Genomic DNA, 115,343 nt, shown 5'->3' on the forward strand with positions numbered 1-115,343 from the left:
CTTGTTTGATTAAAATTTCGATTTGGTACCTTTGCTCTGGGCTGAGATGATTGAATTTCTGCATGACAACACTAATTTAATTCTTCAGCCTAAGGAAGGAAGCCTAGGCTTCTTTCCTTAAACCTTTAGTGTTGCACTTATTACTTGAATCTGGAATTTTCCAATCTTGTCATTTTTCAATCTTTCAATTCAACTACAAACTTTACTCAAAGCCTTTAGCAGCGCTTTATTTTCCTCCCTCGTTCCCACAGTGATCCTTAGACAATCTACACATAGCAACACTTTTGCCCGGTTTCTTACAATAACCTTTTCCTCAATCAAATCATCATACACTCGATTGGCATTTGGGATTTGCACCAAAAGAAAATTGGCATGGGAAGGATGAATCTTTTGGACAAAAGGAAACTTTTCCAATTCCTCATGCAAGAAGTCTCTTTCGGAAAGGATGTCCCGGATCATTCGATCTACTTTGGCTTTGTCCTTAATTGCCGATAAAACGGTCTCTTGAGTCAAACCGGATATATTGTAAGGAGGCTTGATTTTATTCAAAATCCGAATCAGATCTTCACTACCAAAGGCCATTCCCAGTCTGAGAGAAGCTAATCCCCAGGCTTTGGAGAAGGTTTGCATTACCAAAAGATTGGGAAAGCGGGATAGTTCCGTGGTAAAGCTTGGCTCATCACTGAAGTCAATGTAGGCCTCGTCCACGACTACTAATCCGGGGAATTTTTCCAAGAGAAACAGGATATCGGCCCGCTTCATCTTGTTTCCGGAGGGATTATTGGGAGAGCAGATGAAAAGAATTTTGGAGTTGGCGTCTGCTGCTTCGAGGATTTTTTGGGGTTGAAGTTGAAAATCGGTTGTTAGTGAGACTTTTCGGATTTCCACGTCATTGATATGGGCGCTTACCTCGTACATTCCATAAGTGGGAGGAAGTAAAATCACATTGTCTTTTCCAGGATTACAAAATGCCCGATAAAGCAGATCGATGGCTTCATCGGATCCATTTCCCAAGAATATCTGACTGGGTCGAACTCCCTTTATTTTTGAGATTTCTTCCTTAAGTGCACTTTGATACGGGTCAGGATACCGGTTGAAATCTTCAGATGTGATGGATCCAAATGGGTTTTCATTGGCATCCAAAAAGACCCCTTCCTTGCCGGTATATTCGTCTCTGGCCGAGGTATAGGGCTGAAGCCGAAGGATATGTGCTCTCAATAATGAGTTTAGATCGAAGCTCATTTTTTGTTTTCTTTCAGGTAGTTAAGCCTAATAGTGACTGCGTTTTTATGTGCATCCAGTTGTTCATTGGCGGCCATGATTTCTACAGCAGGACCCAGAAGTTTTAGACCTTCAGGGGTAATTTTCTGATAGGTCATTTTTTTAACAAAGCTATCCAGAGATACCCCGCTGTAGTTTCTGGCATAGCCGTAGGTCGGCAGAGTGTGATTGGTGCCCGAAGCATAATCACCAGCTGACTCAGGAGTGTAATTGCCAATAAATACCGATCCAGCATTGTAAATCGCATTAACTGTTTCTTCCTCGTTTTCCACGGCGATGATCAGGTGCTCAGGGGCATAGTCATTGATCAGATCAATGGCAGCTGAGGAATCTTCCATTACCACAGCTGTGGAGTTTTGAAGGGCTTTGAAAGCAATGTCCTTTCTGGAAAGTTCTTCGAGCTGGGTATTGATTTCTTTGAGGACCTTTTTGGCAAACTTCTCCGATGGGGTCACCAAGACCACTTGAGAATCCACTCCATGCTCGGCCTGAGAAAGTAAGTCGGAGGCTACAAATGCCGGCACGGCAGATTCATCCGCATAGACCAAAACCTCAGAAGGTCCCGCAGGCATGTCAATAGCTACCCCATATTTAGTGGCTAGTTGCTTGGCAGCAGTAACGTATTGATTTCCTGGACCGAATATTTTATCCACTTTAGGCACGGAAGTGGTGCCAAAGGTCAACGCCGCCACTGCTTGGGCTCCTCCCACTTTGATGATTTTGGTAATGCCAATCCGATTTGCAGTATAGAGAATTGCCGGATGGATTTTCCCTTCCCTATTCGGAGGAGTGCAGAGCACAATTTCCCTGCAACCGGCCAGTCTGGCCGGAACTCCCAGCATCAATACGGTACTGAAAAGCGGGGCCGTTCCTCCCGGAACATACAATCCCACTCGTTGTATAGGCACGCTTTTTCTTTTGCAGGTCACTCCCGGCATCACTTCCAGAATCAACTCTTCACTGGCCTGTGCTGCGTGAAATTTCTCAATATTGGCTTGGGCGGTATGGATGGCCTCTTTCAGGTCATCGCTGACTAACTTGGAAGCAGCCTCAATCTCTGCCGCTGAGACAATCAGCTGTTCCAAACTCACATGATCGTATTCCTGGGCGAATTTAATCAAGGCTTTATCCCCAGTCCTTTCTACTTTTTTAAGAATAGGCTTGACGATTTTATTGATCTCTTTGCTTTTCTGTACAGGTCTAGCCAGTTGCTTTCTCCACTTTTCCGGACTAGGATTGACCAAAAGTTTCATAAGGTTCTTGAATTTAGCTATATTCTTAAATGACCATTTTTTCTATAGGAACGACCAGAATTCCTTCTGCCCCCGCAGCGCGGAGTTCCTCTATATTTTCCCAAAATTGATCTTCACTCAACACCGAATGGACCGAGGACCATCCCTCTTGTGCCAAAGGAAGGATGGTTGGACTTCTCATTCCGGGAATCAATTCTATCACTCTTGAGATGGAAGAATTGGGGACATTCATGAGCACGTATTTATTGCTTTTTCCTTTTTGGACAGCATTGATGCGAAAAAGCAATTTGTCCACAATGGCTTTTTTCCAATCGGCCATATCCTGATTTCCGATCAATACCGCTTCGGATTTGAAAATCTCTTCCACTTCCTTCAGTCCGTTCATCAGCAGGGTGGAGCCGGAACTCACGATATCGCAGATTCCCTCAGCCAAACCAATGCTTGGAGCTATCTCTACCGAACCACTGATTTCGTGAATTTCTGCCTTTATCTGCTGGGACTGAAGGTAATCGCCGAGGATTTTGGGGTAGGACGTAGCAATGTTTTTCCCTTGAAAATAGTGAATTCCAGGGTACTCTTCCCCTTTTGGAATAGCCAAAGAAAGGCGACACTTGGAAAATCCCAGCTTTTTGAGTGTAAGGACATCTTTGTCTTTTTCGACCAGTTCGTTTTCACCTACGATTCCCAAATCTGCCACACCGTCAGCAACATAGCCGGGTATGTCGTCATCTCTGAGAAAAAGAAACTCAACCGGAAAGTTGGTCGCGGTAGATTTGAGTTTTCCGGTTCCATTATAAAACTTGATGCCACACTCTTTGATCAGACTGAGTGAGTCATCGGATAATCGGCCGCTTTTCTGCACGGCAATGCGGATGATTTGTTCCATGGGGACAAGTTACGCTAGTAAAGTTTTTGATTTAAGAAAATTTGGTGAATGGCCGAATCCCTGTCATCGGCACCACCGGATGGGGGTGTAAATGTATTCCTCTCAAGAGGAATGATGGAAATGATGCAGCATGGGTGCATGCTGGGAATTCGTAAAAAATTCAATATTTCTATTGGAGTTTTCCATTTTCGATGGCAAATATAGGTCTGACTCCACAACATGCAAGGCGGGAGAAAGTTTTTTCTGAGAATAATTTACTTAACCCTATTTGTGTTTCCACTACTTGGAATACTTTCCTATATCCCTTGATCAAAATTCATTTTCCAAGCTGAAGCTGATAATGACGGATCGGTTTTTCTTCCATCAGGTGCTCTATGAAATAATCCCAGCGCTTTTTGGTGAAGTAATCCCCCGGAGGTCTTCCAAAACTGTGATTTCGGCTCGGCCAGATGAAAAGATCAAAGTCTTTTCCCGCCTTGATGAGTTCCTCAGCAAATTTAAATGTGGCAGAAGGGTTTACATTTTCGTCAATTCCACCATGGGCGAGCAGAAGATGGCCTTTTAGGTTTTTGGCATTGGTGATATTGGACTGCTCGTGGTAATAATCTCCCACCGGATAGCCCATATACATCTCCGGCCACCAGGCTTTTTCCATCCGAAAATCATGGTCCCCTGCTGAGGCAACTCCCACTTTGTAAAAATCCGGATGCAAAAGCATGGCCCGACCAGCGTCGTATCCCCCCGCAGAATGTCCGAAAATTCCAACCCGGTTGATGTCAAGAAATTTTTCTTTTTCAGCAAGTTGAGTAATGGCCAATACATGGTCAGTCGTTCCATCTCCCAAGTTAGTATAACTCACATCTGCAAAGGCTTTGGATCTCCCAAAACCCCCCAAACCATCCACGGTGACGACTACAAACCCAAGCTCGGAAGTAGCCTGTTGATGACCAAAAAGGGCTGATTTGAAGGATTTGGGAACCGTGGAGGTGTGTGGTCCGGTGTAGGTGTAGTCAATGACAGGGTATTTCTTCTTCGGATCAAAGGAAGTAGGCAGGAAATAGATGCCGTGTATTTCCGTTTTTTGGTCTTTGGCCTTGGCAGTGAAAGAGACAGGGAATTTATAGCCTCGATTTTTGAGATTGGTCAGGTCTGCTTCCGAGATTTTATAGACTTGTTCGCCTTCTGTCAGGTCAATCAGGACCGATTGGGTCGGCAGATTGGGTGAGGAAAAATTATCGACGGCATACTTTCCGTCAGGAGAAATGTAAATCTCATGGTGGGCATTTTCAGGAGTCAGCAACTGTAGTTCAGACCCGTCCAGATTGATCCGATAGAGATGATTGAAATAGGGATTTCTACCCGCTTCTCTTCCTGAGGCCTCAAAATAAAGTTGTTTTTTCTCCTCATCCCAATAGGTGATTTTATGGACTACAAATTCTCCTAAGGTAATGGGATGGATTTCTTTTCCTGTATTCCAGTCAAAAAGATGGAGTTGATTCCATCCGGATTTTTCGGAATTGAGAATGAACTGCCCGTTTTCAAGTCTCTGAAACTCGAAATCCCGATTGACATGGGTAGGGGAGGATTCAGAATAGACTTTTCGGATATCTCCCGTCTGCGAGTTAAGCTCTATCAAATGGTAGGATTTAAAACCTCTGGGAAGAAAGAATCCGGTCAGGCTTTGGCTGTCCGGAGACCAGCGGAGGTTGATTCCGATGAAGTGGGGAGAGGTCAATTGTGGGAAAAGCCTTTCGGTCTGACTTTCCACATCAAAAAGTACGGGGATGTATTGGACCACAGTACTGTCTCCTGGAGATCCTCTGTAGTAAGAAAGCAAGTCAGGTCGGAATTTTTCCTCTTTACTGAAATCAAGCAGATACATCTTCTCTGCCAAGCGAAAATCCACGATTTGGGTAAAGATCTTTTTGGAATCGGGAGACCAATTTACGGTAAAGCGGAAAGGCCTAACTCCGTTTTCACCCTCAATCAAATCACTCCAGCCGTAGGAAGATGCGTACTCAAAGTCCTTTGTGCCCAGTTTGCTCAGTTGGATTTCTTCTCCCGTCTGGAGATTCTGGACAAATAGGTTGTAGTTGCGGGTAAAGGCCTTCCATTTTCTATCCGGGGAAAAGGACTCCATCTCATTTCTCGGACTAAATGGAATCGAGGAAAGCGAGTTGTCTTTGGTGTTCCATGTCCAGTCCTGGTTTCTCCATCGGAATCCAATAATGTGGCTGTTTCGGGTAGAGGTAAACTGGATTGGGAGATTTTTGGGATCCAGTTTTTCCCCTGTTTTTTCAAAGATCAGCTCGCTCAATCTGTCCGGGTCAAAAGCTTCCTCGGTTTTTAACGTCCGTATTTTGGTCAGATAGAATTTTCTTCCTTCTCGAGTAAAGGTCGAGTGAAGGAAGCTTTCGCTTCCGGATTGCCAATTGGGAATCACTTCCAAGTGATAGATCTCTTTCTCCAGATTGGAGCTGAGAAAATATTCGGCACGACGATAGGTGTCTTCGGAGATTTGGGCGTAAACCAAATTGGATAGGAAAACAACAGGAATCAGTAACGCAACCGGTGGGATAAATCTTTTTGATTTCATGGTCGGGCAATAGGCTGAATGGGAATTTACCCAAAAGAAAAAAGGATCAAACCGGTTTTTTACAGGTTGATCCTAAATTTTAATGAAGGCAAATAGGGTTAACCAGCGGCAGTATAGGCTTTTTTTAGCCAATCGACTACTTCCTGGGTGAATTGCTCTTCGTGGTTGAGGATGATTTTGTGGCTGCACATGGCATTGGATTTGGTTTCTGCTTCCAAAATTCCCTGTGCAGCTTGGCCTTTGAGATTGATTCCGATTTCGAAGCGTGTTTTCGAAGCTGGAATAAGCATGGCAAATTGCTTTTTTCGTTTCACGCTTACGTAGGCATTTTTCGGGGCAAGTTCTACGTCTTTTCCAAAGGTCTCGATTTCGGCCTTTAGCTTTTCAAAAATGGGCCAAAAGTGTTCTTTTCCCGTGTATTGCTTTTTGACAAGATCATCGGAGTCTTCTGCAGACCCTGCATCCGATTTTAAGGCTTTGTGAGCTACCAGATTGGCAAAGCCATGAGTGAATCCGTGCTCTGTCTTGAGAAATTTGAGTATTTCTCCGTGTTTTTGAAGGTTTTGTTTTTGGACTAGGACAATCCATTCTTCCAAGGATTTTCCTGTGTTTTTCTGAAGATTGTCAATCATCGTTTGGGTGGCTGCATCCATAGGCTAGGGGAAGTTGAGGGTAGAGACTATAGGAAAATGATCGGAGACCTCAAGAAGTGGACTCCGGACAGACTGAACCGAAGGATCGGATTTTTCCAGATAAGGATTCCAGACTTTTCCCTCCACGACCTGAATCTGTCTACTGACCAGTATGTGGTCGATGAGTACATTGAATTGATCCTTGGTGATTTTATCCGTAAACCGGGAGGAATTAGGGGTCCACCCATGGGCATTGAGTTTGGGTTTTGGAAGGATCGGCTTGAGGATGAAATCCGGCTTCCAGAGGTCTCCAAGGAGGATTTCCACAGCGCTTTTAGAAAAGCGGTTTTCGTAGAAATCCAACTCAAATCCATCATTAATGTCTCCCATGACAATGACCGGATGGTTTTTTTCCAGGTATTGATCGCATCGCTGACGGATATGGGCACATTCTGCAAAAAGTCTCAGTCGGTCTCTTTGGGATAATTTTTCATACCTGGCAAAGTCCACCTTGTCGAAAATTCCTTTGGATTTGGTATGGGCAAGGATGATTCGGGAAAGAAAGCGATTTTGACTGTCCAAAAGACTCAATTCCAAAGGCGGTCGATAGTGTTTGTATTGTTCCTTGATCAGTCGATCTGTCGTGTCCATGAGAAAAGGCCGGTCAAAGCGGTCGTTTTCGGCTGTTTCAGGAGTAAAAATGGCGCGTACTCTATCAGGCTTAAAAATTGCACACAGCTCTTGCTGCCCGGGTGAGGGAAATCCATGAACTGCCTGGAAAGGTTGATTGGGGATGAATTCGGAGGTCCAAGCTTCCAGTTGGGCTGTGGCTGTTTTGGACCCATTGACCAGCGTGTCCGGACCTTCCACAATTCCCATAAAATCCGGATCTACCGCCTGAATAATCCGGGCAAGTTTTCTGCTTCTTTCTCCTTCCTTTCCCCCTGTTTTTGGGGATCCATCCGGTTGGAAAAGATCCCTCATCCAAGCTATGTTATAGACGGCTATTTTGTATTGCATGGGAGGAAGTTTAAGTGACCAATTGATCTTGATTTCACAGATACCCACCTAGCTAAGGCTAGCGTGCCTGCATTAGCTTATACTTTGATATAGATCTTTCGCTTGTCCATTCCGTAACCGATCACCCAAATCAGCAACATGTAGGAGATGGCAAATAGGAAGGAGGCATTTTTTGGACTTAGCCAAGAGGTGTAAAAGGAGCTGTAAATCCATCCTTGCAGAGAACTTTCACCTACCGGAATCATAGAAAATACAGAAATTACGACCCCGGATAGCACGTATAGGATTAAGGGGTTTCTTCCAAAAGCCTGAAAGAAATACGTCCATCCTGACCACTTTCTAATTTCAACAACAAAAACCAAGAAGCCCAAAAGACTCAGATCCCAACCCACGGTCAATAGGACATATGGACTGGTCCAGATTTTCTTGTTGATCGGGAAAAAGATATCCCAGAAATAGCTTAAAGCAATGCTGAACACACCCAAAATGACAAGGGATTGCACGGTTTTGAGTGTATTCCCATTTTTCTGAATAAATTTGCCTACCATAAATCCTGCAATCACATTTACCGTGGAGGTCAAGGTACTCAGAATGCCCTCTGGGTCAAATGGAATCCCTTCTCCCATATACATTCTTTTTTCTCCGATCAGCGCGAGATCCAGTTTGATCTGTGCATTGCCTGTGAGACTATAGGGATCTGTTGCATCACCGAAGAAATACATGATGGGCCAATAAATAATCAATGCTGCACCGGAGAATATCCAACCTCCCTTTTCCCCACCCCAATACAAGGTCAAGGCAGCGAGAAGATAACACAAGGCAATACGTTGCAAAACGCCCAAAAGCCTCACCTCAGAGAGATCAATAAAGGCAATCTTTCCAGCTTCATTGTAATCAAAGAAAGGAAAGGCATTGAGCAGCCAACCAATAAGGAAGATGAGAAATGCCCGCTTAAATACCTTTTTGTAAAACTGACCGGGACTCATATCCTTAAGTTTTTTCAAGGCAAAGCTCATGGCATTGCCGACCACAAAAAGAAAGGTCGGAAAGACCAAATCCGTTGGGGTGAATCCGTGCCAATCCGCATGGGCCAAGGGTCCATAGAGGTTTCCCCAATCTCCCGGGGTATTGACGATAATCATAAAGGCAATGGTCATGCCTCTAAGGACATCCAAAGCGAGGTAGCGGTTGCTGAGGATTTTGGATTGATGGTCGATGGTCATTTTTGGGGATTTTTAATGCAGATCAAAAGATAATTTTTCTGTAGTGAAGTTTGTCAATTCTACCCTCAGTTTTTTTGTGTCCTATTTCTTCGATTTATACTTTTTTGACTTAGAAAATTATAAAAAGAATGGATTTATTGAATTATTTCTATGTATATTTTCTCGTAGTTCACATATTGACTTTTGTCTTTAATCTTTTGACTATGAAAAATTTATTCTTAGTAATCATCGGCTCAATTTTTCTTTTTTCCTGTCAGGAAAAGGAATATGCACTGGACAAGACGGATTTGGAGAATTTAAATCCTTACGGAGTGGAAGATTCTACCATTATTAAGCATTCCTATCTGGTCTTTTTAAATCAGGATAAATACAAGCCTATACTTGATGAGTTTCCCCTTGGTCCTAAAAGTGAAAATGAAGAGGTAATAGAAAAAGCGACTTTGGCCAAAATCAATTCAATTACCAAATTGGCAAAAAACTATGGGCTGGAACTTGATCCGGAGCAGGTCTTTGTAGATGCCGTATCGGGTTTCTATTTCCAAGATTCCTCCAATGCGATCATCAGGAAGCTATTGACTCAAAAGGGGAATGGAGATATTGAAGATGTGCAGTCGGATTTCTTTTTCTATTTGCAAAACCCCAGAGCTAGAATGCAAAACGGCAACACACCGCTACCACAGACTATTCGGGCTAGAATGCAACAAAATCCAAGTTGGGGCTACAATGTAGCCGGCTACACGAGTGAAGCGGTCTTGTATTTGGGAGGAGGGCAACTTCGAGACACGGCTCAGGTATCGAGTGCAAAAGTATGGGTCATTGATTCAGGGATTGACTCCAATCATCAGGATTTGATAGGCCTGGTAAATATGAGGTTGAGTAAGTCCTTTGTGGATGGTTCACCTGGAAATGACAGCTGGGGACATGGCACCGCTATGGCAGGCGTGATCGCGGCCATTCCCAAAAACATCAATTTTTCTAAAGATACCACTCTCATTGGGATGACAGGGGTATCACCGGGTGCTGAATTGGTTTCCGTGAAAGTTTTTGGGAAAAATTCTGAGGCCAGTTACTCCGATATTTTGCGTGCACTCAACTACATCATCAGAAATAAGGCCAAACAAGGGGATATAGTCAACCTAAGTTTGGGCAATAAAATCAGAAATTGTCATCAATATGGTCTGTTTTCGACAATATGGAGAATGGCTAAAAATGGCATTTTCTTTTCAATAGCTGCCGGAAATTCCTTTGGACCTTCCTCTCCTGTGTCCGCTTCGCAATACCTTCCTGCCTGTGCAGAAGGAGAAAACATATTTACCATCGCCTCATTCAAACTCGACTACCCTACAGAGGAAATTAAGTACTCCTACTACTCCAATTTTGGAAATCCTCCAATTGATTGGGCCATACCCGGTGATTATATTTTCACTACCTATCCTGAAAACAATAAATATGCGGTCATGGAAGGCACCTCTTTGTCTGCCGCGCTGATGTCAGGATTATTGCATTTGACTAGGGGAAATCTGAATACGAAAACATCAATAGTAGATTCACTCGGGACCTCCTATCCTGTTCCAGAAAGGTAATTCCCTCCATTCAGTCTTTTCATTTGGGAAAAGTAACTGATTTAGTTCCGAAAAAACTGGAAACTGATCATCAGTTTTTGGACCAAAAGCAAATACAACCAATTAATTCAATATAAATGAAGAATACATTTACAATAATCTTGTTTTTTAGTTTAGTCGTTTCTGCCCATTGCCAACACAAAAAATACGTTATCCTGATGAGGGATTCTTTCGAAGAACCCATCCGGAAAAGCCGAATGAATAGCGAAGACAGAGATACCCAAGAAAAAATCAATAAACAGATTCGCGACAGAAAACTTGCCCGTGTCAACCAGTTTGCACAGGCAAGACGATTGAGTGCCAATCGGATCAAACCCTTTGCCGACGCTGGGGTGGGCTTTGTGGCTGAGTTGGACCCAAATCAAGTTCGGGAAATCGAGGAAGATCCCGAGGTAGAAGGGGTTTTTGAGGATTTTGTCATGCAAACTCGGGCAAGGATGCAGACTCGTGCCCGAATGCAAGGGGCTGAATTGAATAGCGAAGACTATTACAATCCCTCCATTCAGGCCAGTTGCGCCGTGGGCCTCATGGGAGGTTCAGAATCATTTAACGGCAGGAGATCTGCGATTTGGATCATAGATTCTGGAGTAGATGCCCGGCATGTGGACTTGAATGTGACGCGAAACCGCCGATTGGCCGCTTCCTTCGTCCCCGGAGATTCCAATCCGTTTGAAGATTTGGCGGGACACGGTACCCACTGTGCCGGATTGGCAGCGGGCCTGGGAAAGGGAAATCCCGGAGTGCGGGGCATGTCTGCTGGGGCGATGATTATACCGGTAAAAGTTTTGGATAAGGGCGGTTACGGCTCCTGGTCCAATTTGGTTTTGGCTTTGGATCATGTAGAAAAATATGGCCAAAAGGGGGATGTGGTATTGATGAGTTTGGGAGATTCCGGAATCCCAAATTGTCCCGATTCCAACCCCTTTTTGAGTCAGGTAATTTCCGATTTGTCTGAAAAGGGCCTATTCATTGTCATGTCTGCAGGCAATGATAGCGGGCCAGCCAATCAAAATCTTCCAGGCTGCATAGATGGACCCAATATCTTCACCGTCGGTTCCTATGACTTTACTTGCGAAGGATTTACCGGTTTTAGTGCTACGGGCAACTGGGGTTCTCCATCCATCGATTGGATGGCGCCTGGAGAGAATTTGTTTTCTACCTATCCCGGAAATCAGTATGCTGTGATGTCAGGCACTTCTATGGCAGCTGCTTTGGTAGCCGGCTTGATCCATTCCAAGGGAGGTGCTCCTTCCTCTATCAGAAGGGAATCCTTCCAAGGAGTTATTTATCCCTTTGCAGGGAGGTAGAATTCAGTTCCTGATTGATTCGATTGAGGTCATCTCTGATCTGGGAGATGATCTTTTTGTATCGGCTGTCATTTTTTAATCCTTCAAAGGCAGGATTGAACTCCGCAAAAAAGTAATCTCTCCACCCTCTCTCGTAGGCGATTTGTAAATATTTGATGGCCTCAGGATATTGGTTTTTTACAGCATATGCAGTGGAGATTTCCAAGGGGAGGTAATACTCCTCTGAACCTAGGCTCATGGCTTCTACTTTAATCTGAACAATGGCATTCAAAAGAGAGTCAGCGAATTGATTTTCTCCCCGTTTTTTTAACAGGTAGGCGTAATTGATGGGCGTGCTGTAGAACTTGTCAAATCCTGATTTTAAACTTCTGTTGATAGAAATGCTCCAAACATTAAAAGCAGAATCATATTCATTGGAATAGAATAAGATTGAGCCTGCCACCCTCACGTGGAATTCGGAGCTATCCTTGAGTGAAAGCAGGTCCAGCAATTGAAGTGCCTCTTCTTTTTTTCCCTGCTCGATCAAGGAAATGCCCTTTAACTCATAGGTAGTCGAATTTTTGCTGATTTCCAGAGATCGGTCAAAGTATCGATTGGCTTCCTTGAATCTGCCCAGGATTTTGTAAATCCATCCCAAATTCTGATAAGGCAAATGAGAACTTGGACCCAGATCAGCGGCTTTTTTCTGTAGATTCAAGGCAGCCAGTAGATTGCCACTGGCAAAATTGGTAGTAGCCAAATTCCCTATGGCATCGCTTAGATTAGGCTGAAATGACAATGCCGTTTCCATAGTATTTCTGGCTTTGGTGTATTGCCCCAAATCATAATAGACCATGCCCCGTGCGCTATAGCCCTCGGCAAGCTTTGGCTCCAACTCCAAGGCCTTGGAGCTCATTTCCAAACTTAAATCATACCAAGGACCTTTGGGCTCGTCGTAGGCTATCTGAAAATAGGTTTTGGCCAGCCAAGTGTAGGCCAAGGCATAGTTTGGATCTAGATTTATGGCTTTTTTAAGCAATTCTGCCGCTTCGAAAAACAAATTCGAATCGCCAAATCCTGCGTAGTACAGCTGTTTTGCCTGGAAAAGCAAATCGTATGCTTCTGCATTGGCTGTTTCTCCTTTCCCTATCTGAATGGACTCCTCAGCAGTCAGTTGAGCATTCAAAACTCTGGCGATATCCCTTGCGATTTCATTTTGAATTTGGGTGATATCCGGTCCCTGTCTGGTATACTCATCTGTCCAAATGTTTTTGTTTTCATCTGTATCGATCAGTTGGAGTTTAAATCTATATCCAGAATTAAGCTGCTCCACTGTACCCTTGAGAATGGTACTCACATCCAGAGCATTAGCAAGGGAGTCCAAGGGGAGAAGGGCACCTTTGTATTCTGCCATAGTCAGGTAGGAAATGGTCTTGATGGAATTGATTTTGGTCAATTGCCCAATCAGATTCTCGGTCAATCCGTCCGTGAAGTAGTCAAGTTCCGGATTTCCGCTAAGGTTGACGAAAGGCAATACAGCCACAGATTTGTCTTTTTCCCAGACGTTTCCTTTCCAAAATACCGAATAAGTCACCATCGTAAGCAACAAAAATACGATTCCGATGCCCATCCAGTATTTCCATGGACTTCGCTCCTGATACCTGATGTTTTGAAGGACATCTGCTCTTTTGGGAATAGCGAGAGGAGGAATGGTCAAAGCATGGAGTTCTACTTTTTGTTCGACATTTTTGAGATTAAATCCTCCTAATCGAACAGTCTGATCGGTAATGTCTTCTGAAAGGGTCCGGTGAAGCTGATCCGAAAGAAGAATACTGGAGGGTATTCCGACACTTTGGATCCTGGAACTTTGATTGACCGCATCACCAAAGACATCCCCATGGTCAAAAATAATGTCTCCGCAGTGCAGCCCGATTCTCAACTGAAATTTTCCTTTGACGATGATCTCCCGCTGGATTTCCAAAGAAGCTTTGATTGCTCCTTCAGGATTTTCAAAAACACCCAAAATTCCGTCGCCTAATTCCTTGATGATTTGTCCCCCATGTTTGGAAAAGATTCGCTGATGAACCTTTAGGTTTTCTTTCATTAGCTGAAAAGCCCCGTCTTCGTCCTTTCCCATCAATCGGGTGTAGCCCACGATATCCGAAAAATATACTACTGCCTGTTTTCTGATTAAGTTTTGATTCATAAAATCAGTAAAGAAAATAGCTTTCCCTCTGCACGGATTAAACTAGGTAATTTTGATGTCATAAAAAAATACAATTAAGCCTTAAAAAATGTCAGTTATATGAATTCTGGTCAATATTTTTATCCTTATTGCAATCACCTTTTCTTTGTTCTATGCGGTCAATCTATAAAGCGGTTTTCCTTTTGGCCCTCATTCTTGGCTATTTGGAATCCTTTGGGCAAGTATCTGCCCGATGGGAATTGGTTGAAAATCAATTCGGAAATCAGGAATACCACCAAGCCAAGCTCACGCTCATCAACACTTCGGATAAGACCTTGGAAGAGGGGTGGAATCTCTATTTTAACACGATATTTATTTCTGTGGCCACTCAATCTCTGCATGAAGAATTAAGGTTTAGGCATTTACAAGGGGATTTTTTTGTCATAGAGGGGAAATCCAAGTCACCGGCTATGGCCCCTGGGGACACTTTGGTCATCCCATACAAAAGTCAAGGAGCATTTTTGAAAAACTCCTATGCACCAGAGGGGCTGATCTTCGAGCGGGCTGACCGCTCCTTTTTTGAGGTCAGGGAATACCAAACTCAATCCCTAAGCAAGCAGGATCTCTTGCAAATGATTGAAGAAACTTCCCTTCCTGTTGCTCATGAAGAAAACCTCATTTCCAAAAAAGAATGGGAAGAAAGCCAGCTTCCTCCTTTTTTACCCTCACCCAAGCGATGGAAATACCATGGTCCAACAGGTCGAGTGAAAAATGCAGGCTTGGGGGTGGTAGGAGATCCTGAGTTTTCGGATGTTGCGGCTTTTTTGCTTCAGCGTATCAAAATGGGCTACAAGCCCAAGATAAACCGAGAGGAAAAACCAATCACCATCCAAGTGAATCAAGTGGACGGGCTGGGAAAAGAAGCCTATCGGATTCGGATTGAAGATCGAAAGGTGGTCATATCAGCCACGTCTGCACAAGGTGCGCTGTATGGGGTCCAGTCCTTTTTGGCCATGATGCCAGCTGATTTTTGGGGAAAAGGAACGGATGAATTGCTTCTTTCTCAGGTAGAAATTGAAGACGAACCGGCCTTTGGCTACCGAGGGTTGTTTTTGGATGTCGCCCGAAACTTTCAACCCAAGGAACAAATCTTCAAACTGCTGGACTTGATGTCCTTTTACAAATTGAATGTTTTTCATTTCAATTTGGCAAATGATGAGGGATGGAGAATTGAAATACCCGGCTTACCCGAATTGACCGATTTTGGTGGAAGACGCGGATTTTCAAGAGATGAGCAAGATTTTCTTTGGCCTTATTACAGTTCGGGGGCTTATCCCGATCAAAGTCCCAGTGGTACTGGATTCTATTCCAAGGAAGACTTCAAAGAGATAATTTCCTATGCTCACTCTCTTCATATCGAGGTAATTCCTGAGTTGGGAGTTCCTGCCCATTCCCGAGCGGCGATTTTGGCGATGGAAAAGCGCTATCGGGAATTGATGAAAGCGGGAAAACCAGAAGAAGCCCTTCGTTATCGATTGGCAGACCCTGATGACCGATCCGTATACCTCTCTGCACAAAACTTCAAAGGAAACACAGTCTGCGTTTGTCAGGAGTCTACTTATGCATTCTATGAAAAACTGATTCGGGAGATCAAGACCATGTATTCGGAAGCTCAAGTTCCCCTCCTGTCTTGGCATACGGGAGGGGATGAAGTACCTAGGGGCGCATGGAAAGCCTCGCCGATTTGTGATGATTTCTTGGCCAAAAATCCTGAAATCGAGCGTGAAGACTTGAATGATTATTTCCGGTATCGAGTAGCCCAATTGCTCAAGAAGGAAGGAATTGGTCACGGAGGATGGGAAGAAATCGGTCAAAGCCATGAAGGAGAGCAGATCGTTCCCAATGAAAAGTTTTCTGACCAAAATTGGAGGCTATATGCTTGGAATGCAGTAGCCGGCTGGGGAGGGGAGGACATGGCCTACAGATTGGCCAATGCAGGCTATCCAGTAGTAATCTGCTCCAGTGCAAATTTCTATTTTGATTTGGCGTACAGCTGGGACCCGGATGAGCGGGGACATACCTGGAGTGGGGTAGTGGATACCTATCAGGCTTGGAAGACTGTGCCAGGTAGGCTTTACCTTTCTCATGATCAGACCATTGATGGCAATACATGGGATTGGAAGGTAGCTGAAGCCCGATTTGCACCACTGACGGAAAAGGGAAAATCCAATATAATCGGGGTATCGGGTCAACTCTGGACTGAAACGGTCAAATCTCCCGATATGATGGAATATTATCTTTTGCCAAAAATGCTGGGCTATGTAGAAAGATCCTGGGCAGGTGATCCAATTTGGTCTTTCTTGGAATCCGAAGTAGAGATGAAAAAGGCCCGTGCTGAGGAATGGGATGGGTTTGTCTACCTATTAAGGCAAAAGGAACTGCCCCGGCTCCGAGAGCAGTTTGGTGGATTCAACTTCCGGGAAACGGCTGATTAATCCACCTGATTCCCGATAGATAAAGTTACAAGCCTTTGACCTTAGGTTTGTATTTTTCGATCAATAGCTCATTTTCAGCTTCTCCTTGGTCGGAATTGGAGCTGTTGAAGATTTCTGGGTGATTTCCTTCTTCCAACAGCATCCCCACTGCTTGTACCAAAATTGCCTGAAGCAAAGCTGCTCCAATGACCGTAGAAGTAGCACCTACTCGGCTAGAAAAGCCTTCAAATTCGATCGAGGCGTCGCCGATTTCTCCGCAGTTGTCCAGGAAAACATCCGAAACCTGAAAAAGCTTGCTGCCTGAAGAGTGTCTGGAATCCACGGATTTGCTATGAGAGAGATTGGTAATGGTGATGACTTTTGTACCTGCCTTCTGCGCTAATTGGGCCATTTCGATGCTGACCGGATTTCTTCCTGAATTGGATGAAATGATAAAAACATCCTTTTCATTCATCTGGTAGTCTTTGAGCAGCTGCTCTGCATAGCCTTCCTTTCGTTCTATTTCAGTGCTTCCAGAGGCGTCTGCATGGAGCATCAGCGGAGGGTCCAAAATAGGTCTTACCCGTGCAAACCCTCCTGCCCGATAGAAAATCTCTTCTGCCATCATGTGGGAGTGACCGGTACCGGAAGTGTAGATCCATCCCCCGGACTGTATACATTGAGCGATCCAGGTTGCGGCTAGCCGAATTTCACTTTTTTGTCTAAAGGCTTTGTTTAGCTTTTCTTCGATGACTTGATAATACCTTTTGAAAGGCTCCGTTTCCATAAATCAATCCGATTAATACAAATAAATTTCATCCACGAAAACCCATCCCTTGGCCCCAGCTCCGGGATGCCAGAAGGGAAGCCGTTGGATTGGGCTTAGTTTGACTTTGATTCTATCGAAATCCTCCTCGGGTAGGTGCTGACTGAGTAAATCAAATCTGGGTTCCTTGATTTTTTCAGAGACTAAGAGGGGATGGGATTCCAGTTTTTTCCAGCCCTGAATGTTTCCAACCCAAAACTCCGCCTCCGCAGGAGGAAAAATGTAAGCTCCCTCATGAAGAAGAAGTCCGATTTTCAGCTCTTTTGGTGACTGGTTTTCTTCCAGAAAAATTTCCAGCTCCAAGGCTTGTTCTGAGTAACCTAGCCATTCTCCGGAAGTATGATTGGCTTTTCCCTTGATTCCATCAAACAAGGTAGAGGCTCCGTTTGCCTTATATTTTGGATTGGGAAGTGTGATTAGGTTCCAAGATTTGGGGGATTTCCCCTTTTTGAATAGCACGACTTGGTCTTCTTCACTACCTATCCACTCAGCAGCAAAAGCCTTGGTACGAATTGTGGAGGTTTCGTCTATGGAAAATGGTCCTGAGTATAAGTTTGAATTCAGACTGTCAGGTTCTGTTTGGTCTAGGGTGTATCTGATTTGCACACTGGGAATGGGATGCTTGATAGTGACTTTGATTTCATCTTCAAACATCAGCTGATCGTACTCGATTTTGGGAGGATTCAATTGATAGACCACCTGGCTAGCATCGAAACCAAAGTCTATGGCTACCCCAGGTAGCGCTGCGGAAAGCTGATTTTGTTCTTCTTCAGTAAGAGCACTTTGCCAAAAATAAAGGTGAGTTAAATTGAGAAAAGACTCCAAAACGGGTAGGATTTCAGGACCTAGGCTATTTCCTGAAATCGCCAGCCTACGCAAGGAAGGGTTTCCCTCAAGTTTTTTTAATTGGCTTGAACTCACTTCTGAAAAGTTAAGTTGAAGCTCTTCCAAGTGGGAAAGACCATTTAAAACATCCAAATTCACGCCTTTAAGCGGCATTCGGTTGAGATTGACTTTTACAATCTGGTTCTGGACTGATTTCAGCTCATTCAGGGAATTGGGATCAAATGCCGAACTTCCAAAATAAGCTACCTCCAAAGCTGGGGAACCTGGGTAAATGGGCTTAACCTTTCTGAAAAAATTATTCAGTTTTTCCACCTTTTCTGGACTTGCGGCTTCAAAAGAATAGGAAGTTTCAGATGAAAAGCGTTGAGAAGCCAATTGAAATAAAGGAGTGTCCGAAGCCAAGTCTTTCACTTTTTGATCAAAATCAGCCCCCTCGGTCACCCACTGCTCCAGAATCTCCATTTCTTCCTCAGTAAGTTGCGTTTTGTTTTTGGGAGGCATATGTTCTTTATCTTCCAGAGGTAAATGGATTCGCTTGAAAAAGAGAGAGGCCGATGGATCGCCGGCGACCACAAAAGGCCCGCTTTTTCCGCCTTTTTGGATCCCCGAAATCAGATCCAATCTGAGTTCTCCTTTGATTTTGCCTTCTTTATGACAAGCCACACACTTGCTCTCCAGAATTGGCTGTACCATATGGGCAAAAACCTCCGCTTCTTGCAGAGTTACTTCTTCAGTTTCCTTAGCTAAAAGAGGCTCAAAAAGAAAGTCTTCTCCATGAGTAAGGTTGGCACCAAAATGCCCTGCCATGACCAAGATCACAGCCAAAGCTGAAGAGGAAAATTTAAGTGCTTTTATGGATTTTTTGCTTAAAAAATAAATTCCAATAGATAAAAACAACGATATGATTCCCAGCCATTTATGCCAATTAAGTGAGTCTCCGTCATAGTCCTCTGTAGCCAAAATCAAACCGGCTACTACGGTCATCCCAGCCAAATTTGCACCCAAGAGGAGCAAGTTTTTGGTTTGAGATCTCCAATTTATATCCCCAAACCACACCACGCCAACAGCCAATAAGAGGATGACCAAAGGAAAATGGAGGATTAGAGGATGTAGTCTTCCCATGACTTGAACCCATGCTGGGACTAGCAAAGATTCTCCTCCAATGACCAAAATCAAGGTCAAACCTCCCCAAAAAAACAGGAGATTTTCCAGCCAATAAATTGCGTTCGAATACTGCCTCATAAATCAGGCAATCAGGTCTTTGACTACTTTACCATGGACATCGGTCAGTCGATACCGTCTTCCCAGATGCTTGTAGGTCAGCTTTTCATGATCTATTCCCATCAGATGAAGCACTGTGGCTTGGAAATCGTGAACGTGAACCGGGTTTTCGGTGATATTGTATCCAAAATCATCTGTTTCTCCATAGACCATCCCGGATTTGACTCCGCCTCCGGCCATAAAAATGGAGAAGGCCCTGGGGTGATGATCCCGTCCATAATTCGTAGGGGCAATCTTTCCCTGACAATAATTGGTTCTGCCAAATTCCCCACCCCAAATCACCAGAGTTTCGTCCAATAGGCCTCGTTGCTTAAGATCGGTAATCAAAGCTGCCGAGGCTTGGTCCACATCCTTGGCTTGACCGATCATCTGATTGGGCAGGTTGTCATGAGCATCCCATCCCTGATGGTAAAGTTGAACAAAGCGAACGCCATTTTCGGAGAGTTTCCTCGCCAAAAGGCAATTGGCCGCATAGGTTCCGGGCACCAAACATTCCGGTCCATACAGCTTTACTATGCTATCGGGTTCTTTACTTACGTCCGTTATTTCTGGTACAGCAGTCTGCATGCGAAAGGCCATTTCGTATTGCTGCACCTTGGTGGTGATCTGCGGGTCGTTGAATTCTCGATAGCTTAAATCGTTCATTGCAGCTAAGTGGTCCAACATTTTTCTTCGCTGATCCCTAGTCATTCCATCCGGGTCGGAGAGGTAGAGCACCGGGTCTTCCGAGTTGGAAAACTGGACTCCCTGATGCCTCGCATCGAGAAATCCACTGGACCAAAGCTTGGAATATACACCTTGCCCATTCCCTTTGCCGCGGCTCAGAAGGACACAGAAGGCAGGAAGATTTTCATTTTCACTTCCCAGGCCATAGCTGAGCCAAGAACCCATGCTGGGGCGATTGCCCACTTGGGCTCCAGTCTGGAAGAAGGTCAATGCCGGATCATGGTTGATCGCTTCGGTATGCATGGATTTGACTATGCACAAGTCGTCTACTACCGAAGCTAAATGAGGGAAGAGAGAGGAAATCCAGGCTCTACTTTGTCCGTATTGATTGAATTCGAAGTAGGAACCCACCAATGGGAAAGAGCTTTGACCCGCGGTCATTCCGGTCAATCGCTGCCCCATTCGTATAGATTCGGGCAGTTCCTGTCCAAAGTTTTTGGTCAATAAGGGCTTGTAATCAAAGGTTTCCAACTGGGAGGGAGCTCCGTTTTGAAACAAATAAATGATTCGCTTGGCCTTCGGTGCAAAATGAGGCAGGGCCTGCATGATTGCCTCTTCACTTCCACTTTTGCCTGAGAACAAATCCGGAATCATCAAGGAACCCAATGCCACGCTTCCTATGCCTAAGCTTAGTCTGGAAAGAAACTTCCTTCGGTTGTGATTCAATCCCTGCTCTACTATTTCCTTTTCCATTTTAGCTCTTGGTAATGGTTTCTTCCAAATTATAAAGACTCATAATGACTTGCATCAAAGCTGCATTTTCTGCTGTGATAGCACTTGTGCTCATCGGATACTCTCCTATATTCAGAGTCTTTTCAACCTCTTCTGGATGGGTATTGAAATACTCCAGCTCTTCATCAAAATACTTTTTCAGAAGGTTTTTTTCTTGGGATTTCATTTCCCGACAAAGGATCCGAAGGAAAGCTTCCTCTATTGCTTTTTCGGGGTTGGTATGCTTTTCTGAAAGCTTGGTAGACAAGACCCTCGCTGCTTCCAAGACCATGGGGTCATTCATCATTACCAAGGCCTGTAGCGGGGTGTTGGTGCGGTTTCGGGAGATTTCGCAGCGGTCGCGATTGCTTGAATCAAAGATGATCGCTTTGGGTGGAGGTACTGTCAGTTTGATGAAGTTGTAGATGCCTCTTCGGTAAAGTTTTTCTCCTTCGTCTTGAATGTAGGTAGCTAATGTGCCACGGCCTGAAGTAGCCGCTTCCCAAAGTCCGGAAGGCTGATAGGGCTTGACGCTCGGACCTCCCAATTCCGTGACTAGTAGCCCACTGCTTGCCAGGATTAAGTCCTGAATATTTTCAGCCGGTAATCTCAATCTTGAAGAACGGGAGAGGTACAGATTTTCCGGATCTATTTCGAGGTGTTTTTTGGAGATTTCTGCAGACTGACGATAGGTAGAGGAGCTCATGATTTGCTTCAAAAGCCGCTTGATATCCCAGTCATTCTCCATGAAGTCGGCTGCTAACCAATCAAGCAGTTCAGGGTGTGTGGGCAGATCTCCCTGCATTCCAAAATCTCCTGCGGATTTGACGATTCCTTTTCCAAAGACTTCCTGCCAGATCAGATTGACAAATACTCGGGAGGTAAGTGGATTTTCTCTTGATGTCGCCCATTGGGCCAGTCCGAGGCGGTTTTTCTCATAGGCCTCATCAAATTCCAAAATGGAGGAGGGAGTAGAGGCAGTCACAGGGACTGTGGGAGCATCATAAACTCCTCGGTCCAGAATGTAGGTGGTTCTTTTCTCTGATTCGTCCAATTCCCCCATCACCGAGATGAGGAGTTGGGTAGTGTCTGGGTGATTTATGAAGCTGAGAATTCCGTCCAAGTCCTCTCGTTCCACCCAGAGAATGGGAGTTTTGGCTGGTTTGGTTTGGCTGATATCCCCTTCAAATCCTTTCTCTCTGGAATTATTGAAGAAGGCAAAAAGCTCATAGTATTCCTGCTGAGAAAAGGGATCGTACTTGTGGTCATGGCATTGCGCGCATTCCATGGTGATTCCCAAGATTCCTTTACTGAAAGTATTGGTTTTGTCCAATACATATTCGATGCGGTATTCCTCAGGAATGACGCCCCCTTCCTCGGTGTACTTATGGTTTCTGTTGAAGGCAGTAGCCAAGATTTGCTCTTTGGTGGGATTAGGTATAAGGTCCCCGGCTAGCTGCCAAGTGAGAAATTCATTGTATGGCAAGTTTTTGTTGAAAGCATGAATCAACCAGTCCCTGTAGGGCCATTGGGACCGAAATTCATCGTCCTGATATCCATAGCTATCTGAGTATCTGGAAATATCGAGCCAGAGAATGGCCAATTTTTCTCCAAAGGCAGGTTGGGAGAGAAGTTCATCCAAGAGCTTACCGTAGGTGTTTCCGTTTTTAAATCCTGCATACTTGGTAAGCAAGTCGGGACTAGGGGGAAGCCCCGTAAGGTCTAAACTGGCTCTTTTGATCAAGGCGAATGAGTTGGCTTCAGGATTGGGACTTAAGCCTCTTTCTTTCATTTTTTGGAAGACAAAAGGGTCAATTTCGTTTGATCCCCAGTCTGATTTGGGAATTTGGGGCTTTTCAATAGGCATGAAAGCCCAATGGGGCTCATACTTTGCACCCTGTTCGATCCATTTTTTGATGAGGGTAATTTCTGATTCTGTCAGGAAAAGATTGGATTCAGGTGGTGGCATTACCTCTCCGGGATCTGCTGAGGTGATGCGGTGATAGACTTCCGATTCGGATGGATTGCCTGAGACTAATGCAAACTTTCCCGGGTTTTCTTTCAGTGAGGCAAAGGCCCCTTCCTCTGTGTCCAGTCTGAGATCGGCTTCTCTTTTATTGGCATCCGGACCGTGACAAGCAAAGCATTTGTCAGATAGAATGGGACGAATGTGAAAATTATAGCTGACCTGATCTGTAGCCAAAAGGTCCGCCTGATCTGTGGAGGAAGTTTTGCAGGAAGCTAATCCTAAGGTCAGGGCAAGAGAAGCAGCAAGAATTTTCGACAAGGCGGACATTTGGGAAAATTGTTTAGGCTAAAAGTTATGGAAAAATTTTAAAAAAGGCATCCTGACTTTATTGCAAAAATATTGATCAAGTCAAATCATAAATTACCGAATTAATGATCCTCTTTAGTGCTATTTGCAAAATAAAAATCCGTCATTTTGGATAATCAATAAAGTTAAGAGCAAACGCATAAGGATTTGATTTCGAGTGAATTTACCTTGCTGGAAATATTGGTCCTATGAAAAAATCTGTACTTCATTTCGCTTTAGGTTTGGCAATTCTTGGGATTACTTTTTCCTGCAAAACCTATAGAAACGTGGAAAATCTACAGCCAAAAGTTTCAAAAGAGCTGCAAGATGGTCCTTTTGTCAAAGAATCTCTACACAAACTGATAGAAGGAGATAAGATTCACCTCATTACTCTTTCTGAAGAAACTTACAAGATGACTTTCATTCAGGTGAAGGAGGATAAGGTTGTAGGGAAGCTTTGGGGAAAAAATGGAAAAAGGGTATATCCAAGCCAGAATTTTGAATTTCCAATCGGGGAGATCGAGCGACTTTACACTAGGAGAGTAAGTACCGAAGCAACAGTTGCCCTCGGTTTGTTAAGTGCTCTGGGGATACTTTTTGGGATTTATGCATTAGCGGTTTCTTCGGGTGGGGGATATTGGTAGACAGAAATAAAAAAAAGAGGTTGTCTCATAAATCGTTTTGTTGTCAGCCTGAGCGCTTGAGAGACGGGAGTCTCGAAATCGAAGGCCATTTCCAGCTTTCCGGAGGACATTTCGACTTCACTCAATGTGACAAACTTCACTTTTGAGACAGCCTCTTCCAATAAGAATTAGAACAGCATTACCCTTTGATCACCGAGAAGTCAAATGTTTCCAAAAACTTCGTGGTGAAATCCCCTTCCTTGAATTGCTTGTTCTCCAATAAGGCTATATGGAAAGGAATAGTGGTTTTGATCCCGTCGATGACGAATTCCTCCAAAGCCCGCTTCATCCTCACGATTACCTCTTCCCGAGACTGGCCACTTACAATCAGCTTGGCAATCATGGAATCGTAATTCGGTGGAATCACATATCCTGCATAGACATGGGAGTCGACGCGTACGCCTCTTCCTCCTGGGAGGTGTAGGTTGAGAATCTTTCCAGGGCTAGGTCGAAATCCGTTGGTCGGATCCTCTGCGTTGATTCTACATTCCATAGCAAAGAGCTTTGGGTAATAGTTTCTTCCTGATATGGTCTCTCCCGCAGCTACCTTGATTTGTTCTTTGATCAAATCAAAGTCGGTGACTTCCTCTGTAATGGGATGCTCCACCTGAATTCGGGTGTTCATCTCCATAAAATAGAAGTTGCGATGCTTGTCTACCAAGAATTCAATGGTACCTGCTCCTTCGTATTTGATGGCTTCAGCTCCTTTGATGGCCGCTTTCCCCATTTCCTCCCGGAGTTCGTCCGTAATGAAGGGAGAAGGTGTCTCTTCGACTAATTTCTGATGTCTTCGTTGGATGGAGCAATCTCTTTCGGATAGGTGACAAGCCTTGCCGGTTCGGTCTCCGACTATCTGGATTTCGATGTGCCTGGGTTCCTCTACAAATTTTTCGAGGTAGAGTCCATCATTTCCGAAAGCAGCTCCCGACTCCATTCTTGCATCGTCCCAGGCTTTTTGGAATTCTTTTTCTTCTTTGACGATCCGCATTCCTCTTCCACCACCTCCTGCAGTAGCTTTCAGAATGACCGGATAGCCCATTTCGGCAGCTATTTTTTTGCCTTGAGCCACACTTTCCAACAGCCCATCAGAGCCAGGAATGGTGGGTACACCGGCAGCTTTCATGGTGGCTTTTGCGGTGGCTTTGTCTCCCATCTTTCCGATCATGTCGGGAGAGGCTCCGATAAATTTGATTCCGTATTCTTCACAGATTCTGGAGAATTCGGCGTTTTCGGAAAGGAATCCGTAGCCTGGATGGATTGCATCGGCGTTGGTAATCTCGGCAGCTGCGATTATTCTTGGGATATTGAGGTAGGATTCTCTGCTGGGTGCAGGACCGATACATACAGCTTCGTCTGCGAATCGGACATGGAGACTGTCCTTGTCAGCGGTGGAATAAACAGCCACAGTTTTGATCCCCATTTCCTTGCAGGTACGGATGATTCGGAGGGCTATTTCTCCCCGGTTTGCTATTAGAATTTTGTTAAACACGCTTTTTTAGGTTTAGTGAAAAAATCAACCTGCTGGGTCTACCAAGAACAAGGGCTGATCGTATTCTACAGGAGTAGCATTGCTGACCAAGATTTTCACAATTTTACCTGAAATTTCAGATTCGATTTCGTTGAAAAGCTTCATTGCCTCAATGATGCAGACGGTTTGACCAGCTTTGATTGTCGCGCCTTCAGTGACAAATGGCGCTGCATCAGGATTGGGAGTGAGGTAGAAAGTTCCAATCATCGGGGATTTGATCTCAAGAAGGTTGGATGGTGTCGCCGCTGGAGTAGGAGCCGGGGCAGGTGCAGGAGCCGGAGCGGATGCTACCGGAGCTGGTGCAGGAGCTGCTACCACTTGCTGTACAGGAGCTGCACTTGATTCTGCGTATTTCTTGATGGAAAGTTCGAATTCCTCTGTTTTTATCTTGACTTCTGCCAAGCCTGAGTTGGAAATGTAATCGATCAGTTCCTGAATCTCTTTAGCTTTCATAGGGTTTTGGTTTGTTCAATGTCCTAGACATTGGTTGGGGTTGAAAAACAAAAAGGCTATGTAATTTACAGAAATGACACAGCCAATAACAAATTATTTTACTCTTTCGGAATAGGACCCATCCCGAGTGTCGACCTTGATCATGGTGTCTTGATCCACGAAAAGGGGAACCATCACTGTAGCCCCTGTCTCTACCGTGGCAGGCTTCAGGGTGTTGGTGGCAGTGTCTCCTTTGATTCCAGGCTCGGTGTAGGTCACCATCAATTCCACGAAAGGAGGAAGCTCCACAGACAGCGGAGTCTCTGTCTCAGCATGAACAAGAATATCGACCAATTGCCCGTCTTTTAGAAGATTGGCTCTCTCGATCAGATGCTCTTCCAGAGACATTTGTTCAAAAGTCTCGGTATCCATAAAATGATGTCCAAGATCGTCTTTGTAAAGAAATTGGTGGGGTCTTTTTTCTACTCTCGCGGTGGTTACTTTTTCACCTGCGGAAAAGGTTTTGTCCAATACCTTTCCACTTCTGAGGCTTTTCAGCTTGGTTCTTACGAAAGCAGCTCCTTTTCCAGGCTTGACATGCTGGAACTCCACAATGGAATAAATATCATTGTTCATTTCCAGACAAAGTCCATTTTTAAAATCTGCAGTACTTGCCATAATTTACTTTTTCTGTTGTTTTATTTCGGGTCGTAGGCCCATTTGAGATAGATCGATCCCCAAGTGAAACCACCTCCAAATGCGGCTAAAATTAGATTGTCGCCTTTTTTCAATTGTTTTTCATATTCCCAAAGGCAAAGTGGAATGGTAGCAGCCGTCGTGTTGCCGTATCTTTCGATATTCATCATCACTTTGTCCGGGCCAACTCCCATACGGTTAGCGGTGGCATCAATGATCCGTTTATTGGCCTGATGAGGTACAAGCCAAGCGATGTCTTCGCCTTTCAGCCCGTTTCTTTCCATCACTTCAGCACTTACATCCGCCATATTGGTCACCGCAAATTTGAATACGGTTGCCCCTTCCTGATAGGCAAAGTGCTCCCGCTGGGCGATGGTTTCCGGAGAAGCTGGTTTGCGGCTACCTCCGGCCTTCATGTGAAGATAGGGTTCACCCGAACCGTCTGCCTTGAGAATGGCATCCATGATTCCAAACTCTTCAGTAGTGGCTTCAAGCAACACCGCTCCGGCCCCATCACCAAAAAGAATACAGGTAGTTCGGTCTTGATAGTCCACGATGGAGGACATTTTATCAGCCCCTACTACCACTACTTTTTTGTGGGTACCAGCCTGGATAAACTGAGCGCCAAGTTGTAAGGCGTATAAAAATCCGGAGCAAGCCGCCCCTACGTCAAAGCTGAAGGAATTCTTTGCGCCTACTTTATCTGCAATGATATTGGCAGTAGCAGGAAAAGGCATGTCCGGGGTGACGGTCGCGCAAATGATCAGTTCGATTTCCTTTGGATCAGTTCCGGTTTTTTCCAGCAGGCCTTTGACTGCCTCTATTCCCATTACTGAAGTTCCTTGGTTTTCACCTTTAAGGATCCTTCTTTCTTTGATCCCGGTCCTTGAGGTGATCCATTCGTCGTTGGTTTCGACCAGGGTTTCCAGTTCTTTGTTGGTCAGTCGGTACTCAGGAACATATCCTTGAATCCCTGTGACCTTGGCTCTAATTTTATCCATTCTTCTTGGGGTTTCAATGACTGCACAGGAATAGATGCGTCATTGGCTGGGTTGGTTTGATCCAGAATTAATGATAGGCGTCAAAAATAGTATAATGCCACCTGACCACCAAGACCCAAGCAGGTAAGCTTTTTGAATTCCCTCATTATCAGGATATTCCGATTGATTAAAAATAAAAAATCCATCCCTTGGGGAGGATGGATTTTCACTAAGTCTGACTTTAGATTAAGCCTGAATCTCTTTTTCGATGATTACTTGTCCTTTGTAGTACAATTTACCATCAAGCCAGAAGGCTCTGTGAGGCAAGTGCATTTCTCCTGTAGTTGGGCATTTTGCCAATCCAGGTGCTTCCAGTTTGTAATGAGTTCTTCTTTTATCTCTTCTGGTTTTCGAAATTTTGCGTTTAGGATGTGCCATTTTATGCGTGGTTTATGATTGTTCTTTGTTTTTTAATTTCAGCAGTTGTTCCCACCGTGGGTCAACCGGCTTTGATTCATTTTCTTCAGTTTCACTGCTCTCTTCCAGATTTTCCTCTTCTTCAGATTGAATGTAGACAAATCCACCTTCCACATCGTAGTCCTCCTCATCGAGTTCATTTCTGTGGTCGGGATGAATTTTTTTGGCAGGGAGAGCAAGTAGGATAAATTCATAAATCAATTGGGCTACATTGATTGATGGGGTATCTCTGGTGATCATGCTCACGTTTTCGTCAATCTCTTGCTCGATGGGGCCATACTTATAGATCATCACTTCGGAGGTTTCTAATTCATAATCAAAAACTTCCAAACTTCTGTCACAAGTCAGTTCGACCGTGCCTTGGATTTGGAATTCCAATTCGATCAAATTCGGCCCTTTGTCCATCAAGACCCGTACGGTCAAGTTGCCTTTATCCAGGATTTCGTTGTCTTCAAAATGTCTGAAGAAGATTTCATTGATTTCAAAGTCAAATTCGTGTTGCCCTTCTTTGAACTTAATGACTTCAATATCAAAGGTTTTCAAGAATTTCACGATTTCTCCTCCTGATTTAAGACCGCAAATGTAGGGATTTATTCAGGAATCAGGAAGCACATAGTAAAATATTATTTGGTGTATGGGCTAATTTTCTAATCAAATTTCTACTTCCTCCTGCTGATGGAGGGTGATTATGTCAGAGGCAAGCAGCAAAGCTGCCCTCATCGACCCCTCGTCTGCCAGGTTTTTACCCGCTATATTATAAGCAGTGCCATGGTCTGGAGAAGTTCTCACTACGGGCAATCCAGCCGTGAAATTGACACCCGTGCTAAATGCCATGGACTTGAACGGAACCAGTCCTTGGTCGTGGTACATAGCCAAAACCCCGTCAAATTTGGTTTGGTGCATCATTCCAAAAAAACCATCGGCTGGATAGGGGCCAAATACCAAGTGGTTTTTGTCCTTCAGCTCTCGGATGGCCGGCTTGATCACTTTTTCCTCCTCCTCTCCAAGCAAGCCGTCCTCTCCTGCGTGCGGATTCAGACCCAAAATCGCAATTTTTGGTTTGTTGATGCCAAAGTCCTGACTTAAGCTTTGGAGAAAAATAGTGGTCTTTTGGATGATTTTCTCTTTGGTTATCGCATTTGGAACTTGGGCCAAGGGCAGATGTCCGGTAATCAATCCTATTCTCAAATCATCGGAAATCATGGTCATCAGACTGTCTTTGGCCCCAAAAGCATCCGTAATGAATTCGGTATGGCCAATGAAGCGAAGTTCCTCACTGTTAATATTGTTTTTGTTGAGAGGGGCAGTGACCAAGCCTTGGATTTTCCCCGTTTTCAGATCTTCCACTGCGGCTTGAAGAGATGCCAAAGCAAACTTCCCTACTTCTTGGGTTTCGACTCCCGGAAGGATTTCAGGACAGTCTTCGGCCACATTGATCACATTGACCTTATGGTATTGTACTTCTTCAATGGATCGGATTTGGGAAAAATTAAAGCTTTCGAGGCTGAGTTGCTTTCGATAGTACACTACTGCCTTTCCATGACCATAAATCACCGGGGTAAAGGACTTAAAAACCCGGTTGTCGGAGAGTGCCTTTAGCGTGACTTCCAGTCCTATACCATTGATGTCTCCTATGCTGATGCCTAAAATTGGCCGATTTTTTTTCGCGTTCATATTTCTTTGGAAAAGCTATAAAGAAGAAAATTCCCAAGCCTTTTGGAATATTCCCTTAATTTTAAGGCTGCAATTTATAAAAAATAATCACAGCCCTAGGATGGAAAAGGTCAGAGCAAAAAAGCATTTGGGACAGCATTTTTTGACCGACCTGACCATTGCCGAGCGAATTGCTCAAGCTGTCACCGGGCATGGTGGGGTAGAGGCCGTTTTGGAGATTGGACCTGGCATGGGAGTGCTTACCGACTTTCTTTTGCAGGGAAATCTGAGGGTTTACCTCATCGATATCGACCGGGAGAGTATTGCTTTTCTCCACAAAAAATATCCCCAATTGGGAGAAAGGATTCTGGAAGGAGATTATCTGAAATATGATTTTTCCCGCCTGCTGCCTGAGAAGTACGCCATAGCGGGTAATTTCCCCTACAATATTTCTTCTCAGATTTTCTTCAAAGTCCTCGAGCAGCGGGATAAAATCACCGAGGTAGTCTGCATGCTGCAAAAGGAAGTAGCCCAGCGAATCGCTTCACCCAAAGGAAATAAAGATTACGGGATACTTTCGGTATTGCTGCAGGCATGGTACGATATTGACTACCTCTTTTCAGTGCCTCCTCATGTATTCAATCCTCCTCCCAAGGTGAATTCCGGCGTCATCCGTCTTATCAGAAACAGTGTCAAAAAGCTGGATTGCGATGAGAAGCTTTTCGTTAAGGTAGTAAAAGCAGGATTTGGCACTCGGAGAAAAACACTGAGAAATTGCCTTAAATCCTTCCAATTGCCTGAAGAATTCAAAACTCATCCCATGCTGGACCTGAGAGCAGAGCAGCTGGATGTGAGTGATTTTATGTTTTTAACCCAAAAAATAGAAGCCAGTCGTGGAACCCATTAAGCAATTTGAGCTATCCAAAGAATACCTGGAAAGTCTCCAACTGGGGATAGAACAGGGCGACATTGAGTTCATTCAGGAATCCCTGGAAGGAGTCAATGTGGCGGATATTGCCGCGATTTTGGACGAGCTCAGCATGAATGAGGCGATTTATGTGCTTCGTCTTTTGGAAAAGCAATTGGCTGCGGATATCCTGATCGAGCTGGATGAAGACTCTTTGGGTCGGGTCTTGAGGGAATTGGAAACAGCTGAAATCGCTTCCTGGATAGAATTGATGGATTCGGATGACGGAGCGGATATTTTAAGTTTTTTTCAGGAGAAAGAAAGAGAGGAGGTCATCGCCGAAATCCAGGATCGGGTCAAGCTGGAACAGATTCTCGAACTCCTCCGCTATGAAGAAGATACTGCAGGGGGGATTATGGCCAAGGAATTTATCCGGGCCAATAAAAACTGGAACATCCTTCAGACCATCAATGAAATCAGAAGACAAGCCGAAAACGTGGAAAAGATTTTTTCGATCTATGTGGTCAATAATCGTCAGCAACTTCTGGGAAGGGTTTCTTTAAAAAAAATCATTCTTGCGGCCTCCGATACCAAGATAGAAGACATCTATGAGGAGGATGTGATTTCAGTGCCTGTGACCATGGACCAGGAAGAGGTAGCTGCCATTATGAGAAAGTATGACTTGGAATCGGTGCCAGTGGTCAATGTGAAAAACAAACTGGTCGGAAGAATTACCGTCGATGATATCCTCGATGTAGTCCAGGAAGAGGCCGATGAAGATATTCAGGCAATGGCCGGGGTGTCTGCGGATATTGAGGAATCCGACTCCGTGTTTACTATTTCCAAAGCCCGTTTACCTTGGCTTCTGATTGGGGTGATGGGAGGATTGATGGGAGCAAAAATCATTGGATTTTTTGAGGATGGACTGAGTAAGTACCTGGCCTTAGCCTCTTTTATCCCCTTAGTGGCGGCGACTGGAGGCAATGTGGGAATTCAGGCTTCCTCCTTGATCGTGCAGTCCCTGGCCAGCAAGTCTGCCTTTGATGATACGCCCTTTCAGCGCTTTGTCAAAGGGCTTTTTGTAGCCTTGCTCAACGGAGTGGTATTGGGTGCTTTTGTATTCTGCGTGGTGGTATTTTTGTATGGGTTTGAGCCGATTTTCGGGGTTACCGTTGGTTTTTCACTCTTCTGCGTCGTCTTGTTGGCTTCTTTTATGGGGACAGTCACACCGATAGTATTGAACCGGTTTGGGATCAATCCGGCTATCGCCTCCGGCCCCTTTATCACCACCACCAATGACCTTTTGGGTCTAGCTGTATATTTTGGTGTGGCCATGCTGTTACTTAAGCTTTGACAATGAAAATTCTGATTATCGATGAAATGCATCTCAGTATTCTGGAGATGCTGAAGGAAGATGGACATGAGGTAGAATACGCCCCGGAAATCACTCGGGAAGAGATTTTGGAGAAAATTCATGACGTGGAAGGATTGATTATCCGTTCCAAAACTCCTATGGATCGAGCCCTATTGGAAAAAGCACCAAAGCTGAAATTTATCGGCCGGGCTGGGGCAGGGTTGGATAAGATTGATTTGGAATATTTGGAAGCCAGAGGAATCCGGCTTTTTCATGCAGCCAAAGGCAACCGGGACGCTGTGGCCGAGCATGCCATAGGAGGAGTATTGGCACTGTTTAATCACTTGGTCAAATCAGACCAGGAAGTCAGAAAAGGGATCTGGGATCGGGAAGGAAACCGTGGCCATGAGCTTAAAGGAAAGACTGTAGGCATCATGGGTTTTGGAAATATGGGTAAATCCTTCGCGAAAAGACTTCAAGGATTCGACGTGAGGGTACTGGCTTATGATAAGTACAAAAAGGGTTTTCAAACCGATCTGATCGAGGAAGTTTCCTGGCAAGAGCTCAAGAAAGAAGCAGATGTACTCAGTATTCATGTGCCTTTGACGATTGAAACCCATGGATTTTTTACCATGGAGGAGCTGAAAGGGTTTTCTAAGCCTTTTTGGCTGATCAATACGGCTCGAGGAGAGGTAATTTCTTTTTCCACCTTAAACCATGCCTTGGATCAAGGGATCTTGAAAGGAGCAGTTTTAGATGTGTTGGAAAATGAAAAATTCAAAAAATTCAGTCCGGTCCAACAGGCTGAATTCAACCAGTTGGCACAGCGAGAGAATGTGATTTTTTCACCCCATGTAGCCGGCTGGTCTTTTGAGTCTTATGAAAAAATCAACCGGGTTTTGGTGAAGCAAATCCGAAAGGAATTTAATTAGTTTGAATGGCTCATATGCCTTTTTGGGTACTTGCTTTGACCAAAAGCTTTACTATCTTTGCAAGGTAAAATAAAGGCAAAAACAAAGTAACGGTCTCCATCACGTGACCGTTACTTTGTTTTTTGTGCCTTTTGAAAAGCTGTAAGTTTATGTCAAAAATACAATACTACACCGAGGAAGGGCTGAAAAAGCTGAAAGACGAACTTCATGAATTGAAGACTAAAGGAAGAGCGGATATCGCCCGTCAGATTGCAGAAGCTAGGGACAAAGGAGACCTTAGTGAAAATGCCGAATATGATGCTGCAAAGGATGCGCAGGGTCTTTTGGAATTGAAAATCGCCAAGCTCGAAGAAGTCGTTGGCAATGCCAGAATCTTGGACAACTCCAAAATGGATACCTCAAAAGCGGGTATTTTGAGCACGGTGAAAATCAAAAACGTGAAAAACGGAATGACCGTGAGCTATACTTTGGTTTCCGAGGAAGAAGCAGACCTGAAAGCCGGAAAAATTTCCTTGGCTTCTCCTTTTGGAAAAGGTCTCGTCGGAAAATCAATCGGAGAAATTGCCGAAATCAATGCCCCAGCCGGAAAGCTTCAATTTGAAATTCTGGATATCACGTATTAAACCCTCTTTTAAATCCCGGTTTTTATCGGGATTTTTTAATTTTAACCCCTATGGCAAGCATCTTCACTAAAATCATCAATCGGGAAATCCCTGCTCAGATCGTGGCAGAGGACGATAATTACATTGCTTTTTTGGACATCATGCCTTTGGTCAAAGGCCACGTCTTAGTAGTACCAAAAAGAGAGGTGGACTATATTTTCAATCTGGAACCTGAAGAGTTGGCCGGGCTGCATATGTTTGCTCAAAAAGTGGCCAAAGCAATGGACAAGACCATAAAATGTACCCGTATTGGGGTAGCCGTGATCGGTTTGGAAGTTCCTCATGTACACGTTCATCTGGTCCCTCTCCGGACCATGGATGATATCAATTTCACCCGTCCCAAACTCAAGCTTAGTCCCGAAGAGTTGGCTGAGGTAGCAGATAAGATAAGAGCTGGGTTCTGATCGGAATATCTTCCCTACTATAGCAAATGCCCTCAATAAGTCCTGTATTATTGAGGGCATTTGCTATTTATGAGAAAGTTTTACCTGAACCCCAATTTTTCCCGGACTTGATTGAGGAGGGCTAAGGCGATATTTTTTGCTTTTGCTTCACCAGCTTCCAGCCTTTTTTCGATTTCATCGGGATGATTCATGAAATAATCGAAAGTCTCCCGTTCTTTCTTGAAAAGCGTCAGCACCAACTCCAGCAGCTCTTTTTTGGCATGTCCATAGCCGTAATTACCTCCCAGATATTTCCCTCTCATAGCCTTGGTTTGCTCTGAGGAAGCCAACAAGGAGTAGAGCTTGAAAACCGTGCAGGTATCCGGGTCTTTGGGTTCTTCCAGAGGAGTACTATCAGTGACGATTAGGTTGATGTTTTTCTTCAGCTCTTTTTCCGGAAGGAAAATATCAATGATGTTGTTGTAGGACTTACTCATTTTCTGCCCGTCCGTACCAGGGATGATCATAACCTCCTCTGATATCCTGGCTTCGGGAAGGATAAGGATATCTTCTTCCATGATTCGGTTAAATGCACTGGCAATGTCCCTTGCCATTTCCAGGTGCTGAAGTTGATCCTTGCCTACCGGCACCAAGTCTGCGGAATACAGCAAAATATCCGATGCCATTAGGACGGGATAGGTGAAAAGTCCTGCATTCACGTCTGCAAGTCTGGAAGACTTGTCCTTAAAGCTGTGAGCATTAGCAAGCATGGGGAATGGCGTGAAGCAATTGAGGTACCAAGTGAGCTCAGTGACCTCAGGAATTCGGGATTGCCGGTAAAATACCGTCTTTTCAATTTCCAATCCAAAGGATAGCCAGGCAGCAGCCACGGCCAGGGTATTTTGTTTTCTCAGCGCTGCGTCTTTTCCAGTAGTAAGCGAATGGAAATCAGCGATGAAGATGAAGGACTCGTCTTGTTGGTTTTGTCCAATGAGTTGGATAGCCGGAACGATGGCTCCCAAAATATTGCCCAAATGTGGACGACCGGAGCTTTGAATTCCCGTGAGTACTCTTGCCATTTCTTATAATTTGGCGCAAATTAAGTATTTGATACTAGAATTGAAGGGTAAAATCCTTGTAATTTGTCGCTATGAAACTCCTCACCCAAACGATAATCCTCACACTTTTTTTCACCCTGCTTCAATTCTCTTCTCAGGCCCAAAGTCTCGAGCCTCCCAAAATCATCTGGAAGGTAAACCGGGTAGATTTGGGAACGATCCTCGAGGAACAGGGCAATCAGGAGGTAGCCTTCGAATTCACCAATTCCCAAGACTCTTTGTTTTTCATCGAGGATATTTGGTTGGAATGTGGATGTACTACGGTGGAGTTTTCAAAAGATACCCTCGCTAAGGGGCAATCAGGAAAAGTCAGAGTTGGTTTTGACCCCACTTCAGCCTTCGGTTTTTTCTCCAAATTGATCGTAGTCAAAGGGAATCTGTCAGGTGTGCAGGACTCGCTCTTTTTGGAAGGTACTTCCATTCCATACCCAACAGATCCGTTGAGAGCCTATCCGGTGAAAAACGGAGACTTAGGCTTTCGTCTGAAAAAAATCAACATGGGGGAAGTTTTTGACAATGAACCCAAGATCAAATACGTGGAGTTTTTCAATTTTGGTGCTCAGGACTTGGAGAAAGGCGCTTTTCGATCCGAAACTCCCTCCTACATCTGGGTAGAGCAGGTTCAGAACCTGGTCAGACCTCAGGAAAGAGGCTTGTTGATGATCCGCTACGAAAGTGCGAATAGAAATGGGGATTTGGGTTTTTTTGAAGATCAGGTTCCCGTGTTTTGGGAAAATATCGAGGGCAGCCGAATCAATTTGGAAATCATTGCAGACCTGTTTGAATATTTCCCGCCTGTTTTAAAAAACGAAGTAGATGATCTTCCACAGCTTTTTATCCAGCAAAAAGAGATCGACCTAAAGGAAATAAGTTCAAAAAGTACTGTAAGGCGAACAGTGACTCTGACCAACAGAGGAAGGAAAGTCTTAGAGATAAGAAAGATTCAGGGAAATTGTGAGTGCCTGATTATTGAATCTCCAAAAGACCAGTTGAATCCCGGCGAAAGCATTGAGTTGAGTCTGACTTTTGACCCAATTGGCCGAAAAGGAATTGATCAAAGGAATATCTATATCTTTACTAATGATCCCATTAATCCTGTTCAGTTAGTCGTATTGAAGAGTAGGATTGATTGATTAAATGATTTTAGAGATAGGACAAATCCACTTTTACTCATGAACTATTTTAAGCAGGTAATTATATGTTTTTGTCTGGTTCTTTTTTTGATCCCTTTCTCTGTTTCTGCACAGTCTTCTTTTAGAATATTCCCATACTTGCAAGTGGCAGATGGTAATCTGGTTCAAATCAGATGGTTTTCTGCAGGTAATCATTCCTCCTCTGTTTTAGTAAAAGACGATACGGGAAATATTCTTTTTTCTGGAAATATCACCGGAATCAAACAGTCCGATTTGTATTATACCGCCCTGGAAAGAAATGAAACTATTCCGGGACTGGAGGGGCAAAATTGGATAGGCGGGGAGGAGTATTTCAGATTTGACTCCAAGTTTAGAGTTCCTTTCGATACGCAGATTGGATATGAAGTGACTTTAAATGGAGAGAAGTTTACTGGCAGCTTTAGATCTGCCCCCGATCCCAAAAGTTGGGAAAAAGTAAGAATAGTCGCTCTTTCTGATTCTGAAACTGAGCCTAGGGGAAGAGTGACCAACAGGGCCTGGTATCCGGGACAACCCCTTTTTCGCCCTTTTTCAATTCCTGCTCTTTGGAAGGAGAAATTTGGTACCACGGTGGAGCAGGGTTTTGAAATCCCAAACTACTTCCTGACCGAAAAAGCAGGGTATGCAGAGAATCTCAAGATTTTAAAAACCCGAGAGCCTGATTTGATCCTCATGCCCGGCGATTTGGTGCAAGGGGGAGGTTATATGCCTGGCTGGGATGAGTTTTGGAGACATAATGCCGGGGAATTTGACCAAATAATAACCAGGATTCCGATTATCCCAGCTTTGGGCAATTGGGAAACTTTTGGCGCACTCAATGGGGGATATGGGGTCAATGAAAAAGGACAGTTTAATCCTGTTGTGGGCCGGTCCAGATTTCATTCCTTTTTTGAATTGGACTTTGGAGATCAACTCCAAAAACACCGCCAAAGCTATTATCGAACCGATTACGGCCCGGTGACGATCCTTACTCTAGATTCTACCAATGGAACTCCCGATGAAAAAAGATCTGATTATCCTGATGGACAAAAGCTGAAAGGGAAGGAATTTTCAGGTCCCGGTACCGATACGCAGGAAAACTTCACCCAATCCCAATATGATGCCGCAAGAGGAAAAGACTTGTCTGGTTTTGGTCCCGGTTCAGCCCAATACGAATGGTTGGTCGCCAATCTCAAAGAAGCCAAAGAATTGGGTCATTTGGTTTTTGTGCAGTTTCACCATATTCCTTATAGCTCAGGAGAACATGGAGTGCCCATGAATCACGAACTCAGTACCGGGCAGGGAGGTACGCCTATGCGGGTATTGCATCCGGTATTCGAAGAGTATGGTGTAATAGCCGTTTTATCAGGCCATGATGAGATTTTTGAAAGAAGCTTCGTGGATACCAATGGTGATGGCAAAGGGGTACTCTACTACGATGTGGGTGTGGCTGGGGATGGATTAAGGGGAGTGAAAAGAGACTGGTTGGGCAATCCCCTGCTTCCTTTGGATTACAATTCCTTTTCCAAATGGACCGCTGATCAAAAATCGGCCGAGCAATGGAATACCTCCGGTCCGTTTCCGATCTTGACTGATGGAGGCAAACACTACGGTCACCTGGAAATCAATATTTCCAAAATAAAAGATGGGACTAAAACATTTGCCCAAATTGAATTTGATCCGGTTTATGTTTTTCCGGTCCTGAATTCCAGTTATGAATTGATAAGGACAGAGCGGAGAGTGTATGATGACCGGGTAAAAGTATTGGTAGAATTGGCTGAAGAAATTCCTGAGCCAATTTTCAAGGAGAAAATAATTGTGGGGTTGAATCAATCCGGAGAGGTTTCAACCACTCTTGCCGATTATCTGGAAGGAGAGGTTTCTGCTGATTGGAAAGTCGAATTTTCCCGAAGTCCCAAGTATGACTGTTCAGATTTACAGGGGAGCGAAAATGAGCTTTTGATTACCGATTCAAAGGGTAATTCTTGGAAAAAGGTGGTTTTGGTAGAAGTTAAAGATTTGCTTCCTCCTACACTGAGCACCAAACTTCCTGCCCTGAATTTCGACTTGGTAAAAGGCGAATTGACCTTAAATCCAGAGGACTTTGTGGAGTCCCTGACCGATAACTGTTCCATTCAATCCCTGCAGCTGAGCAAGTCCAAAATCACCTGTGATGATTATGAATTGCCACAAGAGGTGGTATTGACAGCCAAAGATCAATCAGGCAATACGGTCACCAAGACAGTGACTTTCTCGGTCAATCCCTTTGAGTCTAAAAAAATATCCATTTCCCCTGAATCCGGTTCTACTTTCTTTGAAGGAGAAGTAGTGGAAATCAGACTTGGGGAAGAGTTTGGTTTTGTGGTCAGCGGCTGGTATCGCAATGGAGAACTCCTACCCGAACTTAAAGGAAAGGCCATTGCAGTCGAGCTGCCGGGTATGTATTGGGCGGAGTTGTTTCCTGAAGGCGGAGGATGTTTGGTTGAGTCCAAGAAAACGGAGATTCGGTTTACGTCACTTCCTTTTGGCGAACTGAAGGAATCTGTAGAGTTGATTTTAGGACCTGAAGGAAAAGCCGATCTGAAACCTTCAGATATCTTTGTTACCTGGCCTCTTTCCGATCCCAATCTTACAATCACCCTGCAGCAATCCAGCTTCACCTGTGCGGATTTGGGAGAAAAGATCATTGGAGTAGTGATCAAGAGCTCCTCCGGACAAACCTGGGAGAGAACTATCCAAGTCAAGGTCAAGGATACCACTGCACCAATTCTGAAACCCAAAAATCTGAATTTGGGACTGGACGTGACCGTAGGATCAGTAAGTCTGAATCCGGATTTGATTTTGGACTCGGCCACAGATATTTGTGGGATCAAAGAAATCACTTTGGATCGTCAGGCCTTTGGTTGTGAGGACCTGGGCAAAACGATTGTAGTTAAAATCCGGGCTGTGGATCCGTCCGGAAATGTCGCTGAGGCGATTACCGAAGTGACTATTAAGAGAATTGAGCCTTCTCCTGTTTTGCTTCAGGGGGTTGAAGAGATTTGTTCGGGAGAAGAAGCTCTTCTGGAATTGTCTTCCAATACTGCTTTTGAAGTAATCCGCTGGAGACGAAACGGAGTGGAAATTCCGGATCAAAGGGCAAAAACCCTGACGACCAAGGAGCCTGGAGTTTATCATGTCGTAATAAGATATTCTGGAGGCTGTCTGTCAGAATCAAACACATTCGAAGTCAAAGTCAATCCTTTGCCTGAAGGGGAAATTGAAGTGGATGGAAATATCCTCCGAGCCCCTGAGGGGAATTTCACCTATCAATGGTTCAGAAATGGTCAAGCCATATCCTCCGCCACTTCCCGAACCTTGACCGTGGATCAAATGGGAGAATATGAAGTGGAATTGACCTCTCCTCAGGGCTGTTCTGCACGATTGGAGCCGGTGACCCTGACCATTTCAGGGATAGGAACTCCATTGGCCAGAAAAGCCCAAGCATTGAAAATTTACCCCAATCCGGCTCGGGAAAGGGTCAGCCTGGAGTTTGATGGGGAGTTCGCTGAGAATCAGGAATTCGAACTGAAGCTAGTGGACGCGAATGGAAAAGATGTAAGCCGAATGGTCAATTTCAATCTTATCGGCAGTCAAACCATCGAGCTATTTCTCAACGATTTGGCACCGGGTACGTACTTAGTTTGGGTTTTGGGTTCCCGTCAACAATCCTTTTTTGGTAAACTTGTCATCCAATAACTGATCATCATGTACAAAAATCTCTTTGCCTCTTTGGCATTTCTTTTTCTCACCTTTTCACAACAAATCCTCGCGCAGTCTATTCCTTTCAAAAGCGGAAGAATTGCGATCAGCTCAGATGGAAACGAGCACGATGAGGACGATTGGGCAGCTACGCCCTTGACACTTGCCCTTTTGGCTGCCAATGGGCTAGAGGATGCTTTGGTCGTCTATACCTTCAGCGATCACATTTGGGGCTCCAACAAGGAAAAGCCCGGAGCTGCTGAGCAGATGAGAGAAAGTGCCTTTATTGGAGCGAAAACCTTTGGCTTCAAAAAGACCAAATTTATCGAGGCTGTTACCGCCCAGAATTTTGCCATCATCGAACTGGCCACTCAGATCAATAAAAGTTCAGCCAAGAACCCGCTGACCATTATCGCCGCTGGTCCTATGGAGATTGTGGGTACCGCCATCAATGAGGCGGATTCTACCAAGCTGAAATACGTCCGCTTGATCTCTCATTCTACCTGGAACGATGAGCACGCCGACAAACCTTACGAGTGGGAGAGTCATTCCGGCTGGACTTGGGAGAAGATCAAAGAGAGTTTTGAAAAATATGGCTTGCAGCTGGACCATATCGCCGATCAAAACGGTGGTGAGGATTACGAAGGGCTAAAAGCGCACAAATCCAAGTACGACTGGATGAAAGATTCTCCTGCAAGGGATAAATCTCCCTACTCCAAAGGGTCTTGGGATTGGCTGTACAGTCGTCTCGAAGCCGCGCAAAAAGGGGAGGAGTTTGATCCCTCAGATGCAGGGATGATTATTTATCTGCTGACCGGAAAGGAAAAGACAGACCCAGAGGATGTGAGAGAAATGATGGAAAATCCCAAAAAATACAAGTAAGGAGAGCAATCTCCTTTTTTTGTTTTTCGTAAGGATAAAAATATGCGGAGGATGAAAAGGAGTTTTTTGATCGGTATTTTTCTTTTTGCCTGTTCAATTTTGGCCAAAAGCCAAAGTGGAACTCATCGATTGGGACTGGAAGGGCAATACGGATGGATCATTGCCCATAATCCCGAACTGGAACAGGTAGCTCAAAGCAGCCCGATAGCGGTGGGTTTCTCCTCCCAATGGATGAAAAATACCCGTAAAAACTGGGAGGCCTGCAATTGCTTTCATTACCTGGGACTTTCGCTTTCTGTGGTCGATTTTCAAAATCCAAAAGAACTGGGACAAGCATGGAATGTGGCAGGTACCTTCGAACCCATTCTTTTCCGGTCAGCAAGGTGGTCAGGGAGTTTGTCCACCGGTTTGGGCGTAAGCTATCTCACCCGGGTCTATGACCCGATCGAGAATCCCAGAAACACCTTTTTCAGTGCTCCGGTTAGCTTTTTGATCTTTTTAGCTCCAAAAATCTCCTATCAGTTTTCCGAAAAATGGGAAGTCCAAGCCTCTCTGAACTACAGCCATATCTCCAACGGCGGGCAACGTCAACCCAATCGGGGGATGAACTTTCCGATGCTGGGTTTGGGGATGGTGCATTACACAAGAAGGGTGGCTCTGACTGAGTTTGAGAAAACGAAAACTGTCAAGGATTGGGAGTTTTATCTGGATTTGGGTTTCAATACTCAGGATGCCAGGGAGGATACCCGCAAACCCAATTTTGTCTTGGCGGGAGGGACTTATCGGAGGCTTGCCGGCATTTTGGCTTTGGGTGGAGGGGTGGAACTGGCAAAGGATTTTTCACTTCTAGCCGATAGGAGTAGGGAAAGGCTGATTCCGGCGGCGTTTGCCGAGCCTCATCTGCTATTTGGTCGCTTTGATTTTGCGATGAGGTATGCCGCCTATCTGAGCAAGCCTGAAGGATATCAGGAGGACAAATCCTTTTACCAGCGGTACACGCTCAATTACCATTTAGGAAGGCATTTCCGCGTGGGTGCCGGCCTCAAAGCCCACGGACATGTGGCTGAGTATATGGATTTTAGACTGGGGTGGAGGTTTTGAAAGGGGAAAAGTAGAGGCAATTGGTCAGGCCTGAAAGGCCGATTTATACCAACCCAGTCCGCTAGGGCTGGGTTTTGCGATCCACCTGATCTCAGTTAGGCCTGAAGGGCCGGATTTAAAATCAAAAATGATTTACAAATTCGGTCTTACAGACCTCATGGTCTATGTGGATCTACCACCTTACCCCGGAGCTAATCCGCTCCGGGCTATCATAAACCAGGCCTTCAGCCTGGGTTCCCTCTCATTTTTTCTATTCTCCAGCTGAAGCAGGAGGCAACACAAGTCAAATAAAATTGGCATTTGAATAGGAATGCGGCTTTAGCCCATTCCCTTCTTATGTTTTGATTCTAATGGGGCTTTAGCCAAAATAAATCCTCTCTGTTGGGTTCAAGCCCGCCTGAGTCGGGCAGGCCTGCTAGATGCAAAGAGGTAAGGAGAATTGAGCCATGATGGAGCCCTGAAGGGGCGTTTTGTATTAACCCCAAATTCAATTTGGGGTGCAGTGGGATAGGGAAATCCTGAAAGCGCTGAAGGTGCGAACTGTAAAATTCGCCCCTACAGGGCTCTGCTTCTGGATCAAATCCTGGGCAAGACATTGAATGCCTTGCTTTTACAGCTCGTGCCTGCTTGACGGTCAGGCAGGCCTTTGGCACTTAATCCAAGCGATGGGGGAATTGGTCCAATTCAGGAAACTTGGACCAGTAAGGGTTAGGAAAAAAAGGTCCAAGCTCGCCTTTGTCGGGCAGGTCGGGAGACTTGAACCAATTGGGCTAAATTCCAACAAATTTTTTTCTCCTTATTTCAGCCTCCAGCTGAAGCAGGAGGCAACAAAATTCAAATAAAATTTGCATTTGAATAGGAATGGGGCTTTAGCCCATTCCCTTCTTAGGTTTTGATTCCAATGGGGCTTTAGCCAAAAATATCCTCTCTGTTGGGTTCAAGCCCGCCTGCGTCGGGCAGGCCCGCCTGCATCGGGCAGGCCCGCCTGATGAAGGCAGGTCAGGAAACTTGAACCAATTGATCATCAGTCAGGCCTGAAAGGCCGATTTATACCAACCCAGTCCGCCAGGGCTGGATTTTGCGATCCACCTGATCTCAGTTAGGCCTGAAGGGCTGGACATAAAAATCAAAAATGATTTACAAATTCGGTCATACAGACCTCATGGTCTATGTGGATCTACCACCTTACCCCGGAGCTTATCCGCTCCGGGCTATCATAAACCAGGCCTTCAGCCTGGGTCCCTCTGGTGTGGCTTTTTAGGAGTTGCATGGAGGTCCAAGCCCGCCTGCGTCGGGCAGGCCCGCCTGCGTCGGGCAGGCCCGCCTGATGAAGGCAGGTCAGGAGACTTGAACCAGTAAGGGTTAGGAAAAAGGTCCAAGCCCGCCTGCGTCGGGCAGGTCATGAGACTTGAACCAGTAATGGCCCGGTCAAACTTTCCCACCTTTCAACCTTACCACTTTCCCACCTTTAATCTTCTAATCTTCAAATTTTTCAATAAACCATCCGGAGACTTGAACCTATGAGAGCTCTGAAGGAGCGCAAAGTTTTAATTGTCTTTAATTTCTCTATATTGTGTTGACCTGATTGATTAATTCCCAATCATTATATCTTTTAAAAATAATTTTTATGAATCTGTCAGTGGCCATAGTAGACGATCATGAGCTGTTTGCCGGAGGGCTGAAATTGATCTTGGATTCGCAGCCGGGTTTTCATTTTATCAGACATTTTAGAAATGGAAAGGAATGGATAGATTATCTGGAAGCAAATCTCAATGTGGATTTATTGGTTCTGGATCTGCAGATGCCCCTGATGGATGGCATGCAGGTCTTGCCCTACATGCGGCGAAATCATCCTCAAATCGGTATTTTGGTCGTATCCGGCAATCATACCTCGGCAAATATGGAACTCTGCAAGAATTTGGGAGCTTTGGGTTTTGTAGGCAAAGATTCCAATCTATCGGTATTCCGGGATGCGCTTCAGGCTGTAGCCACCGGAAAAACCTATTTTCAGGAAATCAGCAAAGACCAGCAGAAGACGGTTCGTGACCATGGGGCACTGACCAAACTCCGCGATACTTATCTGCTTTCCCCTAGGGAAATGGAAATCATTCAACTGATTCTCCATCAACTCGAAACGAAAGAAATTGCCGAAAAACTCCACCTTAGCCCTCTTACTGTCAAAACTCACCGGAAGAATATTTTTGCCAAACTCAAAGTCCATAACGTGGCTGGCTTAATGGGTTTGCTGCGGGAAACCTAAGTTTTTGATGAAGTTTCCGGCTTGATTTGCCCATAATACCTTGCTGATACTTTCCGTGTTTGCCAGTTAATTTCTGGTGATCGGGGACCAGGCTGGGTTATTTCTCACGCCAGAAGTGGAGAAATTTATCACCTGAGGAGTGCTGCTTAGCTTGCTTTTGGCCAAATAAGAATTAGGACCACTGGATACAAAGAAGATAAATTCCGAACCGTCTGGAGATACAGTGAATGTATTCAATACTTCCGATTCGGAAAACCCTAAACTGCTGTTGATTTTTCTGTCCTCAGTCCCGTCAGTGTTCATTTGCCAAATATCACTGACGAAAACCGGCCCGATTTCTCTTTGGATATAGGTGATTTTGTTCCCGTTTTGGACGGCACCACTGAAAAGCAGGCTGGGTCCTTCTTTCAAGAACCTCAGGTCAGACCCATCCAAGTTCATCGTCGCTAGCCTTTGCGTGAGAGGTTCTCCCGGACGGGTAGTTAGGTAAGTACCCAAAAATTTGCTTCCATTTTCCACGACTTGATTCACGATAAACACTTCGTTCGGTTCAAACTGAACCACAGTTCGGGTACCTGTTTCCAAATCGTAGGTGACCGTTCTGGCTGCATTTCTAAAGGTTAGTTTTTTACCGTCAGGATGCCATACCGGGAGAAACTGGGAGGTGAAAGCAGGGTTTTCATTGGGTTCGAAAGGAATCATTTCCAGGTTTTCCCCATCTGCATCCATCACAAAAATCTGCTGGATCGTGGTGCCTTCCATTCGGTCAGAAAAAGCGATTTTGGTCCCATCAGGAGAGATTCTCATTTGGCTTGAGAAAATGACTTTATTCAAAATTATTTTTTCATCAGTACCATCGAGTTTGGAGGAATAAAATTTGAATTCGGTGAAGCTGGCAGTTCCCTTGTTGTAAGCCAATCGATCTCTTAAGATGGCTTTGCAGTCCACTTCAAACTCTACGGTGGCTGTACCATTGGCAGGTACGTTTACTTCACGGACCATATTTCCGGTTCCGGTACAGTGATTGGAAATACCAGAAAGTTCGATGGAATACCTCCCTACTTTTTTATTGCTGATCGTGATTTCTTCTCTTGGTCCGACCTGCCGATTGGCACTGCCCTCTACGATCAGATTATAGCCGTCGGGATCATCATCTTTCCCTACCGTGTTGATTTTGACTACGATCGTGCCTGTAGGATCGGGCTCATTGACTGGGGGAGCTGGGTTTTGGTCTTCATTGTCGCAGGATATCACGAGTAAGACACCCAAAAGAACTAGTATTCTTCCACCTTTTTCAGGCTGGATATCTTTGAAAAGGATTTTACAAGGTGGGTCGTTGCCGAATATGTCTCAGGGAAAAGCTGATCTAGATTTGACTTTTTCATAAAAGGAATGGATAAGAATGAATGGATTAAAAATGGTCTGAAAACTACTTTTCAAAATTCCGGCAAAGTCCAAATCAAAAAAATACCACTTAGGGTGTATTCTGAACTTAAAGTATATTGTCGAAATACCCCGTTTGGGGTATGGAAAAACAAATGAAAAAAGGTTGAGATAAATCTGTTTTTTCCTGATTTTTCAAAAACAAGTTCTGTTTTGGTTCTTGTCTTTATCGCTGTTTAGTTCTATTTTGACTTTAGTCCAAAGTTAGTAGTACTTACACGCTGAAGGAGGTCGAGTTTCCGTTTGGATCAGGGTTTAAGCGAGAATGAAATATTCAAGTGGCCCTTGATTTTATTCCAATAAGTTGACTAAAAAGCGGCTTTGATGATTTATCCAATCACCTATGAACGAGATCCGATTTTTTCCTCCTGATGATTCCTTAATCCCCTATGTCAACGGCTATTTATTTTCCAGTTATACCTTGGATGGAACCGAAAAGCCCTTTTTTACCCCAAAAGGAACAGCAGCACTGGTAATCAATATAGAGATCAGCGAAAGCTCTTATTTGGAATATCCCAAACCTGATGTCAAACTCTATTTTGAGAAGTATGCCCCGTATCTTTTTGGGCAGATGAGCAGATTGGGTAAGTCCCATCTCGATGGGCAATTTGCTCCGTTTGTGATTGTATTTACCCCGACTGGTTTATATCATTTTCTGGATGAACCATCCAATCAAATGACGGACAAAGCACATAAACTGGAAGATCTGGGTTATCCTGAGCTGGCAAATAAGCTTAAACATCTTTTTGCAACCGCTTCTCATGTTGAGAATTGCATTCCGGAATTAAACCGGATTTTGAGTGATTATTTTAATTCAAAGACATTCAAAAATCCTGCTTTTGATATGGCTCCTGTTGCCAATGAGATCCTTTTGAGCAATGGGTTGGTTAGTTTGGATACGCTTATCGATCGACTGAAAATCAATACCCGTACCTTTCAGATTCAATTCAAAAACCAGGTAGGCTTATCTCCCAAATTGTTTTGTCGGATTACGCGGTTTAATTCACTTCTTGTGGCTTTGGATCAAAACCCAAAAGCGGATCTTTTGGAGCTTGCTCTTGATTTTGGCTACTCGGACAATCCCCATTTGTACAAGGATTTCAAACAGTTTGTCGGCATGACTCCCAGGCAATATCTGCGATTGATTTTGAATATCAATTCAGGGGTTGAATTGGAACTCAAAAGGAATCCTCCTAAGCTCAGATCATCCTAGCCTGATGGGGCTGAATGCTTCTGTTTTTTGAATTTTCTTTCAGAATTGTCTCATGAAAAATCTCTAATTCGCTTTTTTACAATTTTTCTATGGAGTTACTCCCTAAGATTGAATGATTTTGATAATTATTCTTTTTTAGGCAAATATTATTCGGTATGGGGGTTTCGGTTTTATTGGCAGATGATCACCGGCTTTTCACTTTGGGAATCGAAAGAGTGCTCGAAAAGCATCCTGAATTTCAATGGATAGGTACGGTCGAAAACGGGAAAGAAGTACTCTTATTCCTTGAGAAAAACCAACAGGTAGATATTTTGGTGCTTGACCTGAATATGCCTCTGATGTGCGGAATGGAGGTTTTATCCCATCTCAACACGAACTATCCCGGATTGAAAAAACTGGTTCTCAGCAGCGAGCATACGCCTACTGCGCTGGAAGCCTGCAAAACCTTGGGCGCAAATGGCTTTATCGGCAAAGATTCCTGTTTTGACAGTTTTCGGGAAGCTCTCGACACGGTAGCCCGGGGAGGAGAATATTTTCAGCCGGTTGGCGGACAGGGTGGAAGCATAGTTGGACTGGGGAATTGTCCTTTTCAAAAACTCAAATCGGAATTTGGACTGTCTGAGCGAGAGGCGGAAATCACTCGGCTGATTATGCAACAGCTGGAGACCAAACAAATCGCCGATCAACTTCAGCTCAGTCCCCTTACTGTGAAAACCCATCGGAAGAATATCTTTTCCAAACTCAAAGTGCATAATGTGGCTGGATTGATGGGGCTTTTGAAAGTCTAAAAATTGGTGTTTTTAGTAGTATAAGTTGTTGGTTTTAAGAGGATTTACCTTATTTTGATTCAAATGGTTTGTAAGCAACAATAACTTATGGTTTTTCAGGTTCTTTTTTGTTTGGTGACTCTGTTGCAATTAGGTAAGGAAAAGCCTGTGCCTCACATTTTGCTCAATGACGAATTAAAAGATTCTGCCAATGTTTTTCATGATATGCTTTTTGGGACGGTGTATTTTTTTGAGGAAAAAAGCCCATTGACTTTTGAGGAAGTGTATGAAAAATTTTCATCAGGAGATTTCATCAAAATACCCCGTCACGCAAAGTTCAATATGGGATATATTGGGGCTGATTATTGGTTTGGAGTGACAGTAGAAAATATGTCAGGCAGTCCAAAAATAATGGATCTTGGCGTTTACAATTCTTCCATTTATCAGGTTAATTTCTTTGGGTTTAATGAAGAAGGTCGACTTTTAGAAACGGATTCAGCTGGATATGCTATCCCTGGAAATAAAAGAAAACTTAACCATCGTAATGATGTGTTTCAACTTTATTTTCCAGCCAAATCCAAAAGAACCATTCTTTCTAAAATTAATTTTAATGGAGGAAAATCTGGGACTACTTTTTTCTTGGGTGATTACCAAAAAAACAATAGAGATTCTGGATGGAGAGCTTTTTTGATAGGCATTATATCAGGCAGATTGTACACAGTAGTAGTTCTTGCTTTTTTGGTTTTTCTTTTTTTTAATAAAAGAGTTTACATCTTCCTTTCAGCATATGTTTTTTTTGGAATAATTATTCTACTTGAAAGTGACAGACAGTTTTTGGATTTCATTGAGTTGAAAAACTACATTCGAATGGGGCCTTGGTTGACACCCATTTCTGTTTTATTGCTTACAGTTTTTGCACTATTATTTACACAAGAGCTATTTAGTATCAATAGCAAAAGGAGCATAACTGCAATTTGGATTAGACTTTTTGCCGTTTTGCAGTTGACCTATGCAGGCATTTGTTTGCTTTTGTTTTTTTATTTTCTGCAACCCAAGGAAATGCCTATTTTTTACATTATTTGTCATTATCTGGGAGTTGTCAATATGGTTATTTTATTGGCTGTTTGCCTCCTGCAGATTAAAAAGACTCCCGGACTCACTGCTTTCGCCCTTTCTGCAAATTTATTATTGGCCATTGGTGCAATTGTTTACTTAATTACCCGTCTTGGTTATACTCAAATTTTACCTCTTGATTTGGGATTTTTAATTTACGGGTTAACATTCAATGTACTTATTATCATTATTGGATTGGTGTACCAGTTTTTTTCCTCACAAAAGGAAAGATTGCGCCTGGTAATGGAACAAAGTCAAATCGAGCAGCAAATGGCTAGATTGATAATTGAAGCCCAAGACCATGAACGGCAGCGCATCGCCAAGGACCTGCACGATGACTTGGGTTCTAACTTGGCCATGATCAAACTCCGTATGGAGCTGATGATGGAGCATCAGCAGCTTCTCAACGGAAACAATCAATCTTTGGAAGAAATCCATCAGATGCTCGATGGGGCCTGCAAGGACCTGCGCTACATCTCTCACGAACTCATGCCTGCCGACCTCTCCACCAAAGTGATGCGCACCATGGTCGAGGAACTAGTCGAAAAGCTCTCCGTACAGCGAAAAGTGGCTATCCATGCCTTAGTCGAGGATATTCCCATTCTCTCGGTAGATACCAAGGTCAATCTCTTCCGGATCATCAAAGAGCTGATGAACAACATTCTCAAGCATGCACAGGCAACCCAGGCCACGATTCGCCTGGCTCAATCTTCAGATGGAAACCATATCACCTTGGAGATCAGTGACAATGGCAAAGGAATACCCAAGGAGGTTTTGGAAGGAAACTCCAAAGGCATGGGTTTGAAAAATCTCGAAAAGCGGGTGGAGTATTTGAAAGGGAAGCTGAGTATCAAGAGCAACCGATTGGGGACTCGGATCTTGGTGACTGTTCCGATGAATCCTCAATTATCTGGAGCCTATTTGCAATCTGAAAGTCAGCCAAAGGTCTAAACAGCCAAAAGCCGATAGCAGTCGATGTTTTATTCCTGAAGTAAATTCTGCTCTCCCTTTTGCAAAAAACAGAATTCATATTCTACCCTACACGTATCCCGTTTGCTCTTTTCTCAAAAGAAGAACAAGCTCAGAAAATGCGGCTTTGGTGGAGTTTAGATCACTTTCTTTCCACATTTCCATACCTTTTCTGATGAGTTCGTAGGCTTGGTCAGGCATTCTCTGCTGAATCGGGTCCAAAAGACTTTGGCTCAGATCCACTGCCTTTTTCCAATTTTCCTCCTCTACAGCCATTCCTAAAAGGGGCCCCTTATAGAGAAACTCGATAGGGTTGGATCCTGGAAATTGTTGATAGGCCTCGATTGTGTAGTTCAAGAGCTTCTTGGCTTTTTCCGGATCTCCCAGCTTCCATTGCGCCCAACCCAAAATGCTGTAAGAAACACCGATGTAGTAATGACTTTGGAGGGATTTGGCCAATTCCAATGCACTTTCTGCATAAGCCATGGTTTTTGTCAAATCTCCTTTTTTCCGCATGGCAAGCGCAATATAGGATTTGCTGATCAGCAAGGAATCCATATCTCCTACATGCTCGATGTATGGAAGGCTTTTTAAAAAAGTCTCTTCTGCCAAATCATGTTCATTTCTCCACATTCGGGCAAATCCGGTTTTGGCCAATGCCCTTCCTATCAGGGCTTTGTTTCCTGTCTGTAAGGCAGTTTCCAGTTGGAGACTCAATCGATCCATCGTGAAATCAGGTAGTTGGTAATACCTGAATTTTCGGAAATCAGAGAGGCAAATCGTTCCATAAAGTCGGTTTTTTTGTTCCAGACTTCCTGACATTTCTATGATGGGTTGAATCAGTTGGATGGTTTCATCCAATTCGCTTACCCTGTTTCCAAAGTAAAAAGCCCAAGCCAAATCCAGTTGAAGATTGATCCATTCATCTATCCAATTTTGGTCTTTTGACTCATCCCATTCCCCGAGTTCCTGTGCCGCCTGTTGATAGTTTTCTATCATTTTGGGGAAATTTCTTGCGGCATTGTAGGCAAGACCTTTTTGCCTCATGATTTGCGCCTTCTGAATTGAATCTTTTGAGTTCAGGTTGGAAAGAGCTTTTTCCAAAGCCAGGAGGGCATCATCGGTTTTTCCCAGCAGGCTGTAGATTGATCCGGCTTTTTGAAGAAAGCCACACCACTCCTTGGAGTAGGTACCATTTGCGGTTTTTTCGATTTCTTCGACTGCTTTCAGGTAAAGATTTAAGGCCTCCTGATTTGCAAAGTTTTGCTCGGCCCGCTCAGCAGCCTTTTTGAAGTAATTCGTTGATTTGGAAGGTTCTCCGGCAAGGGAATAGTGAAATGCCAATTCAGGTGATAGCTCATCTAAGCGTTTGGGGAATATTTCTTCCAAAGATCTGGCGGTAAGAAGATGGAGGGCTTTCCTTTTTGAAATCAAAAGACTTTGATAAGTGACATCGTGTGTGATAGCATGCTTGAAAATATACTCTGCGCTGTCCCGGTTTCTAATGAGTGTTTTCCTTTCCAATTCATTAAGTGATTGATCTATATCCAATTTCCGCGCTTCTTGAATAGCGATATGTTTCAACACAATATCCTGAAAAATTCGGCCTATGACCGATGCATTCTGTAGGGTTTGTTTGCTAGAGGAGGGAAGCCGATCTATGCGTGCGGCGATTACTCCCTGCAAGGTGTCAGGTACTTGGAGATCTTTTATATGCTCACTCACCCTTATTTTATTGGCTTCTAATATGACCATCTTTGTTTCTATCAGCGATCGAAGCAATTCTTCCAAAAAGAAGGGGTTTCCTTCCGATTTGGAGAGAATCATGGATAAAGTTTGAGAAGGAAGATGGTCTGTTTTGAGGAGGTTTTCCAAAAGCTCGGTGCTTTGGTCTGAGGTCAAAGGACTTAGCTCCAACTTTTCCAAATTGGTGGACTGAAGAGTCAGACCTTCAAACCATGCCTCTACATTTTCCTGATTTCTACTAATCAGCAAAATGAAGATAGGGAGCTTCTTCGTGAGGGATAGGAGTTGGTTGAGTAGGAGAAAAGAAGTCTCATCAGCCCAGTGCAAATCTTCGAATACCAAGACAAGAGGTTGTAAATGCGCAAGTTGGGCAATCACCTCGGTAAATGCCTGGTGCATTCTTGCTTGGATAGCTGAGGGCAAAACATCTTTGAAAATCTCTTCAAATTCCGATTTTGCCGGAAGTCCGCGAAGTCTGGATAGATAAGCTTTCAGTGAAGAAGAATTTTCCGGGAATGTTTTTACAAGAAATTCATCCAAGGCCGTTGCATAGATTTCAGGAGAGGAGTCCTTTTCTGTTTGGAGAATTTGATCCAAAAGAGAATTGATCAGGGAATAGCTAATTGAGAAAGTATGGGAAAAAGCTCTTCCTTCGTACCATAGAACCTGATCGGAATATTTATTTCTCAATTCCGCAATAAGCCTGCTTTTTCCCATCCCCGCTTCTCCAATGAGGAAAAGTGCTCCCCCATTTCCATTTTCCAGGCTCTTTAGGTTTTTTGCTATAGTATTTATTTCGTTCTCGCGTCCAATTAAGGGAGAAAATAAGCCTTCAATTCCCCTTTCCTGTGTGACTTGCTTTTTGAGTCCTTTGAGCAAATAGATTGGGACTGGTTTTGATTTTCCTTTCAAGGATATCGGGGGCAAAGCATCAAATTCAAAATAAGGCTCAGTCAGTTTGAAGGTGCTGGGACCGACAAAAATCTGTCCTGCTTCAGACGCATCTTCCAATCTTGCGGCAAGATTTACTGCATCTCCCATGACCGAATATTGCTGCCTAGCCTCAGAACCCAATCCACCGGCGACTACTATGCCCGAATTGATGCCAAAATGCATTCCTAGGCGAAGGCCATGCTCTTCGTTAAATAGCATTAAGGCATCCATCATCTCCAAAGCTGCTCGCAGGGCCATCTCAGCGTCATTTTCCCGGGCGATGGGTGCCCCAAAAAGAGCCATGATTTCATCTCCTATAAATTTGTCGATCGTTCCTCCATATCGTTCAACAATAGGTACCAATACATTGAAGCAGCCATTCATGATCTCCCGGACTCGTTCTGGATCCAATTTCTCAGAAAGCGCTGTGAAGCCGGAAAGGTCAGCAAACATGACTGTGACGAGCTTTCGTTCGTCCAGATTTTTTGATTCCTGAGGTTGATCTTTGAGCGAGGCTAACTTTTGTTTTAGGGGCTCCAGGGCAATATCCACCACAGCATCCCCCAAGATTTTTCGCTGAGCTTCAAGGGATTGAATCGCCTGCTCGATTTGTTGAATTTCGTTCAAATGCAGTTTTACCAAAGGCTAAGTGAAAGGATGGACATCAAAAAAGTGTAAATGGACTTCATGATCTAATTTCGAATTTTTTCCTCAAAAATTCCTCAGGATGGATCAGGATGACTCCAAACTCTTCTGCGGTCTGTTGCATGGCTTTGGGAAGAGCATCATTGTTTGCGACAGCATAGTTTAAGGCCATGATATTTCCTGCCGCAGGATTGAACAAGGGTAGGATTTTTGACATCATTCGAATCACAAAAGGAGGTGTTGATTTTACCTTGATTGGCTTGTTGTAAAGCTTTTCAAAAATTCCTTTTACCTCCAAAGGCGAAAGACCTTCCGGTCCCCCGATTTCCAGAGTTCGGTCAAAAGCTTTGGGATTACCAATGGAAGCAATGCAAAAGTCAGCCACATTCTCCACACTGATAAATGCATTTTTCCGATCTCCTTTTCCGATGATGTTGAAGGTTCCTTTTTGTTCGATGTCGTTTTTGATTCCTGCAAAAAAGTTGTTGGAGAATTTGAAGGGTCTAGAAACAGTATTGACCTCAGTACCACGAAGAGGTAGGGTAGTCCCAAAGAAAGCCAAATAAACTTCCATAAAGGCAGTCGGCTGAAGGATCGTGTAGGTCAGGCCGGAAGCTTTGAGATGGTTTTCCACCTGTCTTTTTGCCCGGCTCAGGGGCACAGTTTCCTCAAATTGGGAAAAGGGAAGGGCCGAAACGTAAATGAATTGTTTCACTCCTGCTTCCTTGGAGGCATCAATCAAGGCCTTTATTCCTTCCTCATCGGTTCTTTTTAAATCATCTCCCTTTTGGGTGGGAGTAGCGGTTGTGGCTGTACAGATAAGAATATCCATCCCTTTGAGGGCAGCCCGAAATGTCTTGTGGTCCAGTAGGTCAAGCAGGCGAAAATCCACATTGGGAAGCTTTTCCAAGGGCTTGGTATTGGATTTCTCGCGATGTCCGGCAAAAATGGAATGGCTGCTTTTACTTTTTGAAAGCTTGCGGACGATGGTATATCCCAATTGGCCCGTGGATCCAACGATTAAGATATTCATAGGCTAGGTTTTAGGTACTTGGTAAAATACTCATCTGATGTCGGTAGGGAAATACCCCTTAAGGGGTAATTCGAGTGATGGCATTTAGTTCATAATACCCCCTAAGCAGTATTTCAGAATCTTGGTATTTGGGCAAACTTACTTTTCTAAATCAAAGTCAATTTTTCCACTTTCTGATATGGCAAAGATTCTTCTCTCAGTGGGTATTGTCGAAGGGCATACTTTTCCCGTACTTCCTCTCGCTAAAGGTTTGGTTGCACTAGGACATGAAGTGCATTGGGTTGGAAGCAGAATTTTTCAGGAAAAAATCGAGAATACCGGTGCAGTATTCCATCCTTATCCTGAGAGTTTGGATTATCCATCCAAAGGATTGACTACTTACCAGCAGCGTCCCGCTTTGGTCAAAAAGAAAGGATTGGATCAAATCAAAGAGTATTTGAGATGGTTTTTTGATGAAGAGGAAGGGACACATGATTGCTTCCGGTCTTTAACAAATGATGTTCAGCCTGATATTTTCATCGGTGATCCGGTGAACTTCAGTCCCTTGTTTTTGGGTGAAATTTTAGGAAAACCCACGATCAATCTCCATGTCATTCCTCCTTTGATACTCAGTCAGGATACCGCACCTTTTGGTTCTGGATTGTTGCCCGCCAAGAGCCCGCTGATGCGGATAAGAAACCGATTTTTAAACTATCTCATCGATCGGGTGCTGTTCAAGGATGTGACAGCTTATGGAAATAAGCTTAGGGAAAAACGTGGGCTTCCTCTTTACCAAGGCTTTTTTGGTGATTTCAACAAGTATGTCGATCGGGTACTGATCTTTTCGGTTCCGGGTTTTGACTATGAGCGGTCCGACATGCCGGACAACCATCAATTCATCGGTCCACCCTTGCCAAAGCCTGACCCCAATTGGGAGGAACCGGATTGGTGGGGAGATTTGAAAAAGGCCAAAAAAGTGGTGCTCGTAAATCAAGGAACGATTGCCAATGATATTCAAGACCTGATCATGCCCACTTTGATCGCATTGAAGGACGAACCGGATACCTTGGTCGTGGCAGTTCCGGTGAAAGAGGAAATCCCCAACCTCCCTGGCAATGCCCGCGTGGCGCCTTTTATCCCCTTTGCCCATCTCTTGCCGCATGTGGACTTGCTGGTCACCAATGGAGGATATGGAGGAACCAATATGGCTTTGGGTTTTGGCATTCCAATAGTGATCGGGGGGGCCACGGAGGATAAGATGGAAGTTGCCCAACGGGTGACTGTCTCGGGAACTGGTATCGATATGAAGACCATGAAGCCCAAGCCGGAAAAGCTAAAAGCCGCTATCCATGAAGTCTTGTCGAATCCCAAATACAAGCAAAACGCCCTTCGCCTGAAACACGAAATCGAGTCCTACGATTCGGTCGCTTTAGTGGACCAGGCGATTCAGGAGCTTTTGGAGAAGTATGGTAAGAAAAATAAAGTCCTTGTTTGATATCACTTAACACAACCGATTATGAAAAATGTATTGATTACCGGCTGCAGTACCGGAATTGGATTTGAGACGGCTGCCCACTTGGCTAGAAATGGCTATCAGGTCATTGCCACCATGAGAAATCCCGCCCGAGGTCCAGAACTTGGGGAATTGGCCAAAAAAGAAGGTTTGCCCATCGCTATCCTTACGATGGATGTGGACGATGATGCTTCCGTCCGAAATGCCTTTCAAGAAGCGGTGGATCGCTTTGGCCCCATCGATGTCTTGGTCAATAATGCGGGAATCGCTTCCGACCTACCCTTGGAGGAAACCTCCATGGAGGTATTTCAGCAGGTTTTTCAGACCAATGTATTTGGGGCAGTTCGCTGCATGAAGGAGGTCATCACTCCGATGCGGGAACGGGGAGCCGGATTGATCATCAATGTTTCCTCCATCGCCGGAAAAACCCAATCTCCAAGCATGGCAGCTTATGCAGCCACAAAATCTGCTTTAAATACTGTGAGCATGAGTTTGGCAGGGGAAGTCGGGCGGTTTGGTATTCAGGTGGCGATCGTCGAACCGGGATTTATCGATACGCCTATCCTTTATAAATACGATGACACCTTCCAGTCCATTTATCCCAACCGGGAGCAATTGAACGCCTTAGGCAAAGCTTCCGTGGCTTTGACCCATGCGCATCCCATCGTGGTGGCGGAGAAAATACTGGATATCATCACCGGGAAATCCAGCACTTTTTCCAATGTGGTAGGACCCGATGCCGAACCGCTTTTGGCCTTTAGATTCTCAATGAACGATGAGCAATGGATTGAAAACGGGAAAATGGATACCGAAACCTTTGCAGAAGGAATGTTGCAAATGGGAATGGATGTCAGGCCATATTTGTCGGCAGTCCCAAAATCTTGATTTTTTTCAGTACGATAAAGGGTGATTAGCAAAAAGGCCATTCCGTTTTGGAATGGCCTTTTTATCAAAAAGGTTGACTAACTTAAAGAGGATGAACGGATTGGTTTTAATAAAACAATAATTGCTGTGAGAATAGGGATTGCTTCTTTTTTGGTGTTTGCTTTTTTCTTGATTGGTAGGATGGAAAATAATTTTGCCCAGACTATCAAGAGTCATAAAATCGTTAAGCCAGACACCGAGCAACATCCAGGTTTTTTGAAATCCTGGCCCTATTTCAATTTTTGGATGGAGGACATGGTTTACTTTTTCGAGGAGAAAGAACCCCTGGACTGGCAAGAAGCGAAAGCAAAGTTCCATTCGGGAGAATTTGAGTTACTGAAAGGAAGGGTTTTTAATAAGGGATTTACCGAATCCGTTTGGTGGTTTGCTTTTCAATTGGAAAATCCTCTCGATTCGGATATTACCTTCATTTTCAACCCCTATTCTTCCAGCCACACTTCTTGGGACCTATTCGTGATTGATGAATCAGGAGAATTGCTAGAGGCATCCAAATCAGGTCACCGAGTTCTGCAAAAAGATAGGCCCATCAAGTATTGGGTAGTCAATTTTGAATTACACGTACCAGCTGGTGAAAGCAGAGATTTTCTCCTGCGTGTTGATGCCCGTGGAAGACCTACCTTCACTACTTTTTACCTGGATTTAGATTGGGACTATTGGTGGAATGAGATCGAAAGAGGATTTGCTTATGGTGAAATAGCAGGGCGAACTTCTTTGATTATTTTCCTTGGGGTTGTTCTTCTGCTTTTTTTCAAGAAAAGGCTTTACTTGTATTTTGCCTTGTACCTGACGGCAGATTTGATCATTCTTCTGGATATCGACAATTATATTTTTTCTCGATATGAAGGAGAAGTTTATTTACTGTGGGGCCCAATTATTTTGCCCTTTTTTAGCTTGGTGATGGCCATGTTCTTTATTGACTTCAATCTAGAGTTTTTCTCAATCAGAAAGAGTCAAATTTCAATATATCGTTACTTCAAAGCATGGAAAAAAATCCTGTTAGTATTGGCTGTTTTGGTTTTGACCACCTTGGTCTATCCCGATTGGTATGGGGTAAAAATCTTGATTTATGAAGTTGCTATTTTGGCGACTATGGCCACCTTATTGGCTATACTTTGGCAATGTATTCGTCAATATCGGATAAGAAGCTATGAAGCGCTATTTGCGTTTGGAGCTAACTTTTTCTTAGCTGGAGGCATGATTTTCTACTATGTTTCGATATTGGGTTGGTATGAAGCCCATCCTTTGGAAATGTATTTTCAGGGCTATGGAGGATTTTTACATGCAGCGATTTTGATGGTAGGAATGTTGCATCAATATCACCGAACCCAAAAGGATAAAGACAAAATCACCCAAGAGCAGATCAATACCGAGCGGGAGATTTTGAAGCATTCCATACAAGCCCAGGAAAATGAGCGACATCGGATTGCGAAGGACCTGCACGATGATTTAGGTGGAAACCTCGCCTTGATCAAACTGAAGATGGAGCTTTTTGCGGACAAGCATCTCGGGAATGGGGACAAAGCCGAGTTTGGCGATCTGGTCAGTTTGATGGAGGATTCCTGCAAGGATTTGCGCTATATCTCCTACGAATTGATGCCTTCGGACTTTTCTTCCAAGGTGCTGAGGACCATGATTGAGGAGTTGGTGGAAAAAATCAATGCCCAGAAAAAGCTGCGATTCAGCTATGAGGTAGGGGATTTTCCTTCCTTAGACATGGATGTGAAGATCAACCTCTTCCGAATCATCAAGGAGCTGACCAACAATATCCTGAAGCATTCTCAAGCCACCCAAGCCAAAATTAAGATTGAATTGGATGAATCATCCAAAGAATTGAAATTGGTCGTCGAGGATAATGGAAAAGGAATTCCCAAAGAAATCTTAGATGGTAAAGTAACCGGGATGGGGCTTTCCAATCTCAAAAGCAGGGTGAATTTTTCGAATGGTCGATTGGATATCCAAAGCAGCGGATTGGGAACGAGAGTGAGTGTTTGGGTGCCGGTAGGGGGAGAGGGCTTTGATTCTGAGATTGGGAAAAAGAAGAAAAGAATTCAACCCCATTCGGGGTTGTTTGAACCCTGAAACCATTCCTTTCCTCCGGATTCCATCAGAGGCCAATAACCAAAAGGTATTCAATCCCTTCGGGATTTGTGGATTTTGACGATTGATGGATTTTATTTAAATTTTTATCCCTTCGCTCAGCGGATTTCATCCGAGGCAAATAACCAAATGGTATTCAATCCCTTCGGGATTTGGGGATTTCAACCACTCCCGCGGTTTGGGGGATATTTTGGGCAAACCTTCTTTCCTTGCCTTTGGAATGGTATTCGGGGCAAATATCTCAAGGGTATTCAATCCCTTCGGGATTTGAAAAAGGAAGTTCTGCGCCAATTTGACTGATTGCATGTGTCTGCGAGATCAATCCCAACGGGATTGAATCCACGAAGTGGTAGTTACCCCGGGTGCAACCTGGGTGGTTTGGGACAACTTCAAGTCCCCTCAACCCCAAAGGGGTTGAATTCAAAGAAGGTAGCGAGGGTCAAATTCGACCCCATGGTCTTTGAGCAAATCAAGGTATTCTTCCGTAAAAGTCACCTTTTTATGATGTTCTTCCTGATTCTTGATATAATTCACCAAAGTATCTAAAGAAGAGTAGTTGTGCGTGAAGGCAGCATACCCTTCCTGCCAGCCCTCAAAACCTTCAAAGAGTCTGTTCGATTGGATCATCTGTCCACTGGCTAGTTTGATATCTTTCACCAAAGACGCGAGAGAAATTGAAGGATGAACTGAAGTTGCTATGTGTAAATGATCTTCCACGCCATTGATCCGATATACATGGCAATTTTTGTTTTTCAGGATTCCATAGATATAGTTGAATAGATCCCTTCTACCGGCTTTGGCCATGATGGGTTTTCTTTTGTAGGGAGTCCAGATAATGTGGTAAACAATTGAGGTATAGGTACTCATAGTTGAAAAGTGGTCTATGATTTATGAAAAGATTAGGCTTATGAAGTTAAAAAACAGTTTGATTTAGAATACTAATTCTGGAATTTTTATTGGTTTGTAGTCCATTCATGTTCAACCCCATTCGGGGTTGTTTGAACCCTGAAACCCTTCCTTTCCCCCGGATTGCATCCTGGGCCAATAACCAAAAGGTATTCAATCCCTTCGGGATTTGTGGATTTTGACGATTGATGGATTTTATTTAAATTTTTATCCCTTCGCTCAGCGGATTGCATCCTGGGCAAATCACCAAGAGGTATTCAATCCCTTCGGGATTTGTGGATTTTGACGATTGATGGATTTTATTTAAATTTTTATCCCTTCGCTCAGCGGATTGCATCCTGGGCAAATCACCAAGAGGTATTCAATCCCTTCGGGATTTTGGGGTTTTGACGATTGATGGATTTTATTTGAATTTTTATCCCTTCGCTCAGCGGATTGCATCCTGGGCCAATAACCAAAAGGTATTCAATCTCTTCGGGATTTGTGGATTTTGACGATTGATGGATTTTATTTAAATTTTTATCCCTTCGCTCAGCGGATTGCATCCTGGGCCAATAACCAAAAGGTATTCAATCCCTTCGGGATTTGGGGATTTCAACATCTCCCGCAGTTTGGGGGATATTTGGGCAAACCTTCTTTCCTTGCCATTGGAATGGTATTTGGGGCAAATATCTCAAGGGTATTCAATCCCTTCGGGATTTGAAAAAGGAAGTTCGGCTGTAATTAAACTTATTGTACATATCTAAGAGATCAATCCCAACGGGATTGAATCCACGAAGTGGTAGTTACCCCGGGTGCTCCCGATAGCTCGGGACCGGAGATTCTGCAAGGGAAGCTTCCCCAAAGCCCCAACCCTGAAGAGCCTGTCCCGAAGAATTTCGGGAGGTTGAATTTTTTTAAACAAAAAAAGCCACTATTTGGTGGCCTTCTTTGATCATCTTAATCTTCAATCCCCCGTATACTGACCTGTTTGGATCATGGTGTCCAATTCGTTGTAAAAGGAAAGTTTGCTGATCACTTTTCCTTTATGGATTTTTAAGGCCTCGTGGATGTCAAGCATAAATTCCTTCCCTGTGGTTTTCTCTTTTCCTACAAATACAGCCCAAACCATCACCCAGTTTCCATTGTATTCTTTGATTTCATCGCCCGATATGGTTACAGGGAGCAATCTGACCCGTTCGTATCGAAACTCACTCAGAGATCCCCAGATGTAATTGAAACTATCCACAATCTGCTGCCGGTCTCTCGGAGAATTCCACCTGGGGCCGTATCCGACCACATCTGAAGCGTGAATGTTTTCGATCTGATTTGGGTCCCTGGATTGGATCGCCATCATGTACTCATTTACTGTTTCAAGGTCTTTTTCTCCTTTTGGGTTCACCTTAAAATTACCCTGAGCTTGGATGCTTATGCTGATCAGGATTAAGAGGGTTGTCAAAATAATGTTAAGTTTTTTCATGGCTTTCTATTTTATAAGAAAGCTATTCACATAATTTATTATAGAAAATACTGCTTTTGGAGTATTGTTTTAGGGGGTATTAGTTGAATAATTTGAAAGAGATTCCAGAATGAATGAATTTGGATTTTCAAAAAATGTTCAATAGTTGGTGTTTTTCCAATTTGCTTAGTTTCCTTCATACACTAGCAAAGCACCGATTTCATTCGATGAATTTTTCAACCTTAGGGTATTTCCTGAAAGGCTAAATTCAACCGATTCGTTGAACCTGAAAATGGAAGAAAGGCTGTCGTATTTGTTGAAAATTGCATTGGTCAGGTTTGGAAAATTATCGGTAACCGCAGTAGCTGGTCGTGGCGGAGTGTAGGATGGATCCACAGCCCTGGTGATGGAAAGGGTGTTTTCTCCTGAAATCCGATAAACCAAAACAAGTGGACCGGGTCTACTCCATACTGCACTTTCTATGGTAAAGGATTTGGCATCCGGGTCCTCAATTGGAGAACCCAGTAGGAGTTGATTATGAAATACTACTCCTATCTCTGGGTCCTCGCAGGTAGGATAGGAGATGATATTGCCCGAAGTATCTGTGAATCCGACCAATCTCCAAAATCTGCTTTCCAAAGGGATAGGAGTGGAAATTTCTTCGAAATCTATTGGACAGCTTTCAATTTTTTGAATGGAATTCAACTGGATTGGTTTTCCAAAGAATAAGTCATCCGGATGCCTTTCTTTTTCCTCACCACTTAGAATTACATGGAGTCTAAAGTTGCTCGGAACAGTTCCAGAACGTAAATACCGAGAATAATAGCCCAGCCATTTGCAGTCATTCGGAATGTCCATTCCAAACTTCAACTGCTCATTCAAAAAGCTGCAAATGAGTTCATCTTTGCCAGGGACGAGTCTTTCATCATTTGGATTTTCCTTGGGTTCAAAAGAGAAAAAGTATATGAACTCGCCCTCTTTTTCCACTACTTCCACGTCCAAATATGCCGCTAAACCTTCAAATTGAGCAACCGTATTTCTTTGTTCTATTTCCAGAGGAATTGTTGGCTTTGGTTCTTCCTCCGAAGAACAGCCCAAAAAAGTGAGGGTAATTAAGATAAAAATCCATTTTTTCATCATTCGGTTTTTTAAAAATTGAGAGTTCTCCCGAATTAAAAGCCTTTTCAGCTTCTTAGAAATTCCCAACCGAAGTAGAAATGGGCTGTCTCACCTCCGGTTGGGTTTTACTCTTATTGCTTCGTTAAGATTGTGATTTGAAGAAAGAAATTATTGAAATTTTAAATCTTCCAATCTTTACCCCTTAAAAGCCGGTATCCCTGTAATCTCGTTACCCAAAATCAACAGGTGGATATCGTGGGTGCCTTCGTAAGTGATGACGGATTCCAGATTCATCATATGGCGCATGATGGGATATTCTCCGGTGATGCCCATGCCTCCGTGGATTTGTCTCGCTTCCCGGGCAATGTTCAGGGCCATTTCCACATTGTTTCGTTTAGCCATGGAGATATGAACGGTCTTCGCTGTGCCTTCATTCATCATTTTGCCTACTTTCCAAGCCAATAGCTGTGCTTTGGTGATCTCAGTAAGCATCTCAGCCAGTTTCTTTTGCGTCAGCTGAAATCCTCCGATAGGCTTGCCAAACTGAATCCGCTCAGCTGCATATTTTCTGGCTGATTCATAGCAATCCATAGCCGCTCCAATAGCTCCCCAAGCGATTCCAAAGCGTGCAGAATCAAGGCACATCATCGGTGCACCCAAACCGGACTTGCCGGGAAGAAGGTTCTCTTTTGGTACTTTCACATTGTCAAAAACCAACTCGCCTGTGCAAGAAGCACGAAGGGACCATTTGTTGTGGGTTTCCGGTGTAGAAAAGCCTTCCATTCCCCGCTCTACGATCAATCCGTGAATACGGCCTTCTTCATTTTTAGCCCAAACGACTGCGATATCGGCTTTTGGAGAGTTGGAAATCCACATTTTGGCTCCATTGAGCAAGTAGTGGTCACCCATATCTTTGAAGTTGGTGACCATTCCGCTGGGGTTTGAACCATGGTCAGGTTCTGTCAAACCAAAGCAGCCCAAGTACTCACCAGAAGCCAGTTTGGGAAGGTATTTTCTTCTCTGCTCTTCTGATCCAAATTTGTAGATCGGATACATCACCAGCGAACCTTGAACAGAAGCGGTGGATCTCATACCGGAATCACCTCGCTCGATTTCCTGCATGATCAGCCCATAGGAAATGTAATCCAAGCCGCCGCCGCCGTATTCCTCCGGAAGCTGAGGACCAAAGGCACCGACTTCCCCGAATTTTCTCACGATTTCATAAGGGAAATGAGCGTTTTGTGCCCAATCTTCGATGTATGGGGAAATTTCTTTTTTCACAAAATCCCTGATTGAGGAGCGGATCAATTTCTGCTCTTCGGTGAGCAAATCATCCAAGTCCAAAAAATCCACCCCTTCGAAGGTATCCTGCTTCAGTGATTTCCTTTGCGCTACTGCTTCCATGTTATTTTGGTTAATTAATCAGAATCTGTCAATTTTACCGGGCCTAACCCCGATTCTGTTTCGAAATTAAGGAGAAAGCCCCTGATTCTTTACCTTTTTGACTAAAAAAATCCCCATGCACTATTCCCAATTTGATCCTAAAATCCTGGAAAAAATCGAGCAGCTCCAGGAGAAATTCAGAGCCTCCGGGCAGGATATGCTTTCATATCTTGAGGGCCTTCTTTACGCAGATTACCTTACCTACTGGGAATACATCAATCTGGATGTTTTACTCTCCCTGCAGCAGCCAAAGACGAGCTTTAAGGATGAGAAAATCTTCATCATCTATCATCAGATTACTGAGCTGTATTTCAAGCTGATCATATCTGAAATGGAGCAAATAGCTGAAGAAGAGTCGGATACGGAGGAGTTTTTCAAGACGCGACTAGAGCGGATTTTGATGTATTTCGATCATTTAATCAGCTCTTTTGCGATGATGTGGAAGGGGATGGAAAAAGAGCAGTTTCTCAAATTCAGAATGTCTCTCTTGCCTTCCTCGGGCTTTCAAAGTGCCCAATACCGAGAGATCGAAATCATGGCCACCGATGCTTTTCAATTGGTGACTTTGGCCAAAAGAGAGGAATACGATTACCACAGTCCGGCTGATGATCTCTTTGAAAACCTCTATTGGCAGCAGGGAGCGATTGAGTTGGCTACAGGAGAGAAGACCCTGACTTTGAAAAACTTTGAGCTCAAGTATGGAAAAATACTTAAAGAACTGATTGAAAATTATCGGAGAAAAAATCTTTGGCAGAAATATTCTGGATTGGCCAGTCCTTCAGAGGAGTTGAAAGAAATGATGCGGCAGTTTGATCTCAAGGCCAATGTTTTTTGGCCGCTTGCCCATTACAAATCTGCCGTCCGCTACCTGCACCGTGATCCGGAAGATATCGCTGCCACCGGAGGTACCAACTGGCAGAAGTACCTGCCTCCCCGTTTTCAAAAAGTGATCTTTTTCCCCGAACTCTGGACTGAAAAGGAAAGAGAAGAATGGGGAAAAGGCTGGGTGGTCAAAGAGGTCTTTGGTGACGAATTGCAGAAAGGATAAAAAAAGTCCCGCTTTCTTCAGAGAGGCGGGACTTTCATTTTATAGTCTATTTCGATTAAGCGAGGTATTTTTCTACCAAAGCATAAGGCATATCAAAAGCATCCGCCACTGCCTTGTAGACAATCTCTCCATTGATCACGTTCAGACCAAGTGCTAACTCCTGATTGTCCTGAGCGGCTTTTTTCCAGCCTTTGTCTGCCAGTTGGATGGCATAAGGAAGAGTAGCATTAGTCAAAGCCAAAGTAGATGTGTAAGGCACAGCACCTGGCATATTGGCCACGCAGTAGTGAACTACATCATCGATCACGTAGGTTGGGTTTTCATGAGTGGTCGGCTTGCAGGTCTCGATACAGCCACCTTGATCCACAGCTACATCTACCAAAACGGTTCCTTTTTTCATATCCTTCAGCATATCTCGGGTGATCAGGTGAGGCGCTTTTGCCCCAGGAATCAATACAGCTCCAACTATCAAGTCAGCATGCTTGATCATTTCCCGGATATTGTATTCGTTGGACATCATGGTCTTCACGTTGGCAGGCATGACATCCGCCAAATATCTCATTCTGGCCAAGGAAACGTCCATGATAGTCACGTCAGCACCCAAACCTGCAGCCATCCAAGCTGCCTGAGTACCTACGATACCGCCACCGAGAATCAATACCTTGGCTGGCAATACACCCGGTACGCCTCCCAAAAGAATACCTCTACCACCCAAAGGTTTTTCCAGATAATTGGCTCCTTTTTGAACGGCCATTCTTCCAGCTACTTCGGACATGGGCACCAATAGAGGAAGACTTCGATCGGGTTTTTCCACCGTTTCGTAAGCTAGGCAAACGGCCTTACTTTCTACCATGGCCTTGGTCAGTGGCTCATAGGAAGCAAAGTGAAAATAGGTAAACAACAGTTGATTCTCTTTGATCAATTTGTATTCCTGTTCGATGGGCTCCTTTACCTTCATGATCATTTCAGCTATTTCATAGGTAGCTTCTATAGTAGGTAGAATGGTGGCTCCGGCAGCCTCGTATTCAGCGTCAACAAAACCACTGCCTTCACCGGCGGTATGCTGCACATAGACTGAATGCCCTCTTTTTACAAGTTCTTTAGCACCTGCAGGAGTAAGTGCGACTCTGTTTTCGTTGTTTTTGATTTCCTTAGGAACACCTATGATCATGATACGTTCTGTTTGGGTTTACAAGAATTACTGGGCAAAGATAAGAAGCAGTTAGATGTTAAAAATGATTTTAAAAAATTGTATTTGGTATCGATTTTGAAAAAATCTGTTTTTCCAAAGTTTATTTTATTTTTATGGAGATTGTTGCAGAAAATTCCAAAATAATAGTTTTTAGAATTAAAAATTTTGAAAATTTTTTTTGGTTAAAAATTTATTGGCCTTTGGATAATTTTTTTGAATAAGAAATAAAAATTACATTTAATTTATTTTTTCGGAATAATATATGGTTAATTTGATAAAATTTAAATCAATTCGAAATAATTATTGGTCAATCAGTTTAGGGTAAATTTGTAAGTCAACGCTTTTTGGTTATTTTTGAAGTAAACCCAAAAAGTGACCCAAAATAACTTTAGATTAAAAATCAATGACATTGAAAGCGCAGGAAAAAGAAAATACATTGGCCCTTGTGAGCAAAGAGGAGATACTCAAGGACTTTCGTGTGGCTGTAGAAAGCCGCCACGCTTCTCTTATGGGAAGGAAAGAAGTCTTTATGGGTAAGGCGAAATTCGGAATTTTTGGAGACGGGAAGGAATTGGCTCAGATTGCTATGGCCAAAGCTTTCCGCAAAGGAGATTTTCGTTCAGGCTATTATCGGGATCAGACCTTCATGATGGCTTTGGGTGAGTTGAGCGTACAGCAGTATTTTGCGCAGCTCTATGCCCATACCAATGTAGAAGCTGAACCAGCCAGTGCAGGAAGATTGATGAATGGGCATTTTGCCACCCGCTCGCTTAATGAAGATGGAACGTGGAAAAATCTCACCGAGATGTACAATTCAGCTGCGGATATTTCTCCAACAGCAGCCCAGATGCCCAAGCTTTTGGGCCTTGCGTACGCTTCCAAACTTTTTAGAGAAAACAAGGGACTTCAAGAATTGACTCAGTTTTCCAATAATGGAAATGAAGTTGCTTGGGGGACCATTGGAAATGCCTCTACCTCTGAGGGGATGTTTTTTGAAAGCATCAATGCAGCAGGAGTTCTTCAAGTACCCATGGTCATTTCTATTTGGGATGATGGGTACGGCATTTCAGTACCCAAAGAATACCACACTACTAAAGGAAGTATTTCTGAAGTGTTGATGGGTTTCCAGCGAACCGAAACAGAAAAGGGTTTTGAAATCATCAAAGTAAAAGGTTGGGACTACGAAGCCTTGGTACAGGCATTTGACTATGCCGGAGAACTAGCCAGAAATGAGCACGTTCCTGTATTGATTCATGTCGAAGAAATGACCCAACCTCAAGGACATTCCACTTCGGGCTCACATGAGCGCTATAAGTCTGCAGAAAGGTTGAAATGGGAAAAAGACTGGGATTGCATCAAGAAATTCCGGGAATACATCATTTCTACTGGTTTGGCAAGTGAAGAAGATTTGGATAAAATCGATGCCGAGGCGAAAGCAGAGGTTAAAAAGCAAAAAGAAGCAGCTTGGGCTGATTTCTCAGGTGAAATCAAAAGAGAATTGCAGGAGGCGGTAAGTCTTATCCGCAATGCTGCAGAAGGAAGTTTTCAAAAAGCCAATTTGCTCCAATTGGCAGATGACCTTGCCAAAGGCATCAATCCTATCCGAAAAGATGTGATCAGTACGGTCAGAAAATCTCTTTTTCTGCTCAGAAGTGATTCTTCAGCTGAGAAAGGGGCATTGAAGGATTGGTACGAAAATCAAAAAGATCTCAATCACGACCGTTATAGCAGCCACCTTTACAGCGAGTCTGATTTTTCGGCAACAAAGGTGGCGCACAAACCTGCCAAAATAGATGACTCATCTCCATTGGTAGATGGAAGAGAAATACTTCAAGCCTTCTTTGACCATACTTTGAGTAATGATCCGCGGTTCTTTGCTTTTGGAGAAGACGTAGGTAAAATAGGAGACGTAAACCAGGCATTCGCCGGACTTCAGGCCAAGCATGGGGAATGGAGAGTTACAGATACGAGTATTAGGGAATGCACCATTGTGGGGCAGGGCATTGGTACTGCCTTGAGAGGACTGCGTCCGATAGCCGAAATCCAATATTTGGATTACTTGCTGTATGGTCTTCAGATGCTTTCTGATGACTTGGCTTCACTCCAATATCGAACCAAAGGTGGGCAGAAAGCACCCTTGATTGTCCGTACTCGAGGGCATCGTTTGGAAGGTGTATGGCATGCAGGCTCTCCCATGGGAATGATTCTATCTACTCTCCGTGGAATGCATGTCTGCGTACCGAGAGATATGACCCAAGCTGCTGGTATGTACAAAACCCTCTTGGAATCCGACGAACCGGCGATTGTGGTCGAATGCTTGAACGGCTACCGTCTCAAAGAAAGGTTACCTCATAATGTGGGTGAATATACTGTGCCTTTGGGCCAGCCAGAAGTTTTGAAAGAAGGTTCGGATGTCACTTTGGTGACTTACGGAAGCATGTGTCGAATCGTACTTGAGGCCGCTCATGAATTGGAGGAAATGGGTATTTCTGCTGAAATAATCGATGTGCAAACCTTATTGCCGTTCGATTTAACCGGTACAATTGGTGAATCAATCCGCAAAACAAACCGAGTGATCTTTGCAGATGAAGATGTTCCGGGTGGAGCCAGTGCTTTTATGCTTCAGCAGGTGATGGACCATCAGGATGTATTCAGATTTCTGGATTCAGAACCTCAGACACTCCCTGCCAAGGCCCATCGTCCGGCCTATTCTTCAGACGGGGATTACTTTTCCAAGCCAAGTGCTGACGATGTGGTTGAAAAAGTCTATCAATTGATGCACGAAGTAGACCCCAATCGCTTCCCGGCTATCTAAGCTTCACAAAAAAGGCAGGATTTTAATCCTGCCTTTTTTTAGTTTCTGGTGATTTGCCTCAAGGTGACTTCCGGACTGGATACCTGATTGCTTCGATTTAGGGCTCTATCTTGGATTTCCACATCAATCCTAAGGGTATCATTTCTGAAAATTGACTCCCAACCTGAAGAAAGCATTCTGTATCGGATTCTTCCCTCTACAGGTTGACCTTCATCAGATGTCAATACTCTTGGGAATCGGCCATTAAACGTGGTAAAGAATGGGGGATCTTGCCATCTGAATTCGGTAAACTGCCCATTTCTTTTGATATAAAACCGGACGAAGATATTGTATTGATTTTCGTTTTGCTCCACCCAGACCGTATCTCTGACGGTGGTATTGTTAATGATAGGGTTAATTACCCAATCGATAGGGTTATAAGTAGGAGCTTCAGGAGGTCTTCTGGAATAGACAATCAGATTGCCCGCAGCATCTCTTTTGTAGATCAGGGGATTATAAGGAGGATTAATCTCGGTAGGAGAAAGACCTAGATCTCCTTCTGCATCTCTGAAGTCAACTCCGATAATCAGGGAATCTTGAGCCGGAGTCTGTACGTATTCAATCTCAGCAAAGGTGATTTCAGGTACACTTGGGAAATTCTCAGGAGGACTGATACAGGATGTCCAGCCTAAGATTAGGACAAAGAATAATCCTGAATAGTTTTTTATACGCATGAGCTGAGGGTAAATTTGCTTTGGAAAATTAAGGTAAGATTTTTCTTCGGGAAAGAACAAACTATAAAACGATGCAGGATTTTAAAAGTTTTTCAGAGCGGGTTACAAATCTGACACCCCGAGACTTTGAAAATCTGGCTCTGGAACTTTTTCATTTTCAATATGAAAATAATCCAGTCTATCGGCAATACGTAATTGCCAGAAAGATCGATACACCCTCAATCGATCGGCTGGATAAAATTCCTTTCCTCCCGATTCGGTTTTTTAAAGATCAGGAAGTGATTTCCGGGCCTGCCTCTCTTTTTTCTGGGACTTATTCCAGTAGTGGAACCACAGGTATGATCACCAGCAAGCACCATATTTGGTCCGAGTCCTGGTACCTCAATCACGCGCAAAAGACTTTTGAATCGTTTTATGGTCCATTGACGGATTTTCATGTCTTGGCCTTGTTGCCGGCTTATTTGGAGCGTCCGGGAAGTAGCTTGGTGTCCATGGCTAGACATTTCATCGAGAAAAGTCAATCTCCCCATTCAGGATTTTACCTTTATAATCAGTCAGAACTCCTCGAAAAGCTTAAATTCCTGGCAAATGGCTCAAAGAAGATTCTTTTGTTGGGAGTCACCTTTGCGCTTTTGGACTTGGCAGAATTAGGAGAAAGATTTTCAAAAAATGATAATCTGATCGTAATGGAGACCGGAGGGATGAAGGGAAGGAGGAAAGAAATGATTCGGGAAGAAGTGCATGATCGACTGACTGCATTTTTTCAGGTGAAATCTATCCATTCCGAGTACGGAATGACCGAATTGATGTCTCAAGCCTATTCAAAAGGAGAGGGGAAATATATGCTTCCGGTCTCTATGCGCGTTATGCTAAGGGATGTCAATGATCCTTTGGCTTGGTCACAGCGCTCACAGGGTGGAATCAATGTCATCGATTTGGCCAATTTTCATTCCTGCTCGTTTATAGAAACTCAGGATTTGGGAAGAATCGACAGTAGTGGGATGTTGGAGGTATTGGGAAGATTTGATCACTCAGAAATAAGAGGCTGCAACTTGTTGGTGCAGTAATTGCTAACTTAAAATTAATTGGACATATTTATCCGAGTAAAAAATATTCTATTCGTTGCTCAAGGTCTAGACGTCATCTGCCGGTTTCGATCGAGTCACTAGTCCAGAGGCAGAATATCTTCCGAAAGGGTCGGAGAAACTATTAAAAATCTAACTTTAAACACATGAAACGAATCGCTTCCATTGCACTTTTGATCGGGATCCTTGCCTTGGGTGCTTGCGCCTCCAGTAAGCCTTGCCCTGCTTACGCCAAGGCTCCGGCCACTGAAAAATCTAATAGCTAAAAAAAATATGCTGATCTTAATAGTCAGCATATTTTTTTACATCCTCCAGGCTGATTACTGATTCTCCCAGAATCACCAGCCTCTCTACTACATTTCTTAATTCTCTTATATTTCCTGTCCAGGGAAATTCTTGAAGTTTAGAGATAGCCTCTTTGGATATTCCCTTTTTTGCATCTCCATTTTCCTGAGCTATGTCATTAAGGAATTTATCCACTAATAGAGGAATATCTTCCTTTCTGTCTTTTAGAGCAGGAACCTGTACAAGGATCACACTTAATCGGTGATATAAATCCTCTCTAAATCTTCCTTCCTCGATTTCTTTTTTCAGGTCCTTATTCGTTGCAGCAAGTACACGTACATCCACTTTGATATCCTTGTCACTTCCTACACGGTTGATCAGATTTTCCTGAAGGGCTCTCAGTACTTTGGATTGAGCCGAAAGAGACATGTCTCCGATTTCATCCAAGAACAAAGTTCCTTCTTGGGCCTGTTCAAATTTTCCCGCTCGCTGTTTATGTGCGGATGTAAAGGCTCCCTTTTCATGTCCAAAAAGTTCTGATTCGATCAGTTCGGATGGAATGGCCGCACAGTTGACTGCGACAAAGGGACCGGCGTTTCTGTTGCTTTTCTGATGAATCCAATGGGCGACGAGTTCCTTTCCGGTTCCGTTTGGCCCCGTGATGAGTACCCGAGCTTCCGTAGGTGCTACTTTTTCAATGGTCTCTTTCACTCTCATGATTCCAGCAGATTCCCCCACCATGTCAAATTTTTTGGAAAGCTTCTTCTTGAGCACTTTTGTCTCAGTGACCAAGTTTTTCTTGTCCAATGCATTTCTGACGGTGAGCAAAAGGCGGTTTAGATCTGGTGGCTTTGGGATAAAGTCAAAGGCACCTTTTTTGGTGGCTTCTACGGCCGTCTCAATGCTTCCATGTGCAGAAATCATGATGAATTGAGGAGATTTTTCCAGTGCTTTGGCCTGCTCCAGAACTTCAATTCCATCCATTTTTGGCATTTTCACATCGCAAAGGACCAAATCAAATTCCTCGTCTTTTATCTTCTGAAGACCATCTTCCCCATCTTGGGCTTCGGTGACTTCAAATTTTTCGTATTCAAGAATTTCCCTTAAAGAAGAGCGAATGAAACGCTCATCGTCAATAATCAGAATTTTTGGCATAGCGTAAAGTAAAGAAAAAAGTGCAAGTCTGTAAGCCGGGTTCTGTGTCCTTTTTCGATAAATCGATAAAAGGTGCCTGTCATTTATCTAGCCCTGACTTCACAGTCAGGATCCATCGATCTACCCACCCCGGAATCCTCCCGAAAGCTATCGGAAGAAATCGAACGAGCAGCTCTTTGCCCGAGGCCTATTTGATCTTTCAACCCATAAGGTTTGCCGTGCCCCCTTCATCACTGTCGGGGCGGTGGGCTCTTACTCCACCTTTTCACCCTTCCCATTTGACATGCTCAGGGTATGCCCTGTGCCAAATGGAGGTTTGTTTTCTGTGGCACTTTCTGTCTGCTGACCCTTAGAGATCAGCATCCTTCCCGTTAGGAAGTATGGCGCTCTATGTTGCCCGGACTTTCCTCTTTCCCGGTTTGACCCGAGACAGCGACAAGCCGACTTGCACGCTGCAAAGTACGGGATTTTTTCCCGGAGTGTTGGAAACAGCAACTCTATAAAAAAATCAGGATTTTTTTGATCCTCCAAAAACAATTCAAATCCTTCTCTGTTTATATTATCAAAGGCTAAAAATAGCTTTTCTTCATAGTGCTGGGTTGAGCCGCTCCGAAAGGGGCGGTTCTTTTTTTTAAATTAACTTATGGAAAAAAGCCAAGTCAATAAATTCAGGAGATTGATCCGAATGATCAATTGGTATCCTCCGTATTTGTTTTCAGGAATCAAGATTGTGGACCATGCCCAGGATTTTTCGTGGTTTAAAAGCCGTTTGGTCCTAAAGTGGTACAACAAAAACTTGGTCGGCACGGCTTTCGGAGGCTCTTTGTATTCCATGTGTGATCCTTTTTTCATGTTTATCCTTTTGATTCATTTGGGAGAGGATTACATTGTTTGGGATAAATACGCGCATATCGATTTTGTGAAGCCGGGTAAAGGTCCCGTTTTTGCGGAGTTTAGGCTGAGCCCGGAAGAAATCCTGCGTGTGAAAAACTTGGTGGACAAAGAAGGAAAAGCAATAGTGGAATATCCCTGTGAAGTGAAGTCAGAAGATGGAACCTTGATAGCTAAGCTGAGAAAAGGGCTCTATGTGAGGAAGAAGAATCGATAAAACAATACAGGGGATATTCCTTAACTTCGGGAAAAAATAGTACAAATATGATTTTGGTCGGAAATGCGGTTCTTTCGCAGGATATCAAAGAAAATTTTTTTGTTTGTGACCTCTTGGCTTGTAAAGGGGCATGCTGTGTAGAAGGGGATGCTGGAGCTCCTCTGGAGGATGAAGAAACGAAAATCCTTGAGGAAATCTACCCTCATGTCAAACCCTATCTTTCTGAAGAAGGGAGAAAAGCCATCGAAGCCCAAGGAACTTGGGTGATAGACAAAGACGGTGATAAAGGAACCCCTACCATTGGAGATAATCGAGAGTGTGCCTATGCCATCTATGACCAAAAAGGAATTTTGAAATGCGGAATAGAACAGGCCTATTTAGATGGGAAAGTGAGTTTCAAAAAACCCATATCCTGCCATCTTTACCCCATTCGAATTACCAAATACGATCAGTTTGATGCAGTGAATTATGATCGATGGGAAATATGCGATCCGGCGTGTAATTTGGGACAAAGCCTTCAAGTGCCTCTTTATCGTTTTCTCAAAGATGCACTGATCAGAAAGTATGGAGAAGCCTGGTACGAGCAGCTCTTGGAAGAAATAGAAAATCAATGAGTTAATTTTCCAGCCACCCGGATTTTTTCAAACCTTGGATAGTAAACTCTGCGATTTTTTGATAGCCCAAATCCGAAGGGTGAATTTGGTCCTGAGAAAAAAAGTCCGGACTCAAATCCAGAGAAATCGGCTCAAAATAAATGTCTTTATCTCTTTGAGCAATTGACTTCATTTCCTTTTGAAGATAAGCTCTTTGGATTTCCAATTGCCTTTGCATTCGGCTCGAAAAGGCAGGAAACAAATGGACGGGAGGAATGTCTGCCAGGTAAATCCATGCGGGGCTTAGCTTTTTCTTGAAAAGGTAAATTAATTCAGACAATTGTCTGTGGTAATCCTTTGGCGAGGTCAATTTAAAGCAATCATTCGCTCCCAAAAACAAGGTGATCCCATTTTGAGTCGGTGATGGATTCCAGAAATTTTGATGAAAAAAATCTTTAGCTTCCTGGACCCGAAGTCCGTTTTTGCCCAAACAATAGACTGAAAACTCGTCTCCAAGCTTTTTTTTGAAATGACCTGCAAGTGTGGTTTCAACCTGAGAAGCTCCGACTCCTGCTGCCGTAGATTCTCCAAAGACCATTAATCTTTTTTCTCCTCCATCTAAAATCAACTTTTCTGAAAGAGGAGGGAGGTTAGGTTTTGATCCCCGGATTTGTTTTGCCTCAGCGATTAAAAAAGGCAGGCGAGGAAATAATTTTGCCTGGAATAGCCAATAGGGCACATTCATCCTCCGGCTTTTTTCGCTCCATAGCCAGCTTGGGTCAAGACTTGAAGGACCTTATCCCGATGATCTCCTTGAATCAGGATTTCTCCATCCTTTGCAGTACCGCCCACACCGCATTTGCTTTTGAGCAATTTCCCCAACTCTTTGAGGTCTTCTTCTGTACCGACAAAGCCGTCAATAAGCGTAACTTGTTTTCCAGCCCGGGCTTTTTTGTCCAAAAGTACTTTTAATCTTTGTTGGGACGGGGGAAGGGTTTCTACCGAGTCTTCCCCCTCATATTGGTAGCTAAAATCTGAACTGGTGGAATACACCACTCCATCTCTTTTTTTCCAATCGTTGTCTTTTCTTCCCATTTTCAGTTATCTCTTGAATGTCCAGACGGGTCTTTTGGAATGATTGACGACATCCTCAGCAATACTTCCTGTGATCAAATGGAGAAACCCTGTACGTCCATGGGTAGTCATCGCAATCATATCCGCATCTATATCATCAGCAAATTCAAGGATACCTGTTTCTTCTGAAAGGGAATTATAAATTTCTGCTTTGATATTCTCCAGTTTGTGTTTTTGGACGTAGGTCTTGATTCTGGCAAATGACTCACGAGTCGTTTCGAAGTTTCCTGGGGTATTGACCAATACAAAATAAAATTGGGCGTCAAACAAGGTCTGCATTCTTCGGATTCGAGAAGCCACCTCATCATCGGCATCTCTGAAGTCTGAAGCAAAAACGACTTTTCTCATTTTACTCACATGGGTGGAAGATTTCACAGTCACCACCGGACAAGGGGCTGTTCTCACCACTTTTTCAGTATTACTTCCAATCAGTACCTCCTCCAAGCCACTTGATCCCTTCGAACCCATAATTACCAAATCTGGATTCTTTTCTTGGATTACATCCACAATGTTTCTGTATACATTTCCGATCACTAAGTTGGTTTTCAGATTTATTGAAGAATCCTTGTGCTTTTCTTCAATTTCCTTGAATTGCTTTTTTCTTGTCTCAATCAGTTCCATGAAAAAGACTTGATTCTCAAAATCTGGAATTGCATCCAGTCCGCCACCCATAGTACCCATTCCGGTCGCTATAGGGGTTTCGACTACGTGCAAAAGATTTATTTCTAGTTGATTGTAGTTTTCAGCAAGACTGATAGCAAACTCAAAGGCGTAGTTTGAGGTTTCTGAAAAATCGAAGGGGACGAGGACTTTGATCATGGTTATAGTGATTTATTTCCTCCAAATTAGCCAAATTGAGAAAGGGAAAAAGGATTTTTGTCAGCTTTTTCAAAAAAGTAAACCTACTCCAAAAAGAATCACAGAGAGTAATGTGCTCAAGGCCATTTTTTTTAGATAGGGATCTATTTCAGCTGAGGATTTGGCGTTTTGTACTCCAAGGCCTACTCGAACAGCCAAAGGAGAGGATAATAAAACCAAGAGGGAAAAGGCCTGCTGACTGAGTACAGCAAAGCCAATCATCATTAAATACCCTCCCCCGATAAGTCCCCAGTTGTATCGAATGGCCGCTTGCTTGCCAATTCGAACCGGGATTGACTTCTTTCTGGCTTTTTGGTCAGATTCGATATCCCGAATATTATTGATGTTCAGTACTGCTGTGCTGAAACAGCCCAAAGCCCCGGCAACTAGAAGAATCAGCGGATCAAAACTTTGGGTATGAAGAAAATAGGTGCCCAACACGCCCAAGAGTCCAAAAAACAGAAAAACAGAAAGGTCTCCCAGGCCTGCGTATCCATAGGGATTATTTCCTGAGGTATAGCTGATGGCCGCCCAAATAGCAAGTAAACCTAAGACTAAGAAAATCAGAAAAACCAACCAGCTTTGGAAAGCGAAGAGAATAAGTAAGATACCCGAAACGAGGGAAAGAATCCCAAAAACGTACATCGCTGATTTCATTTCCTGAAGTGAGATCAGGCCAGATTGGACAGCACGGACTGGACCTTGCCTCTCTTGAGAATCCGCCCCATGGATAGTATCTCCGTAATCATTGGAAAGATTGGAAAGAATCTGAAGAAAAATTGTGGTCAAGGAGGCTAACAATAGGATTTCCCATCTAAAGGCGTCTTTCCAAAAAGCAAGAAAGGAGCCTGCAAAAATACTTGCAAGTGCCAAGGGTAAAGTGCGAAGCCTGACTGCATGCAGCCAGGCCTCTTTTTTGGTTTGTATTTCTTTTTTCAAAACAGAATTAGCTAAATCAAACTCCGATTAGCTCAAGAATCTGCTCGTCAAGTGGAGTAACAGAGGAAGGGAAAAACTTCACCAATTCCCCATTTTCATTGACAAAATACTTGCAGAAATTCCAAGAAGGTTCCTGATTGTTCCATCCGTTTTGAGATGCGTCAGATAGCCATCTGTATAGTGGGTGTTTGTCAAATCCCTTAACGGAGATTTTCTCAAACATTGGGAAAGTCACTCCAAATTCAGTGTCGCAAAACTCCTTGATCTCTTCATTTGAGCCGGGCTCTTGACCTCCAAAGTTGTTTGCAGGGAAGCCTAAAACCAGGATTTTATCTCCATGGGTAGCGTAAAGCTCCTGAAGCTGAGCATACTGCTTGGTGTAACCGCATTTGGAAGCCACATTTACCAAAAGGAGTTTCTTCCCTTTGAATTGGGAAAAGTCTACCTCTTTGCCGTTGATGTCTTTCATTTTGAAATCATAGAACGAACTTTCCATAGTTTGGTCGTAGTTGGGGTGAAATGCGTTGGAATCATCAGGTCTTTGTGCGGTCTGTCCGCAGGCAAAGAATAAAGCCGTAAGGATTAAAAGCGTTGTCTTCATATTTACATTCTTTCGGGTACTTGAATACCAAGCAAACTCATTCCTCTTTTTATTGTTTTTGCAGTCAATGCCGAAAGTGCCACTCGAAAATCGACCAGAGTGGTTTCTTTTTCGTGGAAAATAGGCAGATCTGCATAAAAACGGTTGTATTCTTTTGCCAGATCAAAAAGATACTGGGCAATTACAGCTGGAGAATAATCGTCAGCAGCCAATTGGATCTTTCGGTCAAATTCACTCAACAGCTGAATCAAAGCTACTTCAGATTCTGCCAAGTCTTTAATGTCGGAGAAGTCCGCTTTTCCATAATTCACTCCTATTTGGTCAGCCTTTCTAAGAATGGCAGCAATCCGCGCGTGGGAGTATTGTACAAAAGGACCGGTATATCCCTGAAATTCGATGGACTCCTGAGGATTAAACAGCATTCGCTTTTTAGGATCGACTTTCAAGAGAAAATATTTCAACGCTCCTAATCCCAAAATCTCGTAGAGCTCTTTGGCTTGTTCCTCATTGAAGCCCTCGATCTTTCCTAGCTCCTTGGTATGATGTTCGGCTGTTTCGATCATTTCATTGATCAAATCGTCTGCATCTACTACTGTGCCTTCGCGGGATTTCATTTTGCCAGTAGGCAAGTCCACCATTCCATAAGACAGGTGGTACAATCCCGGCCCATAAGATCGGCCCAGCTTCCGCATGATCTTAAACAGGACATCAAAGTGGTAATCCTGCTCATTACCAACTACATATACTGATTTGTCTATCTGAAAATCTTTGTACTTCAAATCAGCAGTCCCCATGTCCTGAGTGATGTAGACTGAAGTGCCATCTCCTCTTAGGACAAGCTTTTCATCAAGCCCCTCATCAGTTAAATCCACCCAAACCGAACCATTTTCTTTTTTGAAGAAAACGCCCTTGGCCAAGCCTTCTTCAACGATGTCTTTGCCTAAAAGATAAGTGTCGGACTCATAGTAAAACTTGTCAAAATCGACTCCCATTTTTTTGTAGGTGGCATCGAATCCGGCATAAACCCAGGAATTCATCTTTTTCCAAAGATCGACTACTTCCTGATCTCCCATTTCCCATTTGCGGAGCATGTCCTGAGCCTGAAGAAGTATAGGAGCAGTTTTTTTTGCTTCTTCTTCTGAATTTCCCTTTTCTACCAGTTCCTTGATTTGCTTTTTGTATTCCTGATCAAAAAGCACATAGTATTTTCCGGCCAAGTGATCTCCTTTCAAGCCTGAAGACTCGGGAGTTTCTCCATTTCCAAAGTGCTGATAGGCCACCATGGACTTACAGATGTGGATTCCCCTGTCATTTACCAGATTGGCTTTGATTACTTCATACCCGTTGGCTTTGAGGATTTCGGCTACCGCAAAACCAAGGAAGTTGTTTCTCAAGTGTCCCAAGTGCAGAGGCTTGTTGGTATTGGGAGAGGAATACTCCACCATGACTTTTTGCCCTTTGGAAGGGAATTGACCCAATTTGGGGTTGGAATGTAACTTTTGAAATAGATCTATCCAGGTAGATTCATTCAAAACCAAATTCAAAAATCCCTTGACCACATTGTAATCATTGACTTCGTCCAAATTGGCCTTGAGGTATTCTCCGATTGCTTTAGCGGTATTTTCGGGGGTAGTTTGGGAGATTTTTAAAAAAGGAAAAACCACGAAGGTAAAGCTGCCTTCAAATTCTTTTTTGGTAGGAGAGAGGCTGATCTGCTCCAAAGGAAGATCATGATTGTAAATATTCTGAAAGGCGAGCTGAATGCCTTGGATGATTGATTTTTGAAAGTTCATGATTTAAACCACAAAGGCCACTAAGGTAAAATTAGAGTTCGCAAAGGTAAGATTACAGAGATTAATAGATAAAGTAATGGACATGGAGTTCGAAGTGTGAAGATAGAACGCTCTTCCCAGAGTTTTTAATAGGATAAGTACCGAAACCGATCATTTATGACTCTTTGAAGACCGAATTTTAAAAGAGTTACGTTGAAATTCATCAATAACCCAAGTTTATAATTCCCCAAGTTTAAGTAGTTTAATATTTGGGCCAAGTGAAGATCATTTAGGTGTTCAACTGATTTAATTTCTAACACCAGTTTATTTTCAACCAAGATATCGATTTTGTAAGCTGCCTCGATTCGTATATCATCCATCTCTAAGGGAAGAATTTTCTCAACCTCGATTTGAAAGCCTTCCTTCATAAGTTTTTTTGCCAATAGTTTTTTGTAGGCATTTTCCAAAAGCCCTGGTCCCAAAGCTTTATGGACTTCTATCGCAAAACCAATTACCTTGTTCGCCAATTGGTCTTCTGAATAATTGGAGAAAGACATGTTCAACCACCTTTGAGTCCTTAAATTTAATCTTTGGGTTCTTGGCGGTGAAAATTTTTCTAGAAATTATCCACAAGTGATTTGGTGGTCACTTCAAGGACTTCAAAGGCGGCTTCCGCCATGGTATTTTCGGAGTCTAAAGTGGGATTTACTTCCACGATTTCCCAGCAGCAGACACGCTTGTCTTTGATCAGTTCGGCATTGAGCTCGATGGCTTCCTGCACGGTCAATCCATTGGGGACAGGAGTGCCAGTTCCAACTGATATAGAACTGTCCAGGCTATCCACATCAAAGGATATGTAAATCTGATCGCAGGACTTGAGGATTTCAAGGGCTTGCTCAGCAATTCGTTTTACTCCTTGCTTTCTTACCTCCTCTGTAGTGAAATTCCGTATACCGAACTTTTCCATCAGGAATTGCTCAGGCTTTTCGGTATCACGAACTGAGATAAACACAATATCTTTTGGGTTGATCTTTGGGAAATCCCCACCGATTTTCTTGATTTTTTCCCAGAAAAGAAGGGTATCTTCGGTTGGTTGATTGATTTGGCAATCTGCATTATCGAGTTGACTGACCATAGCCAAAGGCATCCCGTGCATATTACCCGAAGGGGTAGTCAATGGGGTATGCAAATCAGCATGGGCATCGATCCAGATCACCCCGAGGCTTTTTTCCGGGTGAGCGGCTTTGATTCCCATGATGGTCCCGGCAGCCGTGCTGTGGTCTCCCGCCAAAACAATAGGGAATTTCTTTTCCAAGCGGAGAGATTCTATTGTGGAATAGACATTTTTGAGCACCTGATAGACGCCATCAATGTATTTTGCATGCGGGAATTTATTTCCTTTCCAAAGGTAATTATTGGCGTCAGGGATATTGATGGGCTCGAACTGAGTGAAAAAGTCTGATTTTTTGTCCAAGCTGGCGATTTTCAATGCGTCTATACCAAGACTTGCGCCCCGGGTACCTGCTGCAATTTCTGAACGGACCTCGACTAGTTTGATGTCTCTCATAGGTGAGTTATAGTTGGGTTTAAGCTGGGCTAATGCCGGTGCGAAACTACTTAAAAAGGTCCATTTTTCCTTTGTGAATCAAAAAACCAATTCAGTTTTACAAATTTCCCACTTGAGATTTTTGAAAATTGCCAATGGAAGAGGACTCATTTTCTATTAATCCGCTCAAACAACCTTTTTTCTAAACCGGGGTTCATTTATCAGGGATTCATTTGATATACCCCGATAAAAAAGCAAATTTTGCATCCCAAACTTGTATTATAAACCTCACTTTAATGAACAGATACATAGACCTGATTCAGCAGACTTTTGACTTTCCCACCAAGGAATTCCATGTTGAAAACAACGAATTATTTTTTAACGGGGTAAATCTCATGGAGATCATTCAGACTTATGGGACACCGCTAAAGCTGACCTATCTGCCGAAAATTTCTGAAAGTATACAAAACGCAAAAACCTATTTCAACAACGCGATCAAGGCCCATGATTACCATGGGAGGTATACCTATTGCTATTGCACCAAATCCTCTCATTTCAGCTTTGTACTCAATGAGGCTTTGAAAAACGACATCCATATCGAAACCTCCTCGACCTTTGATATTCCTTTGGTCAGAAGCCTGTACGAAAAGGGGAAAATTACCAAAGACACCTACATAATCTGCAACGGATTTAAGCGGGATTTGTACAAAAAGTACATTACCGAATTGCTCAATGACGGTTTTGTCAACTGTGTTCCCATTTTGGATAATTTGGGGGAAATTGACTATTACCTGGAGCACGTGAAGGTTCCCTTTCAGGTTGGCATCCGAATAGCGGCCGATGAAGAGCCCAAGTTTGGTTTCTATACCTCCCGTTTGGGAGTAAGATATAATGATATCATCCAGCTTTACGAAGAGAAGATCAAGGACCATCCTTTGGTAAGTTTGAAGATGTTGCATTTCTTCATCAATTCCGGCATACGGGATACTGCTTATTACTGGTCTGAATTGACCCGATTCATTCAGAAATATGTGGATTTGAAGAAAATCGCCCCAAGTTTGGATACGATGGATATCGGTGGGGGATGGCCGATCAAGACCAATGTTTTCTTTGATTACGATTACCAATACATGGCTGATCAGATCGTGAAAAACATCAAATGGATGTGTGCCAAAAACAACACAACCGAGCCGAATATTTTCACTGAATTTGGAAGCTACACGGTAGGAGAGAGCGGGGCAGTATTGTATTCCATATTGGATGAAAAACTCCAAAATGATAAGGAACTTTGGTACATGATCGATGGATCATTTATTACTCAACTGCCTGACAGCTGGGGATTGAATCAAAAGTACATCATGCTGGCTGTGAATAATTGGGATGAAACCTACCAAGGGATTTCTTTGGGAGGATTGACTTGTGATAGCATGGACTATTACAACTCAGAAGCCCACCAGTACAATATCTATCTGCCTAAAATTGAAAAGGGAAGAACTCAGTATATCGGATTTTTCCACACCGGGGCCTATCAGGAATCCTTGGGAGGTTATGGGGGAATTCAGCATTGCCTGATTCCTGCGCCCAAGCATGTATTGATCGACAAGGACGAAAACGGGGAGATCAAGCATTGGCTTTTTGCCAAAGATCAGACCGAGGAGAGCATGCTGAAGACTTTGGGGTATTAGGAATAAGAAGACAAAAGACGAATACTTTTACTTCGCTCAGTACAGGCGATAGAAATAAAAAAGACCGCTGAGAGGCGGTTTTTTTGGTTTTAAATGATCCGAAAAATCACCTCACCGTCACATGATAGCAACTCTGCTTTCGCTCTTTGATGACGAAGATCTTGCCCGATTCCTGAAAGTGGTTCAGAACCTTTTCAAGATTTCTCTGAGCTTTTTGATCCCAAGACTTGACTCCATTGAACCGGATATAGGAGATGTCAAAGGATACCCCAAAGGAATGAGAGCTATTTCCAGCAGTGGCATTTCGGTTTCGCTTTTTTAAGTTCACCTGCTGATCCATGGTCCGGGTAGCTGAGGATATGGAGAAAAAGTTGCCTTCTCCAGCCAATATCTCATACATCAGCCCCATTTCTTCCAATACTTTCTTGGAGTGGGGAGTCACGTAAGGATGACTGTGGGTAAGGGGCTCAAGCCTGTACCCATTTCCTGAATTTATTTCCACCAACTTGTGATTATTGATCAGATCGAAAAGCATTTCCTCGGCTTCGATGATTCCAACTCCCTGATATTCAGCGGCTGACAAATGATCCTCATAGGCATCCTTAGCTAGGCTTCCTTTCAGTTTGGGCACTTCGATAAGTTCCGGTAAATCCACCGAAATTGGGATAGGCAGTTCTCTGGTGATTGGGTCTGGTTTCTCTTCAGAGATAGAGAGGGAGTGGTTCTCCATCAGCTGTCCGATGGCAGGTTTGAAAAAAAAAATCAGAATGCTAACGGTAAAGGCAAGAATAAAAAATACAAGGGTGAATCTACGAATGCTTTTATCCATTGGTATTATTTCGTTGAATTGCTGCTCTCATTGGTTTTCTCTTTTTCTCTACTGCTAAAGTAACTCTTGTCTTTTACAAGCTTGTATTGATTTTCAAAAACTTGAAGTCCAACAAGAGGAACTTTTCCTTATTGCTTATTCCAAAACGGAAAACTGGGGAAAATCATTGTTTATAGGCAGTTGAAATTCAATTGTCTAGGTAGCCTAGGTTTAAAGCCACTCTCTCTTGATATCCAAGGTAGGGAAAGACTTAGAATGAAACCGGGGAAGCAATCCTTCAATTTTAGTCAATTCATACTCCATGAAGTAGCGGGCAGTCTCCAATTTGCCCAAATAGAAGTTTTGATCTGAATTTCCTTTGCTCAAAGTTTTTTGGGCGGTAATCGCCTGCCGAAGCCACATCCATCCGACAGTCAATATTCCGCTGGCTTCCAAAAACAAAGTAGCGTCTGCCAAATATTTTTCAGGACCTAGGTTCATTCGGAATAGAAGCTGAGCCACTCCCTGATTGAATTTATTCAGAATGGCCTCAAAGCCTTTCGTCAACTCTTTTAAGTTTTCTATTTCGCCGGCTTCCTGGACGGTCTTTTGAATTTCTTTTTGCAGGAGTTTCCAACCCAATCCCTCTTCCAAAAGCACCTTTCTTCCCAATAGGTCTATCCCGTGAATTCCCGTTGTCCCTTCGTGAATCGGGTGAATCCTAGCTTCTCTGTAGTACTGTTCCACAGGAAAATCTGTAGTGTACCCCGCACCTCCCAATATCTGAATCGCAGCAGAAGTGCATTGGACTCCCATTTCGGATGGATAGGACTTGGCAATAGGGGTGAGCAAGTCCAAAAGGAGATGCATTTCTTTTTTCTTTTCGGGATTCTCTTCCTGTGATATTTTATCGGAAAGGATTCCGCAATAAACCAGAAGGGCTAGAGTCCCCTCAGTCACGCTTTTCTGGAAGAGGAGCATTCTTTTTACGTCCGCATGCTCGATGATTGGTACCTGAGGTTTGTTGAGATCTTTTTCAGTCAATTTTCTTCCCTGTGGTCTTTCTTTAGCATAGGCAAGGGAGGATTGGAAAGCTGCTGTTGCGATCGCTACAGCATTCATTCCTACGCCCAGTCGAGCTTCATTCATCATTTGAAACATGTATTTCAGCCCTTGATTGGGTTTACCTACCAAGTACCCTTCGCAAGCATCCTTGCTTCCGATCATCAAGTGCGCTATGGGAGCGCCTTTGTACCCCATCTTGTGATAAATCCCTTGAGTGAGGACGTCATTTGGCTTTCCGTCTTCTCTAACTTGGGGCACCACAAATAAGGATATTCCTTTGGTCCCAGCAGGAGCACCCTGAATTCGTGCCAGCATTAGATGAATAATGTTTTCGCAGGCGTCATGATCCCCTGCAGATATATAAATCTTCTGTCCTTTGATATGAAATATGCCCGCTTTTTCTGTGGGAAGGGCTGAGGTAGTCAAATCAGACAGTGAACTGCCTGCATCAGGCTCCGTCAAAGCCATGGTCCCCTGCCACTTGCCTGAATACATGTTGGGGGTGAATCTATCTACCAACTCTTTTGACCCAAACGTTCGGATCAGATTGGCTGCACCGGTAGTCAGAAAAGGAAATACACTGGCTGAATAATTGGCTGCCTGCATGATAAATCCTGCACAGAGGTGGATGGTCCAAGGAAGCTGCTGTCCTCCTTCTTCGTAAGAAAAAATGGACTGAATCCATCCGTCTTCTCCAAACTGACTGATGATTGATTTCATTTTGGGATGAATCCGAATCTTGCCATCAACAAGCTGTGGCTCATTTCTGTCCATTTCCTTAAAAATCGGATAGAGGGAATTGACCGAAATCTGCTCTGCAGCATCCAGAATTAGCTTGAAAGTTTCCTCTGAATGATCGGAGAAATAGGGGAGTTCAATTAGCTCTAAACTATTTTGGTTTTCAAAAAGCTGGAAAAGAAGGTCTTTTTTGGAGTAAAATTCAGCCATGGTTGGGTCTATTGGTTTACTGGCTAAGATAACTTCGAAGAAAGTGTAATCCTTTTTTTGTAAAAAACTTTTCCCAGAACAGAGGTTCCGGTAAAATGAGATGAGCAAAAAAATCCCCGGAAAAGGCTTTTTCCGGGGAAGAGTGATTAAGCGGAATCAGTTATTTTCTTTTTTTCATCCATACCAAGGCTTCTTCCACCCCTCGGATTTCTGCCAGCCCTTTTAGCCTTCCTATTCCGGTGTAGCCTGGATTAGATACTTTTTTATTCAAATCGTCAAGCATTTGATGGCCGTGGTCCGGTCTCATCGGGATGCTTTTTTTACGCTTTTCCTGCCAAGTCAATATCTCATCAACGACTTCAACCATGGGCACATTTCCTTCCAAATGGTTGTCTTCATAGAAGTTACCTTCGGCATCCCGCTTGGTGCTTCGCAAATGGATAAAATGAATCCTATCTCCAAATTCTCTCACCATAGCTGGGAGGTCATTATCAGCACGAACTCCATAAGACCCCGTACAGAAAGTCAACCCATTGTGATGACTTGGAGTCTGGGTAAGAATCCTTCTGGCATCTGCAGCTGTACTTACTACTCTTGGGAGTCCGTAAAGAGAAAAAGGAGGATCGTCAGGATGAATGCATAGATATACCCCAGCTTCTTCCGCTACAGGTGTGACCGCGTCCAAAAACATCCTCAAATGTTCCGCAAGTTTAGTTGCATCTATTCCGGAATAAGTTTGGAGCATGGCCTTAAACTCATCCAAAGTGTAACCAATCTCAGACCCAGGTAATCCCTTTAGAATATTGTCCAAAATAAGTTGTTTGGCATCTGGGCTCAGTCGGTCATAGTAGGCTCTGGTTTCTTCGATTTCCTCTCGGCTATACTCCGAAAATGCTTCCTTTCGCTCAAGAATAAATAAATCAAAAGCCACCACTGCCTTTTTCTCGTATAGTAGAGCTTTTGCTCCGTTGGGAAGTTCATACTCCAAATTGGTGCGGGTCCAGTCCAAAATGGGCATGAAATTGTAACAAACTGTGTAAACACCTTCTGCAGCCAAATTGCGTAAGGTTTGCTTATAGTTTTCAATGAGTTGAAGGAAATCCCCTGTTCTGGTTTTGATTTGCTCATGCACCGGAACCGATTCAACTACAGACCAGATCAGGCCGGCATCTTCTATGGTCTTTTTTCGGATTTGAATTTCTTCTCTTGACCAGACTTCCCCATTGGGAATATGGTGAAGGGCCGTGACAATACCTGTAGCGCCTGCCTGTCGGATATCACGGAGACTTACCGGATCTTTGGGACCATACCAGCGCATGGTCTGTTCCATTCTAAAGCTCATATAAAGCGTATTTTATATTTTATTGATTTTTAAAAAGTTAAAAGTTAATAGTTATGTGTTAAACCCTTTCTTTCCCTTAACCTTTTAACTTTTAACCCTTAACTCTAAACCCCCGAGTAGGCACTGAATCCTCCATCAACAGCCACTATGGTGCCTGTGACAAATGCCGAGGCATCACTGCAAAGCCACTGTAGCGCTCCCAGAAGATCTTCTGGCTTTCCAAATCGATTCATAGGGGTATGGGTAATGATTTGATTTCCTCTTTGGGTAAGCGAACCATCTGCTTCAGTGAGTAAGGTTCTGTTTTGCTCGGTGAGGAAAAAACCCGGAGCGATAGCATTGACCCTGAATTCAGGCCCGTGTTTTTGAGCCAATTCTACGGACAGCCATTTGGTCAGATTGTCGATAGCTGCTTTTGCTGAGGCGTAGCCCATGACCCGTGTCATAGGTCGGGTAGCTGCCATAGAGCTGATATTAAGGATGTTTCCTTTTCCGTTTTTTAGCATGAGTGGGAGCAAAGCCCGGATTGGGAGGACTGTTCCTAAATAGTTTAAGTCCATTACCTTCCTAAGGGAATCTGTGTCTAGGTCGAGGAAATTTTGATCAGGTCTGATGACCGCGCCGGGCATATTTCCACCTGCCGAGTTGATCAAAACATCGATTCCACCGTGCTGAGATTCGATGACTTGGGCTACTTTCTGCAGAGAATCTTCATCAGTTACATCGACGAAATATCCCCAAGCTTTACCGCCATGAGAGTTGATTTCGCTGACCAGATTACTGACTTTGTCTGGAGTCCGGCCCAAGATGAGCAGCTCAGCTCCTTCTTTTGCTAGATGTAAGGCCAAAGTCGTCCCTAGGACTCCAGTAGCTCCTGAGAATGCAATTTTTTTTCCTTCTAAAGAAAATAGGGAAGAGGAGTTCATCAAATTCGGTAATTACTTAGTGAAAAGTCGAAATAGTTTTTGGCATTGTGGTAGCAAATATCTGTGATCAGCTTACCCAGCCACTTTTCATCCCAAGGTAGCTCACCGTTTTCCACATCCTGACCAAAAAGATTACAGAGAATCCTGCGGAAATATTCATGTCTTGGAAATGATAAAAAGCTTCTCGAATCAGTCAACATCCCAATAAAACAGCTAATCAAGCCCATATTGGACAGGGTATTCATCTGCTTTTCCATGCCGTCTTTCTGGTCCAAGTACCACCATCCTGAACCAAATTGAATTTTTCCTTTGACAGATCCATCGTTGAAGTTGCCGATCATGGTGGCGAAAACCTCATTGTCCCTTGGATTGAGGTTGTATAAAACAGTTTTGGTCAATTGATCAGTACTGTCCAATTCGTTGAGAAATTTGGCCAATGCGATCGCCTGATCGAAATCTCCAATTGAGTCAAATCCTGTATCTGGTCCCAAAACTTTGAGCATTCTGGAGTTAGTATTTCTCAGGGCTCCTAGGTGAAACTGCTGAACCCATCCTTTGGCGTGGTACATTTTTGCCAACTTCTTCAGCACTTTGAATTTGAAATATTCGATTTCCTCTGGTGAGGGTATATTTCCACGTAGGACCTTCTGAAGAATTCCATCTGCAGAAAGACGGCTATCGGATGAGTAAACCAATTTTTCAAGCCCATGGTCAGAAAGGCGGCAACCTCTTGAGTGGAAAAATTCTACCCGATTGGACAAAGCCTCAATCAGGGTGTCAAAGGAATTGATTTCAAAACCTACGCGATCGGAGAGCTTTTCCAGGTAGGCCCGGTAATTTTCAGGATTTTCTATAGCGAATGATTTATCTGGCCGGAATGCCGGGTAAAGTTGAACCAGACCTTTGCTATGAAAGTAAGCTTCATGATGCTCAAGAGTATCCGTGGGATCGTCAGTACTGCATATTAATTCAACATTCATTCTTTCCAAGAGTTGCTGAGTCGTAAATCGATCCTCCTGAAGCATTTCTGTAGTTTTGAAATAGATTTCCTGGGCATTATTTGGTCCTAAGAGATCATCTACATCGAAATACCTTTTCAACTCCATCTGACTCCAATGGTATAGTGGATTACGCATGGTGTAGGGGAGGGTATATGCCCATTTTTCAAACTTTTCCGGGTCGGATGCATTTCCGGTGATGTATTTTTCATTTACCCCGAGAGTTCGCATTGCCCTCCATTTGTAATGGTCTCCAGCCAGCCATATTTTTGAAATGTTCTCAAACTTTTTGTTTTGCCTGATTTCGGCGGGGGGGAGGTGATTGTGATAATCTATGATAGGGAGGTCTTTTGCATAGTCGTGATAAAGGATTTTTGCATATTCATTTTTTAGCAAAAAATCTTCCGACAGGAAAGTATGGTGAGATTGTACAGGTATCATTTTGGGCTGGATGGCTTTATTGAAGGCCTTTGTTTCAGAATTAAATTTATCCTTTATCCACCTTCTGAAAACAGCTAAATACGGAAACGATTGCACATTTTATTTAAATGGAAATAATTCACTATTTTGATTGAGCAAAATTTTTGAAGAAATTTTTCCCAATAATAAACCCAATCTGATCTATGAGTACCGGTGTTAACCTCAAAGAACTTGCTGCTGAGTTGAAGCTTTCCCCATCGACAGTTTCCCGAGCACTCAACGACAGCTATGAAATCAGCGAAGCGACCAAAAAGAAGGTCATCAGCATGGCTGAGAAGCTGAACTATCAACCTAACCCCTTTGCAAGAAGTCTTCGGGAAAACAAAAGCAAGACGATAGCAGTGGTCATACCTGAACGAATGAGTAATTTCTTTTCCAAAGTGGTGGACGGAATCGAGGAAGTCACTCAAGAACATGGGTATCACTTGCTGGTGTATTGCACTCACGAAGATGTGGATCGGGAGAAAAAAATCGTCAATCTCCTGATGAATGGAAGGGCGGATGCCATTGTCATGTCGGTTTCCAGTCAGACCAGCGATATTTCCCATCTGACCCGTCTACATGAGCGGGGATTTCCATTGGTATTCTTTGACCGAATCTGTCCGGCGATTCCTACCACCAAATTTATCACCAACGATTACGAAAGCGGCTTTGAAGGCACCAAGCATCTGATTCAGCAGGGTTGCCGCAAGATTGCCTTTCTCATGCTGTCCAAGGAGCTGTCCATCACCAAAGAGCGGCATAGGGGCTATTTAGATGCCTTGAGACAGGCAGGGCTGTCTCCTGAGCCTCAGCTGAATATCACCTGTTGCCAGGAGGAAGAAGAAAATATAGAATCGATTCGCAAGCTGCTTATCGGGCCTAATCGGCCTGATGGAATTCTTTCTTCAGTCGAAAAATTGGCTTTGGCTACCTATCATGCGGTAAAAAGAACCGATTTAAAAATACCCAATGATCTAAAAATTATCTCTTTTTTCTCGAATCTGAGCATTGCAAGCCTGCTAAATCCATCTTTGACCACGATCACTCAACCGGCTTTTACGATTGGTGAAGAATGTGCCAAGTTACTAATCAAAAAACTGACAAAGCCCAGGCAGCCTGACTTGCCCAATCAAGTAATCACCATTCCTTCCCACATCACCATTCGATCCTCAACCATAGTGTTATAGTTTTTTTTGGTTTTCTTAATTAAAAAAAGGGGCGCTGAATTTCAGCGCCCCCTTTTTGTTTTCAATGAGGAGTTGGATCAATAGCCGGGATTTTGCGGGAATCCGGATTCATTTCCTGCAGCACGGTCTATCTGATTTTGAGGGATAGGTCGTAGTGTATGGAAGTCCTGAATATTCGGAGCAGCCTGAGGATTGTATTGTTTCACACGCTCCACCAGATTGCCCCATCTTTTCAAATCCAACCAGCGTGTCTGCTCCCCGGTAAGTTCTCTTGCTCTTTCTTCCATCAGGAATTCGAAAGTAAACTGATCAGGAGTGATTTCCATTTGTGCTTCTTTGCCCGGCCAAGCTGCTCTTCTTCTGACAGCATTGATGCTCTCAGTCGCTTCAGCCAATTTTCCCTGACGGAACTGGGCTTCGGCCAAAAGGAGGTAGGTATCAGCCAATCGCATCGCAAGGTAGTTTCTCCCTCCTTCAAATTGCGTCCGGTCTACACGTCCCGGATCCAAATGCTTGGTCAAGGCTGGGAACAGTTTTTCATCGTACATGCTGGGCACCAAGACTTGATACGGTCTCAAGGCCCGCTCTGCCGCGGACATCTCGAAGCCTGGAAGGAACATCGTCGTATCTCCTGTGGCAAAGGTCAGTGAGGGCTTGCTGGTATCGAAAGTCGTATTATAGGTGCCTGGTCTGTTGGAAAGATAGGTGTCTTTGAACGATTTCTTGTACCGGCTATCGTTTTCCCGATTCTGGAAAACAGTTTCCAAAGCGTAAACTGTAGGTCTGTAGCGCTTGAATGGACGGCCGTTTTCCGTATCTCTCTGCATTCCGGGTTGGGTATCGTATTCCATAAGAAAGAACACGTGGGCGTTGTTTCCTCCACCATTGGTCAGAGGACTTCTTGTGTATTGGACAGACCAGATGATTTCATCATTGATTTCATTACCAAAGGCATGCACGTCTCCAAAATCATCCAGCAGTCTCAGCCCTGAGTTTTGGATTACATCCTTTAGCAAAACTTCTGCTTTGGAGTAATCATCACCGGCACCGGAGGAGGAAGTGGCTTTGGTGATATGCACACGTCCCAATAAATGTTCTGCAGCGTACTTGGTAGCTCTTCCGTATTGATTTGAAGCCTTTCGGTCTTCCAAATTTGGAATAGCATCATTCAAATCCTGGATGATGGAGGTGTAGATCTCGGATTCAGGAGTTCTGCTTACTTCATTGGTTGGGATGATGGTTTCCGTAATTCGCAATTCTACAGGACCAAAAAGCTGAACCATCAAGAAATAATGATGGGCACGGATGAATTTGGCTTCTGCAATGCGTTGGGCACGAGTAGTGGCATCCATCCCGGTTACATTGGGTGCACGCTCAATGACCGCATTGCAGGTGTTGATTCCCCGGTACAACTCATCCCAAAGTTCTCTGACATGGCCATTTTGAGAGTCAAACTGATTGGTGTAGGTATTCATGAATTTCCATGAACCGTCAGCCCCGTTGGTGTAGATATCGGTGCCAAACTCTGTGAAATTATTCCCGCGCTCAGTACCGTACCATACTCTCATAGTGCTGTAGGCAGCATTAACAGCATCATCGATTCCTTTTGGAGTATTCAAATACTGCGTACCAATCTGCGAAATCACATCTTCCTGAAGAGCGTCTTCACATGAAGTGGCAAAGGCTAAGCCTGCAAAGAAAAGTGTGGTTTTTCCCCAGGCCAGAAGTCTATTTTTTATTGTATTGATTTTCATTGTCTTCTTGCGTTGAGTTAGAATTTAGCATTGATACCGAAGGTGTATTGAACTACGGGAGGAGCGATGTTGGCATTGATTACACCACCTTCTACCCCTTGTTCGCTGTCAATGAAGGTCTCAGGATCAATTCCTTTGTGTACTTTTCTGTATTCAGAGAAAATAAACGGATTCTGAATGCTGCTATACAATCTCAAGCTGCTGAATCCGATCTTTTTCAATACATTCTCACCAAAGGTGTAGCCAAAGTTGATGTTTCTTACTTTCACGAAAGTTGCGTCAAACAAAGACATGGAAGTATTGTACTTGGGAAACTCTTGGTTTTGATTTGGTCTTGGATACAAATTGGTTGGATTGTTTGGAGTCCAATAATCCACTGCCAAATTGTTGTATCGACCAAAAAGAGAATTGAATCCTTGGTGGAACTGGCTTCTGATCATAGAGCCCACTCTTCCGAAGATGAAGAACGAGAAGTCAAAATTCTTGAAAGTAAATCGGTTGGTCATACCCATGGAAAAATCAGGGACCGGAGAACCCAAAATCACCCGGTCAAGAGAGTTGATTCTTCCGTCTCCATTGGTATCCTGAATCTTGATTTCACCGGGTTTGTCACCAAAAGATTGAGCAACATCTGCTTCATCCAATTGCCAGATTCCGACTTTTTTCAAGTCAAAGAATACGCTCAGTGGCTGACCGATAAATCTTCCTGCGGCAATGTCATCTCCATTGGGAAGCTCAAGAATCTCTTCCCTGTTTCTGGTAAAGAGAATGTCCGTGGACCAGGTGAAGCTTCCTTTTTCAATATTCAAAGTAGAAAGGGTCAATTCGATTCCTCTGTTTTGGGTTTTCCCAACGTTGGTGGTGAATCCGCCAAATCCGGTTGAGTTGGGCAAAGGCTGAGGAGCAAGCAAATCAGAAGTATTGGTGACATAGTACTCCACTGAACCGAAGATTCTGTTCTTGAAAATAGAGAAATCCAAACCTGTATTAAATGTAGTCGAGGTTTCCCATCTCAAATCAGGATTTCCGATAGTATTGGGTCTGTATCCAAATGCAGCCGTTCCGCCACCAGCCCAAGCATAAGAGGTTCTTCCTAGCAAAGGCTGAGTTTGATAAGGGTTGATGGCTTGGTTACCGATAGAACCATAGCTGACACGGAATTTCAACTGATCGATCCAGGAGGAGTTTTTGATAAATCCTTCCTCATGCATATTCCATCCAAAAGCCACTGATGGGAAATATCCGAAGCGGTTGTTTTCCCCGAATCGGGAGCTACCATCGGCACGAATTGTAGCCGTAAGGAGATACTTTCCTTTATACCCATAGTTTGCTCTTGCCATGTAGGAGAGAAGTGCCCATTCAATCAAGTTGGTATTGGCTCCTGTGATTTGGGAGGCATCTCCAAGGCGATGATAGAGTTGGGAAGGATCCGGAATACCCAATACACTGATTGTGGACTGCTCAAATTTATCCTGCTGAAAAGACTGAAGCAGGGTAACGTTCAGGTTATGGTCGGTTCCAAACTTCTTGTCATAAGTCAGAATGTTTTCTATGGTATAATTCAGGTTGAAGCGATCATCCACACTTCCTGTAGCGTCACCCCCTCTTCTTGCATTGGTTTGAGAACCTGTAAATCTTCCGTTTCTTCTGATAGTCAAATCAGGACCAAAATTGAATCGGTAGGTCAATCCTTTAACGATTTCCCAGTTGAGGTAAATACTGTTAAAAATTCTGGTTCTGTAGGTTTCGTCTACTTGTGCTCCGGGAACCACTTCAGCAAACGGATTAGTACGAAGTCCATCAGAAGTCGGTAGGAAGATCAGATTACCTTCGTCATCAAAAGGTTTTCCGAGTGGGTTTTCCTGCAATGCTCCACCGATTGGATTGAAGTTTTCTCCATTTCTTTTGCTGTAAGTAACCAAAGTAGAGGTACCGATTCTCACTTTCTTGTTGAGTTGGTGATCAAGATTGATTCGGAATGTCCCTCGGGTAAAATCCTGATTCTGAATCACTCCCACATCTTTAAAGTAGTTGGAAGAGATGAAGAAGGTGGTTTTTTCACTTCCTCCACTGACTCCCACCTGATGGCTTTGGATACTCCCGTTCCTCATCAGACCAGCGACATAATCCGTGCTCCTTCCTGTGGCAATTCCATCCAATTCAATAGGTTCAAAGATTCGGGCATCTGCATCAGGGGTGGCTGGACCTTCCGGATAGGCTCCGGTTGCTCTTCTTGATTCCCTTTTATATTCTGCAAAGCCCGGTCCGTCAAAGACTTCAATTCTTCCAAGCTCCCTTCCCAGACCGTAATAGCTGTCTACCGAGACCACGGTTTTCCCTGTGCTTCCTCTTCTTGTGGTGATCAACACCACGCCGTTTGCCCCTCTGGATCCATAAATAGCCGTGGCTGATGCATCCTTGAGTACTTCCATGGACGTAATATCCTGAGGGTTGATGTCTTCAAGGCCGCCCACGGTGGGGATTCCATCCACTACATAGAGGGGTTCATTAGAAGCGTTAAATGATCTACGTCCTCTAATCCGCACCTGAGGAGCAGACCCTGGTTTAGAACCAGGTTGAGTTACATCTACCCCTGCAGCACGACCTTGGAGTGCTTGCCGGGCGTCTGTGATGGGGAGTTCCTGGATCTCTTTGCTTCCTACTGAAGAAATCGCCCCAGTGAGCTGACTCTTTTTCTGGGTACCGTATCCTACCACCACCACTTCTTCCAGATCGGATAAGTCTGGATTTAAGCTCACGTCAATTCTGCTTCTATTGCCGATGCTTTCTTCCAGAGTAGTATACCCGATAAAAGAAAACACCAAAACTCCCGAAGAGGGACCGGCGATGGAGTATTTTCCATCCAAATCTGTGGTAGTGCCTCGCGTGGTCCCCTTGAGGAGAATCGAAACACCCGGAATTGGGGTGCCTGTTTCGTCCAAAACGGTCCCATTCACCTGCACATCCTGCGCCAGCGCAAATCCTGCGCTCAGCAACATCATTAACACTACCGAAAGGCATGTGTAAAATTTTGTACGCATAGTTAAAGGGGTTATTGTTATAGATAGATTAGATAATTCAGTTTTCTGCGTTTGAGTATGAGCGGAGAAAATGACTTTTAATTGTTTGTTTAAGGTAGATAGAAGGAAAAATGATCACAATCCCTATTTTCTCGGAATTACGGAATCGATTGCGAACAATTTAATGTATAATAAAACTTAATGTGGCTTTTGGATATATTCAAAAAATAAAATTCTGAACCTGAAAATGGGTAACCGGGGCTGATCTTTTTTGAAGAATTATCAAATGGCTTGAAAAATAGAATAAATGATTTTTATGCAATTGTTTTCGGAAATCAGGGAAGTCAATTGTCTCCTCGGTTTTTTATGATGTTGAATTACCGGAAAGTTCTTTTTAAAAATTGGTTTTTGCATTCAAAAAAAACACCCCCAACCTATACGGATGGAGGTGTCTGGCAAATAAGAAAACCAAATTGAATATTCTGTGTAATAAAATCAAACCTTTGGAGGCTCCCAACCCTTCTCATACTCTCTGGACCAAAGATTCATGGCAGCTTTGGAATTGAGAATTTGCCCGTTTTTAGGGTCACAAGTTAAAGTCTCCCCGGTACGGCTGCTGATATTGGCGAGATGACAAAGAAGCGTGGAAACTGCACCTTCTTCAATGTTGGAGTTCTGCTTTTCCTGTCCCCGCACGGCATTAAAGAAATTGACCACATGGGTGGTACTCATGTCTCCCCCGCCTCCTAGTACGGTACCTCCTTCATTATTGTTTGCCAAATTTGATTTTACTTCTTTTCCGGACCGGTCAAACTGCCTATATCCACCCCGATCCACATATACTGAACCCTCAGTTCCGTAAATAATTGTACCTCGATCGGATCCGTAGGTTTTGTAATTGTTGCGGCTTTTTCCATCCCATTGAATCATTTTCCCTTCTTCGAATGTAAACGTGGCGTCCATGCTGTCATACATGGTCCATCCATCCTCGGGATAATGCATTTTGCCGGATACGACCCTTACTTCAGACGGATAATCTACCTGCAGAGCCCATCTTGCCACGTCAAGCTCGTGGGTTGCATTATTTCCTGTCTCTGCAGTCCCATAATCCCAACCGTACCAGTGCCAGTTGTAATTCCAGGTGTCATGCATATATTGTTTTCTCGGCGCAGGTCCTTGGAAAAGTTCCCAATCCAAACCTTCTGGAGCGGCTTGTTGTACAGGATTGGGTACAGGGCCTCGATTGTTACTGTAGAAAGCTTTGGCCATGTAGACATTGCCGATGGCTCCATTGTGAATAGCGGCAATGATTTCCCGGCTTTCAGGAGCCGAACGCTGCTGATTTCCCATCTGTACTACCTTGTTGTACTTTTTCTGTAGGGCAATCAGCAATTCGCCTTCTCTGGGATTGTGCGAGCAGGGTTTTTCCACATACACGTGTTTTCCACGTTCCAAAGCCAACCAAGTGCCCGGAGCGTGCCAATGGTCAGGAGTAGCATTGATCAACACATCCACTTCCTTGTCTTCCAATACTTTGAGGATATTCTGCTCCTGTTTGGGTTGATAGTCAATCCATTTTTCAAAGTTCTTGGCAGCCTTCGGCATCTGGGATTGCATGGCATCGCAGAGGTAGAGGAGGTTTACGTTGCTAGATTTTAATCCTATGGGTTCATAAAAAGCCCCCAGTCTTCTACCCAAACCAGCGAGCGCTACATTGAGGCGATCATTTGCGCCTAGGATTTTGCTGTAGGATTTGGGAGAAAAAGCAAAAGTTCCAAGAGCTGAAATCCCGATACCAGCGGCAGTGCTTTTCTTGATAAATTCTCTTCTATTGGGTTTTGCCATGGTTTTTTGGGTTTAAGGAAATCAATTTAAGGTTTTTATCTTGATGTTTTTGAAGCTGACCTCATCTCCATGATCCTGCAGGAGGATATGGCCTTGAGGAGCTTCGCCAAAGTTTTCCCAGATTTTGTACTTGGATATCGCTACCAAGTCTCTGAATTCTTGAGAGCCCCGGACGTATTCCACGACCTTTACTCCATTAATGTAATGCTCCACGCGATTGTCGGGATATACCACGACCCGCCCTTTGTTCCATTCTCCGATTGGTCGTACGAATCTTGGCTGCTTGCTTGATGTAATTAAATCATACAGGGAGGAAAGGGTTCTGTTTCCGTCAATTCCCATTTTGGCGTCCGGATGCTTTTCATCATCCAGAATCTGATATTCCAGACCTATTGCGGAGCCTTTGTTTCCTTCAGAAAGAGTAACAAAATATTTTAATCCGCTATTGGCTCCTTCAGTCAATCTAAAGTCAAATGCTAAATCAAAGGCAGAAAACTGCTCAGTGGTTACGATATCTCCTGCATTTTGAGACTCACTTCCATCAGTTTTTGCGATGGTCAAAATCCCGTCGGTAATACTCCATCCCTCAGTAGGGAAAGAATCCTTATAGGCGCCTTTCCATCCTTCGCTGTTTTGTCCGTTGAAAAGCAACCTCCATCCATTGGCAATTTCGTAATCAGTCAGTTGATTGAGTCGGTTATTGACTACTGGCAGGTCTTTGCCCCAAGGTTTAGGGTCCAGATTTTCAGTTTTGATTTTTACATTTTTGAAATAGGTCTTTCTGCCTGCATCTTCAGCATTTCTGATGCTGTGGACCTGAAGTCCGACAAACCCTGTTTTGTCCATATCATCTACCACATAGGCTACTTCTTGTCCGTTTAACCAAGTCTTGATTTCGTCTCCTATCGCTTCGATCCGATAGTGATTGTACTCTCCGATTTTGAAAAGCGACTTGGCCTCTGGGTTGAGATCCACAGGATAGAGCCAGCCTCTTCGGGCCTCATCGTAGATTCCCGCAGACCAACCTCTTTCGGTAGGGTCTGCTTCTATCTGATAGCCAAAAACCAAGCCTTTTCCCTCACGACCTGCCGGGTCGTACTGCCCTCTGGCCATGACACCGGAATTGCTGCTGGAATGCTCTACTTTTAGCTCCAATTCCAAAATAAAATCGCCGAATAGTTCTTCTGTGATCAAAAATGTATTCGGGGAACCCGCCACTGCCGTACCGATGATTTCTCCGTTGGCTACCTCAAAAGTAGCTGTACCTGCCACGGTTTTCCATCCGCTCAGATCTTCACCATTAAATAAGTCTCTCCATCCGTCATTCTGTTCATCCTTTTGGGCACAAGAGCCTAAGGTGATCAGGACAATTGAGGTGATTAAAAATTGATTCCTGTATTTCATAAGTATTTTGAGTTAGGGTATGAGGTAAAATTCCCCATTTCAGCTTGCTGTGACAATGAAATTGCACTCCAAATTACGCAAACGATTGCATCTTTTTTGCCATTTGGGATGAATGGTCAGTGATTGGGAGTCTTTTTCCAAAAACCCAAATTGGTTTGATTACCTTTGCACATGCTTGATTTTAACCAAAAGGGAAAGGTTTTTATTACCTGCAAGGACCGCTCGGTAAGTTATTTGGAAAAAGAAATTCGGGAACTGGGATTTGTTCCTGAAGAGATCGTAAGGACGGGCATCAGCATCAAAGCCTCTCTCGAAGATTGCATGGATCTCAACCTCCATCTCCGAACAGCGTCTCATGTGCTTTATGAGATCAAATCCTTCTATTTGCGTTCTGCAGAGGATATTTATCGACGATTTAAAGCTATCCCATGGGAGGAATATCTGGATGTGGATGGGTACTTTTCTGTCAATTCTGTGGTGGAAAATGAATCGGTAACCACTCCTTTGATTGTTAATGTAAAAGTAAAAGATGCCATTGTGGACCGGTTTCGGGATCTCTATGGAAGGAGACCTGACTCAGGATCGGATTTTTCGGGTTTGGTCTTTCAGGTTTTCTGGAAGGATACGCAAGCTGCTGTATATCTGAATACTTCAGGAGAGACACTGGCTAAGCATGGGTATCGGAAAATTCCGGGTAAAGCCCCAATGATAGAAGCTCTTGCAGCTGCTACGATTTATGCGACCGAATGGAATACCCGAGTTCCTTTCATCAATCCCATGTGTGGTTCGGGTACTCTGGCGATCGAAGCCGCTTTGATGGCAACCCGGAGATACCCTGGACTTTTCCGGGATCAGTATTCTTTCCAATCCATTCTGGGCTATGATCCGGAAGCCTTTTTGGCCAAAAAGAAAAAGCTGGAAAACAAAATCGTGGAGGCTACAGAAGTGAAAATCGTCGCATCGGATATTTCTCTTCAGGCGATATCATTTGCAAGAGAAAACGCGGCATTTGCCGGAGTGGAGCATATGATTGACTTTCAGGTCTGTGATTTTGCGGAGACTTCAATTCCCGAAAAACCCAGAGGAGTTGTCATGTTCAATCCGGAATACGGGGAGAGATTGGGGGAAAACGATGAGTTGGAATTGACGTATCGGCGAATGGGGGACTTTATGAAGCAAAAATGTGCCGGCTACCGGGGGTATATTTTTACCGGAAATCTTGAATTGGCCAAGAAAGTAGGCCTAAAAGCCAGCAGAAGGATCGAATTTTGGAATGGGACGATTGATTGTCGCTTACTGAAATACGATTTGTATTCGGGAAGTAGGGAGGCTTAGTGTCCAGTTTGCAGTAGGCAGTTTGCAGAATGTATCCTCCTAAATAGAGTTGGTTGGGTTAATGAAGGCTGACGACTTTGGAAATCTTCCAACCTTCTGGCCCGTCCTTCCAAAAGACTATAAACCGTCCCATTTTTCTGGGTTCATCAGGAGGATTGTCTGTATTGATGAAATAGTGTAGACCCATTTCTACTGCTCCAAACCCAGGGATAGGATAGACTTCTATGCTATCGGGGACTAAATGACGCGTCACTTTACCGCAGATATTTTTCTGTGTGGATTGGACGATTTCTTCTTTGCTTTTACTCAAGCCACCCTGATCGTGATAAAATTCCAGATCCTCCGCATAAAAATCGGCATATTTTTCCAACTGGGTTTGGCATTCGTTGTAGTACCCAAAAAACTCCTGATCCAACTTTACAATTGTGTTGTAGAGTTCAAGATCATCAGGCACATAGTTTTCAGTAATTCGATAAGTCATCGAATCCTGCGCCATTACTGCTCCCACCTGTGATAAGTACAGGAGACCTGCCAAAATTGATTTCGAAAATTGACTCATCGGTATCCGACTAATCTAAAGGGTAACATGAAAATATTCCTAACCAGATCAAAACTCAAGTCGATCGCAAATCCAAGAAGCTTAAATGGCAACAAAAGAAGCCAAACTATTGGATAGAGAAGCAAGGCCAAAATGGCAATCGGCCAACAGATTACAAAAAGGATACACCAGAGAATAAAGGTCAGCATAGATGGAATTTTTGAATTTTAGGTTCAAAGCCTGTTCCAAATCTTTATATCAGCCCAAACGAACCATAATGACAGTATTTATTTTAAACGAGTGCTCATTTGCGGACAGCACTTTTCAAAAAATGGACATGAAGCGAATTCTTATAGGCGGTAGTGGTAATTTTTAAAAAAGGATTAGTTTTAAACTTTAGCCAAAAAAAATCTAATTCCGGATGCGGTTTGGACTGATTATAATTTTTCTGTATTCATCCTTCCTTCTAAAAGCTCAAACCATCTCTGGAATTGTGACGGAAAAGGGATCAAATAAGCCACTTCCCTTTGCCAATGTCTTTATCAATAATTCAACTTTAGGTGCAGCTACCGATGAGGAGGGGAGATTTTCTATATCCGGAAATCTCCCGGAAGAATTCGAACTGGTCGCTTCCTTTGTTGGTTTTGAAACCCGGTCCGTCGAGATCAAGAGAAAAGGAAGGCAGTCCATTGTGCAGAATTTTGAATTGCTTTTCCTTGAAGATCAATTGTCTGAAGTTGAGTTGAAAGCTAAACGGGATAAAAGCTGGGAGCGAAATCTCAAGCGATTCAAAGAAGTGTTTTTGGCTGTTCCGGATGATCCTTTCGGCCGAGATATTGAAATATTGAATCCTTGGGTAATCGATTTTGAGACTGTAAAACCGGAGAAAGGCTTCAATTACACCAAGGCATCGGCCCGGCAACCCTTGCAATTAGAGAATAGGGCTTTGGGGTATCGAATCGATTTCTATTTGCAGGATTTTAGAATGCTCCGAAATGCCTCCCGATTTTTTGGGCAGGCTTTTTACCAAGAACTTCCTTCTGAAAATGCCTTGACTGATTCCATCTGGATGAGGGAAAAAGAGCTTAATTATCGAAACTCAGTCAGGCATTTAGTCATGTCTATTCTTTTGAAAAATTCAGGTGCGCAGGGATTTGAACTATACACGGCTAATCCAAAAATCCCTAAGGAAGATCGTACCAATGATTTTTATTATGAATTGAACAAATCTATCGTTCCAGTCAAGTTAGAGTTTGTCTATGTGAAGCCTTTGGGAAATGGGACTTACCGGATTTTTCTTCCGGAGAGGGTGGAGGTTCACCATTTGACTAAACCTTGGCCAAATGACTATTACACCAATATATACCATGCCATTTCATGGATAGTGGCTCCCTCCGGACATTTTGATGTGGACCAGAAAGGCACACTTTTGCATCCTACACAATTGGTCCTCTCCGGATTTATGGGCAGGCAGCGCATGGCTCGTTCCCTTCCTTTGGATTTTATTCCCAATGTAAATTTTTCCGGCTTTTTGGATGATTTTCAGGTATTTCAAAATAGGCATATCATGTTGAACAACCTCCGTGAAAAACCTTGGCTGAGTACCAATAAGGCCTTTTATTATCCAGGTGAAACCCTATGGGTAGGTGGGAAAATGCTCTACCAAAACGAAATCAAGCAGGACACACTCAGCCGTGTTCTTCATTGGGATTTGATGGATGAGCGGCTGAATACGGTTCAGTATGGATCCTTTCCCATTCAGAATGGAAGAATTTCAGGGGGACTCTTGCTTTCCGACACCCTGTCCAAAGGGAATTACCTCTTGAGGGCTTATACCCGATGGAGTATGAATTTTGGAGAAATGGATTATTTCAGGCTCCCATTTCCAATTCTGGATATCCACGAAATGCTCGAAGCCAATGTCGTGGAGGAGGAGGAGGGGCTTTTCGGGGATATTCAGGTGGCTGCTCGGTATTCCCTTAGCGATTCACTGAACTACCGAGTCCTTTCACTTGAGTTAGATTTTTTGGATGAATTTGAAAATCAGGTAGAATCGGAAGTCCAACTCACAGCCACAGTAGGTTCCTTGCAAATGGAGGTAGAGCCTCAGTACCGTTTGGAAAAGGCTATGGAGTGGCTGGATAATCCCTTGAAAGAGTCTTTTGACACTGATTTGCCTTATCCGATAGAATATGGGGTTTCTGTGTTGGGTAAATTTTTTCCGAACAAGAGAAGAGATCCCTTGGCAGTTCCAATAACATTGGTCAAAGGAGATTTGGAAGATTATGGGCAAGTGTATTCGGATTCCTCAGGAGTATTTTGGGCGAGTGGGTTCCAATTTGAAGATTCTGCACAGATTGCCATTGCCGCATTGGATCAAAAGCTCAGGCCTTTTGGAAGAGTGGAACTTGTTCCTTGGGTAAGACCCGGATTTCGTGGTTCTTTTTCCAAGGCTTCCTATCAGGTGGTACTCCTCCCCAAAGCGCAGGAACCATTAATGGATTTCTTCGGAGATTACATTCTTTTGGAGGAATTTGTCAAAGAATCGGATAAAGAAAAAGAAAGCCAAGCTGAAAGAAATTATGGGTATGGTGATCCCAATCAGGAAATTGGGCCCAAAGACTTGGAAACCAAAACCTGGGCAGAAATTCTTGGATTACTCCGATTCAATATTAATACCCTGAAGTTTCGAAATTATACTTTCGGAGAGGTAACAGGTTCTCCTTTATTGATCATCGACGGAAACTCCATGCCCTTTTTAGACCCTTTAGAATTCCGGGAAAGATTACTCAGTTTTGAGCCTTCCCAATTGAAATCGGTCAAGGCCTACAATGACAATATTTCCAATGTGGTTTTTGGTATGGCTGGTTATTCGGGTGTTTTGATGATCGAAACCAAAAATGGCTCACGAATTGGTCCTGATTCTTATAAAAAGTTTAATTCGGAGGGATTTCAGATTTTTCCTGTAGCCGGATTTACTTCTTTTCCTGCCTTTTCCAATACTCCTCCCAAAGATCAATACCTCAAACCCAAAGCTACACTCTATTGGAACCCGATGATAAAGGTTGAAAATGGCCAATTCCAAACGCTTATTTATGTTCCATACGGGACCGATCAGATCCAGTTGAGAGTGGAAGGGACTAGTTCTGAGGGGCAGCCCATTTACCGACTCATCCCACTCAAGCTGGATCGATAAATCATTCTTCAGGAGAGTAATTGGAAAAAAAGGTGTTGCAAATTCTGCAACACCTTATTCTTTTGGAAATAATCAATTTCCTGGCCTACGTGACTTCAACAGTTACTTTTTTCTCTTTGGCTGGAACTCCTGATTTTAAATCAATTATAGAAGAAATGAGTGTTCCTTTACCCGGTTTTTTTGCTTTTAGGGTATAGATACATCCATGTGTTCCTTCCATATCCAGACCTTCTTCTTTTTCCAGAGAAATGAAGTCTGGCAAAAGGATTTCCGGTCTCATCATGAAAAACTCACGAGTCAAAGGATGGGTCACGGATTGCATCCGGTAGGTTTTTCCCATCTCCAAGATCAAAGAATCAACAGTATCTAAATCAAAGTCTACTTTCATAATTTATAGTGTCCAGACCAAACGGAGTTTTGCAGAGGAGTAGCGACGAAGGAAAGCTACATTATCCGAAATGACATTCCACCAGATATCAGCCTGATTTCCTCCGGAAAGTGCCAGGGAATCCAGGTTGTAGGTCCAGGAAGAAGGAATATCTATGGATTCCTTGTATTTGAATCTACTTCCATCTGAATTGTAAACCTCAAGATAGGAAATATGAAGCTTGTTGCCGGACTTGGCATGCACGAGCATCTTGAAGGTTCTTCCCGCATTCGTTTTGCCTACAAAAACAGCAAAGTTCAATAGATTCGAATACACCGAAGTGGTGGACAAATTCATGGTGCTAATATTGGCGTGATTTAGTCCGGCCAAATTGTAGCCGATACAGGCTTGCGCATTATTGCGAGGCACCAAATAATGGACCCCTGCCCGTACTCCTTGCCACCAAAAGTCTGCATTGGTACTTGTCTCTCGTCCGGTATCCAAGTCACAAAGGTAAGAGCTTCTGATAATCAAGGCACTTCGCGTGAGATGCAGACTTCCATTGGCATTGTAAACGCGGAGATTTCTCAAGTAAAGATTGTCTCCGGCATAGGCTTCCGCTACGGCAAACCTGCCAGAGGAAGTCTTGAAGAATACTACTGCTGCCCGTAAAGCTGCCCTGCTGATTTTGGTAGTGTTGTAAGGGGCCAAAGCCAGTTTTCTTGGTAGTGGATTCGGTGGAGCTGCCGGTACGGTGCTGTGTACTACAAATCCGTATTTGGCGCAAGCCCGGATAAAGTTGTAGTGAAAATATCCGTAACCATTATGTCCCCAAGTGGCTCCCCAGCTGTTTTTGACAATGAAATACTGCTCGTTCCTGTTGTAGCCGACAATCAACATGGCATGTCCTCCGGGGTTAGCTGGGCTGCCATCGCTTTTCAGGAATGGGTCCAGAATATCATTGTTGTCCTTATCATCCCATGAAGCATGGCAACCAAAGACAATATCATAACCCTGGAATAGGAGGGCTTCCAAGTAGCGGGTATTTTTGATACTCTCACCCACCAAGCCTTTGTCCTCAATGATCTTATAACTTCCAATGCCGAAGGATTGATTGTTTACCGCTGCCTGTGGTGGTCCGTAGGTATTGTTGGCCACCATATTATTGATGGTAGTTTGATTGGAAATGTAAGGCCATTGGCTTTCCAGGCAGACTCTTCCGTTGCTTCTGGCCAAGAAAGGTGCACCATCGGTGGTCTTAAGCCCATTGTCCTGATTGTGAGGGCGGTTTAGAAACTCATTGAATTTGTAGTGGGTGTATTGTTCAGAAAGGTTGTCTGAAATATGCGGAAAAGCCTCCAATACGGCCATGCAAGCATGAGAAACGCAGGTACCCCTTCCGCCTTGGTCTTTGACCGGTGATTGATTTACTCGATGGTCCACCACTTCAGGCATATTGGCAATCAAAGCATCCGCTTGGATACTCACAGGGTTCAATAATCCGGAATCCACTGCGTAGTAGCTTTGAAAGCTGCTCATTTCTTCATCAATGGGTTCTGCGGACTTTTTGTCTGCTGCACTTAGTTTTGGTACATAATCAAAATCATCCGGGCTGATCAGAGAGATTTCCCTGAATTCAAATCGGGTTGACAGCTTAAATGAGGCTGGATCCAAGTCCAACACACCCGCATAGGATCGGGGCGTCTTTCTCATAGCCTTGAATACAAAACGATTACCGATTTTTTGAAATCTCTCATTCAAATCGGTGGCTGAAGAGGCTATTTTCGCTTTTGCTTTGAGTGCGTCTAGCTCTTCCTTTTTAAGGGTTGTTTTTGCCATTTTTTTAAAAATTTAGGTTAAAAGAAAATATAATTAAAGCCTTTGTGGGGCTGAAAACTCAAGAAAAATCAAGTAAGCACTTGAATAAAAGTAATTTATATATCGGATAAGCGCAAGTTTTTGATCGGTAAAAACCAATCTACCCATTTATCTCACCAATTGGTCCAACTCTCCTGACTTGGACCAAGCTTTGACTAGTCAGTTGCGAAGTCTATAGCTATTCAAGGTCGAAAAAAATCCGCGAAGGGTGATTTCGCGGATTTCTGTTTTACTCCATGAGTTGGGTCAGTTTATCGATCTTTTTACTAAGATCTAAGATGGCTTTTGCGTATCGACTATCCCATTCTTCCAGTCGGGAAGTGTTTTGGATGGCCACTTCATATTGAATACCCGGGAGTATCCAAGAAGCATAGCCTGAGAAAGGATCATTGCAGACATAAAGAGACTTGTACCATTCCCCGTAATACATTCCCTTTGGGTCGATCCAGCTTTTTTCCAAACCGATCAGGCCTTTGTTGATTTTATTCAGGTTTTTTTCGGGCAAGGCTTCCTCATTCAATGCTTGGTGTAGTTTGGATTGATAGGCCTCTGAGGCTTGCTCCAATCGGGAAAGGGCAGCCGCGACTTGATCAAATCCTTGAAAGCTTGGGTCTATAGTCTGTACGTTTTTTACCGCTTGTTCAAAATGGCCTTTTAGATCTTTGGCATATCGGGGTACATCGTAGGGAATGACCGCAGCATTGGCCTGACGGATAGCGACCAAACCGAATACTTGGGCCACAGCTCCCCCCATTTTGAAGCTGGGGTCCGAGAATTTGGAATAGTAATGAAAGTTGTCGTAGTTGGAGTGGTAAGCAGTGACTCCGCCCGAGCCTCCACTGAGTGAAGGGACTCCCACATGCATGTAAAAAGCAATATGATCAGATCCTCCACCCAGGTTTCCGATTCTGGGCTCTTCATTTTGTCCTGCCCAAATTTCAAAAACCGTCTTGGCAGAATCAGGGTACATCACCTCTTTGGAAGCATCAATGATCAACTTTTTCAAAGTGGGAGCGGCTGAAGCGCCGAAATTTCTTCCGGAAGCGCCTCCGTCAAAATTCATATAGGAAATAGCCTTGGCACCCAATTCATCTTTGAGATGTTCCACCCATTCTGTGGAGCCGATTACACCCTGTTCTTCTGCATCCCAATGACCAATTAAAATGGATCGGGATGGCTTTTGTCCGTTTTTATACAACTTGCCTAAGGCCTCGGCAAACGTAAGGAGCATGGCTGTGCCCGAATTGGGATCCGTCGCACCAAATGACCAGGCATCGTAATGAGAACCCAAAATAATCCATTCATCCGGAAAGTCCTTGCCCACAAATGTCCCCACGACATTATTGGCACGGATAAATTCCGGCTTTTGGTCCACCATGACCCGGACTTTTAGTTCTTCACCACCGGTGATGCGGTATTTAAAATCAAATCCACCCTGCCAAGCTTCCGGGACTTCTGAACCGGTCATCCGGCTCAAGATTTCTTTGGCAGCACCGTATCCGATCGGAGTCACAGGGATGGTATGAAAATCCACCGTGGCAGGATCATCTCTTTTTATCTTTTTTGGTCCGTCCAGAGGCAAAGCAGGTCTGTTTGGAGTAAGCGGGTCTCCGGTGAAATCCAAAGTAAGCATGGAGCCTCTTTGGATTGTGTTTTCATTATAATAAGGCCCATTGGGATAGACATCCCCTCGGGTAAATCCGGAGTCTTTTGGATCTGTGTAGACGACCAAGCCGATCATGCCATACTGCTCAGCATACTTGGCTTTGTATCCGCGGAAATTGCCTCCGTACCGGGCGAGGGCAATTTTTCCTTTGAGATCAACTCCCATTTCGGCGAGTTTTTGAAAATCCTCCCGGGTTCCGTAGTTGACATAAACTACCTCAGCGGTCACATCTCCACTTCCCGAGAAAGCATTGAATCCCAAGTGAAGTCTTGGATCATCCGAAAATGGGTCTTCATCGATTTTGCCTTCTTTTTGGGAAAGGGTCATCTGTACCGGAGAAATGATCTGAAGTTCAGATTTGCCGGGGTGATTGGGAAGATAGACATCATAAGGCCACACTCGCACCGCCATGCCGGCATCGGCCATTATTTTGACCATATAGTCTTTGACCAGTTCGTTTTCCGGAGTGCCGGCGATGTGCGGGTTTTTTGTCAGTTCCTGCAGGTGAATTTTAAATCGATCAAAAGGAACTGCATTGAGGTAATCCAGTTCAAATTTTTTCTGATCGGCAAGTTGGGAGGGGAGAAAGCCGTCCTGAGCGGAGACATTCCCTAAAAAAAGGCTAAGAGCAAAGGCTGAGAGTATTCTTTTTTTCATGTGGGGGATTGGAAGATTATAAAATTGTAAAATTGAAAGATTGAGGATGGAGAATCAAAACTTCCGAGTGCTGACTCTCTCAGCTCAATTTAGGCCTAAATTTTTTTCTTAGGGGTATAGATTCATTTATTGTTGGGCTGCTGCTCATGGAATTTTTCAAACTTCTAATGTTCGAATCTTTCTATTAGAAAAAAAGCCACGGGAACTTGTCCCATGGCTTTCTGAAAATCAATTTGCTTTAAGACCAGGAGACCTTTCGAGGAATTCCTGATAAAGTCGGATGTGTCGATTGGAAAGAGGAATTCTGTATCCATCGATGAATACGTGCATAATTTGTGTTCGGGTTTCGAAAGGATCCCCCGTAGCCACTATCAGATTGGCTCGTTTTCCTACTTCCACAGATCCATAATGATCGGCTATTCCCATGATTTCGGCCGGATTGATGGTGACGGCTTTCCAGGCTTCTTCTTTACCGAGGCCATAGGCGGCAGCGAAGGCAGCATGGAAAGGCAGATTGCGGACATTTTCTTCTTCATCTGTCCTCAGTGCTACTTTTACTCCCGCTTTGGCCATTTTACCGGCGTTGGCATAGGCTGCATCGTATCGATCGGATTGGCGTGTAGGCAGATCCTGTACGGGCCCGGTAATCACCGGGATTCCCGACTTTGCAAGGTCTTCGGCTACTCTCCAGCCCTCAGCTACACCGGAGAAAATAACTCGGATATCTTTGTCTTTTACCCATTGGATGGCATTTTGGATGTCTGATGCCGCATTGACTTGGACGAGTAGGGGAAGCTCTTTGGCCAGTACTTTGGATAAGTGCTCCATCTCTGGATAATAGTGAAGGGTAGCACCGGAATTTTTCAACTCCAAATAGTTTTTGGCATTGTTCCAGATTTCATCGGCTTCTTTCATGGACTTCTCTGCCTCTTTTTTGATGTCCTCATCTGATCTCCGGTCAAAGCGACCTCTTCTACCAGAACTTGGGAAATTCATCACCACGGCCTTGAAGCCTCCATACATTTGGTCAGGTGTGTAGCCATTAAGATTGATCAAAGCGGCTGTGCCAGGGAAAAGTCCACCTGTAGGGACTGCCAAGACGGTAGTGACGCCAGAAACGCGTGTCACTCCGATTGCCTCTGCATTGGGGTTTATTGTGGTCAGGGCCTGCATGTTGGGAGTTACGTTTCCTATTTCTGCATAGTCCACAGTTTCCGGGACAGAACTTACTTCCACCATACCCAATCGGGTTCCGCTATCGATCATTCCCGGATAAACAAACATTCCGGTACAGTCAATGACTTCTGCATCTCCTGCAGAAAGATTTGCTCCTACTTGGGTGATTTTTCCATTTTCTACCAAGACTGAGGTATTGGTCAAAGTACCCTTGGTAATGGTCACCACAGTAGCATTTTGCAATAGGAATTTTCCCGAGCGGGGCTTTACAAAATCCCCGTCAATCTGAGCTAGTACTACTAATGGCATCAAGGCCAAAAGCAGGGTGTAGATAGTTTTTAGAATATGATTCATTTGCTAGTCTTTTGGGGGAATTAATGATGATGTTCTTCCAAAAATGCGCCTTGGAAGGCTTCAAAATAGGCATCTACATCCTGCATGCACCGGTGAGCTTCTTCGTCAGCCCGAAGGAAGATTGGTTCTACCATTTCTGTGGCGGCGACTAGTTGACGCTGATCGTCTTTGTCCTCCTGGATGTCAAAATACTTCACGCCGTCCACGAATGTCATCTGGGGTACGGCATAAGAAGATAAAGGATGTTCTTCGAAAATGACCAAATCTGCTTGTTTTCCCACCTCAATAGAACCGACTTTGTCATCGATTCCCAGTTGTTTGGCAGGATTAATGGTGATCATGGCCAAAGCCTCATCATCGGTCAGCCCTCCGTAGCGTTGCGTTTTAGCTGCCTCGTGGTAGAGGTGACGGATCAATTCTGCAGAATCGGAATTGATGGAAGTGATGGCACCGTTTCGATGAAGGATGGCTGCATTGAAAGCGGTAGAGTAATACACTTCAAACTTGTATGCCCACCAGTCTGCAAATACAGAAGCACCCATGGTATATTCAGCGATTTCCGGAGCTACTTTAAATCCCTCGTTGGTGTGTTGGAAGACCAATTTCTTGATACCAAAGTCACGGGCTACGTTGATGAGCATGTAGATTTCATCTGCTCGGTAGGAGTGGCAATGGATGATGATTTTTCCGTCCAGAATATCTGCCAAGGTCTGAAGCCTCTCGCTGTAGGCTGGAGGAGGGGTAGTATTTCCTTTTTGGGATTTGGCAGAAGTGTAGGTATCCCAGGCTTTCTTGTACTGAATAGCCTCATTGAATCCATTTCTAAGGACCGCTTCTACACCCATTCGCGTCCTGGGTTGGATTCCGTTTCCTCTTCCATGAACTCGGGTTGGGTTTTCTCCCAGTGCGAATTTGATGGTTCTTGGGGCGTCCTGCATGATGATATCTGCAGGATCTTTGGCACCCCATCGGTGCTTCAGTGTGGCATTTTGTCCTCCCACTACGTTTGCTGAGCCATGCATCGCATGGGAGATCGTCACTCCACCGGCGAGTGCCCGATAGATTCCCACTTCAAAAGGATTGACTACGTCCTTCATTCGTACTTCTGCAGTGATGGGAGAGGAGGCTTCATTGACCACATCGAGTGCGACATGGGAGTGTGCATCGATGATGCCCGGCATAAGGTACTTGCCGCTGGCATCTATAGTGGTCACCCCAGAAGGTGCAGATAGATTCTTTCCGATTTGTTTGATGATTCCATCCTGAACCAAGACATCGGTGTTTTCCTGATTGCCTTGGGTGACGGTGAGGACGGTTGCGTTTTTAATTAAAACACTTCCTTTGGGAGTCTGGGCCTGTGCATTCCATCCTAAGCCCAAGAAAGCAGCAACGATATAGATTAGCTTTTTCATTCTTTTCATTATTAAAGGCTTGGTGAAGCTAGCTTGGCGGTGAGGGGAAATGAGCCAAACTGTGCGATAGACATAGTTCCATCCATAGTAGTTCCGTTGATTTCTCCCGATACAGTTACAGTAATATCCGTCCCTCCCGCATTCACATCAAACTCAAATGTGATTTGATTTCCATTTACACTGATGTTTTTCACAGGTGCTTTTGCTTTTCCGGAACCGGAAGGATCGTCGTAAGTGATGCTTCCCTGATAGCCGGCACCTTCTTGGGTAAATTCTAATTCACCACCTGTGCTTCCTGCGGGCGATTCTGTCTGATATTCCCAAACTCCGGCGATCGAAATACCTTCTCCTGGCTTGGTGGTTCCATTGCCATTGCTAGTCTTCTTCTTTACTTCGTAGTCAAAGATATACCCATCAGCTACAACGTGCTTGATTTGAGCATCTTCGTTGAAAATGGAATCTGTACTCACGATGAAATTGGCCAGTTTTCCTTTTTCGACTGAGCCGGCTATTCTGGATATTCCCAAGATCGAGGCCGCATTGGTGGTTAATGCGGCTAGAGCAGCTTTTTCACTCAGGCCGTTTTCTATCATGGTCCTAAGATTCTTCAGTGCGTCTCCGGATTTTGCCCCGGATGTGGAAAAAGCAAAAGGAATCCCCGCGGCCTCCAGCTTGGCGGCCTGCTTGAGCACGGCCTCATAGGCTTCCTTGACCCGGGCATATTGGGCTTGGGTTGCATCAGTCACTCCATCTTCTTTTTGTGCCTTGATCGCTTTATCGTCCGGCAGTGACAACTGAACCAATACCGGAATTCCTGAACTTTTTAATACAGGAATCAGGTGCTCGTAGTTTTCCAATCCAGTCAGGATCAAATTGAATCCCAACTCTTTTTGCAGAGCCATAGCTCTTCTGATTTCCAATTCCTTGGGAGCTTCGAATATTACCGGGATTTGTTTTTGAATGACTGGCGCCATGCCCGATTGAGTAGGGGTTACTTTTGGGCGGGTCACTCCTGCATTGGAAGCAAAAAGGGATTCGTGCTCGAGGGCCAAAGTTGAGTTTTGGTAAACATCCCTGAATTTAGCCATTACTCCTGAAGCAGTGGCAGGGTACATTCCCCGAGATCCCCGGAAATTGGCGGCCATAGCTGTATTTGCACGGATCAAATTGGTGGATTTGCCGTCGCCTAGAACAAGTATTGCGGATTTACCGGGAATCATTCCTCCGTCGGGAATCAAATGGGATATTGTAAATCCGGCTTTTCTCCAGTCATCCACCTCGCTTGAGGCTGGGTCAAACTGATCTACCGCAGTTCTCCACGGCGTGATACCGGCCAATTCATCAGGAGGAGCCGAGGAGACAAAATCTTTTGGCTTCTCGGGGTCTTTTGGTTTGGTAATGCCCATGCTTCCTGCACCGTCGATAAAACCCGGGTAAATGAAAAGTGAATCGCCGGGGATCACTTGGGTTCCGGCAGGAATGGAAATCCCAGAACCAACACCCAATATGATTCCATCTTTGAACAATACTGTGGATTTGGTACCCGGCTGACCAGGTGAGGGAAAAAGCGTAGCATTGGTGATCGCATAGGTTCCGGTGACTCTTCTTTTTCCAGTCGGATCGCTTTGAGCGTTAGCAGATTGGATGAAAAATCCCGCAACCAACAATCCCAGCAAACCCGCTTTAAGAAATGATTTTTTCATTCGATTGATTGGTTTTCTTCAACTAGCAAGCTACTAAATGACCTTAAACGAACCATTGAGATTTTTTTTTTAAAACTTTTTTTTTGACTAATGGCTGAAAACAGAGCTTGAAATACGATTTTTTAAATGTAAGATCAATGTGCAGTGGCTGTCCCTTATTTGAGCGGTAGAAACCTGTTTTTGGTACAATTACCCTGCTATATTTAGGGTTGTTTTCACCCCCGACATGACAAAAAAAATCCTAATAATCGAAGACGATCTTCTGATTTCGAGTTTGGTTCAGTTTAGGTTGAAAAAGGATGGTTATGATACCCACCTGGTCAAAGATGGCAATGAGGGAATTGACGCTATTGATTCCGTCAACCCTGATTTGATCATCACGGATGTGATGATGCCCTTCCGCAGTGGAATTGAATTGATTCACCATGCCAAGAAGTTCAGTCCCAAGACTCCCATCATCGTACTCAGCTCACTGGGCGACGAAGAAAATGTGGTTTTGGAGGCTTTCAATCTTGGAGTATCCGATTTCATTTCCAAGCCATTTAATCCAAACGAACTTGCGATTCGAGTGAAAAGAATCCTATCTTAAGCTTAATGAAAAAAGCTTTTCTCGGCCTCCTTCTTCTTTTCTGCCTGATTTGCGGAAGAGTCTCCGGTCAGGATGTGGATTTTCTTTCCTCCTATCCCAATCTTGAGGAATTTCTGATTGTCCAAGAAGCCATTCCAGGCCTTGGTTTTCAGGTTTATTTTCCTCAAAAGCAAGATGAAAAAGAAGACAGTTTGCTTTTGGGAAAGTCTTGGTTGCCTTTGATGAGTACAGACAGCGGCAAGCTGACCACTCTGTCCACTGAGCTCGCGCTCCTGCAGTTCCTACCCGACACTTCCTCCCAAGTCTATGCATTGGTTTACTCCGTCTATTCTTCACCCACCACTAGGGATGGGGCAGAAGAGTACCTTTCTACTTTAATTCGAAATCGGGACTTTTTCCCCAAAGACAAAGAAATTCTTCCCGAATCAGACTGGGTTGCCCTGGCGTATAAGGTGCGCTATTCTCCTTTTTTCAAGAATGCCTTTACCTATTTTTTAGACTTCAAATTGATTGGGGTAACGTTTGTTATTTTATTTTTCCTTGCCTCAGCCTTTTTCATCATCGTTTTTATGCTGATCTACAAATCACGGAAAAACAAAAAGGAAGAGCTGATCAAAGAATATGATCAATTGGTGGTAGACCCGCTTACTACCTTGCTGTTTGAAAAGGAAATCGAAGAAATAGAAAAGATGGGGGATCAGGAGATCAATCAGAATTTCAATGAATCTCTACTTTCCAAGCCCCTCTATCAACAAGTGCTGATTTCCCGGATCATCGGTCTCAACAAAAAGATGAAGGGGGAATTTAAAGGAAAGCTCAAAGCACTGTATATAAGGACGGGGCTTGTGCAGGTGACGATGCGAAAGCTTCGATCCAAAAAATGGCATCAAATCGCGGAAGGTCTGGTGGAAGTCAACGAAATGGATTTGCGTGAATTGCTTCAGGAGGTCAAGCGATTTACCAATTCCTCCAACTATCATGTTCGATCTCTTTCAGTTGCCGCTCTACTCAACCTGTCCGAAAAATCCGATTTATCTTTTTTGCGGGATCAAACCTACCCGCTTTCCGATTGGCAACAGATGAATTTCCTAAGAATCATCCGATTTGTGGATAATCAAAGGCCTTTGAATCTTTCCATGCTCTTTGACTCCAAAAATGGAAGTATCCGAATCTTTGCCATTCGATTGGTGAGGATGTTGGGAAAAACGGACCTCATTGGAGAATTGTCGAGACACGCTCACTCCATGAACGATGAGGAGAAAATAGAGACCCTGAAAACCTATCAGGAATTGGGAGCTCATATGGAAATCGACTTCATCAATTCCTGCCTCGGTTCTACCCGCTCCGAACTGTTAATACCTGCAGGCAAGGCAGCCGCCATCTTGGGTAACGAGGAATCAGTCCGGCTGATTAGGAGACTTTTGGAGGAAAAGAAAGATTTCCGAACCCAACGTGTTTTGCTGAATAGCTTAAAGGAATTGGACCAAGGAGAATTTGAGTACCTCGTGGCCTCTTCCCGGGATGAAGATTTCAAGAGAATCGGTGATCACCTCAAAGACCCACTTCTAGCCCATGTATAATTTTCTGTTTTATTTCATTCTGGAACTTTTCGGCTGGTTCTTTTTGGCAGTCAGCTTTTCGGTGATTTTGGTTTACCTGATCATGATGGTACTCAGTACGTTGGAAATGAGGGATTATCTTCGAAAAAACCGCTTTGCTGACTACGGAGATATTGTCACTTCTCAGATGGCACCCGGTGTATCGATTTTGGCCCCGGCATACAACGAAGGCAAAACTATCGTGCAGAATGTTCAGAGTTTGCTCTCACTTCACTACGGCAAATTTGAAGTAATTCTGGTCAATGACGGATCAAAAGATGATACCCTTGAAAAGCTGATTAGTCATTTTGATCTGGAGCAGACAGACTATGCCTATTATCCGGAGATTGAGACCATGCCTGTCAAAGGAATCTATCGATCTTCTAATCTCTCCTATCGGAGGTTGACCGTCATAGACAAGGAAAACGGAGGCAAGGCAGATGCATTGAATACAGGAATCAATATCGCTGGAATGGAGATTCTGGCCTGCATTGATGTGGATTGTATATTGGCTAGCGACTCCATTTCGAGGATGGTGAGGCCATTTATGGAAGAGACCAATCGCAAAGTAATTGCTGTGGGAGGGGTAATTGGGATTGCCAACAATTGTGACGTGACAGACGGTACCGTCACCCACTATCGTGTGCCTCAGTCCCTTTTGGGAAGGTTTCAGGTGGTAGAATATTTTCGGGCATTTCTTATGGGAAGGATGGCTTGGACCCGAATCAATGGCAAGTTGATTATTTCCGGGGCCTTTGGATTTTTCAGGACCAGTTTGGTCCGAAAGGTAGGAGGTTATTTCCCGAAGACGGTGGGGGAAGACATGGAATTGGTCGTAAGGATGAGAAGATACATGGAGGAAGCCCGGGTTCCTTACCGAGTTGCCTTCGTTCCCGATCCGCTCTGTTGGACAGAGGTGCCTGAAAGCGAGGATGTCCTGTCCCGTCAGCGCAATCGGTGGATGAGAGGGACGATAGAGACCTTGCAGCTTCATCAGAAAATGAGCCTCAATCCCAAATACCATACCATTGGAATGATCTCCTTCCCATTTTGGTCGGTGTTTGAAAAAGCGGGTCCCATCATCGAAATTTTGGGGGTGATTTATACCTTCATTTTGGTTTATCTTGGAGATTTTAGTGCCATTTACTTCTTTGCCTTGCTTCTGTTGATGTACTTGCTTTC

The 115,343-nt window shown here is 43.9% G+C and carries 86 protein-coding genes, 1 other RNA gene and 1 pseudogene (1 of these 88 cut by a window edge); 33 read left to right on the forward strand and 55 right to left on the reverse strand.

Annotated features, from left to right (window positions below):
• Positions 1-189: 189 nt before the first annotated feature.
• The 7 genes from hisC to AAA943_RS04815 all read right to left on the reverse strand — a co-directional run bounded on the left by hisC (position 190) and on the right by AAA943_RS04815 (position 8,891).
• On the reverse strand, positions 190-1,242 hold the full coding sequence (gene hisC / locus AAA943_RS04785; RefSeq protein ID WP_338223093.1) for a histidinol-phosphate transaminase: 1,053 nt from the start codon (positions 1,240-1,242) through the stop codon (positions 190-192).
• Positions 1,239-2,534, reverse strand: a complete 1,296-nt coding sequence (gene hisD / locus AAA943_RS04790) for a histidinol dehydrogenase (RefSeq protein ID WP_338223094.1) — start codon at positions 2,532-2,534, stop codon at positions 1,239-1,241. The genes hisC and hisD overlap by 4 nt, the downstream gene beginning before the upstream one ends.
• A 25-nt stretch (positions 2,535-2,559) precedes the next feature.
• On the reverse strand, positions 2,560-3,420 hold the full coding sequence (gene hisG, locus AAA943_RS04795; RefSeq protein WP_338223095.1) for an ATP phosphoribosyltransferase: 861 nt from the start codon (positions 3,418-3,420) through the stop codon (positions 2,560-2,562).
• Positions 3,421-3,736: 316 nt separating this feature from the next.
• A complete protein-coding gene (locus AAA943_RS04800; protein WP_338223096.1) occupies positions 3,737-6,016 on the reverse strand; it encodes a S9 family peptidase in 2,280 nt (759 codons plus the stop codon).
• Positions 6,017-6,114: 98 nt separating this feature from the next.
• A complete protein-coding gene (locus tag AAA943_RS04805) occupies positions 6,115-6,669 on the reverse strand; it encodes a DUF4287 domain-containing protein (protein ID WP_338223097.1) in 555 nt (184 codons plus the stop codon).
• Between the two features lie 3 nt (positions 6,670-6,672).
• The gene (locus tag AAA943_RS04810; RefSeq protein ID WP_338223098.1) at positions 6,673-7,668 is read right to left on the reverse strand and encodes an endonuclease/exonuclease/phosphatase family protein; all 996 of its coding nucleotides are present in this window, start codon (positions 7,666-7,668) and stop codon (positions 6,673-6,675) included.
• 77 nt (positions 7,669-7,745) lie between these two features.
• Positions 7,746-8,891 (reverse strand): acyltransferase family protein, encoded by a 1,146-nt coding sequence (locus AAA943_RS04815; RefSeq protein WP_338223099.1) that lies wholly within the window; start codon positions 8,889-8,891, stop codon positions 7,746-7,748.
• Positions 8,892-9,094: 203 nt separating this feature from the next.
• Here AAA943_RS04815 and AAA943_RS04820 point away from each other — a divergent pair, with 203 nt between their 5' ends.
• Together AAA943_RS04820 and AAA943_RS04825 are read left to right on the forward strand one after the other, a co-directional pair.
• Positions 9,095-10,474 carry a S8 family peptidase gene (locus AAA943_RS04820; protein ID WP_338223100.1) on the forward strand — a complete coding sequence of 460 codons (1,380 nt, stop codon included), beginning with the start codon at positions 9,095-9,097 and terminating at the stop codon, positions 10,472-10,474.
• A gap of 197 nt (positions 10,475-10,671) precedes the next feature.
• Positions 10,672-11,820, forward strand: coding sequence for a S8 family peptidase (locus AAA943_RS04825; protein WP_338223101.1), 1,149 nt, complete (start codon positions 10,672-10,674; stop codon positions 11,818-11,820).
• Here the strand turns inward: AAA943_RS04825 and AAA943_RS04830 are convergent.
• Positions 11,795-14,005: a tetratricopeptide repeat protein gene (locus tag AAA943_RS04830; RefSeq protein ID WP_338223102.1), complete on the reverse strand. Its 2,211-nt coding sequence runs from the start codon at positions 14,003-14,005 to the stop codon at positions 11,795-11,797. The two genes, AAA943_RS04825 and AAA943_RS04830, sit on opposite strands and share 26 nt — an antisense overlap.
• Before the next feature lie 152 nt (positions 14,006-14,157).
• Here AAA943_RS04830 and AAA943_RS04835 point away from each other — a divergent pair, with 152 nt between their 5' ends.
• Positions 14,158-16,479 carry a family 20 glycosylhydrolase gene (locus AAA943_RS04835; protein ID WP_338223103.1) on the forward strand — a complete coding sequence of 774 codons (2,322 nt, stop codon included), beginning with the start codon at positions 14,158-14,160 and terminating at the stop codon, positions 16,477-16,479.
• Positions 16,480-16,504: 25 nt separating this feature from the next.
• Here the strand turns inward: AAA943_RS04835 and AAA943_RS04840 are convergent, their stop codons facing one another.
• Genes AAA943_RS04840 through AAA943_RS04855 form a run of 4 tightly spaced genes read right to left on the reverse strand, consistent with a single transcriptional unit; the run spans position 16,505 to position 23,144 of the window.
• Positions 16,505-17,245, reverse strand: a complete 741-nt coding sequence (locus tag AAA943_RS04840) for a sugar isomerase domain-containing protein (RefSeq protein WP_338223104.1) — start codon at positions 17,243-17,245, stop codon at positions 16,505-16,507.
• A 12-nt stretch (positions 17,246-17,257) separates the two neighbouring features.
• The gene (locus tag AAA943_RS04845) at positions 17,258-19,372 is read right to left on the reverse strand and encodes a c-type cytochrome domain-containing protein (RefSeq protein ID WP_338223105.1); all 2,115 of its coding nucleotides are present in this window, start codon (positions 19,370-19,372) and stop codon (positions 17,258-17,260) included.
• Between the two features lie 3 nt (positions 19,373-19,375).
• On the reverse strand, positions 19,376-20,830 hold the full coding sequence (locus AAA943_RS04850; protein WP_338223106.1) for a DUF1501 domain-containing protein: 1,455 nt from the start codon (positions 20,828-20,830) through the stop codon (positions 19,376-19,378).
• A gap of 1 nt (position 20,831) precedes the next feature.
• The gene (locus tag AAA943_RS04855) at positions 20,832-23,144 is read right to left on the reverse strand and encodes a DUF1553 domain-containing protein (protein WP_338223107.1); all 2,313 of its coding nucleotides are present in this window, start codon (positions 23,142-23,144) and stop codon (positions 20,832-20,834) included.
• Between the two features lie 227 nt (positions 23,145-23,371).
• On the opposite strand from AAA943_RS04855, the gene AAA943_RS04860 reads away from it, so the two are divergent.
• Positions 23,372-23,806, forward strand: a complete 435-nt coding sequence (locus AAA943_RS04860; RefSeq protein WP_338223108.1) for a hypothetical protein — start codon at positions 23,372-23,374, stop codon at positions 23,804-23,806.
• 178 nt (positions 23,807-23,984) lie between these two features.
• Here the strand turns inward: AAA943_RS04860 and accC are convergent, their stop codons facing one another.
• The 7 genes from accC to pdxA all read right to left on the reverse strand — a co-directional run bounded on the left by accC (position 23,985) and on the right by pdxA (position 29,632).
• A complete protein-coding gene (accC, locus tag AAA943_RS04865) occupies positions 23,985-25,334 on the reverse strand; it encodes an acetyl-CoA carboxylase biotin carboxylase subunit (protein ID WP_338223109.1) in 1,350 nt (449 codons plus the stop codon).
• Between the two features lie 24 nt (positions 25,335-25,358).
• A complete protein-coding gene (gene accB / locus AAA943_RS04870; protein ID WP_338223110.1) occupies positions 25,359-25,826 on the reverse strand; it encodes an acetyl-CoA carboxylase biotin carboxyl carrier protein in 468 nt (155 codons plus the stop codon).
• A gap of 93 nt (positions 25,827-25,919) precedes the next feature.
• Positions 25,920-26,483 carry an elongation factor P gene (gene efp, locus AAA943_RS04875; RefSeq protein WP_338218934.1) on the reverse strand — a complete coding sequence of 188 codons (564 nt, stop codon included), beginning with the start codon at positions 26,481-26,483 and terminating at the stop codon, positions 25,920-25,922.
• A 20-nt stretch (positions 26,484-26,503) separates the two neighbouring features.
• The gene (locus AAA943_RS04880) at positions 26,504-27,502 is read right to left on the reverse strand and encodes a beta-ketoacyl-ACP synthase III (RefSeq protein WP_338223111.1); all 999 of its coding nucleotides are present in this window, start codon (positions 27,500-27,502) and stop codon (positions 26,504-26,506) included.
• Positions 27,503-27,727: 225 nt separating this feature from the next.
• Positions 27,728-27,919, reverse strand: a complete 192-nt coding sequence (gene rpmF / locus AAA943_RS04885; RefSeq protein ID WP_338218932.1) for a 50S ribosomal protein L32 — start codon at positions 27,917-27,919, stop codon at positions 27,728-27,730.
• 12 nt (positions 27,920-27,931) lie between these two features.
• A complete protein-coding gene (locus AAA943_RS04890; RefSeq protein ID WP_338223112.1) occupies positions 27,932-28,510 on the reverse strand; it encodes a YceD family protein in 579 nt (192 codons plus the stop codon).
• A 99-nt stretch (positions 28,511-28,609) separates the two neighbouring features.
• Complete coding sequence (gene pdxA / locus AAA943_RS04895) at positions 28,610-29,632, reverse strand: 4-hydroxythreonine-4-phosphate dehydrogenase PdxA (RefSeq protein WP_338223113.1); 1,023 nt, start codon at positions 29,630-29,632, stop codon at positions 28,610-28,612.
• A 100-nt stretch (positions 29,633-29,732) separates the two neighbouring features.
• On the opposite strand from pdxA, the gene rsmA reads away from it, so the two are divergent.
• The 5 genes from rsmA (at position 29,733) to AAA943_RS04920 (ending at position 33,870) form a co-directional block, all read left to right on the forward strand.
• Positions 29,733-30,518, forward strand: a complete 786-nt coding sequence (gene rsmA, locus AAA943_RS04900) for a 16S rRNA (adenine(1518)-N(6)/adenine(1519)-N(6))-dimethyltransferase RsmA (RefSeq protein ID WP_338223114.1) — start codon at positions 29,733-29,735, stop codon at positions 30,516-30,518.
• Positions 30,505-31,872, forward strand: a complete 1,368-nt coding sequence (mgtE, locus tag AAA943_RS04905) for a magnesium transporter (protein WP_338223115.1) — start codon at positions 30,505-30,507, stop codon at positions 31,870-31,872. Before rsmA ends, mgtE begins: the two co-directional genes overlap by 14 nt.
• 2 nt (positions 31,873-31,874) lie before the next feature.
• Positions 31,875-32,804, forward strand: a complete 930-nt coding sequence (locus AAA943_RS04910; protein WP_338223116.1) for an NAD(P)-dependent oxidoreductase — start codon at positions 31,875-31,877, stop codon at positions 32,802-32,804.
• Positions 32,805-32,953: 149 nt separating this feature from the next.
• Positions 32,954-33,427: a transcription elongation factor GreA gene (gene greA / locus AAA943_RS04915; RefSeq protein ID WP_338223117.1), complete on the forward strand. Its 474-nt coding sequence runs from the start codon at positions 32,954-32,956 to the stop codon at positions 33,425-33,427.
• A 50-nt stretch (positions 33,428-33,477) separates the two neighbouring features.
• Entirely contained in the window at positions 33,478-33,870 is a 393-nt protein-coding gene (locus tag AAA943_RS04920; RefSeq protein WP_338223118.1) for an HIT family protein, read from the forward strand.
• A gap of 80 nt (positions 33,871-33,950) precedes the next feature.
• Here the strand turns inward: AAA943_RS04920 and trpS are convergent, their stop codons facing one another.
• The gene (gene trpS / locus AAA943_RS04925) at positions 33,951-34,928 is read right to left on the reverse strand and encodes a tryptophan--tRNA ligase (RefSeq protein WP_338223119.1); all 978 of its coding nucleotides are present in this window, start codon (positions 34,926-34,928) and stop codon (positions 33,951-33,953) included.
• Positions 34,929-34,999: 71 nt separating this feature from the next.
• Between trpS and AAA943_RS04930 the strand changes: the two genes are divergently transcribed.
• From AAA943_RS04930 to AAA943_RS04950, 5 genes are all read left to right on the forward strand, one after another.
• The gene (locus AAA943_RS04930; RefSeq protein ID WP_338223120.1) at positions 35,000-36,100 is read left to right on the forward strand and encodes a DUF1573 domain-containing protein; all 1,101 of its coding nucleotides are present in this window, start codon (positions 35,000-35,002) and stop codon (positions 36,098-36,100) included.
• A gap of 39 nt (positions 36,101-36,139) precedes the next feature.
• Positions 36,140-39,856 (forward strand): T9SS type A sorting domain-containing protein, encoded by a 3,717-nt coding sequence (locus tag AAA943_RS04935; protein WP_338223121.1) that lies wholly within the window; start codon positions 36,140-36,142, stop codon positions 39,854-39,856.
• A 9-nt stretch (positions 39,857-39,865) separates the two neighbouring features.
• Positions 39,866-40,741: a hypothetical protein gene (locus tag AAA943_RS04940; RefSeq protein WP_338223122.1), complete on the forward strand. Its 876-nt coding sequence runs from the start codon at positions 39,866-39,868 to the stop codon at positions 40,739-40,741.
• A gap of 51 nt (positions 40,742-40,792) precedes the next feature.
• Positions 40,793-41,842, forward strand: a complete 1,050-nt coding sequence (locus tag AAA943_RS04945; protein WP_338223123.1) for an acyloxyacyl hydrolase — start codon at positions 40,793-40,795, stop codon at positions 41,840-41,842.
• Between the two features lie 1,627 nt (positions 41,843-43,469).
• Entirely contained in the window at positions 43,470-44,102 is a 633-nt protein-coding gene (locus tag AAA943_RS04950; RefSeq protein WP_338223124.1) for a response regulator, read from the forward strand.
• Between the two features lie 66 nt (positions 44,103-44,168).
• Here AAA943_RS04950 and AAA943_RS04955 read toward each other — a convergent pair whose 3' ends face one another.
• The gene (locus AAA943_RS04955; protein ID WP_338223125.1) at positions 44,169-45,371 is read right to left on the reverse strand and encodes a TolB family protein; all 1,203 of its coding nucleotides are present in this window, start codon (positions 45,369-45,371) and stop codon (positions 44,169-44,171) included.
• 517 nt (positions 45,372-45,888) lie between these two features.
• On the opposite strand from AAA943_RS04955, the gene AAA943_RS04960 reads away from it, so the two are divergent.
• The 4 genes and pseudogenes from AAA943_RS04960 to AAA943_RS04970 all read left to right on the forward strand — a co-directional run bounded on the left by AAA943_RS04960 (position 45,889) and on the right by AAA943_RS04970 (position 49,589).
• Positions 45,889-46,758 carry a helix-turn-helix domain-containing protein gene (locus AAA943_RS04960; RefSeq protein ID WP_338223126.1) on the forward strand — a complete coding sequence of 290 codons (870 nt, stop codon included), beginning with the start codon at positions 45,889-45,891 and terminating at the stop codon, positions 46,756-46,758.
• 155 nt (positions 46,759-46,913) lie between these two features.
• Entirely contained in the window at positions 46,914-47,546 is a 633-nt protein-coding gene (locus tag AAA943_RS04965; protein WP_338223127.1) for a response regulator, read from the forward strand.
• A 204-nt stretch (positions 47,547-47,750) separates the two neighbouring features.
• Positions 47,751-48,827: pseudogene (locus AAA943_RS21860) on the forward strand (7TM-DISM domain-containing protein); the annotation flags it as partial.
• An 81-nt stretch (positions 48,828-48,908) separates the two neighbouring features.
• Positions 48,909-49,589: a sensor histidine kinase gene (locus AAA943_RS04970; RefSeq protein ID WP_338223128.1), complete on the forward strand. Its 681-nt coding sequence runs from the start codon at positions 48,909-48,911 to the stop codon at positions 49,587-49,589.
• Positions 49,590-49,676: 87 nt separating this feature from the next.
• Here the strand turns inward: AAA943_RS04970 and AAA943_RS04975 are convergent, their stop codons facing one another.
• Both AAA943_RS04975 and AAA943_RS04980 read right to left on the reverse strand, forming a co-directional pair.
• Positions 49,677-52,913, reverse strand: coding sequence for an adenylate/guanylate cyclase domain-containing protein (locus AAA943_RS04975; protein ID WP_338223129.1), 3,237 nt, complete (start codon positions 52,911-52,913; stop codon positions 49,677-49,679).
• A 58-nt stretch (positions 52,914-52,971) separates the two neighbouring features.
• The gene (locus tag AAA943_RS04980; RefSeq protein WP_338223130.1) at positions 52,972-53,964 is read right to left on the reverse strand and encodes an SDR family oxidoreductase; all 993 of its coding nucleotides are present in this window, start codon (positions 53,962-53,964) and stop codon (positions 52,972-52,974) included.
• Between the two features lie 178 nt (positions 53,965-54,142).
• Here AAA943_RS04980 and AAA943_RS04985 point away from each other — a divergent pair, with 178 nt between their 5' ends.
• From AAA943_RS04985 to AAA943_RS04995, 3 genes are all read left to right on the forward strand, one after another.
• Positions 54,143-55,438: a glycosyltransferase gene (locus AAA943_RS04985; protein ID WP_338223131.1), complete on the forward strand. Its 1,296-nt coding sequence runs from the start codon at positions 54,143-54,145 to the stop codon at positions 55,436-55,438.
• 21 nt (positions 55,439-55,459) lie between these two features.
• The gene (locus AAA943_RS04990) at positions 55,460-56,341 is read left to right on the forward strand and encodes an SDR family oxidoreductase (protein WP_338223132.1); all 882 of its coding nucleotides are present in this window, start codon (positions 55,460-55,462) and stop codon (positions 56,339-56,341) included.
• A gap of 294 nt (positions 56,342-56,635) precedes the next feature.
• Complete coding sequence (locus tag AAA943_RS04995; RefSeq protein WP_338223133.1) at positions 56,636-58,480, forward strand: sensor histidine kinase; 1,845 nt, start codon at positions 56,636-56,638, stop codon at positions 58,478-58,480.
• A 438-nt stretch (positions 58,481-58,918) separates the two neighbouring features.
• Here the strand turns inward: AAA943_RS04995 and tnpA are convergent, their stop codons facing one another.
• The 4 genes from tnpA to AAA943_RS05015 all read right to left on the reverse strand — a co-directional run bounded on the left by tnpA (position 58,919) and on the right by AAA943_RS05015 (position 63,365).
• Entirely contained in the window at positions 58,919-59,365 is a 447-nt protein-coding gene (gene tnpA, locus AAA943_RS05000) for an IS200/IS605 family transposase (RefSeq protein ID WP_338223134.1), read from the reverse strand.
• A gap of 985 nt (positions 59,366-60,350) precedes the next feature.
• On the reverse strand, positions 60,351-60,863 hold the full coding sequence (locus AAA943_RS05005) for a nuclear transport factor 2 family protein (RefSeq protein ID WP_338223135.1): 513 nt from the start codon (positions 60,861-60,863) through the stop codon (positions 60,351-60,353).
• Positions 60,864-61,028: 165 nt separating this feature from the next.
• Positions 61,029-61,982 carry a hypothetical protein gene (locus tag AAA943_RS05010; RefSeq protein ID WP_338223136.1) on the reverse strand — a complete coding sequence of 318 codons (954 nt, stop codon included), beginning with the start codon at positions 61,980-61,982 and terminating at the stop codon, positions 61,029-61,031.
• Positions 61,983-62,156: 174 nt separating this feature from the next.
• Complete coding sequence (locus AAA943_RS05015) at positions 62,157-63,365, reverse strand: acyl-CoA dehydrogenase family protein (RefSeq protein WP_338223137.1); 1,209 nt, start codon at positions 63,363-63,365, stop codon at positions 62,157-62,159.
• Between the two features lie 115 nt (positions 63,366-63,480).
• On the opposite strand from AAA943_RS05015, the gene AAA943_RS05020 reads away from it, so the two are divergent.
• The gene (locus AAA943_RS05020; protein ID WP_338223416.1) at positions 63,481-64,452 is read left to right on the forward strand and encodes a tryptophan 2,3-dioxygenase family protein; all 972 of its coding nucleotides are present in this window, start codon (positions 63,481-63,483) and stop codon (positions 64,450-64,452) included.
• Positions 64,453-64,507: 55 nt separating this feature from the next.
• Here AAA943_RS05020 and ald read toward each other — a convergent pair whose 3' ends face one another.
• Positions 64,508-65,623 (reverse strand): alanine dehydrogenase, encoded by a 1,116-nt coding sequence (gene ald, locus AAA943_RS05025; RefSeq protein WP_338223138.1) that lies wholly within the window; start codon positions 65,621-65,623, stop codon positions 64,508-64,510.
• Positions 65,624-66,047: 424 nt separating this feature from the next.
• Between ald and AAA943_RS05030 the strand changes: the two genes are divergently transcribed.
• Positions 66,048-68,459: an alpha-ketoacid dehydrogenase subunit alpha/beta gene (locus tag AAA943_RS05030; RefSeq protein ID WP_338223139.1), complete on the forward strand. Its 2,412-nt coding sequence runs from the start codon at positions 66,048-66,050 to the stop codon at positions 68,457-68,459.
• A gap of 38 nt (positions 68,460-68,497) precedes the next feature.
• Here AAA943_RS05030 and AAA943_RS05035 read toward each other — a convergent pair whose 3' ends face one another.
• Positions 68,498-69,172 (reverse strand): hypothetical protein, encoded by a 675-nt coding sequence (locus tag AAA943_RS05035; RefSeq protein WP_338223140.1) that lies wholly within the window; start codon positions 69,170-69,172, stop codon positions 68,498-68,500.
• A 71-nt stretch (positions 69,173-69,243) separates the two neighbouring features.
• Here AAA943_RS05035 and AAA943_RS05040 point away from each other — a divergent pair, with 71 nt between their 5' ends.
• Positions 69,244-70,239 (forward strand): long-chain-fatty-acid--protein ligase, encoded by a 996-nt coding sequence (locus AAA943_RS05040; protein WP_338223141.1) that lies wholly within the window; start codon positions 69,244-69,246, stop codon positions 70,237-70,239.
• 300 nt (positions 70,240-70,539) lie between these two features.
• On the opposite strand, the gene AAA943_RS05045 is transcribed toward AAA943_RS05040, so the two are convergent.
• Together AAA943_RS05045 and rnpB are read right to left on the reverse strand one after the other, a co-directional pair.
• Positions 70,540-71,697 (reverse strand): sigma-54-dependent transcriptional regulator, encoded by a 1,158-nt coding sequence (locus AAA943_RS05045; RefSeq protein ID WP_338223142.1) that lies wholly within the window; start codon positions 71,695-71,697, stop codon positions 70,540-70,542.
• Between the two features lie 15 nt (positions 71,698-71,712).
• Positions 71,713-72,149: RNase P RNA component class A (rnpB, locus tag AAA943_RS05050), an RNA gene on the reverse strand.
• A gap of 191 nt (positions 72,150-72,340) precedes the next feature.
• Here rnpB and AAA943_RS05055 point away from each other — a divergent pair.
• Both AAA943_RS05055 and AAA943_RS05060 read left to right on the forward strand, forming a co-directional pair.
• Positions 72,341-72,805: a PaaI family thioesterase gene (locus AAA943_RS05055; RefSeq protein ID WP_338223143.1), complete on the forward strand. Its 465-nt coding sequence runs from the start codon at positions 72,341-72,343 to the stop codon at positions 72,803-72,805.
• A gap of 47 nt (positions 72,806-72,852) precedes the next feature.
• Positions 72,853-73,419 carry a DUF3109 family protein gene (locus AAA943_RS05060; protein WP_338223144.1) on the forward strand — a complete coding sequence of 189 codons (567 nt, stop codon included), beginning with the start codon at positions 72,853-72,855 and terminating at the stop codon, positions 73,417-73,419.
• 1 nt (position 73,420) lies between these two features.
• On the opposite strand, the gene AAA943_RS05065 is transcribed toward AAA943_RS05060, so the two are convergent.
• The 8 genes from AAA943_RS05065 to rocF all read right to left on the reverse strand — a co-directional run bounded on the left by AAA943_RS05065 (position 73,421) and on the right by rocF (position 80,269).
• Entirely contained in the window at positions 73,421-74,143 is a 723-nt protein-coding gene (locus tag AAA943_RS05065; RefSeq protein WP_338223145.1) for an SGNH/GDSL hydrolase family protein, read from the reverse strand.
• Positions 74,140-74,493 (reverse strand): translation initiation factor, encoded by a 354-nt coding sequence (locus AAA943_RS05070; protein WP_338223146.1) that lies wholly within the window; start codon positions 74,491-74,493, stop codon positions 74,140-74,142. Before AAA943_RS05070 ends, AAA943_RS05065 begins: the two co-directional genes overlap by 4 nt.
• Before the next feature lie 6 nt (positions 74,494-74,499).
• Positions 74,500-75,351, reverse strand: a complete 852-nt coding sequence (locus AAA943_RS05075) for a universal stress protein (RefSeq protein WP_338223147.1) — start codon at positions 75,349-75,351, stop codon at positions 74,500-74,502.
• Positions 75,352-75,420: 69 nt separating this feature from the next.
• On the reverse strand, positions 75,421-76,329 hold the full coding sequence (locus tag AAA943_RS05080; RefSeq protein ID WP_338223148.1) for a 1,4-dihydroxy-2-naphthoate polyprenyltransferase: 909 nt from the start codon (positions 76,327-76,329) through the stop codon (positions 75,421-75,423).
• A 16-nt stretch (positions 76,330-76,345) separates the two neighbouring features.
• Positions 76,346-76,930, reverse strand: a complete 585-nt coding sequence (locus tag AAA943_RS05085; protein WP_338218892.1) for a glutathione peroxidase — start codon at positions 76,928-76,930, stop codon at positions 76,346-76,348.
• Between the two features lie 2 nt (positions 76,931-76,932).
• Positions 76,933-78,723 carry an arginine--tRNA ligase gene (argS, locus tag AAA943_RS05090; protein ID WP_338223149.1) on the reverse strand — a complete coding sequence of 597 codons (1,791 nt, stop codon included), beginning with the start codon at positions 78,721-78,723 and terminating at the stop codon, positions 76,933-76,935.
• 125 nt (positions 78,724-78,848) lie between these two features.
• Positions 78,849-79,259 (reverse strand): GxxExxY protein, encoded by a 411-nt coding sequence (locus AAA943_RS05095; protein ID WP_338223150.1) that lies wholly within the window; start codon positions 79,257-79,259, stop codon positions 78,849-78,851.
• A 59-nt stretch (positions 79,260-79,318) separates the two neighbouring features.
• Entirely contained in the window at positions 79,319-80,269 is a 951-nt protein-coding gene (gene rocF, locus AAA943_RS05100) for an arginase (RefSeq protein ID WP_338223151.1), read from the reverse strand.
• A 275-nt stretch (positions 80,270-80,544) separates the two neighbouring features.
• Here rocF and AAA943_RS05105 point away from each other — a divergent pair, with 275 nt between their 5' ends.
• A complete protein-coding gene (locus AAA943_RS05105; RefSeq protein ID WP_338223152.1) occupies positions 80,545-81,933 on the forward strand; it encodes an arginine decarboxylase in 1,389 nt (462 codons plus the stop codon).
• A gap of 106 nt (positions 81,934-82,039) precedes the next feature.
• Here the strand turns inward: AAA943_RS05105 and AAA943_RS05110 are convergent, their stop codons facing one another.
• From AAA943_RS05110 to uxaC, 5 genes are all read right to left on the reverse strand, one after another.
• Positions 82,040-82,762 (reverse strand): DUF5715 family protein, encoded by a 723-nt coding sequence (locus AAA943_RS05110; RefSeq protein ID WP_338223153.1) that lies wholly within the window; start codon positions 82,760-82,762, stop codon positions 82,040-82,042.
• 210 nt (positions 82,763-82,972) lie between these two features.
• Complete coding sequence (locus AAA943_RS05115) at positions 82,973-84,754, reverse strand: acyl-CoA dehydrogenase family protein (RefSeq protein ID WP_338223154.1); 1,782 nt, start codon at positions 84,752-84,754, stop codon at positions 82,973-82,975.
• Between the two features lie 160 nt (positions 84,755-84,914).
• The gene (uxuA, locus tag AAA943_RS05120; protein WP_338223155.1) at positions 84,915-86,096 is read right to left on the reverse strand and encodes a mannonate dehydratase; all 1,182 of its coding nucleotides are present in this window, start codon (positions 86,094-86,096) and stop codon (positions 84,915-84,917) included.
• A gap of 104 nt (positions 86,097-86,200) precedes the next feature.
• Positions 86,201-87,022 carry an SDR family oxidoreductase gene (locus tag AAA943_RS05125; protein ID WP_338223156.1) on the reverse strand — a complete coding sequence of 274 codons (822 nt, stop codon included), beginning with the start codon at positions 87,020-87,022 and terminating at the stop codon, positions 86,201-86,203.
• Positions 87,022-88,461, reverse strand: coding sequence for a glucuronate isomerase (uxaC, locus tag AAA943_RS05130; protein ID WP_338223157.1), 1,440 nt, complete (start codon positions 88,459-88,461; stop codon positions 87,022-87,024). The genes AAA943_RS05125 and uxaC overlap by 1 nt, the downstream gene beginning before the upstream one ends.
• Positions 88,462-88,643: 182 nt before the next feature.
• Between uxaC and AAA943_RS05135 the strand changes: the two genes are divergently transcribed.
• The gene (locus tag AAA943_RS05135) at positions 88,644-89,669 is read left to right on the forward strand and encodes a LacI family DNA-binding transcriptional regulator (protein WP_338223158.1); all 1,026 of its coding nucleotides are present in this window, start codon (positions 88,644-88,646) and stop codon (positions 89,667-89,669) included.
• Between the two features lie 77 nt (positions 89,670-89,746).
• Here AAA943_RS05135 and AAA943_RS05140 read toward each other — a convergent pair whose 3' ends face one another.
• The 4 genes from AAA943_RS05140 to AAA943_RS05155 all read right to left on the reverse strand — a co-directional run bounded on the left by AAA943_RS05140 (position 89,747) and on the right by AAA943_RS05155 (position 97,692).
• Positions 89,747-91,423 carry a RagB/SusD family nutrient uptake outer membrane protein gene (locus tag AAA943_RS05140; protein ID WP_338223159.1) on the reverse strand — a complete coding sequence of 559 codons (1,677 nt, stop codon included), beginning with the start codon at positions 91,421-91,423 and terminating at the stop codon, positions 89,747-89,749.
• 17 nt (positions 91,424-91,440) lie between these two features.
• Positions 91,441-94,464 carry a SusC/RagA family TonB-linked outer membrane protein gene (locus AAA943_RS05145; RefSeq protein WP_338223160.1) on the reverse strand — a complete coding sequence of 1,008 codons (3,024 nt, stop codon included), beginning with the start codon at positions 94,462-94,464 and terminating at the stop codon, positions 91,441-91,443.
• Between the two features lie 474 nt (positions 94,465-94,938).
• Positions 94,939-96,288 (reverse strand): Gfo/Idh/MocA family protein, encoded by a 1,350-nt coding sequence (locus AAA943_RS05150; RefSeq protein WP_338223161.1) that lies wholly within the window; start codon positions 96,286-96,288, stop codon positions 94,939-94,941.
• Positions 96,289-96,309: 21 nt separating this feature from the next.
• Positions 96,310-97,692, reverse strand: a complete 1,383-nt coding sequence (locus AAA943_RS05155; protein ID WP_338223162.1) for a 3-keto-disaccharide hydrolase — start codon at positions 97,690-97,692, stop codon at positions 96,310-96,312.
• A gap of 171 nt (positions 97,693-97,863) precedes the next feature.
• Here AAA943_RS05155 and AAA943_RS05160 point away from each other — a divergent pair, with 171 nt between their 5' ends.
• Complete coding sequence (locus AAA943_RS05160; protein ID WP_338223163.1) at positions 97,864-99,027, forward strand: THUMP domain-containing class I SAM-dependent RNA methyltransferase; 1,164 nt, start codon at positions 97,864-97,866, stop codon at positions 99,025-99,027.
• 58 nt (positions 99,028-99,085) lie between these two features.
• Here AAA943_RS05160 and AAA943_RS05165 read toward each other — a convergent pair whose 3' ends face one another.
• A complete protein-coding gene (locus AAA943_RS05165) occupies positions 99,086-99,586 on the reverse strand; it encodes a nuclear transport factor 2 family protein (protein WP_338223164.1) in 501 nt (166 codons plus the stop codon).
• 400 nt (positions 99,587-99,986) lie between these two features.
• Here AAA943_RS05165 and AAA943_RS05170 point away from each other — a divergent pair, with 400 nt between their 5' ends.
• Positions 99,987-102,761 carry a carboxypeptidase-like regulatory domain-containing protein gene (locus AAA943_RS05170; RefSeq protein WP_338223165.1) on the forward strand — a complete coding sequence of 925 codons (2,775 nt, stop codon included), beginning with the start codon at positions 99,987-99,989 and terminating at the stop codon, positions 102,759-102,761.
• An 85-nt stretch (positions 102,762-102,846) separates the two neighbouring features.
• On the opposite strand, the gene AAA943_RS05175 is transcribed toward AAA943_RS05170, so the two are convergent.
• From AAA943_RS05175 to AAA943_RS05200, 6 genes are all read right to left on the reverse strand, one after another.
• Positions 102,847-103,149: a hypothetical protein gene (locus AAA943_RS05175; protein ID WP_338223166.1), complete on the reverse strand. Its 303-nt coding sequence runs from the start codon at positions 103,147-103,149 to the stop codon at positions 102,847-102,849.
• Between the two features lie 3 nt (positions 103,150-103,152).
• Positions 103,153-104,967: a C1 family peptidase gene (locus AAA943_RS05180; RefSeq protein WP_338223167.1), complete on the reverse strand. Its 1,815-nt coding sequence runs from the start codon at positions 104,965-104,967 to the stop codon at positions 103,153-103,155.
• Positions 104,968-105,235: 268 nt separating this feature from the next.
• Positions 105,236-107,329, reverse strand: a complete 2,094-nt coding sequence (locus tag AAA943_RS05185; protein WP_338223168.1) for a M28 family peptidase — start codon at positions 107,327-107,329, stop codon at positions 105,236-105,238.
• A gap of 228 nt (positions 107,330-107,557) precedes the next feature.
• Positions 107,558-108,859, reverse strand: a complete 1,302-nt coding sequence (locus AAA943_RS05190) for an amidohydrolase family protein (RefSeq protein ID WP_338223169.1) — start codon at positions 108,857-108,859, stop codon at positions 107,558-107,560.
• 20 nt (positions 108,860-108,879) lie between these two features.
• Positions 108,880-110,271 (reverse strand): amidohydrolase family protein, encoded by a 1,392-nt coding sequence (locus AAA943_RS05195; protein WP_338223170.1) that lies wholly within the window; start codon positions 110,269-110,271, stop codon positions 108,880-108,882.
• 11 nt (positions 110,272-110,282) lie between these two features.
• Positions 110,283-111,974, reverse strand: coding sequence for an amidohydrolase family protein (locus AAA943_RS05200; protein ID WP_338223171.1), 1,692 nt, complete (start codon positions 111,972-111,974; stop codon positions 110,283-110,285).
• Positions 111,975-112,200: 226 nt separating this feature from the next.
• On the opposite strand from AAA943_RS05200, the gene AAA943_RS05205 reads away from it, so the two are divergent.
• The 3 genes in view from AAA943_RS05205 to AAA943_RS05215 are tightly spaced (at most 5 nt apart) and all read left to right on the forward strand, a layout consistent with a single transcriptional unit that may run on beyond the window.
• Positions 112,201-112,563: a response regulator transcription factor gene (locus tag AAA943_RS05205; RefSeq protein ID WP_338223172.1), complete on the forward strand. Its 363-nt coding sequence runs from the start codon at positions 112,201-112,203 to the stop codon at positions 112,561-112,563.
• Positions 112,564-112,568: 5 nt separating this feature from the next.
• The gene (locus AAA943_RS05210; protein ID WP_338223173.1) at positions 112,569-114,143 is read left to right on the forward strand and encodes a hypothetical protein; all 1,575 of its coding nucleotides are present in this window, start codon (positions 112,569-112,571) and stop codon (positions 114,141-114,143) included.
• Positions 114,136-115,343, forward strand: partial view of a glycosyltransferase gene (locus AAA943_RS05215; RefSeq protein WP_338223174.1) — the 5' portion only. The gene runs 253 nt beyond the window's last position; the window shows 1,208 of its 1,461 coding nt (coding positions 1-1,208); the start codon lies at positions 114,136-114,138; the stop codon falls past the right edge of the window. The genes AAA943_RS05210 and AAA943_RS05215 overlap by 8 nt, the downstream gene beginning before the upstream one ends.

It is taken from the genome of Algoriphagus confluentis (assembly GCF_036245625.1).
GTDB classification, from domain to species: domain Bacteria; phylum Bacteroidota; class Bacteroidia; order Cytophagales; family Cyclobacteriaceae; genus Algoriphagus; species Algoriphagus confluentis.

Coding starts and splice junctions, on each gene's coding strand:
- pdxA (WP_338223113.1), bottom strand. CDS start 29,632: ATGAACGCGAAAAAAAATCGGCCAATTTTAGGCATCAGCATAGGAGAC.
- AAA943_RS05085 (WP_338218892.1), bottom strand. CDS start 76,930: ATGAAGACAACGCTTTTAATCCTTACGGCTTTATTCTTTGCCTGCGGA.
- AAA943_RS04945 (WP_338223123.1), top strand. CDS start 40,793: ATGAAAAGGAGTTTTTTGATCGGTATTTTTCTTTTTGCCTGTTCAATT.
- argS (WP_338223149.1), bottom strand. CDS start 78,723: ATGAACTTTCAAAAATCAATCATCCAAGGCATTCAGCTCGCCTTTCAG.
- AAA943_RS04880 (WP_338223111.1), bottom strand. CDS start 27,502: ATGGATAAAATTAGAGCCAAGGTCACAGGGATTCAAGGATATGTTCCT.
- AAA943_RS05185 (WP_338223168.1), bottom strand. CDS start 107,329: ATGAAAAAAAGAATACTCTCAGCCTTTGCTCTTAGCCTTTTTTTAGGG.
- AAA943_RS05125 (WP_338223156.1), bottom strand. CDS start 87,022: ATGAACTCCTCTTCCCTATTTTCTTTAGAAGGAAAAAAAATTGCATTC.
- AAA943_RS05205 (WP_338223172.1), top strand. CDS start 112,201: ATGACAAAAAAAATCCTAATAATCGAAGACGATCTTCTGATTTCGAGT.
- AAA943_RS05150 (WP_338223161.1), bottom strand. CDS start 96,288: ATGGCAAAACCCAATAGAAGAGAATTTATCAAGAAAAGCACTGCCGCT.
- AAA943_RS04835 (WP_338223103.1), top strand. CDS start 14,158: ATGCGGTCAATCTATAAAGCGGTTTTCCTTTTGGCCCTCATTCTTGGC.
- AAA943_RS04950 (WP_338223124.1), top strand. CDS start 43,470: ATGAATCTGTCAGTGGCCATAGTAGACGATCATGAGCTGTTTGCCGGA.
- AAA943_RS05095 (WP_338223150.1), bottom strand. CDS start 79,259: ATGTCTTTCTCCAATTATTCAGAAGACCAATTGGCGAACAAGGTAATT.
- AAA943_RS04990 (WP_338223132.1), top strand. CDS start 55,460: ATGAAAAATGTATTGATTACCGGCTGCAGTACCGGAATTGGATTTGAG.
- AAA943_RS04985 (WP_338223131.1), top strand. CDS start 54,143: ATGGCAAAGATTCTTCTCTCAGTGGGTATTGTCGAAGGGCATACTTTT.
- AAA943_RS05055 (WP_338223143.1), top strand. CDS start 72,341: ATGGAAAAAAGCCAAGTCAATAAATTCAGGAGATTGATCCGAATGATC.
- AAA943_RS04825 (WP_338223101.1), top strand. CDS start 10,672: ATGAGGGATTCTTTCGAAGAACCCATCCGGAAAAGCCGAATGAATAGC.
- AAA943_RS05140 (WP_338223159.1), bottom strand. CDS start 91,423: ATGAAAATCAATACAATAAAAAATAGACTTCTGGCCTGGGGAAAAACC.
- AAA943_RS04800 (WP_338223096.1), bottom strand. CDS start 6,016: ATGAAATCAAAAAGATTTATCCCACCGGTTGCGTTACTGATTCCTGTT.
- AAA943_RS05190 (WP_338223169.1), bottom strand. CDS start 108,859: ATGAATCATATTCTAAAAACTATCTACACCCTGCTTTTGGCCTTGATG.
- uxaC (WP_338223157.1), bottom strand. CDS start 88,461: ATGATACCTGTACAATCTCACCATACTTTCCTGTCGGAAGATTTTTTG.
- tnpA (WP_338223134.1), bottom strand. CDS start 59,365: ATGAGTACCTATACCTCAATTGTTTACCACATTATCTGGACTCCCTAC.
- trpS (WP_338223119.1), bottom strand. CDS start 34,928: ATGGCAAGAGTACTCACGGGAATTCAAAGCTCCGGTCGTCCACATTTG.
- AAA943_RS04995 (WP_338223133.1), top strand. CDS start 56,636: ATGGTTTACTTTTTCGAGGAGAAAGAACCCCTGGACTGGCAAGAAGCG.
- AAA943_RS04805 (WP_338223097.1), bottom strand. CDS start 6,669: ATGGATGCAGCCACCCAAACGATGATTGACAATCTTCAGAAAAACACA.
- rpmF (WP_338218932.1), bottom strand. CDS start 27,919: ATGGCACATCCTAAACGCAAAATTTCGAAAACCAGAAGAGATAAAAGA.
- AAA943_RS05070 (WP_338223146.1), bottom strand. CDS start 74,493: ATGGGAAGAAAAGACAACGATTGGAAAAAAAGAGATGGAGTGGTGTAT.
- AAA943_RS04930 (WP_338223120.1), top strand. CDS start 35,000: ATGAAACTCCTCACCCAAACGATAATCCTCACACTTTTTTTCACCCTG.
- uxuA (WP_338223155.1), bottom strand. CDS start 86,096: ATGAGCTTTAGAATGGAACAGACCATGCGCTGGTATGGTCCCAAAGAT.
- AAA943_RS04820 (WP_338223100.1), top strand. CDS start 9,095: ATGAAAAATTTATTCTTAGTAATCATCGGCTCAATTTTTCTTTTTTCC.
- AAA943_RS04935 (WP_338223121.1), top strand. CDS start 36,140: ATGAACTATTTTAAGCAGGTAATTATATGTTTTTGTCTGGTTCTTTTT.
- hisG (WP_338223095.1), bottom strand. CDS start 3,420: ATGGAACAAATCATCCGCATTGCCGTGCAGAAAAGCGGCCGATTATCC.
- AAA943_RS05045 (WP_338223142.1), bottom strand. CDS start 71,697: ATGCCAAAAATTCTGATTATTGACGATGAGCGTTTCATTCGCTCTTCT.
- AAA943_RS05170 (WP_338223165.1), top strand. CDS start 99,987: ATGCGGTTTGGACTGATTATAATTTTTCTGTATTCATCCTTCCTTCTA.
- AAA943_RS04960 (WP_338223126.1), top strand. CDS start 45,889: ATGAACGAGATCCGATTTTTTCCTCCTGATGATTCCTTAATCCCCTAT.
- AAA943_RS04855 (WP_338223107.1), bottom strand. CDS start 23,144: ATGTCCGCCTTGTCGAAAATTCTTGCTGCTTCTCTTGCCCTGACCTTA.
- AAA943_RS05210 (WP_338223173.1), top strand. CDS start 112,569: ATGAAAAAAGCTTTTCTCGGCCTCCTTCTTCTTTTCTGCCTGATTTGC.
- AAA943_RS04920 (WP_338223118.1), top strand. CDS start 33,478: ATGGCAAGCATCTTCACTAAAATCATCAATCGGGAAATCCCTGCTCAG.
- AAA943_RS04810 (WP_338223098.1), bottom strand. CDS start 7,668: ATGCAATACAAAATAGCCGTCTATAACATAGCTTGGATGAGGGATCTT.
- AAA943_RS05015 (WP_338223137.1), bottom strand. CDS start 63,365: ATGGAAGCAGTAGCGCAAAGGAAATCACTGAAGCAGGATACCTTCGAA.
- AAA943_RS05005 (WP_338223135.1), bottom strand. CDS start 60,863: ATGAAAAAACTTAACATTATTTTGACAACCCTCTTAATCCTGATCAGC.
- AAA943_RS04970 (WP_338223128.1), top strand. CDS start 48,909: ATGGCTAGATTGATAATTGAAGCCCAAGACCATGAACGGCAGCGCATC.
- AAA943_RS04830 (WP_338223102.1), bottom strand. CDS start 14,005: ATGAATCAAAACTTAATCAGAAAACAGGCAGTAGTATATTTTTCGGAT.
- AAA943_RS05010 (WP_338223136.1), bottom strand. CDS start 61,982: ATGATGAAAAAATGGATTTTTATCTTAATTACCCTCACTTTTTTGGGC.
- efp (WP_338218934.1), bottom strand. CDS start 26,483: ATGGCAAGTACTGCAGATTTTAAAAATGGACTTTGTCTGGAAATGAAC.
- AAA943_RS05160 (WP_338223163.1), top strand. CDS start 97,864: ATGCTTGATTTTAACCAAAAGGGAAAGGTTTTTATTACCTGCAAGGAC.
- AAA943_RS04840 (WP_338223104.1), bottom strand. CDS start 17,245: ATGGAAACGGAGCCTTTCAAAAGGTATTATCAAGTCATCGAAGAAAAG.
- AAA943_RS05105 (WP_338223152.1), top strand. CDS start 80,545: ATGAACAGATACATAGACCTGATTCAGCAGACTTTTGACTTTCCCACC.
- AAA943_RS04850 (WP_338223106.1), bottom strand. CDS start 20,830: ATGGAAAAGGAAATAGTAGAGCAGGGATTGAATCACAACCGAAGGAAG.
- AAA943_RS05075 (WP_338223147.1), bottom strand. CDS start 75,351: ATGATCAAAGTCCTCGTCCCCTTCGATTTTTCAGAAACCTCAAACTAC.
- rocF (WP_338223151.1), bottom strand. CDS start 80,269: ATGAGAGACATCAAACTAGTCGAGGTCCGTTCAGAAATTGCAGCAGGT.
- AAA943_RS05135 (WP_338223158.1), top strand. CDS start 88,644: ATGAGTACCGGTGTTAACCTCAAAGAACTTGCTGCTGAGTTGAAGCTT.
- hisC (WP_338223093.1), bottom strand. CDS start 1,242: ATGAGCTTCGATCTAAACTCATTATTGAGAGCACATATCCTTCGGCTT.
- AAA943_RS05110 (WP_338223153.1), bottom strand. CDS start 82,762: ATGGATAAAAGCATTCGTAGATTCACCCTTGTATTTTTTATTCTTGCC.
- AAA943_RS05155 (WP_338223162.1), bottom strand. CDS start 97,692: ATGAAATACAGGAATCAATTTTTAATCACCTCAATTGTCCTGATCACC.
- ald (WP_338223138.1), bottom strand. CDS start 65,623: ATGATCATAGGTGTTCCTAAGGAAATCAAAAACAACGAAAACAGAGTC.
- AAA943_RS05165 (WP_338223164.1), bottom strand. CDS start 99,586: ATGAGTCAATTTTCGAAATCAATTTTGGCAGGTCTCCTGTACTTATCA.
- AAA943_RS05145 (WP_338223160.1), bottom strand. CDS start 94,464: ATGCGTACAAAATTTTACACATGCCTTTCGGTAGTGTTAATGATGTTG.
- hisD (WP_338223094.1), bottom strand. CDS start 2,534: ATGAAACTTTTGGTCAATCCTAGTCCGGAAAAGTGGAGAAAGCAACTG.
- AAA943_RS04940 (WP_338223122.1), top strand. CDS start 39,866: ATGTACAAAAATCTCTTTGCCTCTTTGGCATTTCTTTTTCTCACCTTT.
- accB (WP_338223110.1), bottom strand. CDS start 25,826: ATGAAAGCTAAAGAGATTCAGGAACTGATCGATTACATTTCCAACTCA.
- AAA943_RS05020 (WP_338223416.1), top strand. CDS start 63,481: ATGCACTATTCCCAATTTGATCCTAAAATCCTGGAAAAAATCGAGCAG.
- rsmA (WP_338223114.1), top strand. CDS start 29,733: ATGGAAAAGGTCAGAGCAAAAAAGCATTTGGGACAGCATTTTTTGACC.
- AAA943_RS04910 (WP_338223116.1), top strand. CDS start 31,875: ATGAAAATTCTGATTATCGATGAAATGCATCTCAGTATTCTGGAGATG.
- AAA943_RS05195 (WP_338223170.1), bottom strand. CDS start 110,271: ATGAAAAAGCTAATCTATATCGTTGCTGCTTTCTTGGGCTTAGGATGG.
- AAA943_RS05175 (WP_338223166.1), bottom strand. CDS start 103,149: ATGAAAGTAGACTTTGATTTAGATACTGTTGATTCTTTGATCTTGGAG.
- AAA943_RS05040 (WP_338223141.1), top strand. CDS start 69,244: ATGCAGGATTTTAAAAGTTTTTCAGAGCGGGTTACAAATCTGACACCC.
- AAA943_RS05180 (WP_338223167.1), bottom strand. CDS start 104,967: ATGGCAAAAACAACCCTTAAAAAGGAAGAGCTAGACGCACTCAAAGCA.
- AAA943_RS05060 (WP_338223144.1), top strand. CDS start 72,853: ATGATTTTGGTCGGAAATGCGGTTCTTTCGCAGGATATCAAAGAAAAT.
- AAA943_RS05065 (WP_338223145.1), bottom strand. CDS start 74,143: ATGAATGTGCCCTATTGGCTATTCCAGGCAAAATTATTTCCTCGCCTG.
- AAA943_RS05035 (WP_338223140.1), bottom strand. CDS start 69,172: ATGCGTATAAAAAACTATTCAGGATTATTCTTTGTCCTAATCTTAGGC.
- AAA943_RS04965 (WP_338223127.1), top strand. CDS start 46,914: ATGGGGGTTTCGGTTTTATTGGCAGATGATCACCGGCTTTTCACTTTG.
- AAA943_RS05200 (WP_338223171.1), bottom strand. CDS start 111,974: ATGAAAAAATCATTTCTTAAAGCGGGTTTGCTGGGATTGTTGGTTGCG.
- AAA943_RS05030 (WP_338223139.1), top strand. CDS start 66,048: ATGACATTGAAAGCGCAGGAAAAAGAAAATACATTGGCCCTTGTGAGC.
- AAA943_RS04980 (WP_338223130.1), bottom strand. CDS start 53,964: ATGAATATCTTAATCGTTGGATCCACGGGCCAATTGGGATATACCATC.
- AAA943_RS04815 (WP_338223099.1), bottom strand. CDS start 8,891: ATGACCATCGACCATCAATCCAAAATCCTCAGCAACCGCTACCTCGCT.
- AAA943_RS05115 (WP_338223154.1), bottom strand. CDS start 84,754: ATGGCTGAATTTTACTCCAAAAAAGACCTTCTTTTCCAGCTTTTTGAA.
- AAA943_RS04845 (WP_338223105.1), bottom strand. CDS start 19,372: ATGAGGCAGTATTCGAACGCAATTTATTGGCTGGAAAATCTCCTGTTT.
- greA (WP_338223117.1), top strand. CDS start 32,954: ATGTCAAAAATACAATACTACACCGAGGAAGGGCTGAAAAAGCTGAAA.
- AAA943_RS04860 (WP_338223108.1), top strand. CDS start 23,372: ATGAAAAAATCTGTACTTCATTTCGCTTTAGGTTTGGCAATTCTTGGG.